Source organism: Catellatospora sp. KI3 (assembly GCF_029948125.1).
In the GTDB taxonomy this organism is placed as follows: domain Bacteria; phylum Actinomycetota; class Actinomycetes; order Mycobacteriales; family Micromonosporaceae; genus Catellatospora.
The window spans coordinates 57,355-171,238 of record NZ_JASAMB010000015.1 but is presented as its reverse complement, the minus strand read 5'-3'; the positions used below and the strand labels follow the sequence as shown (position 1 = coordinate 171,238).

Genomic DNA, 113,884 nt, shown 5'->3' with positions numbered 1-113,884 from the left:
GCCCGCTGCCGATCCGGATCTACCGCCCGGTGCCCGGCCAGACGCTGCCGGTGCTGGTGTACTACTTCGGCGGCGGCTGGACGCTGGGCACCATCGACACCGCCGACGCGGTCTGCCGGACGCTGGCCAACGCGGCCGGCTGCCTGGTCGTCGCGGCCGGCTACCGGCTCGCGCCCGAGCACCGGTTCCCCGCCGCCGTGCACGACTGCCACGCCGCGCTCGCGTGGGTCGCCGCGAACGCCGCCGAACTCGGCGCCGACCCGGGCCGCATCGCGGTCGGCGGGGACAGCGCCGGCGGCAACCTGGCCGCCGCCGCATCCCTGCTCGCCCGCGACCAGGGGCCGGAGCTGGCCGGGCAGCTGCTGGTGTATCCGAACACCGATTACACCTCGAACACGCCGTCGCTGCGCGAGGGCACCGACCCGTACCTGTTCAACGCGACCTCGGTCGCCTGGTACTGGGAGAACTACCTGGCCTCGCCCGCCGACGGGCGCGACCCGCTCGCCTCGCCCCTGCTGGCCGCCGACCACACCGGCCTGCCCCCGGCCCTGGTCATCACCGCCGAGTACGACCCTCTGCGCGACCAGGCCGAGCAGTACGCCGCGAAGCTCGCCGACTCCGGCGTCCCGACGACCTTGACCCGCTACGACGGGATGATCCACGGCTTCTTCTGCATGGCCGGCGACCTCGCCGACGGCCGCCGCGCCCAGGAGCAGGCCGCCGCCCAACTCCGCACCTGGTTCACCCCCACCCCCTAACCAGATGTAAGGAAGGGGCCCTTCTTATCGCTTTCCGTAGCAGAAGGGCCCCTTCCCAACCTGGCTCAGGCGTAGACGGTGTCGAGCCAGTGCTGCCAGGACTTCTGGGTCGCCTCGGCGTCGGCGTGGGCGGCGAACAGGTGGGCGGCGAAGCCGACCGGGGCGCCGAAGACGTTGCGGCCGAAGAAGCGGTACATCGTGTCCGGGCCGCGCAGCCCCAGGAAGTGCGGGTGCCAGTAGTCCACGGTCACCTGGGTCATGCCCTCCCCGGGCAGGTCCACGGCGACCGCGTCGCCCTGCCTGGTGCCCGCGCCCAGGCCCAGCGCGGCGCGCAGGATGTCGAACCCGGCCGGGGCCTGCGAGGCGGCCGGCGCCTCGACGGAGGCGTACGCCACCGGGCGTCGGCTGAAGTACGCCAGGTACTGCCCGAGCGTGTGCAGGTAGAAGTCGGTGTGCTCATCGGCGCCCTGGTACTGGTTCTCCCAGTTGTCCACGAAGACGCCGCTGTGCACGTACCGGAACCGGACGGTGCCGTCCCCGGCGTCGTCGACAGTGTGCTCGACCTGGTTGAACCACCCGTTGGGCGCCTCCATCCGGCTGCACAGCCGGTGCGGCGGCTCCCACTCGGTGACCGTGCCGCCGAAGGCGGCCTGCCCGCCCACGCGCGGCTCGAACTCCATCGGCCACAGCCAGCCGCCGTTGCCGGTGGTGACCGCGTCCCAGTACTCCTCGGGCGTGGTCCGCAGGCTGCCCTCGCGTACGATCTCGAACTCGCCGTCCATGCTGCTACTCCTTCGTCAGTTCGGGCCGTGCCGCGTCGGGCAGGGTCGCCGGTGCGGCGGGCCCGGAGGCGGGCGCGACCAGGCTCGGATGCAGCCCGACCACGAGCCGGTGGCGGCGCCCGCCGGGACTGTGCTCATCGTGATAACGCTCGACCAGCCCGGCGAGGCTGCGGGTCAGCTCGGCGGCGAACGCGGCGCGGTCGGCGGCGGAGGCGAACCGGATCTCGCTGTCCACCGCGAACGTCGCCAGCGGCTGCTTCGCCGCCCGGGAGCCGGTGATGAGCTCGCCGACCTCCCGTACCAGCCGGGCGCCCAGCGCCAGCAGCCAGCGCGCCGACAGCTGGTCGGGCGCCTGGTCGGGGTCGGGTGCGACCGGGGCGAGCGCGGCGGGCGAGATGACGTACGACGCGGCCGTTGCCTGCATGACCCGCTCGGTCATGTTGCCCTTGCGCCGCTCCTCGACCAGCTCCACCAGCCCGACCCGCTCCAGCGCGTGCAGGTGGTAGTTCACCTTCTGCCGGGTCAGGCCGACCCGGTTCGCCAGCGTGCTGGCCGAGCCCGGCTCGGCCAGGGCCGCCAGCAGCCGCGCCCGCACCGGATCCAGGCACACCTCCGCCGCCGCCGGATCCTCGATCACCGCCACATCAAGCATCCTGGAACCCTCCCACCGACAACTTTAGTTGTCAAGGAGGCCGGGGCGCGTACAGTTTCGGGGAAACTGCACGAAAGAAGCCCAAGATTCGTGCAGTTTCCCCGAAACTGCCGCCCAAAACGCGGCGCGCGGGCGCGCTACGCGGGGAGGTTCTCGCGGATCATCGCGGCCAGGCGGCGGACGCCCTCCTCGACCGTGGCCGCGTCGAGGTAGCTGCACGACAGGCGGAGGGAGCGGGTGCCGCCGCCGGTGTAGAAGAAGCTCATCGGGGTCCACAGCACCCCGTGCCGGGACGCCGACTCCTCCAGCAGCCGCTCGTCGGCGGTGAACGGCACGTCGACCACGGCGAAGAACCCGCCCTCGGGCTGGTTCCAGCGCACGCCCACCTCTTCGCGCCACGGCGCGGGCAGGTGCCGGTCGAGCGCGTCGACCAGCCCGCGCAGGTTCTCCCGGTAGAAGGCGATCTTGTCGGCGTTGGCGGCGCGCAGGCTGCAACCGGACTCGACCAGGACCCCGCCGACCACGGCCTGCGCGATCGGGGAGGTGTTCACCGTGAGCATGCTCTTGATCGTGGACAGCTCCTCGGCCAGCAGCGTGGTCCGCCCGGCGTCGTCGACGACGGTCTGGTCGGCGACGAGGAAGCCGATGCGCGCGCCGGGGAAGACCGACTTGGCGAACGAGCCGAGGTAGATCACGCGCTGGCGGGTGTCGAGCGCCTTGAGCTTGGGCCGGGGGCGGTCGTCGAGCCCGAACAGGCCGTACGGGTCGTCCTCCAGGATCAGCAGGTCCTCGGCCTCGGCCACGTCGAGCAGGCGCTGCCGGGCGGCCACGTCCAGGCACAGCCCGGACGGGTTGGAGAAGTCGGGCACCAGGTAGAGCGCGCGGGGGGTACGGCCGCTGTCGCGTACCGCGCGGGCGGTCTCGGCGACGCGGGCCGGGTCGAGCCCGTCGCGCCCCTCGGGCACGGGGACGACCTCGATGCCGAGGATGCGGGCCGCGCCGGTGATGCCGACGTAGCAGGGCTCGGCGGCCAGCAGCACGTCGTCGGGGCCCGCGCACAGGCCGCGCAGGGCCATGACCATGGCCTCCTGGCAGCCCGCCGTCACCGAGATCGCGTCGGCGGGCACGTCGATGCCCTCGTCGGTGGCCAGCATCCGGGCGATCAGGCCGTGGATCTGGCCGTTGGTGCGGCCGTACTGCATCAGGGCGCGGCGGATCTGGACCGGGTCGCTGCCCTGCTCGGCCAGGTACGCCACGTACCGGTCGAGGTAGCGGTTGATGTCGGCGGTCTCGTAGAAGCCCTCGTACGGCCGGCCCGCGGCCAGCGAGATGGCGTCGGGGTAGCGCCCGGCGACCTCGTTGAGGAAGTTCATCGACGCCGCGACCGGGTCGGTGACCGACACGTGCAGCCGCTGCCTGTCCAGCTTGACCATGATCTGCTGCTCCTTCGCGGAACTCAGGATTGCGGGCGCTCGCCGGTGAGCACCGCGTCGCGGCCGATGTCGGCCAGCGCGGGCCGCCCGGTCAGCGCCATCGTGTGCTCCAGCTCGGCGGAGAGCAGCGACAGCACGTGGGCGACGCCGTCGGCGCCCCCGGCGGTGAGAGCCCAGAGCGCGGGGCGGCCGATCAGCACCGCCTCGGCCCCCAGCGCCAGCGCGACGAAGATGTCGCGTCCGGTGCGTACGCTGCCGTCCAGCAGCACCGGGCAGCGGCCCGCGACGGCCGCGACCACCTCGGGCAGCGCCCGCAGCGCGGGCACGGCCCCGTCGAGCTGCCGTCCGCCGTGGTTGGACACGATGACGGCGTCGGCGCCGTACTCGACGGCGCGGGCGGCGTCCTCGGCGGTCAGGATGCCCTTGAGCACCACCGGCAGGTCGGTGACGCCCTTGAGCCAGGCCAGGTCGTGCCAGGTGACGGTCTGGTCGAAGGTCAGCGCGGCGTGCGTGGCGATCGACGACGCGCCGTCGCGGCGCTCGTGGGCGCTGGTCATCAGGGCCGGGTCCAGGTTGGCCGCGCGGATGTCCGGGTCGACCACGAAGCCGTTGCGCAGGTCGCGCAGGCGCTTGCCGATCCGGGGCGCGTCGACGGTCAGCACCAGGGCGCGGAACCCGGCGTCCTGGGCGCGCCGGGCCAGCTCGGCCAGGGCGGCGCGCTGGCGCAGCCAGTACAGCTGCAGCCACAGCGGCCCGGTCGCGGCGGCGGCGATCTCCTCCACGGTGCGGCTGGCGAAGATGCTGGCCACGAAGAGCGCGCCCGCCCGCCCGGCGCCGGCCGCGGTGGCCGTCTCGCCCTCGGGGTGGTACATGCGGTGGTAGGCGATCGGGGCGACGCCGAGCGGCGCGGTCAGCGCCCCGCCGAGCAGCTTGCGCGTGGTGTCGATGCGGGACACGTCGACGAGCGTGCGCGGGCGCAGCAGCGCGCGGTCGAAGGCGGCCCGGTTGGCGTCGACGCTGAGCTCGGCCCCGCTGCCGCCGTCCAGGAAGTCCCACACGTCGCCACGCAGGCGGGCATGGGCCAGCGCCCGGTAGTCATCGGCGCACAGGATCGACACCGCCACCTCCGCAGATCGGTCCCCGGTGGACCACACGCTAGTGATCCGATTGACGGCACACAATACCGGCCTCGAACTCACAATGATCTACGTCAGTGTGATTAATACGGCACTTTCAATGATTCGACAGTGGAAATGTCGCCAGACTGACTCTCATAGCAGTCTATCTGGACACTTCGGAACGTCATTCTGAAGATCGAGAAGTGGGCATCTTTCCTGTCGCCGCAACTATCGCTACGCTCCTGTCACGTACGGGTTCGCACCCTCCGGCGGCAGACCATGCAGCCGTCGTCGGAACGCGAACTTTGTCTCCATAGGACGCAGGGGAGGTGTGACATGGAGGTTGGCAAGGAGGTTGCCAAGGAGGTTGCCAAGCGCGAGGTTGACGGTATCGTCAACGCCGCCTGACGCTTTCCCACCGGGGCGCGGCTACGGCCGCGCCCCGGCCACGTTTCAGCAGAGCCCGCCGTCGCGCAGCACCACCGCCCGGTCCGCCCGGCGCGCGTGCGCCTGATCGTGGGTGACCAGCAGCGACGCCACGCCGTGCTCGGCGGTGACCGCCCGGATCAGCTCGACCACGTCGACGCCCCGTTCGTGGTCCAGGGCCGAGGTGGGTTCGTCCAGCAGCAGCACCCGCGGGCGTCCCAGCAGCGCGCGGGCGATCCCGACGCGCTGGCGCTCGCCGCCGGAGAGCTGGTGCGGCCGCCGGTCGCGCCGCGCCGCCAGCCCCACTCGCTCCAGCAGCCGCTCAGCCCGGCCCCTGGCCGAGCGCACCGACTCGCCGCGGATGTGGGCCGACAGCAGCAGCTGGTCCAGCGCGGTCAGCGACGGCAGCAGGTTGGCCTGCTGGAACACGAAGCCGATCCGCTCCCGGCGCAGCCGGTCGCGAGCACCGCCGCGCAGCCCGGCGGCCTCGACGCCGCCGATCCGCACCCGGCCGCCGTCCGGCGTGAGCAGCAGCCCGGCCACCGCGAGCAGGCTGGACTTGCCCGAACCCGACGGTCCCAGCACGCTCACCAGCTCACCCGGCGCCACGCGCAGCGTCACCCCGGCCAGCGCGGTCAGCCGCCGGTCCCCGTCCGGGTAGGTGACGCGGACATCCTCCAGCTCCAGGCCCATCGGGCCGCCTCCTGCCAGGCTCATCGCATCCGCTTGCAGGTCCATCGGACCGCCTCCTGCCAGGCTCATCGGGCCGCCTCGCTTCCGGTCCTCGCCGGGCCGGCCTCCGGGTGCCGGGTCGAGGGGTTCATCGGGCGCTCCCCAGGGCCGTGATCGGGTCGACCGCGGCCACCCGCCGCACCGCGACGACGGCGCCGAGCAGGCCCACGCCGACCATGGCGAGCAGCGGCGGGGCGACGGTCGAGGCGTCGGCGACGTACGGCACCGCGCGGGCGGCGAGCAGGCCGAGCCCGGTCGCGGCGGCACCGCCGAGCACCGCCCCGGCCAGCAGTACGGCGGCGGCCTGCCCGAGCGCGTCGCGCAGCAGGTAGGCGCGGCCGGCGCCCAGGGCCCGCACCACCGCCAGGTCGGGGGTGCGCTGCACCGTCCATACCGTGAAGAAGGCGCCCACGACCAGGGCCGACACGACCAGCAGCAGGCCCCGCATCAGGTCCAGTGAGCCCTGCTCGGAGCTGAACCCGCCGACGGCGTCGCGGGACTGCGCCCGGGTGCGCAGCACGGTGCCCGGCACCGGCGCGGCCGGTGGCGCGGCCAGCGCCACCGCCGTCACCGTGTCCGTCCGGGCCAGCGCCTGCCACGCGGGCACCGGCAGGTACACGACCGGCAGGTGGCTGAACGAGACCGGCTCGACCAGCGCGGACACCGTCTGCGGGTGCCCGCCCAGCTCGACCGGGTCGCCGGGGGACAGGCCGAGGTCGGCGGCGAGATCGGCGGGCAGCGCCAGGCCGCCCGCCGCGCCGCGCCGCAGCGGCGGCAGCAGCGCCGCGTCGGCGCCGAACACGGTGACGGCGGTGGTCCGCCCGCCCGCGGCCAGCCGGTTGGTGGAGATCCCCAGGGGGTACGCGCCTAGCGCGGCCACCTGCTCGGCGGTCAGCGTGCTGGTCGCGAAGGACGGCTGCGCCCCGTCCGGGGGCTGTTCGAGGGCGAGGTAGGCGGTGGGCAGTCGGTCGACCGCGGAGACGGCGGCGGCACGCAGCCCCGCCGTCAGCCCGGTCAGGGCTACGACCATCAGCGTCATCAGCGCGACCACTCCGCCCAGCAGGGCGAACCGGCCGCGCGCGAAGCGCAGGTCACGTATGGCGATGAACACGCACCCCAGCCTCGCCCGCCGCGCCCGCCCCGCCATCGCACCGCCGACGGGCCCGGCGGAGGCGAAGGTCGCACCCCTGTCTCCGTCGAAGGTTGTACGACCTGCCCGCCCCGGCTGGCTACGCTCGGTCCCATCATGAGCTGGTCACACCATGGGTAGGGCGCGCATCGACGCGCCGGAGCTGCTGCGCCGCGCCGAGCACGCGCTGTTCGCCGCGCTGCTGCTCGTCGGCGCCGGCCAGTCCTGGCTCGACGGCGCCCACCGGGCCGCCACGGCCCTGACGACCCTGGCCGTGGCCTGCTGGTACGCCGTCGGCATGGCCCTGTCCCGCCGGGCCGCCGGGCCGCGCCTGGCCGTGCTGTGGCTCGCCGTGCTGACCGCCCTGTGGGCGGCCCTGGTGGCCGTGTCGCTGAGCTTCGTCTGGCTCGCGTTCGCCCTGTTCCTGCTCTACCGCCAGCTGCTGCCCGACCGCTGGGCGCTGCCCGGCGTCGCGCTGCTCACCGCGGGCTCGATCACCGCCGTCGCGCTGCACCGCGGCCACCTCGACCCCGCCGCCGTGCTCGGGCCGGTGTTCGGCGCCGCGGTCGCCATCGTCAGCACCGCCGTCTACCGCCGCCTGCGCCGCGAGAGCGAGGCCCGCGCGGCCCTGGTCCGCGAGCTGACCGAGGCCCAGCAGCGGCTGGCCGCGACCGAGCGCCGCGAGGGCATCCTGGCCGAGCGCGAGCGGCTGGCCCGCGAGATCCACGACACCGTGGCGCAGAACCTGTCCAGCATCATCCTGCTGCTGCGCGCGGCCCGCGACGCCGCCGACGCCCGGCCCCAGCTGGACATCGCCGAACGCGCCGCGAAGGGCGCGCTGGAGGACACCCGCCGCCTGGTACGCGCACTGACCCCCGCCGAACTGGCCGGGCGCCCGCTGCCCGAGGCGCTGGCGCGGGTCGTCGCCGACCTGCGCGACTTCGGCGTCCAGGCCCGGTTCGTGCTCGACGGCGAGCCGTGCGCGGTGCCCACCCCGGTGGCCGTCGCGCTGCTGCGGGTGGCCCAGGCCGCGCTCGCCAACGTCCGCGCCCACGCCGCCGCCGACCGGGTCGCCGTCACCCTCACCTTCCAACCCGGCGCGGTACGCGTCGACATCGCCGACGACGGCGTGGGCTTCGACCCGGCCCGCCCGGTGGGCGCCTCGTCCGGCACCGGGCTGGGCCTGGCCGCGATGAGCGGCCGCTTGGCCGAGGTCGGCGGCACGCTGGTGGTCGAGTCGGCACCCGGCCGGGGCACCGCCATCAGCGCCACCGCGCCCCTGTCCTTCCCCGCCGAATCCGTCCTGGAGGCGGCATGATCACCGTGCTGGTGGTGGACGACCACCCCATCGTCCGGGCGGGCCTGCGCGCCACCCTCGCCGCCGACCCGGGCCTGTCGGTCGTCGGCGAGGCCTCCGGCGGCGAGGAGGCGGTCCGCCTCGTCCAGGGGCTGCACCCGCAGGTGGTCCTGATGGACCTGCAGCTCGGGGCCGGGATCGACGGCGCCCAGGCCACCGCCCGGCTCCGCGAGCTGCCCGAACCGCCCCGGGTCCTGATCCTCACCACCTACGACAGCGACGCCGACATCCTGCGGGCGATCGAGGCAGGGGCGATCGGCTACCTGCTGAAGGACGCCGACCCGGACGACCTGCGCGCCGCCGTACGCGCCGCGGCGGCCGGGGAGACCGTGCTCGCCCCGTCGGTGGCGACGCGGCTGGTGTCGCGGGTGCGCTCGCCCGGCGCCAGCCTGACCCCGCGCGAGGCCGAGGTGCTGCAGCTGGTCGCGGCGGGGCACTCCAACTCGGCGATCGCCCGGCAGCTGTTCATCACTGAGGCCACGGTCAAGTCGCACCTGGTCCAGGTCTTCGCCAAACTCGGCGTCGACAACCGCACCGCCGCCACCGCCGAAGCCCGCCGCCGCGGCATCATCCGCTGACGCGCCCCGTCGCGCCCCCGTCGCGCGGGGGGCGTTCGTGCAGTTTCGGGGAAAGTGCACGAATCTTGGTCGGGATACCCGCACTTTCCCCGAAACTGCACCCACCGAACGATCTTGTCTCCGGTCAGCGGCCGTGGGAGGTGCGGGAGCGCTGGACGAGGGCGTCGATCACCACTGCGGCGAGTAGGACGGTGCCGGTCACGATGAGGCGTACGTCCGAGGAGAGGCTCAGCAGTTCCAGGCCGTTGGCGATGGCGCCGATGACCAGGGCGCCCAGCAGGGGGGCGTACCGGCGGGTGCGGCCGCCGAAGAGGCTGGTGCCGCCGATGACCGCCGCCGCGATCGCGTTGATCAGTGTCTCGCCGCTGCCGGACTGCTGGTTGGCGAAGCCGAGCCGCATCGCGGCGACCACGCCGCTGACCGCAGCGAGAGTGCTGCACAGCGTGAACACCGAGATCCGGATCAGGTTGACGTTGATGCCGGCGCGCCGGGCCGCCTCGATGTTCCCGCCGACCGCGAAGATCTTGCGGCCGTACGCGGTGCGCCGCAGCAGCCAGTCGAAGAAGACGACGATGACGATCATGAACACGAAGGTCCACGGCACCCCCCGGTCGAGGTACAGCTTCGCCACGACGATCTGGAGCAGCACGAACAGGATCACCGCGACCGTGATCGGCAGCCACAGCGGCATCACGGGCAGCTCGGTCGAGACGCGGCGGCGCCGGGTCATCAGGCTGAACAGCAGGTAGAGCAGCGGGATCAGGGCGGCCAGCGCGATGGCCAGCCAGCGGGGTACGAACGAGAACTGGGCCAGTCTCACCAGCGTGCCGACCGGCGGCAGGTTGATGGTGCCCTGCTCGCCGAGGATGCGCAGCTGTACGCCCTGCCAGGTGAGCAGGCCGGCCAGGGTCACGATGAACGACGGCACGCCGACCTTGGCGAAGATCGAGCCCTGGATGAGGCCGATGACGGCGCCCGCCAGCACCGCGAGCAGCACGGCGACCCAGGGCCCCAGGCCGTCGCGGACGTGCGTCACGAGTAGGACCGCCGCCGCGACGCCGCTGACCGAGCCGATGGACAGGTCGATCTCGCCCAGCATCAGCACCAGCGTGATGCCGGTGGCCATGATGCCCAGCGCGGCGATCTGCAGGCACAGGTTGACCAGGTTGAACGCGTTGAGGAAGGTCGGGTTCAGGCTCTGGAACACGACGACGATCAGGATCAGGCCGATGATGACCGGCAGTGAGCCGATGTCACCGGTGCGCAGGGTCTGCAGCCAGCCGCCGACGGCGTCCTTCGGGGAGGACAGCTCGGTGGCCGGGGTCGGCGGCGCGACCGCCGGACCGGGGCCGGGATCGGTGACCGGGTCGGTCATGACATGCCGCCTTCCGCGTCGCCGCGCTCTGCCGTCCGGCCGTGCTCCGCCTCGCGCAGCCGCTCCATCCGCTCGGTCACCACGTTCTGGGTGGCGCCGGTGATCGCGGCGATGATCTGCTCGTTGGTGACGTCGGCGGTGCGGAACTCGCCGTTGTTGCGGCCGAGGCGCAGCACCGCGACGCGGTCGGCGACGGCGCGTACGTCGACCATGTTGTGGCTGATCAGGACCACCCCCAGGCCCCGTTCCCGCAGCCGCTCGACCAGGTTCAGGACCTGGGCGGTCTGCGCGACGCCGAGGGCGGCGGTGGGCTCGTCGAGCAGCACCACGCGCGGGTCGCCGAGCAGCGAGCGGGAGATGGCCACGGTCTGCCGCTGGCCGCCGGACAGGGCCGCGACGGGCAGCCGTACGCTGGGAATCCGCGCCGACAGGTCGCGCAGCAGCTTGCCGCTGCGCCGCTCCATCTCGACCTCGTCGAGGCTGGCGCCGCGCTTGAGCTCGCGGCCGAGGAACAGGTTGCCGACCACGTCGAGGTTGTCGCACAGCGCCAGGTCCTGGAAGACGGTGGCGATGCCCAGCTCCTGCGCGGCGTGCGGGGTGTCGATGCGTACGTCGGTGCCGTTGAAGGTGATGGTGCCGCCGTCGGGCGGGCCGACCCCGCAGATCACCTTGACCAGGGTCGACTTGCCCGCGCCGTTGTCGCCGACCAGGGCGACCACCTCCCCGGCGTGGACGTCGAGGTCCACGCCGGTCAGCGCCTGCACCGCCCCGAACCGCTTGTCGATGCCCCGCAGCGACAGGATCGGCCTGCTGGACATGGTGCTCATGGCAACCCCCTCAGGGCGTCAGGACAGCCCGGCCGCCTGGCACGCGGCGGTGTACGCCGAGGTGCAGATCTGCTGGGTGGTGTAGAGGCCGTCCTTGACCACGGTGTCCTTGATGTTGCCCTGGTTGACGACGACCGGTTCGAGCAGGAACGAGGGGACCGCGCCGGAGCCGTTGTCGACCGTCTTGCCGGTGCTCGGCTTGTTGCCCTTGACCAGGTCCACGGCCAGCGTCGCGGCCTGCTCGGCCTCGGGCTTGAACGCCTTGTACACGGTCATGTACTGGTCGCCGGAGACGATGCGCTGGATGGCGGCGAGTTCGGCGTCCTGGCCGGTGGTGGGCGGCACGGGGTCGATGCCCGCGGCGCGCATGGCGGCGATGGCGCCACCGGCGGTGCCGTCGTTGGCCGCGTACACCCCGGCGAAGCCGTCCTTGCCCAGCTGGGCGATCTGGCCCTCCATGAACTTCTGCGCGTTCTCGGGCTTCCACTCGGGCGTGAAGTAGTCGGGCGTGGGGACGGTCTTGAAGCCGGAGTTGTCCAGCGCGCTGTGCGCGCCCTTGTTGAACTGCTTGGCGTTGTTGTCCGTGGGCGAACCGTTGATCATCACGATGTCGCCGGAGGTCTTGCCCTGCTCCTTGAGCCGGTTGACCAGCGCCTCACCCTGCAGCTGCCCGACGCGCTCGTTGTCGAAGGAGATGTAGTAGTCGATCGGCGCGTTCTGGATCAGGCGGTCGTACGAGATCACCGGCACGCCCTTGGACTTGGCCAGCGAGGCGATGGTGCCCGCGGCCGCGCCGTCGACGGGGTCGAGCACCAGCACCTTGGCGCCGTTGTTGAGCGCGGCCTCGGCCTGCTGCTGCTGGCGGCTCTGGTCCTGCTGGGCGTTGCTGTAGATGACCTCGCAGTCGGGGCACAGCTCCTTGACCTTGGCCTCGAACAGCGGGCGGTCGTGCTGCTCGTACCGGGTGGTCTGGGACTCGGGCAGCAGGAGGGCGATCTTCCCGCCGCCGGAGCCGCCGCCACCCGAGTCCGAGCCGCTCTCGCACCCCGCGGCGGCCAGGGCCAGCAGCGACGCCGTGACCACGGCGAGCACGTCACGCTTCCTCATGCGAACCTCCCTCACGGAATACGACAGATCGTATTACTCACACATTCAGTGCAAGTCGGTTCGCGGAATCCCATACAGTTCGGCCCGGACCCCTGGGGGGAGGTCCGGGCCGAACTTCGGGGGGTGGGTGTGCAGGTCTAGCAGCCGCTGATGGCGAGGCCGTGGTCGCGCAGCCAGGGGGCGGGGTTCACCTGGTTCCACATGCCCTTGTGGATCTCGAAGTGCAGGTGCGGGCCGGTCGAGTCGCCGGTCGAGCCTTCCAGGCCGAGCACGTCGCCCGCCTTGACCTCGTCACCGACCGACACCTTGTCCTGGGACATGTGGGCGTAGTGGCTCAGGTAGCCGTTGTGGTGGTCGACCACGACCGAGATGCCGTAGCCGCTGTACGCCCAACCGGCGCTGACCACGGTGCCGGCGCCGACCGCGTGGATCGGGGTGCCGCTGGGCATCGCGAAGTCGATGCCCTTGTGCATGGTGCCCCAGCGGGCGCCGAAGCACGAGGTGATCTGGGCGCCGGGCAGCGGGATGGTCCACAGCGGCTTGGCGACGGGCTTCGGCTTCGGCTTGGGGGCCACCGGCTTCGGCACGGGCTTCGGCGTCGGCTTCTTCGTCACGGTGGGCTTCGGCTTCGGCTTCGGCGCCGGCTTCTTGGCCACCGTGGGCTTCGGCTTCGGCTTCTTGGTGACGGTCGGCTTCGGCTTGGCGGAGGCCGACGGGCTCGGCGAGGCCGAGGGGGAGGGCGAGGCCGACGGCGTGGCGACCGGGCGGTCGGCGCGGCTGGCGCTGTCGGCGACCATCAGCGCCCGCTCGGCGAGCGCGTCGGCCAGCGGGCCGGTGACGGCGCGGGGGGTGAGGGCGACGGTCGGCGCGGCGTCGACCACGGCCGGCTGCGCGCCGGTGTCGGGGTCGGCCTGGTGGAGCATGGCGAAGGCGCCGGCTCCGGCCAGGGCCGAGGTGGTGACGGCGACCAGGGCCGCCCGTGAGTGACGGGCGAGGCCACCACGGAGGCGGTCGGTGAGGCCGACGACCTGCGCGCGGCTCGTGTCGGACAGTCCGGGGGTGTTGTGCTGGGCACGTCGGAAGTACTTCACGGGGGTGGGGGCCTTTCGTTGTCGTCCTTGCCAACGAGGAAGGCCATCGTGCCTGGTCAGTGAGCCGACTCACCAGCCCTAGGGGGAATCCCCTGCCCCGGTCGGTGAGATTTCCTCCCCTTCTGGTCCTGTTGCGTCCAGAAAAGGGGAGCTTGAGAGGATGTGATATGACTCACACCAAGCCCGTTTTGGTGGCATTTTGAGCCGGCGGTGATCCCGTCCGGATAGGCGGCCGGCTCTCGATCGGGGCTCCGAAGGCCCCCGTGCGCCCCGATCGAGTAGCTCAGCGCACCCCGACGGTAACTCAGCGTAGAACTACCGGCAACTCGTCCAGCGCCCGCAGCAGCACCCCGGACTTCCAGGTCAGCTCATCCAGCGGCCGGGCCGGGCGCATCTTCGGGAACCGGTCGAGCAGGTCGTGGATGGCGATCTGCGCCTCCAGCCGGGCCAGCGGGGCGCCCAGGCAGTAGTGCAGCCCGTGGCCGAAGGCCAGATGCTGGTTCTCCGCGCGCGCCGGGTCGAACCGGTCCGGGTCGGCGAAGGCCTGCGGATCGTGGTTGGCCGACAGCAGGCTGACCATGACGATCGCCCCCGCCGGGACGACCACCCCGCCGAAGTCCACCGCCTCCTTGGCCAGGCGCACCGTCGCCGTCTTCACCGGGCTCTCGATCCGCAGGAACTCCTCGATCGCCGCGGGCAGCAGCGACGGGTCGGCGCGCAGCCGGTCGGCCTGCTCCGGGTGGGCCAGCAGCAGGTGCAGGCCGTTGCCGATGAGGTTGACCGTGGTCTCGTGCCCGGCGATGAGCAGCAGGAACACCATCGAGGTCAGCTCGTCCTCGGTGAGCCGGTCGCCGTCGTCGGTCGCCGTGATCAGCGCCGACATCAGCGCGTCGTCGGGCTCGGCCCGCTTGGCCGCGATCAGCTCGCGTACGTAGCCGATCATCGCCATGATCGCCTTGCCGGTCTCCTCCGGCGGGGCGTAGGCGCCCGCGACGATGGTGTTCGACCAGTTCCGGAAGCTCTCCCGGTCGGCCATCGGCACGCCGAGCATCTCGCAGATGACCTGGAGCGGCAGCGGGAAGGCGTACGCGTCGAGCAGGTCGGCCTCGTCGGCGCCGTCGAGGCCGGCCAGCAGCTCGTCGGAGATGCGCTGGATCGCGGGGCGCAGGTCGGCCACCCGCCGGGGCGTGAACACCGACGAGACCAGGCGCCGCAGCCGGGTGTGGTCGGGCGGGTCCACCGACAGCATGTGGCTGCTCACCGCGTTGTGGATCTCGGGCGGGAAGGCGATGGCGCCGCCGAGCCGCATCGGGCCCAGATCCTTGGTCAGGCGCGGGTCGGACAGCGCCCTGCGGACGTCGTCGTGCCGGGTGACGAACCAGACGGTGCTGTCGGCCTTCAGCGCGATCTCGTGGACCGGTGCCTCTTCGCGCAGCTGGGCGTAGACGGGATGGGGGTCGCGGGTCGCTTCTGGACCGAACGGATGCATGGTCGGACGCTACCAACCGGCAGGGCCGCCCGGCTGCCCCATTCACGCATGCCGGTGAATGTGTCCTGGCCCACGTACCGGTGCTCGATATGCGCGGTCGTGCGCATGGGAACGCTCCCCAAAAACCGTACGAACGGCACAGACTTCTATTTGTGTGCCGATAATCACCAGCTCCTCCTAAGTTTCCTTACCCGGCGTTAAGGTCCGCGCAAGACTGGGTGGTGGCAGCGCCGCCCATGATGCTGGAGGGTCTCGATGACGAAGTACGTGTACGACTTCGCCGAGGGTCACAAGGACCTCAAGGATCTACTCGGCGGCAAGGGTGCGAACCTGGCGGAGATGGTGCGGCTCGGGCTGCCCGTCCCACCCGGCTTCACCATCACCACCGAGGCCTGCCGCGAGTACCTGGCTGCGGGCGAGCCCCCCGCGGAGCTGGCCGGGCAGGTCGACGCGCACCTGGCGGCGCTGGAGCAGACGATGGGCCGGACCCTGGGCCAGCCGGACGACCCGCTGCTGGTCTCGGTGCGCTCGGGCGCCAAGTTCTCGATGCCCGGCATGATGGAGACCGTCCTCAACGTGGGCCTCACCGACGCCAGCGTCGGCGGCCTGGCCGCGGTCAGCGGCAACGAGCGGTTCGCCTGGGACTCCTACCGCCGACTGATCCAGATGTTCGGTAAGACCGTCTGCGACGTGCCCGGCGAGGCCTTCGAACACGCGCTCGACCAGGTCAAGGGCGGCCGCGCCGACGTCGAGCTGAGCGCCGGCGAGCTGCGCGAGCTGGTCGGCACGTTCAAGCAGATCTTCGCCGAGCACACCGGCCGCGACTTCCCGCAGGACCCGCGCGAGCAGATGGACCTGGCCGTACGCGCCGTCTTCGACTCCTGGAACGCCCCGCGCGCCGTGGTCTACCGACGCCAGGAGCGCATTCCGGCCGACCTGGGCACCGCCGTCAACATCGTGGCGATGGTCTTCGGCAACCTCGGCCCCGACTCGGGCACCGGCGTCGCGTTCACCCGGGACCCCGCCACCGGCGCGACCGGCGTCTACGGCGACTACCTGGCCAACGCCCAGGGCGAGGACGTGGTCGCGGGCATCCGCAACACCGTGCCGCTGCAGGAGCTGGAGCAGCTGGACAAGGTCTCGTTCGACCAGCTCACCGACATCATGCGCACGCTGGAGCAGCACTACCGCGACCTGTGCGACATCGAGTTCACCATCGAGCGCGGCAAGCTGTGGATGCTGCAGACCCGGGTCGGCAAGCGCACCGCCGCGGCCGCCTTCACCATCGCCTCGCAGCTGGTCGACGAGGGCCTGATCGACCTGGACGAGGCGCTGCGGCGGCAGAGCGGCGCCCGCCTGGCCCAGCTGATGTTCCCCACCTTCGACGCTGCCGCCACCGGCGAGCCGATCGCCGAGGGCGTCGCCGCCTCGCCGGGCGCGGCCGTCGGCCAGGCCGTGTTCGACTCGGCCCGCGCCGTCGAGCTGGCCGCGCAGGGTAAGAAGGTGATCCTCGTCCGCCGCGAGACCAACCCCGACGACCTGCCCGGCATGATCGCCGCCCAGGGCATCCTCACCAGCAAGGGCGGCAAGACCTCGCACGCCGCCGTGGTCGCCCGGGGCATGGGCAAGACCTGCGTCTGCGGCGCCGACGAGCTGACCGTCGACACCGCCGCCGGGGAGTTCACCGTGCACGGCACGACCGTCCGCGAGGGCGACGTGATCTCGGTCGACGGCACCAGCGGCAGGGTCTACCTGGGCGAGGTCCCGGTGCAGCCCAGCCCGGTCGTCCGCTACTTCGACGGCGACCTGGCCCCCGACGCGGACGCGCTGGTGGCCGCCGTACACCGGCTGCTCACCCACGCCGACCAGCGGCGCCGGCTGGCCGTACGGGCCAACGCCGACACCGGCGAGGACGCCGCGCGCGGCCGCCGCTTCGGCGCGCAGGGCATCGGGCTGTGCCGGACCGAGCACATGTTCCTGGGCGAGCGCCGGGCGCTGGTCGAGCGGTTGATCCTCGCCGAAGGCGAGCGCGAGCAGGAAGACGCGCTGGCCGCGCTGCTGCCGCTGCAGCGCGACGACTTCGTCGAGATCTTCCGTGCGATGGACGGCCTGCCGGTCACGATCCGCCTGATCGACCCGCCGCTGCACGAGTTCCTGCCGCCGCTGGAGGAGCTGGCCGTCACCGTCGCCACCGCGCGGACCCCCGACCCGCACGCGGAGAAGCTGCTCGCGGCGGTACGCCGGATGCACGAGCAGAACCCGATGCTGGGCCTGCGCGGCGTACGGCTGGGGCTGGTCATTCCGGGGCTGTTCGGGATGCAGGTGCGGGCCATCGCGCAGGCCGCGGTCAAGGCCCGCGCCGAGGGCGGCGACCCGCGCCCCGAGATCATGGTCCCGCTGGTCGGCGCGGTCCAGGAACTCGAGGCGGTACGGATCGACGCCGAGCGCATCCTCAAGGAGGAGGACCTGGCCGGCGTGCCCATCGGCACGATGATCGAGGTACCCCGGGCAGCGCTGACCGCCGACCAGATCGCCGAGGCGGCCGACTTCTTCTCCTTCGGCACCAACGACCTCACTCAGATGGGCTGGGGCTTCTCCCGCGACGACGTCGAGGGCTCGTTCTTCGGCCGGTACCTGGAGCTGGGGGTCTTCGGGGTGTCGCCGTTCGAGACCATCGACCGCGACGGCGTCGGGCGCCTGGTCCGCATCGCCGTGGCCGAGGGCCGCCAGGCCCGCCCCGACCTCAAGATCGGGGTCTGCGGCGAGCACGGCGGCGACCCCGACTCGGTCCGCTTCTTCGACGAAGTGGGGCTGGACTATGTGTCCTGCTCTCCGTTCCGCACCCCGGTGGCCAGGTTGGAGGCGGGCCGGGCGGCGCTCTGAGCGAGTTTGCCGTAGACCGAACTGCCCGTGGCAGATCGGGCATTCTGGGCGTACGCTGTCCGCACTCTGTCCACACCGGCAGGAGGCGGCGATGGGGCTGCACTGGCATGGCACCGCAGTGGACGCCGGGGATCCGGCGCGGCTGGCCCGCTGGTGGGCGGAGGTGCTCCACTTCCGCATCCTGGAGGAGCGTCCCGACGTCGTCGCCATCGCGCGCGAGGCGGGCTCGTACCCCGGGATGCTGTTCGTGAAGGCCGGCGCCGCGCGCGCCGGCCGCAACCGGCTCCAGCTGGAGCTGGCCACCGACGACCTCGCGGCCGACATCGAACGCCTGGTGGACATGGGCGCGCGGCACGTCGCGGCGGCCGCCGCCCACACCCCCTGGACCGTCCTGGCCGACCCGGAGGGCAACGAGTTCCGCCTCCTACCCCCGGCCTGACCCGCCACCGCCCCGTCCCGCCCCGCGCTGGCCGCGGCCCGGCCGCGGGCACGGCCCCGTTTGAAGTTGCCGGGCAGTCGGGCGTATCAAGGCCGTGCATTCGCCCGACTGCCCGGCAACTTGAACGATCACGGTGCGCCGTGCGAGGTCAGTGCCGGAACTGAAGCCAGTCGGTGTTGACGAAGTCGGCGGGCTGGCCGCTGGTGAAGGTCAGGAAGACCGTGTGGGTACCGGTCACCGCGCCCACGTTCGCCGGGATGCTCTGCCAGCTCGTCCAGCCGCCGGTGTTGGCGATGGCGAAGCTGCCGATCGGGCGGGTCGAACCGAGGTTCACCCCGTCGAACTGCAGTTTCGGGGAAAGTGCACGAATGGCCGCCAAGATTCCTGCACTTTCCCCGAAACTGCGGCGATCTACGTGGCAGGGCCGGTCCCCATATGAGGGTATATCCGTTTTGGGGGGTGGTCGGTACGGTGGGGTGCGTCGCCTTTCGTCGGGTTCGATGAGATTGGGAAGGTGTGCCATGGCTCGTTCGATCCGCATCCTGTACCGCGGCCAAAGGGGCGTGATCCGGAAGAACTGGAACTGGGACGCCATCAATCTGGACTCGGCCGTCGTCATCACCGCCGCGGAGTTCACGCCGGTGTTCGGTGGCCTGTTCGGACCCAAGACGCTCGGTCGGCCGCTGCTCGGCGCCGCGCACGTCTTCGTGACGAACGTCGGACCCCACGGCGCGGGCGGTGAAGCCGGCGGAGTGGAGTTCCTGCTGCACGTCAATTGGGAGACCCCGCTGGACGTCGTCGTCACGATCACGGTGCTGGACGACATCGAGACCTTCGAGCAGCCGCAGTGAGCATCGTCCGGCCGGGACTCGGGACCCGCCTGGTCCACCACGGAGCGTCGTCGGTACGCCGTACGCTTGGTTGATGGTTGATCCCAGCGAGCGGTTCGCCACCGAGCCCGGCAAGGACACCGGTTCCGGGCGCAGCCCGTACGAGCGGGACCGGGCCCGGGTGCTGCACTCGGCCGGGTTCCGGCGCCTGGCCGCCAAGACGCAGGTGCACACGGCGGGCAGCGGCGACTTCCTGCGTACCAGGTTGACGCACTCGATCGAGGTGGCGCAGATCGCCCGCGAGATGGGCGCCCGGCTCGGGTGCGACCCGGACGTCGTCGACGTCGCCGGTCTCGCCCATGACCTGGGACATCCGCCGTTCGGCCACAACGGAGAGGATGCGCTCGACGAGGTGGCGCGGCCGTGGGGCGGCTTCGAGGGCAACGCGCAGACACTGCGGGTGCTGTCGCGGCTGGAGGCCAAGGTGGAGGGTGCCGGCCTCAACCTGACCCGGGCCTCCCTCGACGCGACCTGCAAGTATCCGTGGCCGCGCCGCGAGGGCACCCGCAAGTTCGGCGTCTACGCCGACGACCGCCCCGTCTTCGACTGGATCCGCCTGGGCGTCCCGGAGTCCGACCGGCGCTGCCTGGAGGCGCAGGTCATGGACTGGTCCGACGACGTGGCGTACTCGGTGCACGACGTGGAGGACGGATTCTTCTCCGGCTTCATCTCGCTGCGGCCGCTGCTGGACGACGCCGACGAGCGGGCCGCGCTCTGCGCCGACGTGGCCCGGGTGTACTCGTCGGAGTCGGCCGCCACGCTGGCGGCGGCGCTGGGCGAGCTGCTGGCCGATCCGGCGGTGGCGCCGCTGGCGGGTTACGACGGGTCGTACCGGGCGCAGATCGCGCTCAAGGCCTGCACCAGCGCGCTGACCGGCCGCTTCGTCGCCGCCGCCCTGGACGCCACCCGGGACAAGTATGGTGACGGCCGGCTGCGCCGCTACGACGCCGACCTGATCGTGCCCACGTCGGCCCGCATCCGCTGCGCCCTGCTGAAGGGCATCGCCCTGCGGTACGTGATGCGCCGCCGGGGCATGGAGCCCTGGTACACCCGGCAGCGCGAGATCCTGACCGAGCTGGTGGCGCTGCTGGCCGACCGGGCGCCCGACGAGCTGGACCCGATGTTCGCGCCGCTGTGGCGCGAGGCCGCCGACGACACCGCCCGCTGGCGCGTCATCATCGACCAGGTCGCCTCCCTCACCGACCCCGCCGCCCAGTCCTGGCACCACCGCCTGACGAGCAGCTAGTCGGTCGCCTTCGGATGTCCCGTCCCGGCGTGCCTGATCCTGCAGATCCGGGCGTCGCGGTCGACGAGGTACCAGACCCGGCCGCCCGAGGTGACCTCGTACTGCCACTGGTCCAGCGCTCGGCCGTCGTGCACCCCGGAGCCGAGTTCACGCTTGAGCCGGTGCTGCCGTTCGGTGGGCGGCACCGGGCAGGGCTCGGCCCGGATCGCGTCGTAGGCGGCCCTGGTGTTGGCGGGTGCCTGGCGGCAAGCTCCTCCCAGCCCTTGGCCGCATCGTTGGTCGCGAACTTCAGGGTGTACTCGCCGGTCACGGCGGGCGGTGCCACCCGGTCTCCACGCTTCGGGCTCACTGGTCCTCCGGCCGGGGGACGGGGCCGAAGTCGCCTTCGGACGGCGCCGTCAGGATGCGGTGGAGATCGGGATCGGCGTACACCTCGGCGGTGTGCCGCCACTGCGCGAGCAGCACGGAGATGGGGGCCACGTTGCCGACAGCCGCAGCCGCCTCCGCGACCTCGATGAACTCGGCGGCGAACTCGTCGACGGCGGGCGGCGGCAGGAATCGGATCCAGGGCAGGGCGGCGGGCAGTACGTGGCGCAGCAGTGCTGAACCGCCCGGTTGCCGCACCATGCCGGAGAGCAGGGCGGCGGTCAGGTCGACGACCTCGTTCTCCTGCTCGGCGCGTTTGGCCGACATCAGCACCAGGTCATCGGCCTCGCCGCGCCGCTGGAGCCGCACCGCGCGAGCGCGGGCGAGGCGGCTGATGGTGGCCGTAGGCTCCCGCAGCAGCTCGGAGAGTGGCGCCACCTCGAACGGTACGCTGGTCATGAATTCAATGCTACTTCAGAAGTCGTGGTCATACGGGACGTGGCCGGGGCCACGTCAGGGCGGGATCGGTCGTGCGGGGCGTCGGTGGGGGCTGGCAGGATGTAGCCCATGGCTGGGGGACGCGTACGCGACGAGGACATCGCGCTCGTGCGCGAGCGCAGTTCGATCGTGGACGTCGCCGGTGAGCAGGTCACCCTCAAGAACGCCGGTGGCGGGAACCTGAAGGGCCTGTGCCCGTTCCACGACGAGAAGACGCCGTCGTTCACCGTGTCGCAGGGTCGCAACGTGTGGTTCTGCCACGGCTGCGGCGAGGGCGGCGATGTGATCAACTTCGTCCAGAAGATCGATCACCTGACCTTCATGGAGGCGGTCGAGCGGCTGGCCGACCGCGCCGGCATCCAGCTGCGCCGGATCGAGGGCGGCCCGGCCGCGCCCCGCCCGCAGCAGGGCCAGCGCCAGCGCCTGGTCGCCGCGCACGCCGCCGCCGCCGAATTCTACGCCGAGCAACTGCTCACCCCGGGTGCGCGCGCGGCGCGCGAGTTCCTCGCCCAGCGCGGCTTCGACCGCGACGCCGCGCAGCGCTACGGCTGCGGCTTCGCCCCGGCCGACTGGGACCTGCTGACCAAGCACTTGCGCGGCCGCGGCTTCGGCAACGCCGAGCTGGAGACCGCGGGTCTGGCCCGCCCGGCGCGTTCGGGCAGCATGGTGGACCGGTTCCGGCGGCGGCTGCTGTGGCCGATCCGCGACGTGTCCGGCGACGTGATCGGGTTCGGCGCGCGCAAGCTGTTCGACCACGACGACGGCCCGAAGTACCTGAACACCCCCGAGACCCCGCTGTACAAGAAGTCGCACGTCCTCTACGGCATCGACCTGGCCAAGCGGGACATCGCCCGGCAGGGGCGGGCGGTGATCGTCGAGGGGTACACCGACGTCATGGCCTGCCACCTCGCGGGCGTGACCACCGCCGTGGCGACCTGTGGCACCTCGTTCGGCACGGACCACATCGGGGTGCTGCGTCGGCTGCTGCTGGACACCGACACGTTCGCCGGGGAGATCATCTTCACCTTCGACGGCGACGCCGCCGGGCAGAAGGCGGCGCTGCGGGCGTTCGGCGACGACCAGCGGTTCGTCGGGCAGACGTTCATCGCGGTCAGCCCGGACAGCATGGACCCGTGCGAGCTGCGCCTGGCAAAGGGCGAACTGGCCGTGCGCGACCTGGTCGCCAGCCGGGAGCCGCTGATCGCGTTCGCGCTGCGCTCGACGCTGGCCCGGTTCGACCTGGACACGGTCGAGGGCCGGGTCGCGGCGCTGCGCGCCACCGCCCCGATGGTCGCCAAGATCAAGGACAGGTCACTGCTCACCGGGTACGCGCAGAAGCTCGCCGGTGACATCGGCGTCGACGTCGACCAGGTGCGCACGGCCATCCGCAACGCCTCCAGCGACAATCCGGCACCCGCCCCGCGCCCGGCCGCCCCCGCGCCCGACAACCCGCGCCTGGTGGTCGAGCGCGAGGCGCTGAAGCTCGCCGTGCAGAATCCGGTGCTGGCCGGGCCGGTCTTCGACGCCGTCGACGAGACGCACTACGCGCACCCGCCGCACCAGGCGGTGCGCGCCGCGATCGCCGCCGCGGGCGGGGCCAGCACGGGCGTGGCCGGGCCGAGCTGGGTCAACGCCGTCCGCGACGCGTGCGGCGATCTCGGCGCGCAGATGCTGGTGCTGGAGCTGGCGGTCGAACCGGTGCGCTACGACGGCGAGCCCGACTCGACGTACCTGCACGTGGTGCTGGTGCGGCTGCAGCTGGCCGTGCTCAACCAGCGGATCGGCGACGTGAAGTCGAAGCTGCAGCGGATCAACCCGGTGACCGACGCCGACGCGTACCGGGCGAGGTTTACCGAGCTGGTCGCCCTGGAACAGCATTCCCGGGCTTTGAAGGAGAAGGCCGCGGGAGGGCTGTGATGGCGTTTTCACTGTTCAAGGGGCGCCGGGTGCTGCCCGCCGAGCGCCGCCCGGCGCTGGAGCGCGAGGAGCGGGTGCTCGCGTGGGCGCCCACGGGCGAGGACACCGTGGTGGCGACCAACCTCGGCCTGTGGTGGGGCGGCGTGCGCACCGGCTGGCACCGCATCGACAAGGCGGCCTGGGACGGCGAGGTCCTGGTGGTCACCCCGGCCACGGTCGCCGACGAGCGCGCCGGATACGAGGTCGTCGCCGATGCGCCGCCGGTGCGGCTGCCGCTGACCGACCCCGATCACCTGCCGCACCAGGTGCAGTTGCGGGTCACCGGCTCGGTGCGCCATCCGATGCACCACGACGTGCCCGGCGGCGGCCTGTGGGTCTTCGCGCGGCGGGTCCCCGGCCAGGACGGCCTGGTCTGGACGGTCCGGTACGACGAGGGCACCGACCCTGACGACCCGGCCGTCACCGCCGCGACCGACCAGCTCGTCGCGGCGGCGCGCAACGATCTATGAACAGGTAAAACCTGTTGCCGGATTGTCGGTCGGTGCGGATAGGGTCGCCGACGTGACAGAGCAAGCCGCCAGGCCACCCATGATCTACGCCCGCAACCTGGTGAAACGCTTCGGCGACTTCACCGCGGTCGACGGCATCGACCTGGAGGTGGCGCCCGGCGAGGCGTTCGGCTTCCTCGGTCCCAACGGCGCGGGCAAGTCGTCGACCATGCGCATGATCGGTTGCGTCTCCCACCCGACCAGCGGTGAGCTGCGCATCCTCGGCATGGACCCGGTGGGCGAGGGCTCGAAGATCCGCGGTCGGCTGGGCGTGTGCCCGCAGATGGACAACCTCGACCCGGACCTCACCGTCTTCGAGAACCTCACCACGTACGCGCGCTACTTCGGCATCCCGCGCGCCGAGGGCCGCCGCCGCGCCGCCGAGCTGCTGGAGTTCGTGCAGCTCACCGAGAAGGCGGGCAGCACCGTCGAGCCGCTGTCGGGCGGCATGAAGCGGCGCCTGTCCATCGCCCGCGCGATGATCAACGAGCCGGACCTGGTGCTGCTGGACGAGCCGACCACCGGGCTGGACCCGCAGGCCCGCCACCTGCTCTGGGAGCGGCTGTTCCGGCTCAAGCAGCGCGGCGTCACCCTGGTGCTGACCACGCACTACATGGACGAGGCCGAGCAGCTGTGCGACCGGCTCGTGGTGATGGACGGCGGGAAGATCGTGGCCGAGGGCTCGCCCCGGCACCTGATCGAGGCCCACTCCACCCGCGAGGTCGTCGAGCTGCGCTTCGGCGACGAGACCCCGGCGTCATACGTGGAGAAGCTGGCCGGGATCGGCGAGCGGCTCGACCCGCTGCCCGACCGGCTCCTGCTGTACAGCGCCGACGGCGACGCCGCCGTCAGCGAGGTGCACCGGCGCGGCTTCACCCCGTCCAGCGTGCTGGTGCGCCGCTCGACGCTGGAGGACGTGTTCCTCATCCTCACCGGCCGGACGCTGGTCGACTGATGGGCGGCACGTTCGCGGTGCTGGAGCGGCACCTGACCCTCTACCGGCGGCTGTGGCAGGCGTCGGTCTTCTCCTCGTTCATCCTGCCGATCCTGTTCGTGGTCAGCATCGGCATCGGCGTCGGCGGCTACGTCAGCGACATCGGCGGGGTGAGCTACCTGGCCTGGATCGTGCCGGGCGTGCTCGCCTCGACCGCGTTCCAGCAGGCCGTCGGCGAGTCGACCTTCTCCGTGCTGGGCGACTTCAAGTGGGTGCGCGGCTACCACGCCATGCGGGCCACGCCGGTGCGCATCTGGGACATGGTCGCGGGCTGGCTGCTCTACATCGTGTTCCGGGTGCTGATCGGGGCGGTCGCGTTCCTGGCGGTCAGCGCGTTCTTCGGGGCGATCCACTCGGCCTGGGTGGTGGTCACGCCGCTGGTGTGCGCGCTGCTCGCGGTGGCCGTGGCGGCGCCGACGATCGCGTTCTCCGCCCGGATCGAGAACGACAGCTACTTCGCGATGCTGTTCCGGTTCGTGGTCATCCCGTCGACGCTGTTCGCCGGGGTGTTCTTCCCGGTGTCGCAGCTGCCCGAGGCGCTGCGGGTGCTGGCGTACCTGTCGCCGCTGTGGCACGCGGTCGAGCTGTGCCGGTCGGCCACGCTGGGCGTCGCGCCGCCCTGGCCGGTCTGGGCGCACCTGGGCTACCTGGTGCTGTGGGCGGTCGGCGGCAGCCTGCTGGCGTACGCGTCGTACCGGCGCCGGCTGAAGGACTGAGGGGAAGCACATGGTCACCACGTACGCCGTGGCGCGGGCCGCCCGTGAGGGGCTGGTCTCGCCGTCGCGCATCTTCTCGGTCATCAACCGCAACGTCGGGGCGCTGCGCTCCGGCCCCTCCTACTGGATCGTGCTCGCGTCGGGCTTCCTGGAGCCGGTGCTCTACCTGCTGTCGATCGGCGTCGGTGTCGGAGCGCTGGTCGGCGATCTGACGCTCAAGAACGGCCAGGTCATGTCGTACCCCACCTTCGTCGCCCCGGCGATGCTGGCGGTGGCGGCGATGTCGGGCGCGCTGTCGGAGACGACCTTCAACTTCTTCTTCAAGTTCAAATACTCCAAGACCTACGAGGGCATGCTCGCCACGCCGCTGCGCCCGATGGAGATCGCGCTAGGCGAGCTGGTCTGGGCCATCACCCGGGGCTCGGTGTACACCGGCGCGTTCCTGGTCCTCATGGTCGTGATGGGGCTGACCACGGCACCGCTGGCGCTGCTGGCCTTCCCGGCCACGATCCTGATCGGCCTGGCGTTCGGCGGGGTCGGCATGGCCGTCAGCACGTTCGTGCGCGGCTGGCAGGACTTCGACCTGATCACCGCGGGGCAGTTCTCGCTGTTCCTGTTCTCGGGCACCTTCTCGCCGGTGCAGGACTACCCGCTGCCGGTCGAGGTGCTGATCGCGCTCACTCCGCTCTACCACGCGGTGGAGCTGGTCCGGGGCATCACCACGGGCGCCTTCGCCTGGTCGATGCTGCTGAACGTGGCGTACCTGCTGGTGATGTTCGCGATCGGCCTGTGGGTGGCCGGACGGCGGATGACCTCGGTGCTGTGCCGCTGACCCTGACCGGGTGAAAGGGCCGCTCCCGCACGTGCGGGAGCGGCCCTCTTGACGTGAATGAGAAGATGAGCGAGATCAAGTTCATTACCTCATTAGCTACCCTCTATTTGTCTGATGTGGATCAGGCGAGTACTTTCTCGGCAACACCGCGCCGTGCGGAGGTGACCGATGCGCCTACGACACCCCGACGGACAGACCGTGCACGTGGCGACGGTCGTCTCCGTCGAGAACGTCAAGGACGTGCGCGGCCTCCTGCGGCGCCTGGACGCCGCCGTGGTGCCCCAGCGCCAGCGCCTGCTCGCCGACGTGCTCAGCATCAGCCTCCGGCTCGGCCCCATCCTCGCCACCACGCTCGCCTCGTCCATCGGACTGCGGCGGCGCCTGCGCAGCGAGCTCGCCAGCCGCTCCCTCGAAGTGGTCACCCTCGACGCCGGCGCGGAGGCGACCCCCGCCGACGGCACCTGGCGCAGCTGGTGGCTGTACACCCTGGATCTGGCCCGGGTGCTGGTCGACCTGATGCCCGAGGACAGCGGCCACGGCTCGGTCTCCACCACGCTGCCCCGGTTCGGCACCGAGCACGCCGACAGCCACCGCGAGATCGCCGCCCGGCTGCTCAGCGACCTCAGCGCCGGACTCACCGAGGTCGCCTGGCACACCGGCCGTCTCGTCCGCGTCGCCGTCGAAGCCGCCCCGCAGACGCTGGTCGGCGGCTCCGGCGACATCGTGTCGCTGCTCGGACGGGCCGACCCGGCCCGGATCGGCGCCTGCCTGAGCCCGGCCCATCTGCTGCACTCCGCCGAGAGCGCCACCCAATCGGTCAACCAGCTGCGCAAGGCGAAGCTTTCGGTGGTCAAGGTACGCCTCGGCCGCCACGACGACCCCGAACAGGCCGAACTGGCCCGCTCCATGCTCGCCGCCGTGCTCGGCGGCCCGCACGCAGACTGCGACCACCTCGAAGTCGACGACGTCGAGGAGCTCGACGCCGCCCGCGACGAACTCGGCGTAGTGGGCCTGGACGGCGCCGCCGACCGCCCCCTGCCCGGCGCCGGCCGCTCCGCCGCCTGACGACCCGCACAAGTTGCCCGGCGATCGGGCGTATCGCGGTGAGAGATACGCCCGATCGCCGGGCAACTTCGATGGGCCGGCTACACGTGCTGGTTGAGTTTGCGCAGGCCCTCGTCGTAGATGCGGGCCGCCTGCGCCTGCACCACACCGGCGGCCTCCTGGACCGTCGGGTGGTCCATCACCTTCCGGGCGGTGATCACCAGCTCGTCGTACTTCTCACGACCGGCACGAGTGCCGAACACATACCCGGCCGCCGCACCCGCGGCGAACCACCACAGCTTGCTCATCGTGGCTCCTGTCCTCGATCGCGTGTTGTGTCCCATCCTGCCTGGTAGCCGAGCTCCAGGACACCGGACGGGCCCAGGGGTTACCCGTTTGCCATACCCGGGGTGGTGTCCTGTACTCTTGTCGAGGCGCGGTGCGATGGAGAGATCCGGAGCACAGCGTCGAGCACATTCCCCTGTAGCTCAATTGGCAGAGCAGCCGGCTGTTAACCGGCAGGTTCTTGGTTCGAGTCCAAGTGGGGGAGCCAGACCGAAGACCCCGAGCCATCGGCTCGGGGTCTTCTTCGTCGTGTGCCCCGCCTCCGCGGCCGTGGTGCGACCCGTCCGGTCATTCGAGCGTTTTGTGCCTTCTGAGCTGCATAAACTCCGGATCGGGTGTTTTCGCACCGTATCTCGCGGTCATTCGTACACCGGAGGCAATGCATGACGACGGCAAGCCGTCCGCACCACAGAATCCTGTCCGCCGCCCGAGCCGGGCTGCTGAGCCTCGGGCTCGCGGCCACGCTGGCCGCCACCGCGCCCGGTGCGCCGGGTGGACGCCTCACCGAGGCAGGATTCGCCACCGCGTCAGCGGTGACCCTGACCAGCACCGCGGCCCACACCACGATCGGCGGCACGATCCACGACCACGCGGAGCTGTCCGGCGCGGTCGACCCCACCGGCACGATCACGTTCCACCTGTACATCCGGTTCGACACCGAGTGCAGCGTCGAGATCTTCTCCTCGACCGTGGCGGTCGACGGCAACGGCCCGTACGACTCAGCGCCCTACACGCCGACCGAGATCGGGGACTACCCGTGGATCGCCGAGTACAGCGGCGACGCGAACAACCCGCCGGTGTCGACCCCGTGCAGCGATTACGCCGAGATCAGCGGCGTGTCGCCAGCGCAGCCGAAACTGCAGACCAACGCCTCGCCCGACGTCGTGCTCGGCAACCCGATCCACGACACCGCGATGGTCACCGACGGCCACGCCCCGATCGGAGGGGTCGAGTTCTACCTGTTCGGACCGGACGACGCGAACTGCACCGGCCCGGTGGTGTTCCGGTCGTACAAGTCGTTGGACGGCGACGGGTCGTACGATTCGGCCGAATTCACGCCGACCAGGCCCGGGACCTACCGCTGGGTCGCCGGCATTCTGGGCGACGAGGAGAACGACTCGGTCAGCGGGCACTGCAACCAGCCGAACGAGGAGGTCACGGTGACGGTGCGGGGCCTGAGCCTGGCGACGCAGGCGTCCCCTAACGTCGCCGTGGGCGGCAGGATCAGCGATGCCGCGACGCTGACCGGCGGCGACCAGCCGACCGGCACGATGACCTTCCGGCTGTACGGGCCGAACGACTCGGACTGCGCGAAAGCCCCGGCGTTCACGGGGACCGCCGTGGTGGACGGCAACGGGGTGTACTCCTCGGGGGAGTTCGCGCCGACCAAGGCCGGGACCTACCGGTGGATCGCCGCCTACAGCGGCGACACGGACAACGAGCCGGTCGCCGGTGCCTGCAACGACACGGGGGAGCGGGTGATCGTGAGCCCGCGGACCGCGCCGAAGCTGGTCACGGACGCCTCCGCCAACACCCTGGTCGGGCGGGTGGTCCGTGATGTGGCGACCCTGTCCGGCGGCAGCAGCCCCACCGGCACGATCAAGTTCACGCTGTACGGGCCCAACGACCCGACCTGTGCGAAGGTGGCCTTCACCCGCACGGTCACCATCTCGGGCAACGGCACGTACCGGTCCGGGGACTTCCGGCCCGGCAAGGCCGGCACCTACCGGTGGCGGGCCGAGTACAGCGGGGACAGCCGCAACGGCAGCGTCCTCACCGCCTGCGACGATGCCGCGGAACGGGTGATCGTCCGGCCGCTGTCCTGACCAGGGCACCGCCTCTGACTGATCCCGGTGGTTCCGGCCCAGGCGTCGGGACCGCCGGGATCGTCCGCGGCGCCGGTGGGCGGGCTCGTTGCCGCTGCCCCGCTTAATCGGGTATGAAGACAGCGGGCCGGAACGGTTACGCTAAGGCCCGCCGACCGAGGTCGGCTCGGGGCGGTAGCTCAGCAGGTTAGAGCAGGGGACTCATAATCCCTCGGTCGCGGGTTCGAGTCCCGCCCGCCCCACTTTGATCTTGTATGCGAAATCGGGCTGTCGAGAGGCTTTGCACGAGGCACGGCCAATGGCAAGGTGTGTACTACTGTCGGTGGCGTGACGGAGCGCGGTCGTAGCGTGGCGTACCAGCCGTTGACCTTGGCGCGGCTGGGCGCGCTGCTGGTCGACGCCGACGAGTCGCGGCGTTGGCGGCTGGTGGCGGAGTTTCTGGAGGAGTACCGCTGGGAGCCCCCCGATACCCGGCAGAGCATGTTGGCGGCCGAGCCGCCCGGTACCGGCGACCAGCGGTGGGACGTGTTTCTGGCCGCGTTGGCTGAGCATCTGGCGGCGCGCGACGGTCGAGGGGCTCCCGCCTGGGGCGAGTCGAGATCGCTGCGGCGGTTGTGGTTCCCGTTCAACACCCGCGCGGCTCGGGTAGATGCGCTGGTCCATGCGCCAGCGGCGTTCCGGCGGCGAGGCGTGTACGTCGCGGCCCAGGAGCTGGAGGTCGCATGAGTGTCGGCGATCCGCTGCTCGATCGGGCCGCGATCGAGGATGCGTTCCGTCGGCTCGGGGAGCGGCTGGCGCGCCGCGGTGTCATCGCGGACCTGTATGTGTTCGGCGGCGCGGCGATGGCGCTGGCGTATGACGCCCGCCGGTCGACACGTGACATCGACGCCGTGTTTCAGCCTCACGGAGTCGTGCTCGACGAGGCCAGGGCGGTTGCTGCTGATCTCGGCCTGCCGCAGTGGTGGCTCAACGAGCAGGCCAGGGCCTACGTGGCACCGGGTGGTGACCCTGCCGCCCCCCGCGTGTTCGACCATCCAGGGCTGCGGGTGTCGGCGGCCTCCCCGGAACATCTGCTGGCGATGAAGGTTCTCGCCGCACGGCGGCGGGACGCCGACGACATCCGGTTCCTCGTCGAGCGGCTGAACCTCACCACGGTCGAGGAGGTGCTGGCACTGTGCGCTGAGGTGTTCCCGGACGAAGAGGTGCCGGCACGGGCTCGCCTGGTGCTCGAAGACGCCTTCGGCGACCGGTGAAACCATCGTGGCGATGGAACGGATGAACCGAGAGCAGTTCTACGCCGCGACGGGCGCGTTGAGCCGGGAGTAGCTGCAAAAGGCGTTGTGGACCGTGTACTGGCGGGGGACGGCGGCAACCCGTGAGCGGGTCGAGGCCGAGCTCGTCTCGGCGCGGGCGGTGACGGTCCGGCAGCGCACGGCCGCCGCGGTCGATCCGCAGGCGGTGCTGGCCGAGGTGCGGCAGTTCGTGGAACTGGCGCGGGCGGGTTCGTACATCGCGGGGGACCGGCGGGTGCGGCCGAAGGAGCGTACGCAGTGGCGGTTCACGTTCAAGCGGTTGGTGTCCCAGTCTCGCGACGCGCTGCGGGCAGGCGACGGCACAGTAGGCGCCGCTGCGCTTGAGGTGCTTCTCGACCTGGCCAGTGACCTGCGCACGTACCTGTACTTCCGGTCCGAGGACGCGGTGGAGGCGGCTGGGATCGTGGTGTCGGATGAGGTCGCGGTGCTGTGGGGGCGGCTACTGGAACGGGAAGGGCTAGCGGCGTTCTGCGAGCGGGCGATGCCGCAGTTCATCCGTTGGGAGTCGCAGTACGGGGGGACGCTTCGGGGATACGGAAAGGTTGCGGAAAGGGAGGTGCCGCTGGTGACGGTGTTGGAGCGGATGCTGCCCGCGCCCGACTGCTGGACGTTGGCCGCCGACGCCTACCTAACCGCGCTCGACCGGTTCGTTCCGGTGAAGACGCCGAGATCACGCCGCTCCTGGGACGACGACCGCACCCACCGCGAGCGGCCGGGGGCGCTGGCGCTGTGGCACGAGATGCTGTTGGACCGGTTCGTCGGCACCGACGAGGAGGACCGTCTCGACCGGCTCACCGCCCACCCGGCACTGGACGGGCCCGAGATCGTCTACCTGCGGGCACGGCTCGCCCTCCGGCGAGGGGACACCGGCCGTGCCACCATGCGCTGGTGCAGGAATGCCTCGACGCCCTGCCCGGACACCGTGACTTCCTCGACTTCGCCGCCGAGATCGGTGCGCCGCTACCGGAGCGGGCGAGGCGGGCGGGCCGTCACGACTGGTGACCCGTCGGTGGGTGCGGGTCATCAGCCGCTGCGGTGGTGCTCGGTGTCCGTCGTGACCTTGCTGTCTGTACCGGCAACCGATCACCCGCGACGGTCAGCGCCGATTTCGCATTCTGCCGCGCCCGCCCCACCTCGGTCTGTGGGCGGTTTCGCATCGCGCCGCCAGCCCCAGGCCGCTCTCGCTCTCGTCCATGCTCCGGCAGGCGGTCGGGCGGCGCGGCATCCACGTCACCGCCCAGGATTTAGTTGCGTCTTGCGGTAGCCATCAAAACGTGTACACACTCGGGTACACTACAGAGATGCTGATCGAGACGTTGTCGGTACGTGAAGCGCGAGAGCAGTTGCCGAGCGTACTGGAACGGTTTCGCAATGGTGACCGTACTCCGGTGGGTGTGGGTTCACATCGCAAGACGGAGGCGGTCATGGTTCCGGTCGAGGTGTTCGACGAACTCACCGCCGAGCGAACGAGGTCGCTGGCGCAGGCGGCGGCATCGGTACGGGCCGAAGGTCTTACGGCCGCCGCCGAAGTCGACGCCATCACCGAGCGCTGGGCGCGTGGTGAGATCAGCACCGCGCAGATGCGTGAGCTTGTCCGGCAGTTGTACGGCGCATCGTGACCATCGATCCGTACCTGGACCCCGACAGCGGGGTACTGCGTAATCGGTTGGGGATCTCCGACCATGCGCGACTGCGTGAGGTGGAGGCGGGCCTGACGTTGGCGGCGTTGGCGGACCTCGGCACGCGGACGCTGCCTGGTGGCTACGACCTGACTCACCTGCAGTCCTTCCATCGGGAGATCTTCGGCGACCTCTATTCATGGGCCGGTGAGGTCAGAGCTGTGGGTATCGCCAAATCCGATCCGTTCTGCCTGCCGCAGCACATCGAGGCGTACTCGGCAGAGGTGTTCGGCGGCCTGGCGAAGGAGCGTTACCTGCGGGGGCTGCCGCGCGAAGGCTTCCTCGATCGGTTGGCTCACTACTTCGCCGAGGTGAACGCGATCCACCCGTTCCGTGAAGGCAACGGCCGGGCGCAGCGCGCTTTCTTCCGCCAGCTCAGCCGCGAAGCGGGTTGGCCCATCGACTGGTCGGATCTCGACCCGGACGCCAACAAGGATGCATCGATGGCGTCACTTCGCGGCGACAACGGCCCGCTTCGCGGTCTCTTCGACGGCTTGGTGGCGCGCTGAAGTTCGCCGTACCTCCGATGCCCGGGGAGTTGCCGCAGCCGTCGGTGCTCTTCGGGTCACGCAGCCTTCAACGGTGGTGAGCGGGCGAAAGCGGATGGATGCCCGCCCGCGGCCCGTGGCAGGATCGCGGGCGTGAAGATCGGCTTGCTCGGTCCGTTCGAGGTCCGTACCGACGACGGTGCCCTCGCCGACGTGCCCGGCGCCCGCCTGCGCGCCCTGCTCGCCGCCCTGGCCCTGGAGCCCGGCCGCGTCCTGTCCAAGGCGACCCTCGTCGACTGGATCTGGGCCGAGCACCCGCCGGCTGACGCCACCAACGCCCTGCACCGCCTGGTCTCCCGCCTGCGCAAGACGCTGCCCGACGGTGCGATCGAGGGCCACCCCGACGGCTACCGGCTGGCGGTCGACCCCGACGCCGTCGACGCCGCCCGCTTCGAACGCCTGGTCGGCACCGCCCAGTCCGGCGACGACGGTCCACGACAGGTCCGGCTGCTGCGCGAGGCGGTGGCCCTGTGGCGCGGTGCCGCCCTGCAGGATGTCGGCCTGTCCGACAGCGCCGCGCTGGACGCGGCGGTCACCAGGCTGGAGCGGCTGCGGCTGACCGCTGTCGAGGACCGGTTCACGGCGGAGGTGGGCCTCGGCAACGCTGCCGACCTGGTCCCGGAGCTGACCGAGCTGACGGCCGCGCACCCGCTGCGGGAGCGGCTGGCCGCGGCGCTGATCCGGGCGCTGGCGGCGGCCGGCCGCGACAACGAGGCGCTGCTCGTGTACGAGCGCACCCGGCAGGCCCTGGCCGACACCCTGGGCGTCGACCCAGCACCGGACCTGGCCGCCCTGCACGTCGCGCTGCTGCGCGGCGAGCTGGGCCGGCAGCCGGAGCGCCGGACGAATCTGCGGGCCGAGCTGACCAGCTTCGTGGGCCGCGACGCCGACGTCGCCGCGGTGCGGGACCTGATCGGCGACCACCGGCTCACCACCCTGATCGGACCGGGCGGGTCCGGCAAGACGCGGCTGGCGCTGGAGACCGCGCGTACGCTGCTCGACGACCTGCCGGACGGGGTGTGGCTGGTGGAGCTGGCGGCGGTCGGCGCCGACGGCGACGTGGCCCAGGCGGTGCTGGGCGGGCTGGGTCTGCGCGACGCCCTGTTCGGCGCGGCGCCGGGCGCGGAGTCGGCGGATCGGGTCGTCGCGGCCGTACGCGACCGGGCGATGCTGCTGATCCTGGACAACTGCGAGCACGTGATCGAGTCGGCGGCGGTGTTCGCCGACCGGGTGCTCGGCCAGTGCCGCCGGCTGCGGATCCTCACCACGAGCCGCGAACCGCTCGGCATCACCGGCGAGACCCTGTGGGCGGTCGCGCCGCTGGTCCTGCCCGCGCCGGACGCCGACGCGGGCGGGATCGAGTCGGCTCCGGCCGTACGGCTGCTGCGGGACCGGGCCGGTGCGGTGCGCCAGGACCTGGCCTCTGACGCTGACACGTCGGCGACCTTGGCACGCGTGTGCCGGGCGCTGGACGGTATGCCGCTGGCGATCGAGCTCGCGGCGGCGAGGCTGCGCACGATGTCCCTGGACCAGCTCGCCGGCCGCCTCGACGACCGGTTCCGGCTGCTCACCGGTGGCAGCCGGACCGCGCTGCCCCGGCACCGGACGCTGCGCGCGGTGGTCGACTGGAGCTGGGAGCTGCTGTCCGAGGCCGAACGCACGGTGCTGCACCGGCTCTCGGTGTTCGCCGGGGGTGCGAGCCTGGAGTCGGCCGAGCGCGTCTGCGCGGCCGGTGCGGTCGGCGCGGGTGAGGTGTTCGAGCTGCTGACCGCGCTGACCGAGAAGTCGCTGGTCCTCGCGGAGGGCGGGCAGGCGCCGCGCTACCGGATGCTCGGCACCATCCGGGAGTACGCCCAGCAGCGGCTCGCGGAGGCGGGGGACTCCGAGTCGGCTCGGCGGGCGCACCTGAGCTGCCTCACCGAGCTGGTCGAGGCCGCCGAGCCGCACCTGTACCGGGCCGAGCAGCTGGAGTGGCTGGCGCGGCTGGAGGCCGAGCACGACGACATCGCGGCGGCGATGCGCGCGGCGATCGCCGCCGGTGACGCGGCCGGGGCGATGCGGCTGGCCGCCGCCGCGGGCTGGTACTGGTGGCTGGCCGGGCACAAGGCCGAGGGCAACGAGCTGATCATGGCGGCCACGGCGCTGCCCGGCGAGGTCGCCGACGAGAACCGGGCCGTGGTGTACGCGCGGGCCGTACACGCCGGGGTGCACGCGGGCCGGTCGGTCCGCGACCTCGCCACGTGGGGGCCGGGTGACCAGGCGCAGGCCGAGGAGTGGATCCGCCGGGCGCACGAGATCAGCCGCCGGGTGCCGCCGCAGCACCGGGCGCTGCGGTTCGCCGCCGCGCTGGAGCGCCTGCTGCACGCCCCGCACGCGGCCGCGCCCGCGTTCGAGCAGCTGCTCACCGACGCGGACCCGTGGCTGCGGGCGCTGGCCCGGCTGCACCTGGGCAGGCTGCGGATCGTGCTCGGCGACGACGGCCGGGACGCCGACGCCCTCCTGGAGACGGCGCTGGCCGAGTTCCGCGCCCTCGGCGACCGCTGGGGCTCCTCGTTCGCGCTGACGGAGCTGGCGAACCGGGTGGCCACGCGCGGGGAGTTCACCGCCGCCTGCGCGTACTACGAGCAGGCGATCGCGGTCGTCTCGGAGTTCGGCGCGAATGAGGACGTCGTGTCGATGCGCTCGCGCCAGGCCCAGCTGTACTGGCTGGCGGGCGACGAGCAGGCCGGCGCCGTCGCGATGGCGCAGGCGCAGCGGTACGCCGAACGCGTCGCCTGGCCGCACGCCCTGGCCGAGCTGGCCCTGGCAAAGGCGGAGCTGGCCCGCTGGCGCGGCGACGCCGAGCAGGCGCACCGGGAGCTCGACGCCGCGACGGCGATGCTGGGCGGCGGCGCGGAGCGGGCCTACGTCCGCGCGGTGACCCAGGACCTGCTCGGCTACCTGGCCGAGGACCTTGCTACGGCCCGCGCGCACCGGGTGGCGGCGGTGCGGACGGCGGTCGAGACCAAGCACCCGCCCCTGATCGCCCAGCTGCTCGTCGGGGTCGCCGACCTGGCCCTGCGCGGCGGGCAGTACGAGCAGGCGGCGCGGCTGCTCGGGGCCGGCGCCGCGGTGCGCGGCCTGCCGGACCGCTCCCACCCGGACACGGCCCGGATCGAGCGGGAGGCGCGGCGCCGCCTCGGCGAAGCGGAGTTCACCGAGGCGGCGCGCGCGGGGGCGCAGGCGGACTGGGGCCGGCTGGTCGCGGTCACGCTCGCTTCGTGAACGTCGAGCGGGCCCACAGGTAGCCGACCAGCGCGATGGCGACGCACCAGGCGAGGGCGAGCACCAGGTCGCCGGTCGCCGGGGCGCCGTTGATCAGCCCGCGCAGCGTCTCGATGATCGACGTGAACGGCTGGTACTGCGCGAACTCCCGCAGGCCGGGGCCCATCTTCTCGGCCGGCACGATGGCGCTGCTGAAGAACGGGAGCATCACCAGCGGCACGGTGGCCAGGCCCGCCGTCTCCGGCGACTTCGCCGACAGTCCCAGCGCGATGGTGAACCAGCCGGCCGCGATCGCGAGCAGCACGATGACGCCGACGATGCCGAGCCAGTCGGTGAAGCTCGCCTTCGGGTCGAAGCCCAGCAGGAAGGCGACCCCGACCAGGGCCGCGATGGCGACCAGGTTGGTCAGCACGCTGGCGACCACGTGGCCGGTCAGCACCGCGCCGCGCGAGACGTCCATGACCTTGAACCGGTTGATGATGCCCTTGGTCATGTCGGAGTTGACCGTCGTGGCGACCGAGCCCAGCCCGTAGCAGACGGCCATCAGCATCAGGCCCGGCGTGGCGTAGTCGATGTACCTCACGCCGACGTCGAAGGCGTCGCCGAACATGTACACGAACATCAGCATGAGCACGATCGGCATCAGGACCGCGTTGAACACCGAGGTGGGGTTGCGGGCGATGTGCTTGGCGTTGCGGCGCAGCATGACCAGCGAGTGCGACTTGCTCATTTCGCGTCCACCTCCGTGGTACGGCCCGTCAGGGCGAGGAAAACATCGTCGAGGTCGGGGGTGTGCACCGAGCACTCCTCGGCGCTGAGGGAGTACTCGTCGAGGCGGTCGAGCAGGGTGCGCAGGGACTTGGTGCCGCCGTCGCCGGGCACCCGCAGGGTCAGCGCCTCGTCGTCGCGGACGGCGTCGGTGAGCACCCGCGCGGCCTCGTCCAGTTCGTCGGCGGTGGTGAACCGCAGCCGGATGTGGGTGCCCGGGATCATCCGCTTGAGCTCGGCGGGCGTGCCCTGGGCGACCAGGCGGCCCTGGTCGAGCACCGCGACGCGGTCGGCGAGCTGGTCAGCCTCCTCCAGGTACTGGGTGGTGAGGAAGACGGTGACGCCGTCGGCCAGCAGGTCCCGGATGATCGACCACATGGTGCGGCGGCTGCGCGGGTCCAGCCCCGTGGTCGGCTCGTCCAGGAAGATGATCTGCGGGTCGCCGACGAGCGTCATCGCCAAATCGAGCTTGCGGCGCATGCCGCCGGAGTAGGTGGACGCGGGCTTGTCCGCCGACTCCGCCAGCTCGAACCGCTCCAGCAGCTCCGGTACGACGCGCCCGCCGTTGCGGATCGACCGCCGGTTCAGGTCCACCATCAGCTGCAGGTTCTCCCGCCCGGTCAGCAGCTCGTCCACGGCCGCGAACTGGCCGGTGACGCCGATCGCCGCGCGTACCGCCCCGGCCTCGGTCGCCAGGTCGTGCCCGGCGACCCGGACCGTGCCGCCGTCGGCCCGCATCAGCGTGGTCAGCACGTTGACCGTGGTGGTCTTGCCCGCCCCGTTCGGGCCGAGCAGCGAGAACACCGTTCCCGCCGGGACGTCGAAGTCGATGCCGTCGAGCACGACCTTGTCCTTGTACGCTTTTCGCAGTCCCGAGACCGCGATCGCAGAAGTCGTCATGCGGTCGACTGTCGCGAGCGGACCTGTCACGGCTCTGACACGCCTCTGACACGGCCGCTGACACCGTCCGGCCGGGTCAGCCCGCGGCGGCGCCGAACCAGCGCGGCAGCACCGCGGCCAGGCTCCGCTGGTCGTCGCCGACCCAGGCCACGTGCCCGTCCGGCCGCAGCAGCACGGCGGGGACGTCGAGTTCGCCGCCGCCGTCGACGACGTGGTCCACCCGGTCGGCCCAGCCCGCCGCCGAGAGCGCGCCGGTCTGGTCGAGCAGCAGGCCGCGGCCGCCGCGCATCAGCTCGTAGAGGCGCCCCTGCGTCAGGCGTACGTCGCGCAGCCGCCGTCCGACCAGTTCGTGGCCGCCGCCGAAGTCGTACCGGATGCCGATCGCGGTGATCTTCTCGATCAGCCGCCGGTTGACCTCCTCGATCTCGATCAGCTCGGCCAGCAGCCGCCGCACGGCCTGCGCGCCGGGCTCGGTCGACATGAGCTCCATCTGCGCCCGGGTGTTGTCCAGCACGTCGGCGGCGACCGGGTGCCGCTCGTCGTGGTAGCTGTCCAGCAGGCCGTCGGGCGCCCAGCCCGCGATCTGCGCGGCCAGCTTCCAGCCGAGGTTGAAGGCGTCCTGTACGCCGAGGTTGAGGCCCTGGCCCCCGGTCGGCGGGTGGATGTGCGCCGCGTCGCCGGCCAGCAGCACCCGGCCCACCCGGTAGCGTTCGGCCAGGCGGGTGGCGTCGCCGAAGCGGGACAGCCAGCGCGGCGAGTGCGCGCCGAAGTCGGTCCCGCCCACCGCGCGCAGCTGCTGCTTGAACTCGTCGAGGGTCGGCGGGGTGGCGCGGTCCTCGGCGACGCCCTCCGCCGGTACGACGACGCGGTACACCCCGTCGCCGATCGGCCCGGCGCCGAACCGCTTCTGCACCTCGCGGACCTCGGCCGTCACGGCGGCGACCACCTCGGGCGACGCGGTCAGCTCCATCTCGCCCAGCAGCGTCTCGACCCGGCTGGGCTCGCCGGGGAAGGCCACGCCCAGCAGCCTGCGGACCGTGCTGCGGCCGCCGTCGCAGCCGACGAGGTAGCGCGAGCGCAGGCTGGTGCCGTCGGCCAGTTCGGCGGTCACCCCGTGCTCGTCCTGGGTCAGGCCGACGAGTTCGCAGCCGCGCCGGATCTCGGCGCCGACCTCGGCGGCGTGCTCGGCCAGCAGCCGGTCGGTGACGGTCTGCGGGATGCCCAGCACGTAACCGTGGGCGGTGTCGAGGCGCTCCGGCGCCGGGTGGAGGAGGGCCGCGAAGAAGCCGCCGAGCGGGTGCCGCGTGCCGTGGGCGAGGAACCGCTCCAGCAGGCCGCGCTGGTCCATCACCTCGATGCTGCGCACGTGCAGGCCCAGCGAGCGCACGTACGGCGGCTGCGCGGCGTCCTTCTCCAGCACCACCACCCGTATGCCGTGCAGGCGCAGCTCGGCGGCGAGCATCAGGCCGGTCGGCCCGCCCCCGGCGATGATCACGTCGAACATGGAGTCCCCCATCTGCGGATTCTTGCTCCGGCGGGAGATTCTGCTGGAATACCCGGGTCTTGCCGCAAGGCCCCTAGTGCGGTATAGGTTGAGAGTGGCAGGGGATAGATGCTTTCCCTGCCTTTGTCATGTGCTGCCTTCCCGACCGCCCTGAGGCGGTGGCTAGGATCGGCGCATGGCCTTGCGTATGGAGGACGTCGACCGGTTCGTGGCGGCGCGTCCGCGCCTGGAGGCCATCGCCTACCGCATGCTCGGCTCCGCCGGTGAGGCCGAGGACGCCGTGCAGGAGACGTTCCTGCGCTGGCAGGCCGCCGACACCGACCACGTCGAGGTGCCCGAGGCCTGGCTGACCAAGGTCCTCACCAACCTGTGCCTCAACCAGCTCACCTCAGCGCGGGCGCGCCGCGAGACCTATGTGGGCGAGTGGCTGCCCGAGCCGCTGCTGTCCGGTGACCCGATGCTGGGCCCCGCCGACAGCGCCGAGCAGCGCGAATCCGTGTCGTACGCGGTGCTCACCCTGATGGAGCGCCTGTCGCCCAACGAGCGCGCGGTGTACGTGCTGCGCGAGGCGTTCGACTACCCGCACCGGGACATCGCCGGGATCCTCGACCTCACCGAGGCGTCCAGCCAGCAGCTCTACCACCGGGCCAAGAAGCACGTGGCCGCCGGCCCGGCCCGCACCGAGATCGACGCGGCCGCCGCCCGGCGCATCGTGGAGGAGTTCCTGGCGGCCGCCACCAGCGGCCGGACCGACTCGCTGGTGCGGCTGCTCACCGCCGACGTCGTCTCGGTCGGCGACGGCGGCGGGAAGATCCCGGCGCGCACCAAGCCGTTCGTGGGCGCGCTGGCGGTCGCGAAGTTCGTGTGGGGCCTGTTCCGGCCCGGCGAGGCCAAGCGCACCCTGGTCGGCGGCTCGCCCGAGGTCTACGCGTGGTCGGCCAACGGCGAGCCGGCCGTCATCGCGGTGCTGGACGGCCGGGTGATCGGCGTCATGTGCCTGGAGGTCACCGCCGAGGGCATCATCGCCGTCCGCAACCAGGTCAACCCGGACAAGCTGGCGCGCGCGACGGCGCTCTGGGCGACCGTCGAGCACGGAGAGCCCCTGCTCCACGCGTTCTGACCCCGCTATGACCTGCTTCACACCGCGCTCCTGTCAGGAAACGGGGACCCGCCCGGTTCAAGTGGCGAACCCTTCAGACAGGAGCGAGGAAATGCAGCACCGCATCATCGTCCTCGGCGCCGGATACACCGGGGCCATCGCCGCCGGACGCCTGGCCAAGCGGCTGCGCCGCGAAGACGTCGCCATCACCGTCGTCAACGCCGAGCCCGACTTCGTGGAGCGCGTCCGCCTGCACCAGCTGGCGGCCGGGCAGGAGCTCAAGCCCCGGCCGCTGCGCGAGATGTTCGCCGGCACCGGCGTCGAGCTGAAGGTCGCTCGGGTCACCGGCGTCGACGTCGACCGCCGGACCGTCACCGTCGCCGCCGCGGGCGGCACCGCGGAACTGCGCTACGACACGCTCGTCTACGCGCTGGGCAGCGGTTGGAACGCCCAGGGCGTCCCGGGGACCGCCGAGCACGCGTACGAGGTCGCCAGCCGCCCCGGGGCGCTGCGGCTGCGCGAGCGGCTGGCCCGCCTGCACGCCGGGCAGACCGTGACCGTCGTCGGCGGCGGCCTCACCGGCCTGGAGGCCGCGACCGAGTTCGCCGAGGCCCGCCCGGACCTGCGCGTCGCGCTGGCCGTGCGCGGCGGACTGGGCGACTGGCTGGCAGCCAAGGGCCGCGACCACCTGCGCAAGGTCGTCGCCAAGCTCGGGATCACCGCGTACGAGCACGCCGCCGTCACCGGCGTCGAGGCCGACCGGGTCGTCACCGCCGACGGCAGGGCCGTCGCCGCCGACGTGACGGTGTGGACCACCGGCTTCGCGGTCCACCCGATCGCCGCGGCGACCACCCTGGACACCACCGCCACCGGCCAGATCGCGGTCGACGCGACCATGCGCTCGGTCTCGCACCCCGACGTGTACGCGGTCGGCGACGCCGCCCACGCGATCGGCCCGGAGGGCAGGCCGCTGCGGATGTCGTGCGCCTCGGGCACCCCCATGGCCTGGCAGGCCGCCGACGCGATCGCGGCGCGCCTGACCGGCGGCAAGCTGCCGAACGTGCCCATCCGCTACTTCAACCAGTGCATCTCGCTGGGCCGCAAGGAAGGGCTGATCCAGTTCGTCACCGCGGACGACCAGGCCAAGCCGTCGGCCCTGACCGGCCGGTTCGCCGCCGCCTACAAGGAGCTGGTCTGCAAGGGCGCGGCCTGGGGCGTGGCCAACCCGACGCTCGGCATGCCGACCCGGCGCCGCCCCGTGCTGCGGGACGCGGCCGCCGCGCACCAGGTCGCCCGAGCGGCGTAGCCGCGACGCGGGCGGGGACGGCTCCGTCCCCGCCCGCGCCGAGGTGGCACTTGATGATCGCGTCGACGCCGCCGTCCATCCGCCCGTACGAGTCGGTCGGGGTGACCCAGGCGTCGACCTGCTGGTCCAGGATGGACCCCTGCACGATCGAGACCTCGGGGTTGTCGGCGAACGCCGACCGCCAGCCGCCGCGGGGTGCGGCGGGGCGCCGCTTGCGGCTACCGGTCAGCGGCGGGGCGGTGTGGGCATGGGCAGGCAGGCGGGCATGGTGCGGACCACCGCGGGGCGGACGTACGTCGTCGGGCCGGCGGGGCCGGAGGCGAAGGCGTAGCCGAGGGCGAGGCTGTCGGCGCTCGGGATCAGCCACGGACGGATCGTGATGAGGACCTCCTCGTCGCCCATCCGGTAGTCGACGGGGAACCGGGCGATCTGCGCCGCGAGCTGCTCCGGGGTGGCGTCCTCGGGCAGCTCGAAGGCCGGGTCGACCTCGGGCGCGGTGGGGCACCGGTCCGCCGGGACCATGCGCAGCACCGTCGTACGCGCGCCGACCCGGGCCAGCGCCGCGTTGAGCCGGTCCGGATCGTGCAGCTGGGACGGCCGGATGACCACCGCGACGGTCCCGTCCGGGTTGCGCTGCACGGTGTAGGCGGCGGCCGGCTGGGCGACGGCGAACACCGCCGCCGCCGCGAACGCGGCCGCACCGGCGACGCCGACCACGAGCCGCCGGCGCCCGCGAGCCGGGGCGGGCGGTGGCGCATCCGGGGTCTGCAGCACCCGCTCCAGCAGGGCACGGGCCTGCGGGTCTGCGGGGTCGGGCGCGGTCGGCGCGGGGTCGGCGGCCCGCAGCGTGGCCATGGCTCTGGCGGTACGGTCGTTCATGAGCTGGTGCTCCCTCCGGCGATGATGGACGGGCGGCGGACCGGCGCGGTGTCGCGGTCCTCGGTGGCCAGCAGCCGCTGGGCGAAGCGGCGCCTGGCCCGGTGCAGTCGCACCTTGAGCGCGGTACGGCTGCACCGCAGGACCAGCGCCGCCTCGGCCACGTCCAGCCCGTCCCACTCGGTCAGGCGCAGCAGCTCCTGGTCGGCGGGGGAGAGGCTGTCGAGCACGGCCCGTACCCGGAGCTGCTCGTCGACCTGTGCCGAATGGTCCTCGACCCTGGTCTCGCCGCTCGCGGCCGCCTTGGCGGTGAGCCGGTCCCAGCGGGTCCGGCCGCGCACCTCGTTGGCGACGATCTGCCGGGCGGTGGCGTACAGCCAGGCGCGAGGGTGGTCGGTAGGCAGGTCGGCCAGTCGGCGCCAGGCGACGAGGAACGTGGCGGCGACGACGTCACCGGCCGCGTCGGCGCCCACCCGGCGGGCCGCGAACCTGGTCAGCTCCGCGTAGTGGGCGTCGAACAGCTCCTCGAAGCGCTGCCTCTCAGCCGTGTGCTCTGGTTCCATGCCTGGGAATGTCCGCCTGCCCTGCCTCGGTTACACCCGACCTCGGTCCGGGCGGGGTGACCATCATCCGGCTGCGTCCGGGTGGCGCGGAACAGGGTCCGGCGTCACCGGCCGCTGCGTGCCGGGCGGGATGGGCGGTGCGGTAACGCGTGCGCCGGTGTGTCCGGCCGGAGACCGCGATCTTGGGCGACTGGCGCTCGCGGAGTGGGCTTTGCGATACCGGGCGCGGGTGTTCGTGGTCGGCGCCGCGATCTTCGGCGACTGTGGGCATGTAGTGATCGGCGGTAGTGGTCGGAAAGCAGGTTCGGCGTGGGGCGCGGGGCGATGTTCTGGCCCCGAGGTCGTGATCTTCGGACGTGCTTCGGCTCGTGATCGCCGCCTGCGGTCAGGACACCGCCCTCTAACCGAAATTCGGACCGCAAGCGACGATCTTCGAGCTTGGCGGGCGGTCGATCAGCGGCGGCGAGCGGAAGGTGGGGCGCGACGCGTCGGCAGGCGAAAGGCGGGCGCGCCGCGGCGGCTGGCGGGAGGTGAGAGGTGGGGCGCGCTGCGGCGGCTGGCGGGAGGTGGGGCGCGCTGCGGCAGCTGGCGGAAGGTGGGGCGCGACGCGGCAGCTGGCGGAAGGTGGGGCGCGACGCGGCAGCTGGCGGAAGATGGTGCGCCGACGCGGTGGCGAGCGCGGCGCGCACCGAGATGCGGCGGTGGGTATCCCCGGCGCTGGCGGGCCGACGGCCGTCCGGTGTTGTGACCAGAGGCGGCGATCTTAGAACCCGTTGCGGCGGGTGATCGCCGCCTGCGGTCAAAACACCGCCCCCTAGCCGAGATAAGGACCGCGGCCGACGATCTTCGGGCTTGGCGGGTGGTTGATCAGCGTTGGCGGGCGGAAGGTGGAGGTGGCGATGCGGCGGTGAGCGCGGCGCGGGCACCGAGATGCGGCGGTGGGTATCCCAGCGCTGGCGGGCCGGTGGCCACCCGGTGTTGTGACCAGAGGTGGCGATCTTAGATCCCGTTGCGGCGGATGATCGCTGGCTGCGGTCAGAACCCGACCTCATCGCCGAGGTTTTGACCTCGGGTGGTGATCGTCCGAGCCTGCTGCCGAGGTTGTGGCCTCAGGTGACGATCACCCGACCTCATCGCCGAGGTTGTGGCCTCAGGTGACGATCACCCGGCTTTGTCGCCGAGGTTGTGACCTCAAGCGGGGATCGCCGGGGCCTGCGGCCGAGGTCTTGACCCCGGGCAGCCGCCGGCCCTCGCGGTCAGTGTCGGTTGGGGGGTGGGTCACAGGATTGTCGGAGGGGGAGTGGTGCTGCGGTAGCATCCGTACGTGCGGCGCCGGAGAAAGCGCAGGCCATCACGGCTGCGGGCGCGTGACGGTGCGACCGGAGGCCCACCGCGGGGTCCGGCGCCGGTGATCGCCGCGACGTGGCAGCGGTCCGTCCCCATCCACCGCCCCCTGGAGCACCCCGTGGCTGACCGCCCGTACGTCCTGATCGAGGCAGCCATGTCGCTCGACGGCTACCTCGACGACGCCAGCGAGCACCGGCTGCTGCTGTCCAGTCCCGAGGATTTCGCCCGGGTGGACCGTCGGCGGGCGGCCGTCGACGCCATCCTCGTCGGCGCGGGCACGATCCGGGCCGACAATCCGCGCCTGCTGGTCCGCGCCCCCGAGCTGCGGCAGCGGCGGCTGGACCGGGGCGAGTCGGAGACGCCCGCGAAGGTCGTCGTCAGCGGCGGCGGTGAACTGGACCCGGCGGCCCCGTTCTTCACCACCGGCGCCTGCGACAAGATCGTGTACGTACCCGACGCCGTCGCGGCGGGGACCCGCGCCCGCCTCGGCGGGGTCGCCGACGTCGTCGCCGCGGGCGACCCGTTGTCGCTGGAGAGGCTGCTGGCCGATCTGCACCGCCGCGGCGTACGGCGGCTGATGGTCGAGGGCGGCGGCACGATGCACACCCAGTTCCTGGCGCAGGGCCTGGTCGACGAGGTCGAGCTGTCGGTCGCGCCGTTCTTCGTCGGCGACAGCAGGGCGCCGCGCTTCGTCGGCGACGCGTCCTTCCCGTTCGGGCCGGGCCGCCGTATGCGGCTGGCCGAGGCGGGTCGCCACGGCGACTGCGCGTACCTCCGCTATCTGCTGACCGACGCTGCCCCGCGGGCGGACGGCGCGGCCGCCGGGTATGAAGTCGGCCCGGACGGCGCCCTGCGCACGGACGAAGCGCAGGCATGATCGGGACGGAGCTGGACCTGGCCCACATGCGGCATGCGGTCGAGTGGTCGCGGCGCTGCCCCTCGGTCCCGGACGCGTTCAACGTCGGTGCCGTGGTCGTCGACGCCCATGGCCGTCAGTTGGCGTACGGCTACTCCCGCGAGACCGACCCGAGCGTCCACGCCGAGGAGTCGGCCCTGGCCAAGCTGGCCGGGGTGGATCTGACCGACGCGGCGATCTACTCCACGCTGGAGCCGTGCTCGGTGCGGGCGTCGCGTCCGTTGCCGTGTACGCGGCTGATCCTGCGCGCGGGCATCCCGCGCGTCTACTTCGCGCTGCGCGAGCCGCTGCTGCTGGCCGACTGCGAGGGCGTGGAGCTGCTGACGGCGGCGGGGGTGCAGGTGGTGGAGCTGCCGCAGTTCGCCGCCGACGTGGTCGCGATCAACGGGCACCTGATCCGCCGCTGAGGGGTCACCAAGAAGATTCCCTTCATACACGCTGAAGGTCTTGAAAATGTTCGCCGAAGGCGGGTGTACTGCCTTCTATGTCTCACGCCCCTCGACTCCTGCCGCGCGTCGCGCTGGTCGGCGCGCTGGCCGCCGCCACCCTGGTGCCGCTGACGGCCCCGGCGGCCGCGGCCGATCCGCCGCCCGCGCTGCAGACGGCACAGCGCACCCGGCCGGTCGCCCCCGGCATCACGCTGACCTCGACCGACACCGTGGACGGCACCGCCTGGCTGCGCACCGACACGCTCAGCGTCGACCTCGGCAAAGGCGCCACCGTCGACTACCTGAGCCCCGGTACGGTCGCCGCCGACGACACGGTCCGCGCCATGGCCGCCGCCGCGACCTCGCACGGCACCCGGCCCGTCGCCGCGGTCAACGGTGACTTCTTCGACATCAACAACTCGGGTGCGGCGCTGGGCGTCGGCGTCGAGAGCGGCACCCTGGTGCAGTCGCCGACCGAGGGCTGGCACAACGCCGTCGGGTTCAGCGCCGAGGGCCTCGGGCGCCTGCTCCAGGTGTACTTCGAGGGCTCGGCCGGGTGGCCGGGCGGCTCGGTGCCGCTGACCCAGCTCAACAACCGGGTCGCCCCCGGCGGGGTGGGCCTGTTCACCGCCCGCTGGGGGGCGTACCCGCGCCAGCGGGCCGTGGACGGCGCGACCGACGTGGCCGAGGTGCTGCTCACCGACGGGGTGGTCAGCGCGGTCTCGCCGAGCGCCGGCACCGGGACCCTGCCGCAGGGCAGCACGGTGCTGCTCGGCCGCGAGGGCGGGGCGGCCGCGCTGCGGCAGCTCGCCGTGGGCGACCGGGTCACGGTGTCGTACCGGCCGCGCAGCTCCGACGGCGGGCCGCTGCACGCGGCCGTCGGCGGCAACTTCCTGCTGGTCAAGGACGGGGTGCCGCAGACGTTCGACGACAACGCGGCGGCGGCCCGTACCGCGATCGGGTTCGACCGGGCGGGCACCCGGATGTTCCTGCTCACCGTGGACGGCAAGCAGGTCAACAGTGCCGGGGTCGGGCTGACGCAGTGGGCGCGGATGGTCGCCGACGCCGGGGCGTACACGGCGCTGAACATCGACGGCGGCGGCTCCTCGACGCTGCTGGCCCGCCGACCGGGCGAGGAGGGGCTCACCCTGGAGAACAGCCCGTCCGACGGAGCGGAGCGGGCGGTCGCCAACGGCCTGGCGCTGTACGCGCCGAAGGGCTCCGGCACGCTGCGCGGCTACTGGGTGGCCCCGGACGCCGACCCGGCTGCCGCACCCGGCGCCGACCAGGTCACGCTGGCCCGCCCGGACCGGGTGTTCCCGGGTCTGACCCGGAGACTGACCGCGCACGGGTACGACGAGACCTACGGCCCCGCTCCGGGCGCACCGCTGTGGCTGTCGGACCGCCCGCTGGTCGGCTGGCCCGGCGCCGACGGCGTGTTCCACGCGCTGTTCCCGGGCACCGCCCGGGTCACCGCCCGGCGCGGCGCCGCCGTCGGCGCGACCGAGGTGACCGTGCTGCAGCCGCTGGACCGGGTCACCCCGACGGTGGCCCGCCTCGGCCTGTCCGGCACCGCCACGACCGGCGGGTTCGGCATCGTCGGCGCCGACCGGCAGGGCTTCACCGCCCCGATCGAGCCCGCCGACGTCAAGCTCGACTACGACCGCTCGCTGTTCGCCGTCGCACCGGGGCCGTCCGGCACGTTCACGGTGTCACCGCAGGTGGCGACCGGTGCCGGGCTCATCACGGCGACCGTCTCCGGGCACCGCACCACCGTGGCGGTCACCGTCGGGCTCACCGACGTGCCGGTCGCCTCGTTCGACGACGCCGCGCAGTGGACGTTCAGCCAGGCCCGCGCGTCGGGCTCGCTGTCGGCGGTGCCCGGCCGCACCGGGACGGGCCTGAAGCTGAGCTACGACTTCACCCAGTCCACGGCCACCCGCGCCGCGTACGCCAACCCGCCGGCGCAGTTCACGGTCGACGGGCAGCCGCAGGCGTTCGGCATGTGGATCCACGGCGGCGGCAAGGGGGAGTGGCCCGCGCTGGAGTTCTACGACGGGCTCGGCCAGGCCAAGGTGCTGCGCGGCGACTTCGTCACCTGGACCGGCTGGCGGTACGTGGAGATGCCGGTCCCGGCCGGGATCGCGTACCCGCTGCGGCTGCGGCGCTTCTACGTGGTGGAGACCAAGGCGGCGGCCCAGTACACCGGGGAGGTGATCGTCGACGACCTGGTCGCGAAGGTGCCGCCGTCGGTGGTCGCCCCGCCCGAGCCGCGGGTGCAGGACCCGGTGATCGCCGGGTACGGCGCGGTGGCCGCCGCCGACTGGCGCTTCGCCGTCATGTCCGACTCGCAGTTCGTGGCCCGCGCGCCGGACAGCGACATCGTCGCCAACGCCCGGCGCACGCTGCGCGAGATCAGGGCGGCCCGCCCGGACCTCCTCATCATCGACGGCGACTTCGTGGACGAGGCGTCCGCCGCCGACATCGCCTTCGCCAAGCAGGTGCTGGACGAGGAGATCGGCGACTCCGTGCCGTACTACTACGTGCCGGGCAACCACGAGATCATGGGCGGCCCCATCGCGAACTTCCAGGCGGTGTTCGGCGCGACCCGGCGGGTGTTCGACCACCGGGGAACGCGCTTCGTCACGCTCGACACCTCGCCGCTGACGATCCGGGGCGCCGGGTTCGACCAGTACGGGATGCTGAAGTCCGCGCTGGACTCGGCCGCCGCCGATCCGGCGGTCGACTCCGTCGTGGTGGTGCAGCACGTGCCGCCGCGCGACCCGACCCCCGCCCTGGCCAGCCAGCTCAACGACCGCAAGGAGGCGGAGCTGCTGCAACGGTGGCTGGCCGGGTTCCGGGCGGAGTCCGGCAAGGGCGCGGCGTTCATCGGGGCGCACGTCGGCACGTTCCACGCGTCGCGGGTCGACGGGGTGCCGTACTTCGTCAACGGCAACTCCGGCAAGAACCCGTCCACCGCAGCCGACGACGGCGGTTTCACCGGCTGGTCGCTGTGGGGTGTCACCGGTCAGCAGCTGTCGGTGCAGGTCAATCCGCATGTCGACGCGCTGGCGATCACCGCGCCGACCTCGCTGGCCCGGGGCGCCACGGCCGAGGTGGCGGCCACGCTCACCCAGCCGGGCGGCCGGGCCGTGCCGGTGGCGTACCCGGTGTCGCTGCGCTGGTCGGGCGGGCCCGGTCTGCACATCGGCCCGCGGCTGCTCGCGCGGCCGTGGGACGTCGCCTCGTTCGATCCGGCCACCGGCGAGCTGACCGCGCTGCGTCCGGGCACGGCCGCGCTGTCGGTGACCGTCAACGGCGTGACCGCCGCTGCGGACGTCACCGTCACGGGCTGACCTGCTGCGCGCGCCGCCCGGTGACCCGCCGGGCGGCGCGCTCAGTCGGCGCAGGCGGGGCGGAACTCGTACAGCTCGTCGCGGACGCAGTCGCGCCAGGTCGACTCGTGGACGTCCGTCATGAGCCGGAAGTACGCGGTCCGCCGCAGCACGGGCGAGGTGTTGCCGCCGATGTTGTGCGAGAGCAGGTACGACGCGAGCACCAGGTCGCCCGGGGCCGCGTGGACCTGCACCGGGCGGCTGTGGTCGGCGGGCGGGTAGCCGCCGGCGGCCACCAGGGAGTCCGGACCGTGCGCGGCGAAGTGGGCCGCGATCTGGCGGTGGGTGCCGGGCCATACCCACAGGTTGCCCATGTCGTCGGCGGTCTGGTCGGACAGCACGAACCCGGCCAGCAGCGTGAACGTGCCCGGTCTGCCGTCGGGGCCGGGTGGGACGCCGTCGATGTGCCCCCGGCCGGGACGGTGGTCGAACGGCGGGAAGGTCAGCGCCACCTGGACCTGGTCCGGCGTCCGCAGCGGGCGGGGCGCGGTCGTGCCCGCGGCCAGCGAGAAGGCCCGGGTGCCGAGGAGCAGCGCGGCGAGCGCGGGCTCGGCGGCCAGCGGCTCGAAGTAGAAGTGGTGTCCGGTGTGTCCGGGCGTCGGCGGCCGCTCGGCGAGCAGCCCGTCGATGCGCGCGTTCGCCGCCGCGACCACGTCGGGCGGGACCACGCCCGGCACGACGACGTACCCGTCACGCGCGAAGTGTCGAAGCTGTTCGATGCTCCACATGGCCATACGGTAGGCCTGGCCGCCGTGTACGGCGACCGGTTTCCGCGCGACGCGGTGACCCGTTTGGGATGACCAGCCCCGGTCGACACGATTAGTGATCGGCAGGCCGTTTTGTCGGTGGCCGGAGCGACAATCGGGGGTATGCAGAAACCACCGGTCGTATCGGCGCAGGACTGGCAGCAGGCGCGCGATGAGCTGCTCAAAGCCGAGAAGGAAGCAACCCGGGCCCTGGACGCGATCGCGGCGCGCCGCCGTCGCCTGCCCATGGTCCAGTTCAGCACCGAGTACGTGTTCGACACGCCCGACGGCCCGAAGACCCTGCTCGAACTGTTCGAGGGCCGCACCCAGCTCGCGGTCTACCAGTTCATGGACAACGGCCCGGACCACTACTGCCCCGGCTGCACCGGCTTCACGAACAACGTGCCGGCGACGGCGCTGGCGGGGCTCAACGACGCCGGCGTCACCTGGGTGACCGTGTCGAACATGCCCCTGGCCCAGATCGAGGCGTACAAGGCGAAGATGGGGTGGACGCTGCCGTTCGTGTCGTCGCACGGCACCTCGTTCACCGACGACTGCGGGGCGGGCCGGGGGTTCATGCTCAGCGTGTTCCTGCGCGACGGCGACCGGGTCTACCGCACCTACAGCACCACCGCGCGGGGCGTGGACCGCCTGGTGTTCGCCAACAGCATCCTCGACCTGATGCCGTACGGCCGCCAGCAGGACTGGGAGGACTCCCCGGACGGCTGGCCCCAGCACCCGACGTACGGCTGACCGGCCGAACGGGCGCGGGAGCCGCCGCTGCCGCGCCCGTTCAGCTGTCGGCCAGTACGGCGGCGACCTTCCGCCTGCCCTCGATGATCATGGCCGGGAACGTGTCCCAGTAGTACGGCAGCCCGACCAGGGCCGTGGACAGGGCCCAGCCCCGGCCGCGCAGCCACATCGCGTCGTCGCAGCCCAGCGCCTCGCGCAACAGCCGCCGTGAGGTCCCGGCGAACATGCTCCACGCGGGCATCAGCTCCACCGCCGGGTCGCCCAGCCCCAGGCCGCCGAAGTCGATGACGGCGGAGAGGCGGCGCTGGTGTACGAGCAGGTTGCCGGCCTGGAGGTCGCCGTGCAGCCATACCGGCGGGTCGGTCCAGGCGTCGGCCTCCAGCGACTGCTCCCAGGACCGGGTCACCGCGGGGGCGTCCACCCGGTCGCCCAGCTCGGCGATGGCCCGGCGGGTCAGCTCGTCGCGCCCCGCCAGCGCGGTGCCGCGCGCCTGACCGGTCTTCACCGGTCCGCCGGTGGTGTCCACGCGACCCATGGCCAGGACGAACTCCGCCAGGTCGAGCGCTGCCGCGTCGGCATCGAAGTTCCCGTCGGCGGGGTTGTCGCCGGGCAGCCACGGCACCACCGACCACCGGTACGGGAAGCCCTCGCCCGGCTCGCCCACCCCGAGCGGCAGCGGCAGGTGCGGCGCCAGCACGGGCAGCCAGCGGCTGTCGCTGTCGGCCTGGTCGGTCGCCCAGTCGATGCGGGGCATCCGCGCGACCAGGTCGGAGCCGATCCGGAACAGGGCGTGGTCGGTGCCGCCGATCGGCTGGGCGACCACCGGCAGCCCGGCCCACTGGGGAAACTGGTTCTCGACCAGGCGGCGCACCTGGTCGGCGTCGGCGACGATCTCGTTCTCGTGCATCGCGGCGGACGCTAACGACCCTCCGGACCCCCCGACAACCGAGTTTCCGCCGGCCGCAACCCTCCTGCATGATCGCGGTACGCCGTCATGATCCTCGCGCCAGCCCGCCCTCCTGACCGCAGCCGCCGAGCACCGGCGCAGCGCGGTCCGTCAGGTGGGTGGCCAGAGGGCGTCGATGCGGGCGACCGAGCGGTCGAGCTGCGCCTCGGTGACCTTGCCGGCGCGGACCAGGCCGAGCACGGTGCCGACCACGCCCTCGACGATGTCGGGGTCGTAGACGGCCTGGTTGCCGAAGACGAGCTGGTCCACTCCGGCGGCCAGGGCGAGGGCGACGGCCTCGTCGCGGCCGTACGCGTCGGTGATGGCGGTGGCCTGCATGTCGTCGCTGACCACGAGCCCGTCCCAGCCCAGCTGCTCGCGCAGCAGGCCGGTGACGACGGCGTGCGACAGCGACATCGGCAGCCGCGGGTCCAGCTTGCGGTTGTGGAAGTGGGTCACCATCACCGTGTCCAGCGCGCGATCCTTGATCAGCTTTTGGTACGGCTCCAGCTCGGTCGGCGTCCAGGTGTCGGTCACGTCGACGGACTCGAAGTCGGTGTTGCCACTGGCGCTGCCCAGCCCCGGGAAATGCTTGACCGAGGTACGCACCTTGGCGGCGCGGTACGCCGCGATCGCGATCTCGGCATTGGCCGCGACCACGGCGGGGTCGGCCGAGAAGGCGCGGTCGAGCTGTGCGATGGCGGGGTTGTCGGGGTTGACCGCGAGGTCGACGACCGGCGTGAAGTTGTAGTCCACCCCGATGTCGACCAGCGTCCTCGCCATGCCCTCCGCCCACTGCCGGGTGACCTTCGGCGAGTTGCGGGCACCGATCGCCGCCTGGGACGCGGTCGCGGGGAAGCCGTTGGCGGGCTTCAACCGCGCGATCTTGCCGCCCTCCTGGTCGATGGAGACGATCAGGTGCGGCGCGGCCGCGCGCAGGCTGCTGATCAGAGCGGTCACCTGCGGCGGGGAGTCGATGTTGCGGCTGCCGCCGGTGAGCTGGTCGCGGTCGAACAGGATGACGCCGCCGAGGCCCTGCTCGGTGACGGCACGCATGATCCAGTCATCGGGTCCGGCCGTCGCGCCACGGAATCCGGCGATCAGCATCCGCGCGATCTTCTTGCGCAGCACCGCCTCGTCGGACGGCGACGGGGTCACGCCGGTCGGCGTGCCCGGCGTCGCGGTGCTCGGCGGGGCGCCGGTGGGGGCGGGAGTCGCGGCCGTGTGGGAGCCGTCGGCGGCGCAGCCGCCCAGACCCGCGACGACCGCGCCGGCCCCGGCCGCGGTCAGCAGCGTGCGACGGGTGATGCGCCCTCCGGTCACCCCGCCCACGTTACCGGCGTACCTCCCCGCTGATCACCGTCTCCGCGCACCTACCCCCGCGCTGACCACCGTCTCCGCGCACGCGCCCCCGCGCTGATCGCCATGTCAGCGCACGTCCCCGCGTTGATCGCCGTCTTGCGCGCATGACCCTCGATGATCGCCGTTTGCGGTCGGAATCTAGGCGTCGGCGGGCTCTTCTGACCTCGACTGACGATCACGGTCAGCCAGCTACCTCAAGATCGCCCTTTCCGGTGCTTATGGGTCGGGCGCGCTGCCCGAACTGGCGCGCCGCAGAAGCGGGTCACGCCACCGAACGTGTCCAGCGCTGAAACGTCTCCAGCGTTGAGACGTCTTCGGTGAAACGTCTCCGGTTGCCGCTTGCGTGATGTTGCATTTGGCGGCCAGATATTTGCGTAATCTCTGTCGCCTGAAACTGGCCCGAACGGTTGTTTGTTGGGCTTGGGGAAGTCGACGCTCAACCCGTAATCGAGCTGCGCGAGCCAGTAAAGAGGCTTTGGCCAGCGACTTCAACCCAGTGAGGGCAAGCACGACAGTGCAAATTGATGCCATGGCTTTGTCGGGATGTTGCGCTGTGCTCTGGACTATTTCCGAGGGTGGTGCCTACGCTGCTGAGCGCGGATCCGGCGGCGACGCGCGCGAGCCCCGTCCGACCGCGTCCACCCCGTCCTTGTGAATGAAGGAGCCATCCATGCTGCTCCGTACCGCCATGGTGGTGGCGACGGCCGCCGCCACCGGCATGCTCGCCGCGGTGCCCGCCGCCGCGGCGCCCGCGATCCCCACCGTGCCGTCCCTGCCGGGCACCGCGCTGCCGCTGCCCGCGCTGCCCGGCGGCCCCGGCGCCCCCGTCCCGTTCACCGAGTACGAGGCCGAGCACGCCCGCACCAGCGGCACCGTCCTCGCCGCCGACCGGGCGTTCACCCACCTGGCCGCCGAGGCGTCGGGCCGCCGCGCGGTCCGCCTCGACGCGGCCGAGTGGGTGGAGTTCACCCTGGCCAGGCCCGCAGACGCGGTAGACGTGCGCTACTCGGTCGCCGACGGCACCAGCACCGCGCTGACCGTCACCGCAAACGGCGCCCCGCTCGGCACGCTGCCGCTGACCTCGAAGTACGCGCACGTGTACGGCAACTACCCGTACACCAACAACCCGGCGGACCGCGGGCAGCACCACTACTTCGACGACGCGCGCACCCGGTTCGGGCGTACGCTGCCCGCCGGGACCAGGGTGCGGCTGCGCGCCGAGGCCGCCGCCGTGGTGGACCTGGCCGACTTCGAGGTCGTCGCGCCCGCCCCGGCCGCTCCGGCCGGGTTCCTGAACGCGCTGGACTTCGGCGCCGATCCGTCCGGCGCGGCCGACTCCGGCCAGGCGCTGCAGGCTGCGATCGACGCGGCGAAGGAGCAGCAGCGCGGGCTGTGGCTGCCGGCGGGTACGTACACGGTGACGCGGCACCTGGTCGTGGACCGGGTGACGGTGCGCGGGGCGGGGCCGTGGCACACCGTGCTGCGCGGCGCCGGGGTCGGCGTGTTCGGCAACGGCGCGCCGAACCCGAGCACCGACGTGCACCTGGCCGACTTCGCGATCTTCGGCGAGACCGTCGTCCGCGACGACTCGACCAGCGACAGCGGCCTGGGCGGCTCGCTCAGCCACTCCACCGTGGACAACCTGTGGATCGAGCACACCAAGGTCGGCATGTGGTTCGACGGGCCGTCCGAGGGCCTGACCATCACCGGCGGCCGGATCAAGAACGTGTGGGCCGACGGCCTCAACCTGCACAACGGCGTCAGCGACACCGTGGTCCAGCAGCTGTTCGTGCGCAACACCGGTGACGACGGCCTGGCGATGTGGTCCGACGTCAACGCCGACCACCACAACACGTTCCGGCGCAACACGGTGTCGGTGCCGCTGCTGGCCAACGGCTTCGCCGTCTACGGCGGGCGCGACAACACCGTGGCCGACAACATCGCGGCCGACACCGTGACCCAGGGCGGCGGCGTGCACGTCGGCAACCGGTTCGGCGCGGTGCCGCTGGCGGGCACCACCAGGATCTCGGGCAACCTGCTGGTGCGTACCGGGAACCTGGTGCCCAACGAGCCGACCGAGATCGGCGCGCTGTGGTTCTACGCCGCCGACGCCCCGATGGACGGTGCGGTGGAGGTGCGCGACCTGACCCTGCTGGACAGTTCGTACGCGGGGATCCAGTTCTTCGGTAAGTCGATCACCAATGTGTCGGTGGACCGGGTCGCGATCGCCGGGGCGGGCACCACCGCGGTGCAGTTGCAGGCGCCGGGCGCGGCCGTGTTCGCGCACGTCGTGGCGGCCGGGCTGGGCGGCGCGGGGGTGTACGACTGCGCCAGCGGCTTCGCCCTGACCCGGGGCGCGGGCAACCTCGGCTGGTCGGGCACCAGCTGCGGCTTCGCCCCGGCGGGGCAGCTGGAGATCGCGCAGGCCAAGGGCGTCGACTTCGGCTTCCAGCCGGTACGGACCGAGGCCGAGCTGCCGATCGCGATCACCAACCCCGGTCCGAAGCCGATCACCGTCGAGGCGGTCTTCGTCCCGAACGGCTACACCGTGGCGCAGGGCTGCACCACCATCGCCGTCGGCGCCGCCTGCACGCTGCGGATCCGGTTCGCGCCGCAGGCCTCGGGCAACTACGCCGGCCCGGTGACGATCCACAGCACCTCGCCCGCCGGGCCGTACGTGGTGGGGCTGAGCGGCATCGGGTTCGACCCGGACGGCAACCTGGCCCTGGGCCGCACCATCACGGCCAGCTCGCAGGCGTGCTGGTGGTGCGGGCCGGACCGGCTCGCCGACGGCGACCAGGGCTCGTACTTCGAGAGCCTGAACGGCAGCTTCCCGCAGACGGTCACCGTCGACCTGGGCCACGAGGTGTCGGTCCGCCGGATCGTGCTGAAGCTGCCCGCGAACTGGGGCGGCCGCTGGCAGACGATCGCGGTCGACGCGGACGGGGCGCAGCTGGTCGGGCCGGTGGAGTACCTGTTCGCGCCGGAGACCGGCAACATCGTGGAGATCGCCTTCCCGGCCACCGCGGCGCGGCGGCTGACCCTCACCTTCACCAGCAACAACGGCTGGCCGGCCGCGCAGATCTCGGAGTTCGAGGTGTACGCGCGCTAGCCGTACGAAGCAGACGAGGGGCGCGGTCGCACGGGGGCCGCGCCCCTCGCCGTGTCCTAGCCGTGACCGCCCGACGGACAAGGTGTGCGATCGCCGTACGTGCGCGCCGCATAACCTGCCGCGGTCGGCGTCGGTCGGACGGGCGCGGCCGACACTCCCCTCCTGACGGTGTCGGCGCGGGGCGGGGTCTGGGGGCGGCATGAGAGCGGCAGGGGAGCGGCTGTGCTCGACATAGAGAACTGTCTTCATCAGATGATGACGCTGAACGGCGTCCTGGGAGCCAGTCTCATCGACTACCCCAGCGGCTCGACCATCGGCACGGCCGGGCGCGGCCACGGCGACCGCGACGCCTACGACGCGGGCGCCGCCGACATGATCCACGCGACGATGCAGACGGCGGCCTTCGCCACCGTGGGCCAGCCCGCCCACGTCGAGGACATCGTCATCACCGCGGGCAACGGCTACCACCTGCTGCACCTGATCAGCACCGAGGTCGCGGCGCGGATGGTGCTCTACGTGTGGCTCGACCGGCAGGTCGGGAACCTGGCCGTGACGCAGCGGCGCCTCAGCGCGATCGCCGCCCAGTTCTCGCTGAACTGATGCCGACCGAGGTCACCGCCGGGACCGAGGCCGGCCGGGCGCCGACGGTGTCGCGCACGGTCCGGCCGTACCCGGTGCGGGAGGCGCTGGAGCCGTGGTGCGCGGCCGGGGTCAGCGGCGTGATGCGCATCCTCGACGCCCCCGGCGGCGCGGTGTACGTCGTCGACGGCAAGATCGCCTACGCCGAGTGCTCGGTCGCGGCCGGGATGGAGCGGCTGCTCACCGGCTCCGGGCGGCTGCCCGCCGAGGCGTGGCGGGCCGCGGTCGGGGCGGGCCGGGCGCAGCACCGCGTCGGTGCCGAGCTGGTCGCGACCGGGCTGGTCAGCCAGGCCGAGGTGGAGGCGCTCAGCGTCATCGCCCTGTACGACGCGGCCTTCTTCCTGTTCGACCTCGTCGCCAGCGCCCAGTTCGAACCCGGCGCCCGGCACCCCTTCGGCCACCTGCGCACCCTGGACCTGCGCCTGGTCTGCCAGGAGGTGGACCGGCGCAAGCGGCTGCTCGCCGACGCGTGGCCCGACGCGGCCATCGACACCGCGGCGGTGCTGCCGCGGCGGCGGCTGTCCACCCAGGCCGTGGCGCTGACCGCGCTGCAGTGGGAGGTCGTCGCGGGCGCCGACCGGCGCCGCAGCCCGATCGACCTGGCCCGGCTGCTCGGGCGCGACACGTTCACGGTGATGCTCGAGGTGCGCCGGATGGCGCGGGTCGGGCTGGTCGAGCCGGGCCGCCCCGGCGGGTCGGTCGCGGCCGGTTCCGTCGCCACGGTACGGGCCCGCGAGGCCGCCCGCCCCGAACCGGTGCCGCCGCTGCCGCGTATTTCGCCGGAGCGTACCCGCGAACCGGAGCCCCCGCGCCGCGCCGAGCGCAGGCCCGAGCCGCGCGGCTCGGCCCCGCTGGTGCCGCTGCCGCGCCGGCCGGCCCGCGAGCCCGGTGCCTTCGGCGACTTCGACGAGGCCGAGGACCGGCCGCGCGGCGACGGCCGTCCGTCCGATCTGATCCTGACGCGCCTGATCGCGGGCCTGGAGGCGCTGTGATCCGAGCGCTGCTGGACCTGCTGCGCCGCGAGCAGGAGCCCAGCCACGAGCCCCGCCATGCCGCCCAGGACATCCCCCAGGACATCCCCCAGACCCGGAAGAGAGGTGTCGTCGTGGACACCGAGACCCAGATCCCGCTGCAGGCGGAGCTGCGCGAGCTGCGCCTGCGCGTCCCGTACGTCACCGGCGTGCTGGTGGCCAGCGTCGACGGCATGCTCATCGCCGAGGACACCCCGGGCATCGAGCCGGAGGTGTTCGCGGCGATGTCGGCCGCCCAGCTCGGCCTGGGCCAGCAGATCGTGGCGGCGCTGCGCAGCGGCGACTTCCGCGAGACGGTCACCGCCGCCACCAACGGGTACGTCGCCACCTTCGCGGCGGGACAGACGGCGCTGCTGACCGTCGTGGCCGGACCCGATCTGAACGTCGCCCGGCTGCACCACGAGGCCCGGCCGGTGGCCGCCCGCATCGGTCAGTTGATGGGCGCCGTCTACCACCCCGCTTAGCGCACCGCAGATCACCCCTCATCGCAGGGCAAGAGGAGAAACGAGGAACCGATGGCCGACATGGAGAGTTCGCTGCAGGAGGCGATGCAGATCGAGGGCGCGATCGGCGTCGCGCTCGTCGACTACACCAGCGGTATGGCGCTGGGCACGCTCGGCAGCTCGAAGGAGTTCGACCTGACCATCGCGGCGGCGGGCAACACCGACGTGGTCCGGGCGAAGCTGCGCACGCTGGAGATGCTGAAGCTCAAGGACTCGATCGAGGACATCCTGATCACCCTGGGCGGCCAGTATCACGTCATCCGACCGCTGACCAGCCGCAACACCCAGGGGCTGTTCCTGTACATGGTGCTGAGCCGGACCCGGGCCAACCTGGCCATGGCCCGGCACAAGCTCAAGACCATCGAAACCGACCTGCAGATGTGAGGCCGGAGCCCGGCCACCCCGCGGTCATCCTCCCGACCGCGGGGTGGCCCGTCCCGGGGCCTGATCAGTGGCGCGGCGCGACGGTCAGCGGGCGCATCATCTCGTTGTCCTCGTGCTCCAGGATGTGGCAGTGCCACACGTACTGGCCGGGCAGGTCGAAGGTGGCCTTGATGCGGGTGACCTCGCCCGGGTAGGTGATCACGGTGTCCTTGCGGCCGGTCTCGCCGGGGTCGGCGGGGCGGGTCGGCTGCAGGAAGACGTTGCGGCTCAGCACCTCGAACTGCACCTGGTGCAGGTGCACCGGGTGGGCGTGGTCGGTGAAGTTGAGGATCTCCCAGGTCTCGGTGTCCCCGGCGGTCGGCGTCTCGGTGGCGTCGTCGTGCCAGTGCAGCAGCTTCTGCTTGCGGTCGGTGCTGACCGTGCCCAGCATCGCGACCCGGCCGCCGACCCCGGTCAGCACCGCCGAGTCCAGCTCGTCCAGCATCACCCGGCGGGTGACCGTCGCGGCCGGGGAGGCCGCGGTCTTGGGCAGCGTCAGCTGGTCGGCGGGGACCGTGGTGTCCTTGCCGCGCAGCGGCTGCACGTCGAAGCGCAGCACCTGGCCGGTGCCGGCCGGGTCGGCCGCCTGGAACGCCCCGCCGACCTGGCCGCCCGCGAACGGCCCGTCCGGGCCCTCGTTGATCAGGAACAGCTGGGTGCCGGGCTTGGCACCCGTGAAGTCGACGATCACGTCGGCGCGCTCGCCGCTGGCCAGCAGCAGCTGGTCCAGCTGTACCGGCTTGGCCAGGTAGCCGCCGTCGGCGCCGATCTGCCAGAACGGCACCGCGGCCGCCGCGGGCCGGGCGGCGGTCGCGGAGGAGGCGATCTTCAGGATGAGGGTACGGGAGTTGCAGGCGTTGAGCAGCCGCAGCCGGTAGCGCCGGGGCTCGACCGGGGTCCGGGGCCAGGTCGCTCCGTTGACCACCATCGTGTCACCGGCGAACCCCGGGTTCCACATCGGCGCGATGTCGCTGTCGGGCACGTACGGCCCGGCGAAGTGGTCGAAGAACTCCGCCCGGCTGCCCGGGTAGTACAGCGAGCCGTCGGTGTGGAAGGAGCGGTCCTGGACGACCAGCGGCAGCTCGTAGTGGCGGGTGCCCTCCGTGTCGCCCGGCTGCGGCGCGGGGCCGGGCAGCACGCCCGCGGGCAGGTCGGTGTCGCCGCCGCGCAGCAGGTAGAAGCCGACCGGTCCGGCGTACACGTTGAGGCGGGTCATGCCGAGCGTGTGGTCGTGGTACCACAGCGTGCCCGGTGCCTGGTCGTTCGGGTACCGGCAGACCGTCGTCCCCGCCTGCCAGGTCGCCCCGTCGTCCTCGGCCCGGTCGCGGTACAGGTCGTGGTTGGTGCCGCCGACCGCGTAGCCCTTAGGCAGGTTGTTCGCGGCGGGCAGGGTCCACGCCATCGGGTGGCCGTCCGACTCGTCGCCGGTGTGCGCCCCGTGCACGTGCGTGACCAGCGGCACCGGCCCCTGGTACGCCCCCGGCGTCTTGGTGAACTCGCCGTCCATGTCCCGGCCGTCCTTGCCGCCGGGCGGGTTCGCCCAGTGCAGCGTCGGGTCGACCGCGAACAGGTGCGGGCGGAAGTGGCCGTCCTTGTCGTACAGCTCGTTGGCCCAGGTGACCTGTACCGGGCGGGCGACGGTCGCCTCGATGGTGCAGGCCGGGTAGCCGAACGAGGCGGGGTGGCCGACGGCGCCGTACCCCCAGAGGGTGGTCTTGGGCAGGCCCGGCGGCAGCACCTGGCGGCGCAGCTGGCGCACCGCGATCCGGTACACGTCGGTGTCGCCCTTGCGGCTGACCGCGGGCATGGCCGCCGGGATCGGCAGCCGCACCTTGTACTTGGCGATCTTCGTGGGGCTGAGGCGGACCCGCGCGGCGGCCCACGCGGTGCGGCCCGGCAGCAGCAGCGCCGCCGTCCCGAGAGTTGCGGCGCTCAGCAGTTGCCGTCGATACATCGATCGTTCCCCTGTTCGGCCGGGTGCCTGGAGGTCCGGGCGTCAGGTTTCGACCAAATGTCGTAATTGCCCGGAACCGCGGTCACCCTATCGGCCCCGCTTGACCAGCACAAACAGCCACACCGTCACCCCCCGCACAACCCGCCGCCGCGCTGCGCCGAGCACCCGGGCCGAGGATGCAGTTTCGGGGAAAGCGCACGAATGAGGCGTTCCATTCGCGCACTTTCCCCGAAAGTGCTGCCTGACCGCTGAGGGGGTCGGCGGGTCAGCGGGTGAGGACGACGGCGGCGTTGAAGCCGTGGGTGCCGCGGGCCAGGACCAGGGCGGTGCGCGGGTCGGTCTCGCGCGGGACGCCGACGACCAGGTCGAGGTCCGGGTACGCGGGCGAGGTGACGTTGGGCGTCGGCGGGATGACGCCGTCGCGCAGGCTGAGCAGCGCGGCGGCGATGTCCAGGCTCCCCGCGCCCGCGGCCAGCCGCCCGGTCGCCGCCTTCGGCGCGGTCACCGGGACCGCGTGCGGGCCGAACACCTGCGCCAGCGTGCGCGCCTCGGCCCGGTCCAGGGCCGGCACCCCGGCCGCGTCGGCGAAGACCACGTCCACCTCGGACGCGTCCCGGCCCGCGTCGGCCAGCGCCAGCCGGATCGCGCGCAGCAGCCCGGCCGGGCGGCCGCTGCCCGGGGGCGGGTCGAACGTGGCGGCGTACCCGCTGATCTCGCCGTAGACCCGGCCGGCGCCCCGCGCGGCCGCGGCCGCGGCGTCCTCGACGATGAGGATCGCGCCGCCCTCGCCGGGCACCCAGCCGTCCGCGTCGCGGTCGAACGGCAGGTACGCCCGCGCCGGGTCGTCGCGGCGGCTCATGCCGCCCTCGGCGAGCTGGCCGATCCAGCCCCACGGGCACAGCGAGCCGTCGACGCCGCCCGTGACCGCGAGCGCGGTGCCGCCGCGCAGGTTGCGCCGGGCCTGCCCGACCGCGTCGAGCCCGCCCGCCGAGTCGGTGACCAGCACCCCGCTGGGGCCGCGCATGCCGTGCCGGATGGAGATCTGCCCGGTGTTGACGGCGTAGAACCAGGCGAACGACTGGTACGCCGAGACGTGGTCGCTGCCCTTGGCCCACAGCTTCTCCAGCTCGTTCTGGCCGAAGGCGAAGCCCCCGGCGGAGCTGGCGGTGACCACGCTCATGCCGTACTCGGGCAGCGCGGCCGGGTCGACGCCCGCGTCCGCGAGGGCCTGCTCGGCGGCGACCAGCGACAGCCGGGTGACGTGGTCGGTCTGCGGCAGCAGCCGCTCGGGCAGGTGCGCGGCCGGGTCGAAGTCGCGGATCTCGCCGGCCAGCCGCGCGGCGTACTGGCCGGGGTCGAAGCGTTCGATCCGGCCGATGCCGCTGCGTCCGGCCAGGGCCGCCTGCCAGAAGTCGTGGGTGTTCAGGCCGGTCGGCGCCAGCACACCGATGCCGGTGACGACGGCGCGGGCCTGGCCGGGCTCGCGGTGCCGCGGGCGGGCGGCGGTCTGGGTGCTCATCGGGTCGCCTCCGGGCGGGCCAGGACCATCGCGCTCTGGAAGCCGCCGAAGCCGCTGCCGACCGACAGCACCGCGTCCAGGTGCCGGTCGCGTGCCTCGTTGGGTACGTAGTCCAGGTCGCATTCGGGGTCGGGTTCGTGCAGGTTGGCGGTGGGCGGGACGACGTTCTCGGCGATGGCCAGGGCGCAGGCGGCGACCTCGATGGCGCCGATCGCGCCGAGCGAGTGGCCGACCATCGACTTGATCGAGCTCATGGGTGTCGCGTACGCGTGGTCGCGCAGCGCCAGCTTGACGGCGGCGGTCTCGTGCCGGTCGTTCTGCTTGGTGCCCGAGCCGTGCGCGTTGACGTACCCGATCCGCGTCGGGTCGAGCCTGGCCAGGCCGAGGGCGTGCGTGATGGCCTCGGCCATCTCGCGGCCGTCGGGGCGCAGGCCGGTCATGTGGAAGGCGTTGCAGCGCGAGGCGAAGCCGACGATCTCGGCGTAGATCTCGGCGCCGCGGCGGCGGGCGTGCTCGTACTCCTCGAGCACGAACATGGCCGCGCCCTCGCCGAGGACGAACCCGTTGCGGCTGTTGTCGAACGGGCGCGAGGCGTGTGCCGGGTCGTCGTTGCGCGGCGTGGTCGCCTTGATCGCGTCGAAGCAGGCCACGGTGATGGGCGAGATGGGCGCGTCGGTGGCGCCGCCGACGACCAGGTCGGCGCTGCCCTCGCGGATCAGCTCGACCGCGTGCGCGACCGCGTCCAGGCCGGAGGTGCAGCCGGTGGAGACCACCGCGGCCGGGCCCTCGGCCCCGACCGACCAGGCCACCTCGGCGGCGAACGAGCCGGGGACGTAGTAGTCGTACAGGTGGGGCGAGGTGTCCGTGTTGTCGACCAGCCAGTTCCGGCCCCGGTCGGAGGCGATGACGTACTCGCGCTCCAGGCTGGTGGTGGCGCCGACGGCGCTGCCCACCACGGTGCCCAGCCGGGTCGGGTCGAGTTCGGCCGGTTCGATCCCGGCGTCGGCGACCGCCTCGGCCGCGGCGACCACGGCGAACTGGGCCGCGCGGTCCATCCGCAGGATCTGCGCGGCGGTCAGGCCGTGCGCGGCCGGGTCGAAGTCGCACTCGGCCGCCACCTGCGAGCGGAACGGCGACGGGTCGAAGAAGGAGATGGTGCGGGTGGCGGTCCGGCCGCTGGTCAGCAGCTCCCAGAACGCCTTGGTGCCGATGCCGCCGGGGGCTATCACGCCCATCCCGGTGATCACGACTCGTCGTTGCATGCGGGCCTCCCCGTGGGTCGGTTGTGGTCGAGCGTCATGAGGTGCGTCAGCGCGCGCCCGCGCCGGCCAGGACCCCGGCTTCGGCGTACGGCGCCGAGGCGTCCAGGGCCGGGTCGGCGCTGAGGATGGCGCGCTGGATGTGCTGCATGCGGCGGGACGGCTCGAGCCCGAGGTCGTCCAGCAGTACGCCGCGCAGCTGCTGGAACGCCTGCAGGGCGTCGGTGCGCCGCCCGGCCCGGTACAGCGCGATCATGTACTGGGCCTGCAGGTCCTCGTGCAGCGGATGCCGGGCGGCCAGGCTGCTGAGCTCGCCCAGGATCTCGTGGTGGCGGTCCAGGGCCAGGTCGGCGTCGATGCGCTGCTTCCAGGTGGCCAGCCGGTCCTCCTCCAGCCGCCGGGTCTCCACCCGCAGCACCGCGCCGACGCGTACGTCGACCAGTGCCGCCCCCCGCCACACGTCGAGCGCCTGGCCGAGCAGGCGGGCGGCCCGGCCGTGGTCGCCGCAGTCGGCGGCGTGCCGCCCCTGCGCCGCCAGCCGCTCGTAGCAGTGCAGGTCCAGCTCGTCGCCGCCGGCGCCGGGCCGGTCGCGCACCTGCATCCGGTAGCCGTCGGAGGCGGTGACCAGCAGGTCCCGGGCCACGGCGGCCGGGTCCAGCGCGAATGTGCGGGCCAGCATCCGCCGGATCTGCAGGATGTAGGTCTGCAGCGTGGTCTGCGCGCTGGCGGGCGGCTCGTCGTCCCACAGCTCGGTGAAGAGCAGGTCGGTGGGCACGACCCGGTCGGCGTGCATCAGCAGCAGCGCCAGCGCCTTGCGCGGTTTCGGCGCGGTCAGTCGTTCTCCGGCGGCGAACGGCGACCCTACGGTCAGCGGTCCGAGTACCCGAAACAGCATGTGCTACCCCCAAGTGCGGGATCCGGCCGGTAGGCGCGGTTGAAGACCACCTCTCCCACTATTGGCGCTTCGTGGGCCCGAAGTGCGATTTCCACACAATTGGCCGGTTGGGTATTTTTTGCGACCGCAAGTGCCTGACCTGGGCATTCAAGTCGGACTCGACCCGGGCTCAAGTGACGGACTGCGACGGTTTCTCACAGACCGGTCCGGCCGCGACACCGTGCGGCCCGTCCAGATGCGAAGGAGCACCCATGTCCAAGAGCACCAACCGCACCGAGACCCGCACCGCGGTCATCAAGGCACCCGCGTCGGTCGCCTTCGAGATCGTGACCGACCTGCGGCACTGGCCCCAGTTCTTCCCCGACGGCGTGTACGCCGAGGAGGACGGCGACGTGGTGCGCTGGTGGGCGCTGGAAGGCGACGGCGTACGCCACTGGGCCAGCCGCCGCACCCTGGACCGCAGCGGGCTGACCGTCACCTACGACCAGGTCGACTGCCAGGCCCCGCTGACCTCGGCCGGCGTCCAGTGGCGGTTCCGCCCCGCCGCAGACGGCACCTGCGAGGCCGAGCTGACGCTGCGCGCCGACGGCCAGAACAGCAACAGCGGCCGCGACGCCGTCGCCGCGCACCTCAAGGGCGCCGACGAGCAGATCGCCCGGGTCGCCGCCATCGCCGAGAACTGGGACCAGCTCAAGGAGCTGGTGGTCCACTTCGAGGACCCGCTGTTCATCGCGGGCAACACCGAGGCCGTGTACGGCTTCCTCTACGACGCCGACAAGTGGCCCGAGCGGGTCCCGCACGTCACCGCGCTGTCGATGACCGAGGACCAGCCCGGGGTGCAGTTCTTCGACATGGACACGGTCACCCCGGAGGGCCGCGCGCACACCACCCGCTCGGTGCGGATCTGCCTGCCCCACAAGATCATCTACAAGCAGATCGGGCTGCCGAAGCTGCTCGACGCGCACACCGGGCACTGGCACTTCCAGACCACGCCCGAGGGCGTCACGGTCACCGCCCGGCACACCGCCACCATCCGGCCGGACGCGCTGAACCTGCTCGGCGAGAACACCACGGTCGCCGACGCGCGCCGCTACCTGCGCCGCGTGCTCAGCACCAACTCGCTGCAGACGCTGCGCCACGCGCAGGCGTTCGCCGAGGAGCCGGCGCATGCGTGAGGCGACGGTGGCGGGCGCACCGCCCGACCCGGCCCTGCTGCGCGGGGTCCTGCCCGAGGCGGTGCTGACCGACCCGGACGACGATCCGGCGCGGCGGCTCGCGGCGGTGCTCGACCGCAGCGGCGGGACCGCGGACGGGCTGCTGCGCCACGCCGCCCGCACCGCGCCGGGGCGGGCGGCGATCAAGTCGGGCCAGCGTACGGTGTCGTTCGCCGCGCTCGACGCGGCCGCCGACAACTTCGCCGCGGCCCTGCTGGAGCTGCTGCCGACCGGGCACGGCGCCGCCGCGCTCGGCGGGGCGTCCATGGTCGGGGTGGCCGCCGCGCTGGACCCGGCGTTCGCGGTGGCCTACTACGGCACCGTCCGGGCCGGACACGTCTGCGCGGTGGTCAACCCGCTGCAGGGCGCCGACGAACTGCACTGGGTGCTGGAGTCGGCCGACGTACGGGTGCTCGTCGCGGTCGCCGACATGGCCGACCGGCTGCGCGCCATCCGGCTCGACCTGCCCAACCTGCGCCACGTGGTGTACCTGGACCGGCCCGGCGAGGGCGGCCTGTTCACCCTGGCCGGGATGTCCCGGCGGCACCGGGGCACGCCGGCGCCCGAGCACCGCGCCGATCCCGACGCCGTGGCGGTCGCGCAGTTCACCAGCGGCACCACCGGGCGGCCCAAGGCGGTGCTGCTCACGCACCGCAACGTGGTCTACAACGCGGCGCAGGTGGCGCTGGCGCACGGGCTGGGGGCGACCACGGTCGGCCTGAACCACCTGCCCACGTACCACCCGATGCACCTGAACTCGGCCGTGTGCGCCGGGTCGACCCAGGTGCTGGTCCCGGCCGGGGATCCGGCCGAGGCGGTGTCACTGGCCCGCACCACCGGGGCCACCCACTTCTACAGCCTGCCGGTGCGGCTGGCCCGGATGGCCGGGGACCCGCGCCTGCCGGGCTGGCAGCTGCCGACCGCGCGGGCCGTGCTGTCGGGCGGCTCGGCACTGTCGCCGTCGGCCGCGGCCCGGCTGTCGGCCGCGCTCGGGGTGCCGGTCATCCAGGGGTACGGCCTGGCCGAGACCTCGCCGCTGACCCACTGCGACCGCATCGACGCGCCGCGGCCGGGCTCGGTCGGCCGGCCGGTCCCCGGCACCGGCTGCCGGGTGGTCGACCTCGACACCAGGCAGCCGCTGCCACCGGGCCAGCCCGGCGAGGTGCAGGTGTCCGGGCCGCAGGTGATGGCCGGCTACCTGGCCGCCGACGGCTCGGTGCAGCGGCCCGTCGACGCCGACGGGTGGTTCGACACCGGCGACGTGGGCTACCTCGACACCGACGGGGCGCTGTTCCTGGTCGACCGGCTCAAGGACGTCTTCAAGTGCGACAACTGGCTGGTGTCGCCGGTGGAGGTCGAGCGCACCGTGGCCCGGCACCCGGCCGTCGTGGACTGCATGGTCGTCGACCTGCCCCACCCCGAGCGCGGCGCGGTCGCGTACGCCCTGGTCGTCACCGACGACGAGGACGTCACCGGCGACGACGTCATCGCCTTCGTCAACGGGCAGCTGCCCGACTACCAGCACCTGCACGGCATCGAGCTGGTCCGCGAGATCCCGCGCTCGGCGACCGGCAAGGTGCGCCGCCGCGACATCCGCACCCAGCTGCACGGGCGGCTCTCCGCCGCCCACTCCAAGACCGTCTGAACAGGAGAAACACCATGGTCACCTTCATCAACCGGCTCACCGTCCGCGGCGACGTCGCCCAGTTCGAGCAGGTCATGCGCAACCTCAACAACTACATGGCGGCACAGCCGGGCTTCCTGGGCCGGCAGTGCTACCGCTCCCGGCGCGAGCCCAACGTGTTCGTCGAGACCGTGCAGTGGGCCGACCCGGCCGACCACGCCAACGCCGTGGCCACCGACGGGTTCCGGGTGCACGTGCGGGAGCTGGCCGCCGTGGCCGTGCCCGAGCACGACCTCTACGACGCGGTCGTCGAACCCGTCGCCGCCTGATCCCGTCGTGACCGAGGAGGCTCCACCATGTCCACCGTTTCCGACTTCACCATCGACGACGTACGCCGGGTGCTCTCCGACGTCGCCGGTGCCTCGAGCGCCCTCGACGGCGACATCAGCCAGACCAGCTTCGCCGACCTGGGCTACGACTCCCTGGCCCTGCTGGAGACCACCGCCCGCCTGCAGCGTGAGCTGAGCATCAAGCTGCCCGACGACGCGGTGCTGGCGGTCCGGACCCCGGCGCAGCTGATCGATCTGGTCAGCACGGCCCGGATCGCGTCGTGAACGCGGCACAGGTCGACGACCCCACGGCGCGGTGGGTGTCGTGCGGCCGGTGCCAGGGCGTCAGCTACGCCAAACGGCTGGCCCGGGGGCACGGCGTGTGCCCCCGGTGCGGGCACTGCCAGCCGCTGAGCGCACCGGACCGGCTGGACCTGCTGGCCGACCCGGGCTCGATCGAGCCGCTGGACCTCGTCGACGTCGCCGAGGACCCGCTGCGCTTCGTCGACCACAAGCCGTACCCGCAGCGCGTCGCCGACGCCCGGCACGCCACCGGGCTGCCCGAGGCGGTGGTCTGCGCCCGGCTGCGGATCACCGGGGTGCCGGTGGTGGCCGCGGTGATGGACTTCCGGTTCCTGGGCGGCAGCCTGTCCGCCGGGGTCGGCGAGCACATCACCCTGGCCGCCGAGACGGCACTCGCCGAGCGGCTCCCGCTGCTGCTGGTCACCGCCTCGGGCGGGGTACGCATGCAGGAGGGCGTCATCGGGCTGATGCAGATGGCCAAGACCGCCCAGGCGCTGCACCAGCTCGACGAGGCGGGGCTGCCGACGATGTGCCTGGTCACCGACCCGACCTACGGGGGCGTCGCGGCGTCGTACGCGATGCTCGGCGACGTCCTGGTCGCCGAGCCCGGCGCCCGGCTCGGCTTCGCCGGCCCGCGGGTCATCGCGCAGACCATCGGCGAGCAGCTGCCGCCCGGTTTCCAGACCGCCGAGAAGCTGCTCGAACACGGCTTCCTGGATCTGATCTGCCCGCGCTCGGCGCTGCGGCACCGGGTGGGGCGGCTGCTGTCCATCGCCACCCGGCGGCCCGCCGACACCCCACCGGATCCGGTGGCGCCGGTGGTCGTCCGGGAGCCGGAGCGGCTGCCCGAACGCAGCGCCTGGGAGGCGGTGCGCCGGGCCCGCGACATCCGGCGGCCCACCACCTCGGACTACCTGTCGCTGATGCTCGACGACTTCGAGGAACTGCACGGCGACCGCGTCGGCGGGGACTGCCCGGCGATCATCGGCGGCGTCGGGCGGCTCAACGGCAGCCCGGTCCTGGTGCTCGGGCACGAGAAGGGGCACACCACCCGCGAGCTGGCCGCCCGCAACTACGGCATGGCGCATCCGGCGGGCTACCGCAAGGCGGCCCGGCTGCTGCGGCTGGCCGCCAAGTGGGGGCTGCCGGTGGTGACGCTGGTCGACACGCCCGGGGCGTACCCGGGGGTGGACGCCGAGCAGCGCGGCCAGGCCACCGCGATCGCGGAGAACCTGCGCCTGATGGGTTCGCTGCCCGTCCCGGTGGTCACCGTGATCACCGGCGAGGGCTGCAGCGGCGGCGCGCTCGGCATCGCCGTGGCCGACCGGGTGCTCATGCTCGAACACGCCGTATACACCGTGATCAGTCCCGAGGGGTGTGCCGCGATCCTGTGGCGCGACCCGGCCGCCGCGCCCACGGCCGCCCAGGCGCTGCGCATCGACGCGCGGTCGCTGCTGGAGCTCGGGATCGTCGAGGGCGTCATCCCGGAGCCGCCCGGCGGCGCCGAGGCCGACCATGCCGCCGCCGCCCTGCTGCTGCGCGACGCGGTCCATGCCGAGCTGACCGAACTGGCCGACCGCCACGGGACCGCACTGGTCGCCGCGCGCCGCGCCCGGTTCCGCCGGTTCGGCCGACGGCACCAGCAAGCCGAAGAGCTGCTGGTCAGCACCGAAGGAGGGGTACGGTGACCGGTCTTCTCGATCCGTCCATGCCCGCGATGACCTGCGCCGGCGGCGAGCTCGCCGGCCTGCCCGAGGTCGGCCGCACGATCGCCGACGACCTCGACGACGTACGCCGCAGCGCCCAGCGGCTGCTGGCCGAGGTGGGCACCCCGCCCAGCGCGCTGCGCATCCGGGCCGGGGAGGTGCTGGTGGAGCTGGAGTGGGCCACCGCCGCACCCGCGCCGCCACCGGCGTCGGTGCTCGTCCCGGCACCCGCACCGGTGGCCGCTCCGGCGCAGGCCGCCGTCACGGTGACGGTCGAGGCACCGGCAGCGCCGCCGGTCGCCACGGACCTGCGCGACCTGTGCGCCACCACGGTCGGCACGTTCTACCGGGCAGCGGAGCCCGGTACGGCGCCGTTCGTGGTGGAGGGCGACGTGGTCCGGCGCGGCCAGCAGGTCGCGATCATCGAGGTGATGAAGCTGATGATCCCGGTCGAGGCGGAGGCCGACGGCCGGATCGTGGCCATCCACGCCGCCGACGGCACCTCCGTCGAGTACGGCGACCGCCTGTTCAGCCTCGCCGCCGGGCACGACCGGTAAGCGGGGGCGCGACGTGTTCACCACCGTGCTCATCGCCAACCGGGGCGAGATCGCGCTGCGCATCGCCCGCACCTGCCGGGAGCTGGGGCTGCGGGTAGTGGCCGTGTACTCCACCGAGGACCGTGACTCGGCCGTGGTGCGGATGGCAGACGACGCGGTCTGCATCGGACCGGGCCCGGCCCGCAGCAGCTACCTCGACATCGCCGCGATCCTGGAGGCGGCCCGGCGCACCGGCGCCGACGCGGTCCACCCGGGCTACGGGTTCCTGTCGGAGGTCGGCGACTTCGCCGAGGCGTGCGAGGCGTACGGCATCACGTTCGTGGGCCCGCCCGCACCCGTCATCGACCGGCTGGGCGACAAGGCCGTCGCCCGCGCCACGATGGCCGCCGCGGGGCTGCCCGTGCTGCCCGGCAGCACCGGCCCGGTGACCTGCCCGGACGGGGCGGCCCGGCTCGCCGCCGAGATCGGGTACCCGGTGATGGTCAAGGCCGTCGCCGGGGGCGGCGGCCGGGGCATGGTCGCCATCACCGATCCCGACCAGTTCATCCCGCAGCTGCGCGAGGCCCGCAGCACCGCGCAGAGCCTGTTCGGCGACGACCGGCTCTACCTGGAGCGGTTCCTGCCCTCGGCCCGGCACATCGAGGTGCAGGTGCTCTGCGACCAGTACGGCGGCGCCGTCCACCTGGGGCAGCGGGACTGCTCGGCGCAGCGGCGCCGCCAGAAGATCATCGAGGAGACCCCGGCGCCGCTGCTGCCGGAGGAGACGACCCGGGCCATGGGCGAGGCCGCCCTGCGGGGCGCGCTGGCCGCGGGCTACGTCGGGGCGGGCACGTTCGAGTTCCTGGTCGACCCCGACGGCGGCTACCACTTCATGGAGATCAACTGCCGGATCCAGGTCGAGCACCCGGTCACCGAGCTCACCCACGGCGTGGACATCGTCCGCCAGCAGCTGCTGGTCGCGGCGGGGGAGCGGCTGGAACTCAGCCAGGAGACGCTGGTCCCGCACGGGGCCGCGATCGAGTGCCGGATCAACGCCGAGGACCCGGACCGGGGCTTCGTGCCCTCGCCGGGGCGGATCGAGCAGCTGCGGCTGCCGGGCGGGCCGTTCGTGCGGGTCGACACCGACGCGTACGCCGGGGGCAGGGTCTCGCCCGCCTACGACCCGCTGCTGGCCAAGCTGTGCGTCTGGGCACCCGACCGGGCGCAGGCCCTGGCCCGGATGCGCCGCGCCCTGACCGAGTTCCACGCCGAGGGGCCGGGGCTGGCCACCAACCGCGACTTCCTGCTGTCCGTGCTGGACCATCCGCGGTTCATCGCGGGCACGCACGACACGTCGCTGGTCGGCGAGCTCACCGCCGAGCCCGTACCGGCCTGATCCAGCCGAGTTCCAGGAGAGGAGGCGGCGCCATGGCGACCCTGTCGACCGACGTCTGCGTGGTCGGGGCCGGTCCGGCCGGGCTGGCCATGGCGCTGCTGCTCGCCCGCTCCGGCGTGGACACGGTCCTGGTCGAGAAGTCGACCTCGTTCGACCGCTCGTTCCGGGGCGAGCTGCTGCAACCGGGCGGGCAGGCGGTGCTCGACCAGCTCGGCGTGCTGGAACCGGCCCGTGCCCGGGGCAGCCACGAGCACGAGCGGCTGCAGCTGCACAGCCACGGCCGACCGCTGCTGGTGGTCGACTACCGGACGCTGCCGGGCCCGTACGGCCGGCTGCTGGCCGTCCCGCAGCCGGTCGTGCTGCGGGAGCTGCTGGCCGCCTGCCGCCGGCAGCCGCTGTTCCGGTACCTGGAGGGCCACCGGGTCACCGACCTGCTGCGCACCCCGCAGGGGGTACGCGGGGCGGTGTTCACCGGACTCGGCGGACCGGTCACGGTCAACTCCCGGTGCGTGATCGGGGCCGACGGGCGCTACTCCAAGACCCGGCAGCTCGCGGGCATCCGCTACGACCGCCGCGAGGCGGCCGACTACGACCTGCTGTGGTTCCGGCTGCCCGCGCCGGGCGGCGCCCCGACGGCGCTGACCGTACGCGGCGGGGGCGGGCGGATGCTGGTCAGCTACGGCGTCAGCCCCGACACGGTGCAGCTGGGGTGGGCGCTGCGGCACGGCGGCTACCCCGAGTTCGCCGAGCGGCCGTTCGGGGCGTTCCGGGACGAGCTGTGCCGGGCGGCGCCGGAGTACGCCGACGGGGTCCGTACCCATCTGAAGAGCCTGGCCGACCTGAGCCTGCTCGACGTCTTCACCGGCACCGCGCGGCGCTGGTCGCGCGACGGCCTGCTGCTGCTCGGCGACGCCGCGCACACCCACGGCCCGCTCGGCGCCCAGGGCATCAACCTGGCGCTGCAGGACGCGGTGCTGGCCCACCCGGTCCTGGTCGAGCAGCTGCGCGAGCCGGGCACCGACGTGGTCCGCGCCGAGGCGCTGCGGCCCTTCACCGAGCCGCGCGCCGAGGACGCGCACCGGGTCATCCGGTTCCAGCAGTCCCACGCGCGCACCGCGCTGGGCAGCGGGCGGCCGCTGGCCGACGCCGCCCGGCGCACCGCCACCGCACTGATCGGGCGCACACCGCTGCGCCACCGCCTGACGCGCCTGCTCTGCTACGGCAACCCGCGCGCCCAGGTACGCACCGACCTGTTCACCGACGCAACCTGAGGAGGCGCACATGCGCATGATCGACCTGTCCACCCCGGTGGACGCGGCCGCCTGGGAGCCCGAGCCGGTGCTCCACGAGATCGTCACCCCGGCCGAGGGCGCGGTCCACATGGCCGAGGAGATGAAGCTGCACTTCGGCGTCGACTTCGACCCGGCCGTGCTGCCCGACGGCGAGCTGCTGTCCATCGACACGCTCAAGCTCACCACGCACACCGGCACCCACATCGACGCGCCGTCGCACTACGGCAGCACGGCGACCTACGGCGTGCCGCGCCACATCGACGAGATGCCGCTGGAGTGGTTCCACCGCCCGGGGGTACGGCTGGACCTGACCGGCGCCGAGGGCGACACCGTCGACGCCGAGTTCCTGGACAAGGAGTTCGCCCGCATCGGCTACCGCCCGAACCCGCTGGACATCGTGCTGCTGCACACCGGCGCCTCGGCCTGGGCCGGCACCCAGCGCTACTTCACCGACTTCAAGGGCCTGGACGCCTCGGCCACCCACTTCCTGCTCGACCTGGGCATCCGGGTGATCGGCACGGACGCGTTCAGCCTGGACGCACCGTTCGGCAAGATGCTGGCCAAGTTCAAGGAGACCGGCGACCGGGGCGTGCTGTGGCCGGCCCACTTCACCGGCCGCGAGCGCGAGTTCTGCCAGATCGAGCGGCTGTCCAACCTCGACGCGCTGCCCCAGCCGTACGGCTTCACCGTCTCCTGCTTCCCGATCAAGATCAAAGGCGCCGGGGCCGGCTGGACCCGCGCCGTCGCCCTGCTCTGACCTCCCGTCCCGCCCTGAAAGGTGTACCCGAAATGGCACTGACCGCGTTCAACCAGACCCTCGACACCGCCCCGCTGTACCTCGCCGTCCAGCAGTTCTACGCCCGCCACATGCAGCTGCTCGACGAGGGCGACCCGGACCAGTGGGCCGCCACGTTCACCGAGGACGGCAGCTTCCACGCCCCCGGCCTGCCCCAGCCCGTACGCGGGCGGGCGGTGCTGGCCCAGGCCGTCCGCGACACCCGGGCCAAGCTCGCCGAGCAGGGTGAGCTGCGGCGGCACTGGCACGGCATGGTCAAGGTGGCGCCCGCCGCCGACGGCTCCCTCGACGTACGCTGCTACGCCATCGTGATCCAGGTCGCCGCCGACGGCACTCCGCGCCTGCACCGGCACTGCGTCTGCCAGGACAACCTCGTCCCGTCGGTGGACAGCCCCGACGGCTGGCTCGTCCGCTCCCGCCAGGTCACCCTCGACCCCCTCCCCGCCGCCTGAACGGGTCGGCGGGACCGGCGGGAGTTAGGTAGATTGAATCTACGTAGATTCAATCTACCTAAGGTGGCGGGATGGCAGAGGCGTTCGTCGGGCGTACGGCAGAGCTGGGCTACCTGCGTAAACGGCTGGACCGGGTGACGTCCTCGGGTGCCGGGGTGGCGGTGGCGCTGCGCGGACGGCGGCAGGTGGGCAAGTCCCGGCTGGTGCAGGAGTTCTGCGACCGGGCCGGGGTGCCCTACCTGTTCCATACCGCGGTCAAGGGGTCCTCGCAGGTGGAGGCGCTCACCGCGTTCAGCGCGGAACTGCGGGAGTCGATGCTGCCGCGCGATCGGGAACTCATCCCGGCCGCCGCCCCCGCCAACTGGCCCGACGCGTTCCGCCTGCTCGCCTCGGCGCTGCCCGCCAGCCCGTCCGCGGTCGTCCTCGACGAGGTGCCGTGGCTGGCGGAGCAGGACGAGCAGTTCGACGGCGCGCTGCAGGCGGCCTGGGACCGCCTGCTGCGCGACCGGCCCGTACTGCTCCTGCTGCTAGGCAGCGACCTGCACATGATGGAGCGGCTCACCGCGTACGACCGGCCGTTCTTCGGCCGGGCCGACAACATGGTGCTCGGGCCGCTGAACCCGGGCGACGTCGCGGGCGCGCTCGGCCTGACCGGCGCCGACGCCATCGACGCGCACCTGGTCTGCGGCGGCCTGCCCGGCATCGTCCGGGCCTGGCCGCACGGCACCCCGGCGGCGGCGTTCCTCGAGGCGGAGTGCGAGGACCCGGCCTCGCCGCTGTTCAGCATCCCGGAGTCGGCCCTGATGGCCGAGTTCCCGGCACCCGACCAGGCCAAGCGGGTGCTGGAGGCGGTCGGCGGCGGCGACCGCACCCAGGCCAACATCGCGGCGACGGCGGGAGGCAGGCAGGGTCCGCTGCCGTCGGGTGTGGTGTCCCCGCTGCTGCGCAAGCTCGCGGAGGAGAAGCGGGTCCTGGCGATCGACGAACCGCTGTCGACGCATCCGGGCAAGCCGAACCTGTACCGGATCGCCGACAGCAACCTGCGGCTCTACCTGGCCGCGCTGCGGTCCGCGCAGGAGCAGGCGCGGCGGGGCCGGCCGCAGGCCGCGTACGCGGTGGTCAAGCGGCGCTGGGCGTCCTGGCGCGGCCGGGCGGTCGAACCGCTGGTCCGCGAGGCGCTCGAACTCGCCGCGCTCGGCGGTGAACTGCCGTGGCCCAGCGTGGAGGCGGTGGGGGGCTGGTGGAACCGGCAGTTCGATCCCGAGGTCGATCTGGTCGGCGCCGACCGGGGACCGATCGCGCAGCGGATCGACTTCGCGGGCTCGGTCAAATGGCTGGGCACCCCCTTCGACAACCACGATCTGAGCAAGCTGGCACGGGGCGCGGCCGCGGTGCCGGGGTACGAGCCGGGGACGACCGGGCTGGCCGCCGTGTCGCTGTCGGGCGTCGCCCCGAACGCCGATACCGGGCAGTTGACGCTGGTCTGGGGGCCGCAGCAGGTGCTGTCCGCGTGGCAGTGAGGCGGCAAAATCGCGCGACCGGGGCGGGGGCGGCTGGCAGGATGGCCGGGTGACGTTCGACGTACGGGCGCTTACCGCCCAGGATCAGAAGCAGGCGTGGGACCTGGGCAGTCTCGCCTTCGGCTACCACGATCAGCCCATGCCCGAAGGCTGGGTCTCCGACAGTCCCGGGCGGTACACGCTCGGCGCGTTCGACGGGTCCGGGCGGCTGGTCGCCAAGGCCGTCGACCGTACCCAGGAGCAGTGGTTCGGCGGCCGGGCCGTGCCGACCAGCGGCGTCGCCGGGGTGGCCACCGCGCCGGAGCTGCGCGGACGCGGGCTCGGGCGGCTGGTGCTGACCGGGCTGCTGGCGTACGCCCGCGAGCGCGGCGCCGTGATCAGCACCCTGTTCGACACCACGCCCCTGCCGTACCGGGCGCTGGGCTGGGAGGAGGTCGGCTCACTGGACTACCACCGGTTCCCGACCCGGGTGCTGGCCTCGGTCCGCCCCGACCCGGCCGTGACCCTGCGCCCGGCGGTCGAGGCCGACCTGCCCGCGATCCAGGACGTCTACCGGCGGACCGCCCGTACCGGCACCGGCATGATGGAGCGGTCCGGCCCGCTGTTCAGGGCGACCCCGGCCGAGGTCCTCGCCGACTACCACGGCATCACGGTGGCGGTGGGCGCCTCCGGCGCCGTCGAGGGGTACGCCAGCTGGGACCGCGGCCCCGGGTACGACTCCGGCGGCAAGCTCACCGTCGACGACCTGATCGGACTGACCCCCGGCGCGACCGCCACCCTGCTGGCCATGTTCGGCGGCTGGGCCAGCGTCGCACCGGTCACGGTCTACCGGCTCGCCGTCGCCGACCCGGCCCGCGCCCTGCTTGCCAAGGTCGACAGCAAGGTGGAGTCGTCGCAGCCCTGGATGCTGCGCGTCGTCGACGCGCCCGGTGCGGTCGCGGCCCGGGGCTGGTCCCGCTTCGTCAGCGGTGAGGTCGACCTCGAACTCGTCGACGCCGAGTGCCCGTGGCACGCGGGCGCGCACCGGCTGGTGGTGGACAAGGGCGAGGCCCGCCTGGAGCCCGGCGGCGCGGGCACGGTCCGGCTCACCCCGCGCGGCATGGCCGCCTGGTACGCCGGCGCCGCGACCCCCGACCAGCTCCGCCGCAGCGGCCACCTCTCCGGCGGCACCCCCGACACCGACACCTTCCTCCAGACCGCCACCGCGGGCCCCGTCCCCACCCTCCACGACTACTTCTGAGCGCGCCACCCACCTCCGCCCGACGCCCGCCCGACGCCCGCGCGACGCCCGCGTCGGCTGCAGTTTCGGGGAAACTGCGCGAATCACCGCCAAGATTCCGGCACTTTCCCCGAAATTGCAGCCTCGCGGTGGCCGCGGCCTCGCGGTGGCAGTGGCCCGCATGGCGAAGGCGCCGCCCCCAGCCGGGGACGGCGCCTTCGGTTTCAGGGGTGGTGCGGGGGTGTTACAGGTTCAGCGACCAGGTGTCGATCCGGCCGGTGTCAGCCGACGCCGCGTCCTGCACGCGCAGGGTCCAAGTGCCGTTGGCGGCCTCCGTGGACAGGTTCACGGTGAACGTCTGGATGATGTTGTCGGCGCTGCCGCCGGCCCGGTTGCTCAGGGTGTAGACCGAGCCGTCCGGCGCGACCAGGGAGACGACCAGGTCACCCTTGTACGTGTGGTAGATCGTCACCGGGACCGTGCTGGTGGCCGACGCGTTGCGGGCACAGCCGGAGATGACGATGGTGCTGGTCACCGTGGTGTTGTCCGGGATGGCCACGTCGTTGCCGTTGGTGCCGCTGCAGCCCGGCGCCCCGTTCACGGTGAGCGAGTACGTGGTGGTCCGGGTCGAGCTGGCGCCCGTGCCCGTGACGGTGACCGCGTAGGTGCCCGCCGGGGTCGAGGCGGTGGTGGCGATGGTCAGCGTGGAGGTGCCGCCGGCCGAGGTGATCGACGCCGGGCTGAAGGCCGCGGTGGCGCCGCTGGGCAGGCCGGACGCGGACAGCGTCACGGTCTGGGCCGAGCCGTTGGTCAGCGTGGCGGTGATGGTGCTGCTGACCGAGCTGCCCGGGTTGACCGAGCCCGACGCCGGGGCGGCGGCGAGCGAGAAGTCGTTGCCGGCCGGGCAGGCCGCGTCGGTGCTGGCCACGTTCACCGCGGTCCACGCCGCCTGGACGGCCTTGTACTCGGCCGAGCAGGTGCCGTAGAGGAAGGTGGCGGCCGCCAGGGTGTGCAGGCGGGCGTTGTTGGCCGGGGTGCTGGTGTTGACGTACGCGGTGCTGGAGGTGAAGTTCACGTCCAGCGCGCGGTACCAGATCTTCTCAGCCTTGGCGTTGCCGATGCCGACCACGGCCGGGGCCGAGCCGCAGACCGGGCTGGTGCCGTAGGACGTGGCGCCGGTGCCGACGGCCAGGTTGAAGAAGAAGTGGTTGGCCACACCCGAGCTGTAGTGCACGTCGATGTTCTTGGTGCTGGTCGACCAGCAGCCGTGCGACGAGCCGTCCAGGGTCGGGTTGTACATGTAGCGCAGCGGCGTGTTGTTGCCGTTAATGTTGATCTTCTCGCCGACCTGGTAGTCGCCCGGGTCGGACGGCGCGGCCGCGTAGAACTCGACCATGTTGCCGAAGATGTCCGAGGTGGCCTCGTTCAGACCGCCGGACTCACCCGAGTACACCAGGCCCGCCAGGGCCTCGGTGACGCCGTGGCTCATCTCGTGGCCGGCCACGTCCAGCGACACCAGCGGGCGCGAGTTGCCCGAGCCGTCGCCGTAGGTCATCTGCGCGCCGTCCCAGAACGCGTTCACGTACGCGTTGCCGTAGTGGACGCGGCTGGGCACGCCCGTGCCGTTGCCGAAGATGCCGTTGCGGCCGTGGATGTTCTTGAAGTAGTCGAACGTCTTGGCGGCGCCGAAGTGGGCGTCCACACCGGCCGACTGGCGGTTCGAGTTCGCACCGGTGCCCCACGCGTTGTCGGCGTCGGTGAACGTGGTGCAGGTCGAGGTGCCGTTGTTCATGTCGCAGGTGCGGCCGTTGCCGCGCACCGGGTCGATCATCTGGTAGGTCGAGCCGGACAGCGTGGTGTCGATGCTGACCGCGCCGGTGTAGATGCCGGTGCCGGTGCCCGCGACCGTCTCGATCTCGTCGAACTGGCCGATGTACGCGCCGCTGACGGCGTCGGTGACGACGTGCAGCTTCGACGGGGTCTGGCCGTCGGCGGCCCAGCCGTTGACGACGCTCTCCCAGGCCAGGCGGCCGGTGCCGGTGGAGGCGTCGACGAACAGCTCGGAGGAGCCGGTCGAGGTGATGGTGCCGGCGAAGTGGGTCTTCGCGGTGGCCAGGGCGGAACCCGCGCTGATCTTCGGGGTGGTGCTCAGCGTGAGCGGTGCGGCCAGGCCGTTGGAGGCGCTGGCGAAGGTGCCGCCGGGGTTCGAGTGGACGACGAAGTCGCCACCGTAGACCCGCAGGCCGTTGTACGTGCGGTCGTAGCGGGTGTGCGTGGCGCCGTTCGGGTCCTTGATGACGCGGTTGACGGTGTAGCCGTCAGCCGCCGACGCGCTGATCGCGACCGCGGTCGCACCGACGGAGCTGGCTTTGCCGGCAGCTCCACTAGGTGCGGCAGCGCCACTTGACGCTGCCACTGCCACGAACGCGGCCGCGGTGACGGCCACGCTCGTAACGGCGAGGAATTTCCTCACGAGTCCTCCCCGACTCTCCAAAGGGTCATGCGGCGGTAGCCACAAGTTCTCTCTGGATACACGAAAGTCTGAGTCAAGAAAAGACTTACATATTGAGATCCGTGTGTGGAAGACTGAGTGACTCCGCTGGTGAGAGCGTGCTCACGCGGATCAAATCAGCCTTTTGCGGCAGGTATCGTCGGTGTCCAGCCGTGCAGCCGGGCGGTGAGGTCCGCCGGCACCGTCCACAGCGAACGCGGCAGGACCGCGTTGCTGCCGGAGAAGACCAGGCGCAGTCGCGGCTCGTCCCCGGCCAGGTCCAAGGCCACCTTCGGCTTGCGCTGCTGGCCCAGGCCGCCCAGTCCGAACAGGACCACCGGCTCGCGCACCGGCAGGCCCAGGGCGGCGCGGCCGGCGCGCCACACCCGGTAGGCGTGGCCGAGCCGCCACGGCGCCGAGTCGCCCAGGCCCTGGTAGAGCCCGTGCACCCAGGTGTCGGTCAGCTCGGCCCGGAAGGCGCGGCTGGGCCGGCCCGCGAGCAGGCTGCGCAGCTGGTCGTCGACCCGTACCCCCGACATGGCCAGCGCCTGCGGCACCTCGCCCCGGCGCAGCGCCTCGAACGCGGGCTGGGCCAGGTCCGCGGCGCGGACCTGCCAGCGGTCGGCGGCCGGGGTGGCCGCGTGGCGGCCGTGCCACAGCCACGGCGTCGCGTCCCAGCGGTGGCGCTGGTTGGCGCCGATCAGGTCGGCCATGGCCACGATCAGGCAGTCGTCGGCGGTGCGCACGGTCAGCCAGCTGCCGCGCAGATGCGGGCGGGCGTTGCCGTACGACGCCAGGGCGACGACCGCGTTGCGCTGGAACCGGCCCGACTGCTCACGCGGGAAGTGCCAGCACAGCGCCGCCGGGTCCAGCGCCGCCACGTCGGTGGCCGCCTGCGCGGGCAGGGTGCCGTCCACGGTGACCCGGGGCGCGCCGGCGGCCGCCTCGCGGTGCTCGAAGCAGCGCCGCTGCCGCCGCAGCTCGCGGACGGCGTCCGGCACCGGCGTGCGGGTGGTGAACAGGCCGGTGCGGCGCGCCCACAGGATCAGCTCGTCGGCGGCGGCCTGCGCGGTGCCGTGCAGGCGGTACAGCACCAGGGGGCGGGTGCCGTGGCCGCCGGAGCCGTCGTCGTCCTCGTGCACCTGCACCTCGTAGACCAGCTCGCCGGCCGAGTCCAGGTCGTATCCGGACTCGGGGCTGCGGGTCCAGCTGTGCCCGCCCCACTGGTGCTCGGCCGGGATGCGGTGGGCGCGCACGACGGTGACCACCGCCGACCAGCAGCCCTCGTCGGCGGCCGCCAGCAGCGCGCGCACCGTCGCGCCGCGCTGGCCGGTGAACTCGCCGACCGACACGGCGACACCCGCTTCGGCGCACAGCCGGGCCACCGGTGCGAGCAGTTCCGCGCGGCGGGCCGCGTGGACGTCCTCAAGGTTGGGCATGGCCGGGATTCTCCCTCAGCGCTGCGACACCGACGGCCTGGTGCGACTTCTCGAACGGGTGGGTGAACGCCTCGGCCGCAGGCGTTCCCGGCACGCCCGCACTCCCGGCGACGGGTCGGCTCCGCGTCCAGGAAGAGCCCTCTGACAAGGTACTTCCTGGGGCTGCGGCGCGCCAAGGCATCGAGGCATCGGCGCCGGTCTCCGGGCCGGGCCGGTCGGGCCGTCCGGACCGCCGCGACCTGCGCAGTCAGGTATCCGTCGCGCCAGGTCGACACTCTGCGTCATTGTGCCGACACAGAATTGGCATACCCGGGTAACTCAGATGACCTTGAGGGGGCGGCGCGCCTATCCTCACCGTGTCCGCAGGACCCGTCGGAAAGGTCGCATCGCGATGGACGAAGCCGCCCTGACTCCGGCGCAGGCACGCGCCCTGGACCACGTACGCGGCCGGGCCCGGGCGGGGCGGGAGAACGCGCTGGCGGCCCTGCGGTCGCTGCTGGCGGGCACCGGGCACGAACCGGCCGCCGTCGCGGCCGCCGCGCTCGACCGGGGCCGGATCACCCTCAACTTCCACCCCGACCGCCTCGTCGCCGACGGCCGCAGCGTCGCCCGCGCGCTGGCCGAGGACGGCGTCTACCGCAGCCAGTTCGAGACCGGCATCTCCAACGGCGCCCGCACCGCGTACCCGGGCGGCCCCCGCGACCTGTGGGAGCAGGCGATGTTCGGCGGGGCGTACCAGCGCCCCGAGGTCACCGCCGCCGACCGGCCCCGCTACGGCGGCCTGGACCTGCTGGCCCATCCCGAGGGCGCCTGCCCCCGCTTCGGCTCGTGCCACCTGCGGCTGCGCCCGCACGTGCTGGCCCGGTCCACCTTCTGCCTCGGCGACAGCCATCTCGGCCCGGAGCACCTGGGCACCGCCGACGCCGCCGAGACCGTGCTCGCCGCGCTGCTGGCCGGGGCGGCCGAGACCGGGGTCGTGCTCGGTGTCCCCGGGCTGACCGTGCCCGAACTGGTGACGCGGCTGCGCAGCCCACGCCCGGACATCCCGGTCGGACCCGCGGTGCGGTCGCTGGACGACTACCTGGAGGTGCAGGTGCACGGGCCGGTGCTGCTGGCCCGCGACGTCGAGGCGGTCACGGCCGACCCGTCCTTCCGGGACACGCCCAGCGGCAAGCACCTGGCCGACGCCGCCGACCGGCACGGGTTCGCGCTGCACTGGCACGCCGGGTTCGAGCTGCCCGCCGACGGGGTCGACGCCGAGTTCCGGGGTCCGGCGATCCCGGTGCTGGCCCGCCGGGTGCACCGCGAGTTCGCGCGGCCGGGCGCGCCGGTGGACGCCGCTCTGGTCGGGCTCGCCGCCGCGTCGCTGGCGACCGAACCGGACCGCTGGGCCGACCACGGCACCCACGACGAGACGCTGCAGCACCTCAAGCAGCTGTGGCACGTCCTGGTCCGCTTCGGCGCCCCGGCGGCCGCCTGAGCTCAGCCCGGTTCGGCGGCGCGCGCGAGCCAGAACGGCACGTCGTCGGCGTGGTACGGGTGCTCGGCCGGCTCGATCGCGGCCAGGAATCCGGCGTACACGGCGGCGTTGCGCAGCGCCACGACCGGCCGCAGCAGCTCCACCGCCCGCGCCGGGTCGCTGCCCGGCACCGCCGCGCGCCAGCGCCGCACCCACGCGTCGACCAGCGGCCGCGCCTCGGCGGCCGGGAGCGTCTCGGTCAGCCGCAGGATGTCGAAGGCCGGGTGGCCCAGCACGCAGTCGCCCCAGTCGAGGATCACCCGGCGCGAAGCGTCGCCGCGCGCGTTGCCCGGGTGCAGGTCGCCGTGGACCAGCGTGTCCGGCAGCCCGCACGCGGCCACCTCGGCCAGACGCGCGTCCAGGCCCTCGACCAGCGCGCGGACCCCGTCGGCGGCGTGCTCCGGGTGGGCGGCCACGACGTCGGCGCAGAGGCGGGCCAGCGCGGGCCCGCGCCGGTCGGGCACGCCGAGGGCGCGCAGCGCGTCCAGTCCGGTCGCGGCGGTGAGCTGGATGGCGTGCAGGTCGGCGGCGATCGCGTCGCGCACCTCCGGGCCCGCGCCGTAGAGGTCGTCGCCGGGCAGGTGGTCGAGCAGCATCCGGCCGTGGTCCCCGGCGATCAGCGGGGGTACGAGGTGAGCGTGCGGCCCCGCGCCCAGGTGCCGCAGCACGGCCGCCTCGTGCGCGAAGAACGCGGGGACCTGCTTCAGCCAGAGCGGTCCCGCCGGGGTGTCCAGCCGCCAGATCGCGGACAGGTTCCAGGTGCGCTGCTGGTGCGCCGCCGTGAACGCCGGACGCCCCGCCCCGGCCAGCGCGGCCGCCGCCCAGCGCAGCGTCTCGGCCGGACCGCCGGGCTCGGCGTACGGGGCGCGCAGGGGATGCGGGGACAGGTCTGGCCGAGGCTTCTCCAGGAGCGCCGTCGATGGGCAGCGCCCCTGCGCGAGGTAGGTGACCGCACCGCCGTGCGGGGCGGGCTGGCTGCTGCTCAGCAAGCGGAGGACGTGCCCGTCGAAGCCGAACCGCTCCCCGGCGGCGGCCAACACATCCGCGCTCTCCTGCCAGTACGGGAGTGAGACTTCGAACGGCGGCGTCGCTCCGTAGGGAACGCCGCGGTCGTCGATCAAGATCAAGGTGACGGTTCGTGGCACCCGCTGAAGCTATCCGCGCAGGACCGCATTCGGCCACGCTGTTTCCGGTCCGCACAACGCCCCGGTGCGGTGCAGGGTGAGCGGGCGGGCCAGTGATCACGGTGCCAGGGGCATGACACACCGCCGAGCACGGCCATAAGTTCATGATTAACCTGGGGTGGCGGCGCGGGCGGGGCGGTCGGCGCGGGCGTAGGCGGCCAGGAGGGCGAGTTCGGCGTCGTGGCGGGGGAACAGGGTGGCGACCAGCACGATGCCCACCGCGATGGCGAGCATGGCGGCCGAGTAGGCCCACTGGTCGCCGCTCAGGAACGCCTGCTGGGCGGCCGCGATGATCTGCTCGGAGTAGGCCGGGTAGCGGGCGGCGGTGTCCGCGGCGCTGCCGAACGACTTCTGCAGCTCGGCCTCGGTGGCCTGGCTGATCGAGGCGGACTCGGGCGAGGCGGACACCTGCTGCGCGAAGGACTTGGCGTAGCCCGCGGTGAGCAGGGCGCCCAGCAGCGACTGCATGATCGCGCCGCCGAGGTCGCGCTGCAGGTCGGCGGTGCCGGAGGCCATACCGGCGCGGGTGACCGGGACCGAGTTGGTCAGCGAGCGGGAGGCGGGCGTGCCGGCGAAGCCGACCCCGGAGCCGAGCAGCGCGTACGCCAGCCCCACCCGCCAGTAGTCGACGCCCTCCCGCCACAGCAGCAGCATCACGGCGAAGCCGAGGAAGCAGAAGGCGTACCCGACGAGCAGGGTGAACCGGGCGCCGTACCGCTCGACGAGCTTGGCCGAGCGGGGGGCGCACAGCGCCATCAGCACCGGCGAGGGCAGGATCGCGGCACCGGACTGCAGTGAGGTGTAGCCGAGCACGTTCTGCATGAACTGCTGGCCGATGAAGAGCGCGCCCATCAGCGAGCCGAACACGATCATCCCGGCGAGCGCGGCGACCCAGAACGTACGCCGCGACGCCACGGACAGGTCGTAGAGCGGGAACCGGGCGCGGCGCTGGCGCAGCACGAACGCGACCCCGGCCGCCACCGCGACCGCCGCCAGGCCCAGCACCGCAGCGCCCGCGTTCGGCATGGGCGCGAAGTTCACTGCCAGCACCAGCCCCGCGACCATCAGCACCGACAGCACGCCGCCGAGGTTGTCGACGGGCTCGCTGCTCTCGTGGACGTTCGCCGGCACGTTGCGCACCGCCATGAGCAGGGCGACGACCAGCAGCGGCAGCGTGAGCAGGAAGACCGAGCCCCACCAGAAGTACTGCAGCGCGGCGCCCGCCGCGAGCGGGCCCATCGCCGAGATCGCCCCGCCGATGCTCGACCACAGCGCGATCGCCTTCGTCCGGGGCGGACCGGTCCACAGCGCGGCGACCAGCGACAGCGTCGTCGGGTACGCCATGCCCGCCGACAGGCCGCCCAGCACCCGCGCCCCGAACAGCACCGTGTCGCTCGGCGCGTACGCGGCCAGCAGGCACGCGGGTGCGGACAGGCACATGCCCGCGATCAGCATCTTCTTGCGGCCGTGGGTGTCGCCGATCGCGCCCAGGTAGAGCACGGAGGCGGCCAGGCCCAGCGAGTAGCCGACCGCGACCAGGTTCAGCATGGTCTGCGAGGAGTCGAAGTCGCGCCCGATCTCCGGCAGCGCCACGTTGGCCACCGACAGGTTCAGGTTGGCCACCCCGGCGACCAGGATCAGCGCGGTCAGCACCCGCCCCGGGTTCGCGGGCGAGGTGCCGGGGGTTCTGGCCGCCCCCGCCGTCCCGGTATCCGCCATCGTGGACCTCCGCCGCCGACTGTCCCTCCAACCTAAGCCGACACCACCGACCTCGGCGGGCGAACAGCCAGGGTTGCTAAGGTCAGCGCGACAGCGGACCCCTCGCCCAGAAGAGGCCGGATGACCATCAACGAGCACATCAGCCGCTTCGCCGGGCTGCCCGTGGCGGCGTTCGATCCGCACGGCGAGGTCCCGGCCGACCCGGCGGGCTGCGCCTGGCGCGTCGACACCGACTACGACGGCGGGGCGGAGCTGTTCCAGGTGCGCCTGGACGGGTTGCTGAACGCCGACTGGGCGCACCTGGTCACCGCGCTGGTCATCGGCGAGTGGGGCGAGGCCTACGACTCGCCCGCGCCGATCGAGGCGCTGGTCGCCGCGGCCGACCGGCTGCCCGCGCTGCGCGCCCTGTTCCTCGGCGAGATGACCTTCGACGAGCAGGAGATCTCCTGGATCACGCAGGGTGACATCACGCCGCTGCTGGCGGCGTACCCGCGGCTGGAGGTGCTGACCGTGCGGGGTGCGACCGGCCTGGCCCTGTCGCCGGTGCGGCACGACCGGCTGCGCGAGCTGACCATCGAGTCCGGCGGCCTGCCCGCGCACGTCGTGCGCGCCGTCGGCGAGAGCGAGCTGCCCGCGCTGCAGCACCTGGAGCTGTGGCTGGGCACCGCCAACTACGGGGGCGACGCCACCGCCGAGGACCTGGCCCCGATCCTGTCCGGCACCCGGCTGCCCGCGCTGACCTCCCTGGGCGTACGCGACTGCGAGATCATTGACCAGGTCGCGGTGGCACTGGCCGGCGCGCCGGTGGTGGCGCGGCTGGAGCGGCTGGACCTGTCCCTGGGCGTGCTCACCGACGCCGGTGGCGCCGCGCTGCTCGCGGGCCAGCCGCTGACCCACCTCAAGCGGCTCGACCTGCACCACCACTTCCTCAGCGAGCCCATGATGGACCGGCTGTCGGCCGAGCTGGAGGCCGTCGGCGTCGAGCTGGACCTCAGCGACGCCGGCGACCCTGATGACGACGACCGCTTCATCTCCGTATCGGAGTGAGCTGCGCCTGGCGGTGGTCGGCAACCCCGGCAACCGCCGGGTCCGCCTGTTCCTCGACGCGGTACGCGCCGCCGGGCTGCCCGCCCCGCACGTGGTGCCCTGGCAGGCCGTAGCCGCCGGGGCACCCTTCGGCTTCCCCGCCGGAGCGCTGGTGCGGATCGACTCGCCGGGCGAGGACGCCGAGGTCGACCGGCTGCTGCGCGGCGCGCCCCGGCCCGCCCGCCACGGCGAGATCATCGGCCTGCGCACCTGGTACCACGGCTTCAACCGGGCCCTGGCCCGCGTCGCCGACGTCGCCGCCCGCGACGGCGCCGCGCTGCTGCACGACCCCGCCGAGATCGCCGTCCTGTTCGACAAGTCCCGCTGCCACGCCCTGCTCTCGGCCGCCGGGGTCGCCGTCCCGCCCGCCCTGCCCGTCCCGGCGCTGACCGCCGCCGCGCCCGCCCTGCCCGTCCCGGCGCTGACCGCCGCCGTCGCGCCCGCCCTGCCCGTCCCGGCGTTGACCCCCGCCGCGGCGCCCGCCCTGCCGGTGCGCGCACCGGTTGCCGCCTTCGCGCCGGATGGGGCCGAGGCCGGGCCGGGTGCGGCGGTCGCCGTCGGCGAGCGCGGGCCGCGGGTGGTCGGGGCGTGGGACGGGCTGCGCGGAGCGATGCGGGACGCGGGGTGGCACCGGGTGTTCGTGAAGACGCGGCACGGGTCGTCGTCGTCCGGGGTGCTCGCGCTGCAGGTCGCGGGCGCGCGCTGCCAGGCGGTCACCTCGGTGGAGCTGGCCGCCGACGGGCTGTTCAACTCGCTGCGGGTGCGGACCTATACCGACGAGCGGGACGTGGCGGCGATCGTGGAGCGGCTCGCGCCCGAGGGGCTGCACGTGGAGCGGTGGTTTCCGAAGATCGGCTTCGCGGGGCGCACCATCGATCTGCGGGTGCTGGTGATCGGCGGGCGCCCCGCGCACACCGTGGTCCGGGCCAGCCGCCATCCCATGACGAATCTGCACCTCGGCGGCGTCAGGGGCGACCTGGACGCCGTTCGCACCGCCGCCGGCCCGCACTGGGAAGCGGCCATGGACAGCTGCGCCCGCGCGGCCGCCTGCTTCCCCGGCAGCCCGCACGTCGGTGTCGACCTGATGTTCGGCCCCGGCTGGCGCCGCCACGCGATCGCCGAGGTCAACGCCTTCGGCGACCTGCTGCCGAACCTGCTGCACGACGGCCGCGACACCTACGCGGCGCAGCTCGCCGCCCTGGCCGCCGGGACACCATCATCGCCCGCGGTCCACACCGCATATGGTGTGGCCACATCACAGGTGGTGTGACGGCGGCAGAGAAAGACTCTCGCGAACCGGTCGGCGATCACGCCGGGGAGGGACGGGGCCATGACCGACACCGGTCTCGACGGCGGCGTCGCCACGGCGGCCGGTCATGCGCCTGCGGCCGGTCGCGCGCCTGCGGCCGGTCACGCGGCGGCCGGCAGTCTGGCGCCGGTGGGCGGTCTGGCAGCGGCTGACAGTCCGGCGGCGGACAGTCCGGCGGTGGACATGAACGCGTTGCTGGGCGGGCACGACATCCTGTTCGTCACGCTGGACACGCTGCGCTACGACGTGGCGGCCGAGCTGGCCGCGCAGGGGCGCACGCCGCACCTGGCCCGGGTGCTGCCGGGCGGGCGGTGGGAGCGGCGGCACACCCCGGCGTCGTTCACGTACGCGGCGCACCAGGCGTTCTTCGCGGGCTTCCTGCCGACGCCGACCACGCCGGGACGGCACGAGCGGCTGTTCGCGGCGGCGTTCCCCGGCAGCGAGACGTCGACCGGCCGGACCTGGGTGTTCGAGGAGGCCGACGTGGTGACGGCGCTGGACCGGGCCGGATACCACACGCTCTGCCTGGGCGGGGTGGGCTTCTTCAACCGCGCCTCGGCGCTGGGCCGCGTGCTGCCGGACCTGTTCGCCGAGCACCACTGGCGGCCCGAGTTCGGGGTGACCCACCCGGATCCGCTGCGCGCCCAGCTGAACCAGCTGCGCGACAGCATCGCGGCGCTGCCCGCCGACCGGCCCCTGTTCACCTTCCTCAACGTGGCCGCGCTGCACCAGCCCAACCGGCACTACCTGCCGGGCCTGGCCGAGGACGGCCGGGCGAGCCACGCCGCCGCCCTGGCCTACGTGGACACCCGCCTGCCGGAGCTGTTCGCGCTGCTCACCGGCCGGGGGCGGCCCTGCTTCGCGATCGTCTGCGCCGACCACGGCACCGCCTACGGGGAGGACGGGCACACCGGGCACCGGCTCGGGCACGAAGTCGTGTGGACGGTGCCGTACGCGCACTTCACGCTGCGACCGGGGGAGTGGTGACCCCGGTGGCGACCATGCTCGACGGCTCGCCGTACCAGGGCTACCTGTACGCGTACCCGCACAAGACCGCGTACCGGCCGCTGCGGCCGCGCCCGGCGCTGCGCGAGGTGTGGGCCGGTGAACCGCGCGAGGCCCTCTTCCTCTACCTGCACGTGCCGTTCTGCGAGATGCGGTGCGGGTTCTGCAACCTGTTCACCCGGGCCAACCCGCCCGCTGAGCAGGTCGGGGCGTACCTGCGCCAGCTGCGGCACCAGGCGGCGGCCACCGCTGACTCCCTCGGTGGGGCCGGGTTCGCCCGCGCCGCGATCGGCGGCGGCACCCCGACCTACCTGACCGCCGACGAGCTGGCCGAGCTGCTGGCGATCCCGGCGGGGCTGGGCGTGGACCTGCCCCGGGCCGCGCTGTCGGTGGAGACCTCGCCCGCCACCGCGACCGCCGACCGGATCGCGGTGCTGGCCGGGCACGGGGTGCACCGGGTCAGCATGGGCGTGCAGAGCTTCCTCGACGCCGAGGCGCACGCCGCCGGGCGCCCGCAGCGCCGCGCCGAGGTCGAGGCGGCCCTCGACGTGCTGTTCGCCGCGCCCCTCCCGGTACGCAACCTCGACCTGATCTACGGCATCCCCGGGCAGACCGCCGCCACCTGGCAGTTCTCCCTGGACGAGACGCTGCGCCGTCGCCCCGAGGAGGTCTACCTCTACCCGCTGTACGTGCGCCCGCTGACCGGCCTGGCCCGCCGCCACGACACCGCCCCCGACCCGGCCTGGGACGGGCAGCGGCTCGATCTGTACCGCCAGGGCCGCGACGCGCTGCGTGCCGCCGGGTACCGTCAGCTGTCGATGCGGCAGTTCCGCCGGTCCGACGTGCCCGACCCGGACGGGCCGGACTACTGCTGCCAGGACGACGGCATGGTCGGGCTGGGCTGCGGCTCCCGGTCGTACACCCGGGAGCTGCACTACTCGTTCGACTACGCGGTCGGGGTCGGCGGGGTGCGCGCGATCATCGACGACTACCTGCGGCGCCCGCCCGGGGACTTCGCGTACGCCGAGCACGGGTTCCGGCTGGACGCGGTCGAGCAGCGCCGGCGCTGGCTGCTGAAGTCGCTGCTGCGGGTGGACGGGCTCGACCTCGCCGCGTACACGAAACGCTTCGGCACCGACGCGGACCGCGACTTCCCGGCGCTGCCCGAGCTGGCGGCGCGCGGCTGGCTGGACGCCGACGCGGGCGTGCTGCGGCTGACCGACGACGGGCTGGCCCACTCCGACGCGATCGGGCCGTGGCTGGTCTCCGGGCCGGTGCGCGAGCTGATGGCCGGGCACGCGCCGCGATGAACCTGTCCATCCTGTACCGCGGCCCGCTGGCCTCCTGCGACTACGACTGCCCGTACTGCCCGTTCGCGAAGCGGCGCGACAGCCGCGAGCAGCTGCGTGCCGACCGGGCCGCGCTGGCCCGGTTCGTCGAGTGGGCGCGGGCGAACCCGGCCGGCGACCGGATCTCGGTGCTGTTCACGCCGTGGGGCGAGGGGCTGGTGCGGTCCTGGTACCGCCGCGCGCTGGTCGAGCTGTCGCACCTGCCGCACGTGGACCGGGTCGCGATCCAGACCAACCTGTCCGGTCGGCTGGACTGGCTGCTCGACGCGGACCCGGCGCGGGTGGCGCTGTGGGCCACGTACCACCCGGGGCAGGTGGCGCGGGAGCGGTTCCTGGGCAAGGTGTCGTGGCTGGCCGGGCACGGGATCCGGCACTCGGTCGGCATGGTGGGGCTGCCCGAGCACCTGACCGAGGCGCGCGCGGTGCGGGCACTGCTGCCGGAGTCGACGTACCTGTGGGTCAACGCCGCCGAGGGGCTGCGCTACGACGCCGCCGAGGAGGCTTCGTGGACCGGGCTCGACCCGCTGTTCGGGTACAGCGTGCGCCCGCACGCGTCGCTCGGGCACGAGTGCCGCGCGGGCGAGACGGCGCTGTCCGTGCTCGGCGACGGCACCGTGCGCCGCTGCCACTTCCTGCCCGAACCGCTGGGCAACCTGTACGACGGCTCGTACCGCGCCGCGCTGCGCCCGCGCGGGTGCACGAAGGCCGAGTGCGACTGCCACATCGGCTACGTGCACCTCAAACGCCTCGACCTGTACCAGGTGTTCGCGGGCGGGGTGCTCGAACGCGTACCCGCGGCACCCGGTCCGACCTGGGGCGCCCCGGCCGCGGTTATGTCTGCACCAGCGGCTGGTACTCCTCCTCGGTGACCCCGAACGTCCACGCCACTCCGGCCCGGGCGGTGCGGATGGTCGGCGGCACGCGCAGGAAGTACGTCCGGAAGCTGCCGTCCGGCTCGGCCGTCGAGTTGATCACCTCGACCATGACCAGCGGCTCGTCGCCGGGCAGCTCCACCCGCCACAGGATGCCCGTCTCGTCCTGGTGCAGCTGCCGGGCCTTCGACTCGCGCAGGTAGCGGTCGAATCCGAAGAACTCCAGCATCACGCGCCGGACCTCGGCGTTCTCCTCGGCCCGGATGCGCGCCACGGTGAGCCGGGGCAGCTCCGCCGCGACGTCCGGCGGGATCGGCATGCCGCGCCACGCGTACAGCGAGAAGCCGTCCGGGTAGGACAGCGCCGGGCCGGAGCCGTGGTGCAGGCGGCCCAGATTGTCCCGGTGCAGCGCGGTCGGCCGCTCGGTCAGGATCGCGACGTGCTCGAACGCCCACCACCAGCCCGCGCTCGCGGCGACCGCCGCCAGCCCGCCCAGCTCCCCGTCGATGGTCGCGTCGGTGAACGCGGGCAGCCAGGCCGCGTCGTGCTGGCCGTGCACCACGTCGAGCAGCGCCGCCCGCGCCGCCTGCCCCAGCTCGCCGTCGTCGGCGGCGAACTGGGCGTCGAGCCGGGTCCGCAGCGGGGTGACCAGCTGCTCGTTGAGCTGCTGCCAAGGCCGCCGGGCGCTGGCCGCCCAGTGTCGGGCGAAGCCGACCCCGCCCAGCCGGGTGCTCAGCGCGGCGCGGGCACGGGCCCACGGCGCCGTGCGCACCTGCGGCCGCACCGACTTGCCGAGCCGCTGCGCGTCCGGGGCGCAGCCCTGCTTCAGCAGCCGCTGACGCACCAGGTCGGCGGCTGCCGGCAGGGTCCCGCCCGCCTGCGTGGCCAGCAGGGCGACCGCGATCGCCCCGGCCTCCGGCGAACCCAGCCACACGATGCGCTCCGGGGCGGCCAGCCCGGCGGCGGCGTACGCCGCGCGCACCCCCGCCTCGGCGGCGGCCCGCTCGGCGGGCTCGGTGCACAGTCCCGAGCCGAGCCAGGCCTCGGCGCGCCGGGCCAGGTCCATGTCCTGCAACAGCATCGGCTCGCCTCTCAGTCCGCGACCGGGCGGATCGCGCCGGGGAAGTACTCCCGCTGGCGGATCACCTTGTAGATGCCGACCGGCAGCGCGATCGCGCCGTGCTCCTCGTGGCCGAGGCGGCCGTAGCCCTCGACGATCACGTAGAGGCTGGCCGGATCGTCGGGCGGGCAGAGCAGGCTCACCCGCTCGCCGGTGAGCACGTGCGCGTGACCGGTGGCCTCGCCGTACGCCAGCACCATCCGGTTGCTGCGGTCGCGCGGCGCGTCGACCAGCCCGACCGGCAGCGCCTCCCGCGCTATCGGCTGGACCAGCACGTCTCCCTGTCGGTACATCGCTTCCGCCCTCATCGCTCCATGGTGGACGCCCCGACGCTAGTCCGACGGTCCGACAGATCCACCGGATGACGGCGCGCCGCCTGCCCGCCGCGCCCGCCTGAGCGGACCCGGGCAGCGCGCCCGGGTCCGCGTTAAGAAGGGGCCCTTCTGCTATGGAAAGCGATAAGAAGGGTCCCTTCCTTTCCTCTAGGCGAGAGCGGGCTCGGCGAGCGGGGCGGGGGCGGGCGCCGTGGCCGGCGCCTGGCGGGCCCGCCGCGGCAGCGCGAACGCCAGCCCGAAGGCGGCCACCGTCAGCGCGAGCGCGATCAGCGTGACGTGCTGGACCGCGGGCAGGAACGCCGCCGACGCGCCGACCGTCGTGAAGAACACCGTGCCGAGGGCGGCCACGCCCAGCGACGAGCCGAGCTGCTGGATGGACTCGAGGATGCCCGCGGCCGAGCCGACCTCGTGGTCGGCGATCTCGCCCATGATGACGTCGAACAGCGGCACGAAGATCATGCCCATGCCCGCGCCGTACACCAGCAGCGGCACGCTCAGGCTCCAGCCGCCGACGCCCATGCCCCGGCTGGAGAGGGCGGCGTACAGCAGGACCAGGCCGACGGCCATCACGGCCAGGCCGAGGTGCAGGATGCGGCGGCCCAGCCTCGCCATCGCCCCGGCGCTGAAGCCCGAGCCGAGGAACGCGCCGATCGCCCAGGCGGACATGGCCACGCTCGCGCCGATCGGGCTGCGGCCCTGGCCGAGCTGGAGGAACAGGCCGACGGAGAGGGAGAAGCCGACGATGGCGCCGAAGAAGACGAGGACGAACAGCGCGCCGGAGGTGTAGGAGCGTTTGGCGAACACGCTCAGCTCGACCAGCGGCGTGCCGCCGGACGCCTTGCGGCGCAGCTGGTGGGCGGTGAACAGGCCGAGGACGGCGGCGGAGGCGGCCAGCATCGCCCAGGTCCAGGCGGGCCAGCCCGCTTCGCGGCCCTGCATCAGCGGGTAGACCAGAAGGAACATGCCCGCCCCGGCCAGCAGCGCGCCGGTGAGGTCGAGTCGCCGCACCGCCAGCGCGGCCCGGCCGGCGGGCAGCGTACGCAGGCCGGCCAGCAGCGCGAACGCGCCCAGGGGCAGGTTTATGCCGAACACCATGCGCCAGCCGGTGCCGAAGACGTCGGCGTCGACCAGGGCTCCGGCGACGATGGGGCCGAGGATGGTGGACAGGCCGATCGCGGGTCCGAACGCGCCGAACGCCTTGCCGAGGTCGGCGGGGCCGAACAGGTCGCGGATCAGGCCGAAGCCCTGCGGGATCATCACCGCCCCGAACAGGCCCTGCACCACCCGGGCGGCGATCAGCGCGCCGGGCGACCAGGCCGCCGCGCACAGCAGCGACGCGGCGACGAAGCCGACCACGCCGAGCAGCAGCATCCGCCGCCGTCCGAACATGTCGCCGAGGCGTCCGCCGACGAGCAGGCCGACGGCCAGCGCCAGGGTGTATCCGGCGGCGATCCACTGCAGGTCGGCGTAGTCGCCGTGCAGGTCGGCCAGGATCGAGGGGGCGGCGACGTTCACGACGGTCGCGTCGAGCAGGTTCATGAGGGTGGCGGCCAGGATCGCGAGCAGGCCGAGCCAGCGCCGACCGTTGCTGATGTTCGTCATGACCAGAACCCTGCCAGGGCATCAGGAAAGGTTCGTTCCTAATGCCCTGGCAGGATGAGAAACATGTTGGAGACCTCAGCCCGCCTGCTGCGACTGCTGTCGCTGCTGCAGACCCCGCGCGAGTGGAGCGGCCCGGAACTGGCCGACCGCCTCGACGTCAGCACCCGCACCATTCGCAACGACGTGGAGCGGCTGCGCAGCCTCGGCTACCCCGTGCACGCCACCCGGGGCGCGATCGGCGGCTACCGGCTCGGCGCCGGGGCGAACCTGCCGCCGCTGCTGCTCGACGACGAGGAGGCGGTCGCGGTCGCGGTGGGGCTGCGTACCGCGGCGAGCGGGTCGATCGCGGGGATCGAGGAGACGTCCCTGCGGGCGCTGGCCAAGGTGGAGCAGGTGCTGCCGGTACGGCTGCGGCGGCGGGTGAACGCGCTGCAGTCGTACACGGTGGCGGTGCCCTCGGCCCGGCGCGGCCCGCAGGTGGACGCCTCCGTGCTCACGACGCTGGCCGCCGCCTGCCGCGACGCCGAGCGGGTGCGGTTCGACTACCGGGCCCACGACGGCACCGCCACCCGCCGCGACGTCGAGCCCTACCGCCTGGTCAACTGGGGTCGCAAGTGGTACCTCGTCGGCTACGACACCGCTCGCGGCGACTGGCGCACGTTCCGGGTGGACCGGATCGAGCCGCGCACGCCCGGCGGGCCGCGCTTCGCCCCGCGCCCGCTGCCCGCCGACGACCTCGCCGCGTACGTCTCCCGGGGCGTCTCCACCGCCGCCTGGCACTATAGGGCGCGGCTCATCGTGCGCGCGCCCGCCGACGTGATCGCGCAGCGGCTGCCCGCCTCGGCCGGGTCGGTCGAGGTCGCCGACGAGCACAGCTGCGCCGTGACCATCGGCGCCGACAACCCCGAGACCATGGCGCTGTGGCTGGGCCTGCTAGACGCCGACTTCACCGTGGTCGACGCGCCGGAGCTGGCAACGGCGCTGCGGGCACTGGCCGAGCGCCTGCACCGCGCCGCCGGATAGCCGCCGGATTGCCGTTGCCACCGGCCCGTCCAGCCGCGAGGATCGGGGCAAGATGTCCTTCATCCTTCACGAGAGCACGCGGCTGGGTTACGCCGCGGACAGCCTGGCGGGTCTGACCGTCGGCGACGCGCTGGGAGCGCAGTACTTCACGGTCGGCCCCAAGGTCGACGAGCTGATGGCGGGCACGGTCCCGCCGCCGGTCTGGGAATGGACCGACGACAGCGAGATGGCCTGCTCGGTGCTGTGGATGCTGCGCCGGGCCGGCCGGATCGACCCCGACGAGCTGGTCGGGTCGTTCGCCCAGCGGTGCGAACCGAACCGCGGCTACGGCGTCGGCGCGTTCGTGCTGCTGCACAACGTCCGCCAGGGCGTGCCGTGGCAGCAGGCCGCGGCCGAACTCTTCGACGGCCAGGGCTCCTGCGGCAACGGGGCCGCGATGCGGGTGGCGCCGCTGGGGGCGTACTTCGCGGGCGACCCGGCGCGGGCCGCCGCGCAGGCCGAGCTGTCGGCCCGGGTCACCCACGCCCATCCGGAGGGGGTGGCGGGCGCCGTCGGGGTCGCGGTCGCGGCCAGCCTCGCGGTCGCGGGCCGCCTCTCGGGGGTACGCCCGAAGCCCGGTCCGTTCCTCGACGCCGTCCTGGCGCACCTGCCGCCCGGCACGGTCCGCAAGTACACGGCGGCCGCGCGGCGCATGCTGCACGTCCCTGTCGCCGAGGCCGCGTACGTGCTGGGCAACGGGTCCGGGGTCACCGCGCAGGACACGGTGCCGTTCACGCTGTGGACGGCGGCGCGGTGGCTCGACGACTACCCGGCCGCGATCCGGGCCTGCGTGAGCGCGGGCGGCGACATCGACACGACGGCCGCGATCGCGGGCGGCATCGTGGCGTCGTACACCGGCCTGGGCGGCATCCCCGCCGACTGGCTCGCCGCCCGCGAACCGCTGCCGGACTGGCTCGACGAGTGATCCGAATCGTGGACGCCGGGTGCTGCCAGAGCGACACCCAGCGTCCACGATTCGCGATCTAGTCCTGTGGCGTCGTGAGGGCGGCGCGGCGGCGGGTGAACAGCAGCCCGGCCAGGCCGAGCGCCAGCAGCGCGGCGACGACGACCGCGATGGCGATCCAGGTGCTACCGCTGTCGCCGGTCTGCGCGGCGGGCTCGGCCACGACCGGCGCCGCCGGGCTGTCGGTCGGCACCGGACCGGTCGACGGCTCGGCCGATGCCGACGGCGATGGGGACGGCAGGGCCGACGGTGACGCCGAGGCGGTCGGCTTCGGCTTGCCGCCACCGGACGAGCCGCCCGAGGAGCCGCCGGACGACCCGCCCGAGCAGCCCGCCACCTTGATCCGGAAGTCGCCGTTCTCGTTGTAGGGGAACGTCTCCTGGACGCCCCAGGTCATGCCGGTGAGGCCGCCGCCCGGACCGTCGCCGGGCTTCGGCTTGTCGCAGCCGTTGATCTTGTAGACCAGGGTGAACGTGACGGTGGCGCCCACCGCGACCCCGTCGGCCCGGCAGTCGACCGTCCCACCGGACACCGTGCAGCCCGAGCTCACGCTCTGCGGCACCGTGCCGGCCTGCGGCCGTACGCCGACCGACACCCACGGCTCGGTGCTCGGGCCGTTGTTGTGCAGGATGTACTTCACCGTCGCGGTGCCGCCGACGCTGCCGGAGGTGGCCGTCGTGCGCACCGAGATGTCGGTCGCGGTCGGGTCGGCGGAGATGACCACGCGGCCGGTCTCGGTCATGTCCGACGACGGCACACTCGACTTCAGTTTCACCGAGCCGCCCGACCCGGTGGTCGCCCCGGACTTGGCCCGCAGCAGCAGGTACGCCTTCGCGTCGCCGTTGATCGTGCCGAAGTCGCAGGTGTAGACCGCGCCGGAGCGGGTGCACGGACCCTGGGCGCCGACGACGGTCACCTTGGCGGTGTTCAGGCCCGACGTGTCGAGGGTGACCTTCGCGTTGGTGGCCCGGCCGGTCGACCGCAGCCCGAACGGCACCTTGACCTGCGCGCCGTCGCGCGGCACGACCGCCTCGCAGCCCGAGCAGTAGACGAGCCAGAACGGCGAGACGTACACCCCGGCCCGCGCCGGTTCGGCCCGCCCGGCCGCGCCCGCGACCACCCCGCCCAGCAGCAGCAGCGCGGCCAGTGCGACCCGGCCCCACCTGCTGCGACGACCCCCGTGCGCCATGCTTGACCCTCCTCCAGACGACTTCCCGCGCAGTGTAGGTGAGCTGCACTCGCCTTGCGGGGGCGCCCGGGGAGGCTGTGTGAAGGGTCTGCGGTGGCCCGCATTGTGGTGTCGCTCACTCGGGATGCGACAGCGGGCGGTGCGGGGTAGTTTTCTTTTCGTGACATTCAGCGCGCTCGCCGGTCCACTTCGGTGGGTTGCGCGCCTGTCGCTGCGCCTGCTCGCGGCGCTGGTGCTGATGTCGCTGCTGTCCAGCCCGGCCGGCGCCTGCCCGGTGGTGTCCACTGAGGACACCCCGAGAAGCGGCACGGCCACCGTCGTCGAACTCGCCCCGACCGGTCCGGCGGCCACCGCCGACGCCCCCGCCGCCTGCGACGCCGCCCCGGTCGTCCAGCTGCGCATCGGCGCCGGCGAGCCGGTCACCTTCACGTCCGGGCCGCAGACGTGCCCGCAGCCGCTCGGCGACCCCTTCGCCGACGGGCTGACCTCCCGCGCCCCGCCCGCCGCGCACTGAGCCGGCGGCGCACGCCGCACCCCCTCACCGCGCTCCCGCGCATCCCCTGCACCGTGCTGCCCACCGCCGGACGCCGCCGCGTCGCGGCCGGGCGCGCGTACCCCACCACCACACCGCTCACCCCGAGGTGTCGAACCATGGACGTCGTCTTCGCCAACCTGCTGCTCGACCTGTCCCACGCCGCGCTGATCTGGCTCGGCCTGGCCGCCGCCGCCGCGGTCGCCACGGTCGCGCTGATCGCCTACCACCGCACCGACGCCGACGGTGAGCGCACCGGCGCCCCCACCCTCGCCGTCCCGCTGCGCCGCATCGGCGAGCTGCTGCGCGAGGCCGTCACCGGCCCGGCCGCCGAGCAGCTCCAGCCGGCCGTCGCCGGCCCGTCGACCGGACAGCTGCTCGCCGCGCACACCCGTACGCTGCAGCAGCGCGCCAAGGAGGCGGCGCAGGCGGCCGAGCGGGCCGCCTCGCTGGCCCGCCGCCGCCGCGAGGAGTGGCTGACCGCCCAGGACGCCGCCGACCGCGCCTGGCAGGAGTTCGACGCCGCCGACACTGACGCGCGCCGGGTGCTGGCCGCCAACGCCATCCCGCTGCCCCGCACCCCCCAGACCCCCGCCGAGTACGCCTTCCGCGAGCGCTTCCTGCACCGCGGCGCCATGTCGGCGTGCTCGCACAACCGCCTGTCGGCGCTGGAGCTGAGCGACGCGCTGGCGCACCGGGGCGGCTGGGACCCGCGCCGCCACCCGATCGAGCAGGAAACCGTACTGAGCCGGGCGGCCCGCGAGACCCTGCGCGAGGAGTACGGCCGCGCCGCCGCCCGGGAGAAGACCGCGTGGCTGGCCAGCGAGGCCGCGGCCGCCGCGGCGGCGAGCCTGCGCAGGGCGGCCGACGCGGCGGGCACCCGGGCCCGCTGGGCGCAGCGCCGCACCGTGCCGGGGGCCGTCGCGGCCACCCCGGACCAGACCATGGTGCTGCCGGTGATTCAGGCGGCGGACAGCGCGTCGCGGTGACGGTCGAGGTGGGCCGCGTCGGCGTCGTACAGGTCGGCGTGGCCCTCGGCCAGGTGCCGGGTGAACGCGGGGTGGCCGAGGGCGGCCTGGTCGCGGATGTGCCCGGCCAGCGCCCGCACCCGGCGTACGGCCGTCCCGGGCAGGCGCCGCCGGTCGGCCGCGTCGAGGCCGTACGCGTCGGACAGCAGCCGCAGGCGGCGCAGCTGCTCGGGTAGCGGTGCGGTGAAGTCGGGGTTGCCCGGCCCGCTCAGCGGCACGAACCGGTACGCCGTGTACGCCACGTCCCACAGGCGCGGCCCCGGATGGGCGGTGTCGAAGTCGATCGCCGCCACCAGCTCCCCGCCCCGGAACACGCAGTTGTACGGCGCCAGGTCGCCGTGGCACACCACCTCGGCCGGCTTGCGCGGCGGCAGCTGCCACACCGCGTCCGGCGGCGGGGTGAACCCGGCGGTCGCGTCGTGCAGGCGGCGCAGCAGGGTGCCGACCGCGACCAGGGCGGCGTCGGTGCGGACGTACTCCGGCAGCGGGTAGTCGGGGACCTCGCCCGCGATGAAGTCGAGCACCTCCCGGCCGGCGCCGTCGTGCCCGTGCACCGCCGGGGCCTGGGTGAACCCGGCCGCGCGCAGGTGCCGCAGCAGCGCATGCACGGCCGGGGTCCACGGACCGACGGGCCGGTGCACGAACCGTCCGACCCGCTCCACCTCGTTGACGCCCCCGGCGAACCGCTCCTGCCCCTCCACACCGGGCACCGTACCCGCCGCCCAACCCTCGCGCGCCGCGCTGGGTGCGTTCCGCCCGCTGGACGGGAGCAGTTTCGGGGAGAGTGCTGGAATCTTGGGCCGCTTTCGCGCAGTTTCCCCGAAACTGCAGCCCCGCGCGTAGCGGAGGGTGATCTGGGCGACGGGACGGGTGGGTAGCTGGGGGATATATCGGGCGGATGGAAGCGGACGGGGGTGACGGGAGGGTGCGGAGGAGGCGGAACCGGCGGCGGGTAGGTATACGCTCCGTGTTCGCCATACACACGGAAAGTAAAAAAATCTTGGGTTTGCCCTGGACGATGCCGTGGTCGGCGACGTAGCGTGATCGGCAGGCACGAAGCTCGAGGAAAGCCCGGAGCTCGAAACCACGTTTCGGGGGTCCCGAAGGGCGAGGCCCGGCCGAAAGCTCTTTCGGCTGGTGGCGCCGAGTGGAGTGCCCGGGGGATGGGTGGCCTGCCGTTGGGGGACGGCACCACCCGAACAGATGGTGGCCGGTGGCGGCGCTAACGGGGGTGAGCGCCGCCACCGGGCCACCTTTTCTGTACCCGTGATCAGGCCCGGACCGCGTCCAGGTCGGTGCGGGTGAGCAGGGCGTGCAGGGTGATCGCGTGCTCGGCCAGGGCCGCCGCGCCGCCCTCCTCGCGGTCGATGACGCACACCGCGTGCTCGGCCACGGCGCCGAGTTCCCGCAGCTGAGCCGTGGAGATGACGATCTGCCCGCCCGAGGTGACCACGTCCTCGACGACGGTCACCCGGCGCCCCGCGACGTCGGCGCCTTCGGCCAGCCGCGCGGTGCCGTACGCCTTGGCGGCCTTGCGGACGAAGGCGCACGGCAGGCCGGTGTGCCGCCCCAGTGCGGTGACCACGGCGATACCGCCCATCTCCAGCCCGGCCAGGACCTCGGTGTCGGCCGGAACCAGGGCGGCCAGCTGCTCGGCGAGCGCGTCCAGCAGCACCGGGTCGGCCTCGAAGCGATACTTGTCGAAGTACTCGGTGGCGGTGCGCCCCGACCGGAGCAGGAACTCGCCCCGCAGGCGGCAGCGCTGATCGACGGCGGCAGCCAACTCGTCACGATTCACGGTGATCATCATGCCAGCGGCGCCGCCGCGGCCCTCCGACGCGGTACGGGTCCCTGCGACCGGTCAGTCGCACCAGGGCGGTGGCGGCTCTAGCCGCGCAGGAACTCCAGCAGCAGCGGGTTCAGCGCCGCCGGGTCCTCCAGGTTCGGCAGGTGGCCCGCCCAGTCGAGGCCGGTGTGCCGCGCCCCCGGGGTGTGCGCGGCCAGGTACTCCGCGGTCTGGAGGAAGAAGTCCAGGTCATGGGCGCCGGAGACGACCAGCGTACGGGCCGTGACCGCGCCGAGGTCGTGGTCGGTGTCGGACCGGCCGACATCCGCGCCGCCGACCTGCACCTCGAAGTTGTGCAACTGCATCGCGGCGACGCGCTCGCGGGTGGCCGCGTCGGCGCGCGGGCCGAGGAAGGTCGCCACGTTCAGCGCCGCCGCACCGGCCAGGTCACCGGCCTCGACCAGCTTCTCCTCCTGCTCGGCGAAGGCGGCGATGGCCTCGGTGGGGGCCTGGTCGCGCCGGGCGGCGCACACCAGGGCCAGTGCGGTGACGCGGTGCGGCCACCGGGCCGCGATCTCCTGCGACACCCGGCCGCCATAGGACGCCCCGACCAGGGCGAACTGCCCTATGCCGTACGAGTCCAGCAGCGCGAGCACATCCTCGGCATTGTTGTACGGCCCCGCCGGGTACGGCGTGTCGCCGAACCCGCGGAAGTCGGCGCGCAGCACCCGGTACCCGGCAGCCAGCAGCGGATCACGCTGGGGCTCCCACATCCGGCGATCGCACACCGAGGAGTGCAGCAGCACCACCGTCTCGGCGTCGGCCGGTCCCTCAAGATCATGAGCAAGAAGCATGCGCGCGAGCTTACGCCTGCCCCGCCGCACCCTGCCGCCCATTTCACCCCCAGCACAACTCCCCATCCCCGCCCCGCGACGAGGGCCCGCAGCGAGTGCCTGCGCCGAAGACCTACGACGAAGGCCGCGGCGACTGCCTGCGCCGAAGACCTACGACGAAGGCCGCGGCGACTGCCTGCGCCGAAGACCTACGACGAAGGGCGCGGCGACTGCCTGCGCCGAAGACCTGCGGCGAAGACCTGCGGCGAGGGCCTGCGGCGAGGGCCTGCGGCGAGGGCCTGCGGCGAGGGCCTGCGGCGAGGGCCTGCGGCGAAGGTCTGCGGCGAAAGGCTGGGTGAAGGGCTGGGCAAAAGGCTGCGGGGAGGATCGGCGGGTGCAAGTGATCGGCGATTGAGGTCGGAAGTCAACGTTGGGCCGGTGGCCTGTGCAGCGGCGCGACCGGAGGCTGCGATCTTGGGCCTGCTTCGCGCCGTGATCACCGTCTGCGGTCAGCACGTCGCCTTCTGGCCAAGCCTCCGACCGCAGATGGCGATCATCGGCCCAGCAGGCGTTGTTGATCGCTGGCTGCGGTCGGAATACGAGCTACCCGCTCCGGCTCGAGCTGCCCCAGCCCCTGCGTTGTGTCCGGAGGCCGTGATCTTCGAGCTGTCCTATCCGGTGATCGCCGTCTGATGTCCGAACCCGGCTCTGTGGGCGAGGTTCCGACCGCAGACAGCGATCACCGAGGGGTGGGCCCGGGTGGTGACCGCAGGCGGCGATCACTGAGGTTGTGGGCCCGGGTGGTGACCGCAGGCGGCGATCACCCAGGTTGTGGGTGCGGATGGGTGACCGTAGGTGGCGATCACTGAGGTTGTGGGTGCGGCCGTCAGGTGTGGGTGGGGGAGGCCGGGGTGGCGGGGACGGGGGCGCGGCCGCGTACCGTGGGGGCGCCGAGGATGGACAGGACCATGGTCTGGTCCGGCTCAGGTGCGGGTGCGATGACCGCGACCACCTCCCGGTGGTGCCGCCCCACCCTCGCCCGCTCCTTCAGCCGCCGCCGGGGCACGTCCTCGACCCACCCGATCAGCCAGCAGACGCCCCCGATGAGCAGGCACGACAGGGCCAGCTTCAGCACGATCGCCAGCGGCTCGTTGTTCAGGCTCCATACCCGCGACTTCTCCAGCAGCAGGATCGCGGTCATGACGGCGAGCTGGTGCCACAGGAACATGGTCAGCGACCGTCCGCTGATCCACTCGATCAGCCGCCGGAACCGGGTGCGGGCCGACAGCCAGGCCAGTTTCGGGTCCCAGTGCAGCATCGGCACGATGAACGCCGTACACCAGAGCAGTTGGGCGACCGGGCTGGCCTGGAGCAGTCCGCGCTCGGGCGGGAAGGCCTGCAGCCAGGCGAGGGCGGCGCCGACGAGCAGTCCGGCGAGGGCGAACACGAGGCGGCGGTTGATCCGCTGCAGCCGTCCGGTGGCGTGCCAGTAGCCGAGGACCCAGCAGGGTGCGTAGATGCCCAGCGTCTGGGTGACGTCGGCCAGCCAGGAGCTGAAGCCGATGTGCGGGGACACGAGCAGCAGGCTGGCGGGGGCGAGCGCGGTGAGCAGGGGGCGGCGGCGGTAGCAGTACCAGAGGAGCGGGGCGAGCAGGGTGAGCCACAGGTAGGTGCGGATGTACCAGAGCACGCCGGTGATGGGTACCGCCCAGTCGTTGCCGGGCGGGTCGGACAGCGGGAAGACCCACGCGAGCACGGCGGTCTCGTTGAAGGGGCGCGCGTCGCGGTCGCCCCACCCCATGACCCACATGAGGGGTACGAGTACGAGCCCCGCCGCCCACACCGCGGGCATGACCCGCCGCCACCGGCTCCAGATCGCGATCTCGGGCCGGTCCTTCGCCTTGATCATCGATCGGGCCATCAGGGATCCGGCCAGCGCGAACATGACGCCCATGGAGGGCAGCGCGAACCCGAGCCAGGCGAATCCGGTGGCGTGGAAGGCGACGACGCGGACCATGGCCAGCGCCCGCAGCAGGTCGAGGTAGAACTGCCGTCCGGTGGTGACGACGGCCGCCGGCTCCAGCGTCCGGGGGGCGGCGCCCTCCTTGGCCTCGTTGCGGGTCTGCCAGGACTTGTGGCGCAGGTTCATCAGCCCGGCCAGCACGGCCGGACCGACCACGACCAGCTGGAACACGTACAGGGCGGGGGTGAGGAACAGCCAGGTGGTGAAGCGTTCGGCCAGCGGTACGCCCTTGCGGTCGAACAGGTAGATGGTGGTCTGCGCGTAGAGGAACGCCACCCACAGGCCGACGCCGACCCACGGGACGCGCCACTGCGCGAACGGGAACACCATCAGCGCGCCGAGGATGAAGATCGGTGCCAGGCACATCAGCGCGAAGTCGAAGGTACGCAGCCAGAACGACCAGCCGTTGAGGTAGCGGATGTCCAGCGCGGTGACCCGGTAGTAGTCCCGCGCCCAGCGGATGCGCTGCCGGAACAGGTCGGGGGCGTTGTCGGGCACGGCGGTGTGCACGATCGCGTCGGCGACGGCGGCGGTGGTGCCGCGCCGCTGCGCGAAGTGGGTCAGGTGCCGGTCGTCGGCGACGCCGCGGCGCAGGTACTCGGTGAGGTTGTCCATGACGACCTCGGCCCGCCAGACCGCGAGCGCGCCGGAGGCGGTGAAGATGTCGCCGGTGGCCGACAGCCCGTCCCGGATGACCAGGCAGCTGTGCAGGTAGTGCAGGTCGGTGACCTTCGTGATCAGGTTCTCGGCCCGGTTCATCGCGTACACGACGCCGGTGACGCCCTGGATCTTCGGGTCGGCGAAGCGGCGCAGGCAGCGCTCGACGGCGTGCCGGTCCACCACGGAGTCGCTGTCGACGGTGACGACGAAGTCGAAGTTCTCCAGCTCGGCCACCAGCGCGGTGGCCTGCGCGTGGTGCTTGCCGCCGTTCTCGCGCTTGTGCCAGATGACGCGCGCGTGCTGGAACGGCGGCAGCTCCGCGGCCGACCCGTCGTCGACGACGTGGATGACGTCGGGCACCACGGTCCCGTTGAGGAGGCTGCGGACCGTGTCGTGCAGCATCTCCGGGTCCTCGTTGTACGCCGGCACCACCGCGATGATGCGCCCCTGCGGCAGCGGCAGGTTCCGGTGGCGCCGCAGCAGGCCCGCGACCAGGATGCCGAGCGAGTACAGCAGCACGACCAGGGACAGGATGCGCTCGGCGGAGTCGACGCCGACCAGTTTCACGTAGGCGACGGTCACGGCGGCGCAGACGGCCGCCGCCGCGAACCGCGCCCACTGGCTACCGGCGCGCACCGGCGCCCCGCCCGTCGGTGCGGACCGCGGCGCGGCCGACGGCCCGGTGCCGCGCCCGCGGCCGGGCCGCGATGACGGCCCGTTCGCGCTGGCTGTACATCCGCAGCAGCACCACGCCGACCAGCACCGCGCTCAGCGCGGCCGAGATGACCTTGAGTACGACACCGGGTGCGAGCAGCATGCTCACGCCCGTCACCGGCAGGATGTGTTGGCTCGAGCCGAACGCCATCGAGAGGCTCCCCTGTGTGGACGCGCCGGGGGAAGCGGCGCGTCGATGTAGGTCCGGAGTGGACCCGCTACCTGTCCACAGCAACGACGCGAACGGGTTCGCGGCAGAGGTCGGCGACGTGATCCATGCGTCGGGATTAGGCCGCCCATTGCAGGTCGTCGCGGCATGGCCGGAATCGGTTGTCCGACTGGACTAACCCCATCGGGCGGATCTTCGCCGTACGCGATTTCGGGCGGCTTCCGCCGCTTCCTGCCGGGGCGGTCGGCAGATGGCACTCGTGACGACTCCGCCATCGCGCACCGACAGGAACACGATGACCGCCACCGTGTACGAAGCCCCGCCCGCCGCCGACCCCGCACCCGCGCCGACCCGCCGTGACCGGACCGACAGGCAGCCCTCGTTCCGGCCCGACGTCGAGGGGCTGCGGGCGCTGGCCGTGACCGTGGTGGTGCTGTTCCACGCCGGGGTCGGCGTGCTGTCCGGCGGCTACGTCGGCGTCGACGTGTTCTTCGTGATCTCCGGCTTCCTCATCACCGGGCACCTGCTCAAGGAGGTACGCAGGACCGGCACCATCTCCATCGGCGGCTTCTACGCCCGCCGGGCGCTGCGCCTGCTGCCCGCCGCCACCTTCGTCACGGCGGTCACCGTGCTCGTGTCCTGGCTGTGGCTGCCGCCGGTGCGCTTCGCCCAGATCGCGGGCGACGCGCTGGCCACCACCTTCTACGGCATGAACTACCGGCTCGCGCTGCAGGGCACCGACTACCTGGGTGCGGCGCAGACCCCGTCGCCGCTGCAGCACTTCTGGAGCCTCGCCGTCGAGGAGCAGTTCTACGTCGTATGGCCGCTGCTGCTCATCGCCGCGGTGCTGCTCACCCGCCGCCGCCCGCACCTGCGCCACCGCGTCGTGCTCACCGTCTTCGCGCTCATCTTCGGGGTGTCGTTCGGGCTGTCGGTGTGGCAGACGAGCGTGTCGGCACCCTGGGCGTACTTCGGCATGCAGACGCGGGCCTGGGAACTGGCCGCGGGCGGCCTGGTCGCCGCGACGGTGCACCACTGGGAGCGGCTGCCCGTCCGCCTCGCCATCGGGCTGCGCTGGCTGGGCCTGGCCGCCATCGTCTACTCGGCGCTGACGTTCACCGAGGCCACCGCCTTCCCCGGGTACGCGGCGGCGCTGCCGGTGCTGGCGACCGCGCTGGTGCTCGGCGCGGGCTGCGCGCACCCGTGGTCGACCGTGCTGAGCCTGGCTCCGGTGCAGGTCACCGGACGGCTGTCGTACGGCTGGTACCTGTGGCACTGGCCGGTGCTGATCGTCGCGCCGTACGTCTTCGGCGAGCTGCCCACCGCGAAGCTGGTCGTGCTGGCCGGGCTGTCGTACCTGCTGGCCGCCGCGACCCTGCGCCGGGTCGAGGACCCGATGCGCTCCGCCCCGCGCCTGCGCCGCCGCCCCTGGCACGGCATCGCCCTGGGCGTCGGGCTGTCGTCGCTGCTGGCCGCGGCCGCGGTGGCGGCACCGGTGCTGGTGCCGCCGCGCAGCACCGGTGTCGGCCAGGCCCTGGACATGTCCGCGGCGCTGCGCGACGCCACCGGCGCCGAGCGCGAACTGATCAACGCGGTCGCGGCGGGCGCCGAGTCGCGCAACGTGCCCGCCAACCTGACCCCGACCGCGGAGCACGCCGAGGTCGACGTGCCGCAGCTCTACCGCGACGGCTGCGACCCCGCGTTCACGGAGTCCGAGGTGCGCAAACCCTGCCTGTACGGCGACACCGGCTCGGCCGTGACCATGGTGCTGTTCGGCGACTCGCACGCCGGGCACTGGTTCCCGCCGCTGGAGCAGATCGCCAAGGACCGCGGCTGGCGGCTGGCGGTGGTCACCAAGTCGGCCTGCTCCGCCGCGACCACCCTCATCTACATGCCGAACCTGAAGCGGAACTACACCGAGTGCGTGCAGTGGCGCGACGCGGCCGTCGACTACATCCGCTCGCTGCGCCCCGCCCTGGTCGTGATGTCGTCCAACGGCAACGGCGACGCGGTCGACGTCGGCGCCGACCAGGCCGTCGGCTGGGCGGGCGCGTGGCGCAAGACCTTCTCCCGGCTCGCCCAGCCCGGCACGCGGCAGGTGCTGATCAGCGACACCGCCTGGCCCGCGGGCGACGCCCCCGAGTGCGTCTCGGCCCACCTGAGCAGCGTCGACGTCTGCCACCGCCCGACCCAGGCCGCGATCGGCGACGGCCGCCGCCGGGCCATGGTCGCCGAGGCCGCCCGCCTCGACGGCGTCACCGTGATCGACCCGCTGCCGTGGCTGTGCACCCAGGCCCGCTGCCCCGTCATCGTCGGCAACACCCTCGTCTACAAGGACAACAGCCACCTCACCGCCACCTACGCCCGCCTGCTCACCCCCGTCCTCGCCCCCCACCTCCCCCAGCCCTGAGGTAAGGAAGGGTCCCTTCTTATCGCTTTCCGTAGTGGAAGGGGCCCTTCTTAACCGCGCGGTCCGGGGCGGGGGCGGGGCATAATGCCTGGATGCAGCTCACGAAGACGTTCACCGAAGAGCAGTTCGCCCGCGCGCTGGAGTCGTGGGCGTGGCTCGATCTGGCCGGGCGCAAGCCGGTCTTCACCTCGCTGTTCGGCGACGTCTTCCTCGTCGGCACCGACGGCGTCAGCTACCTCGACGTGATCGAGGGCAAGCTGCTGGCCGGCATCTGGCCGGACGGCGCCGCCCTCGAGGCGATGCTGAACACCGAGGCGGGGGAGGACCGCTACCTGCTCGGCGGCCTGGCGCTGGGTGCGCAGGCCAAGGGGCTGACCCTCGGCCCCGACCAGGTCTTCACGTTCATGCCGCCGCCGGTGCTGGGCGGCAAGGTCGGCCTGGAGACCGTCGAGGTGGCCGACTTCGTCGTCGCGGTGGACATCGCGGGCCAGATCCACGACCAGATCCGCGCCCTCCCACCCGGCACCCCCATCGGCAGCATCAAGATCGCCTGAAGCGCCCCCGCGGCGCGGCGGGGCGGGGCGCGCGGCGGGGCGGGCGGGGCGGGGTCAGGTGTTCATCAGGCGGGGGGCCAGGTCGGGGGCGGCTGCGTCCGCGCGGGTGATCCGGGTCGCCAGGGTGCGGGACCAGGTGGCCAGTTCGTCGGCGGCGATGCCGTGCGGGGGCTCGGCGCCGTACGCGGCGATGCGGTCGGCGGCCCGGTTCAGCAGCCGGGCCGCGCCCGTGGCGTTGCCGCGCCGGACGTGGGTCAGCCCGACCGCCAGCTGCGCCAGCCCGCGCCACAGCTCCCGTTCCGGCTCCGGCGCGTCCTTCCAGGCCGCCTCCAGCACCTCGTGGGCGTGGAACGGGCGCCCCGCGTCGAGCAGGCGCTGTGCTTCGGCCAGTGACTCGGCGGGGGACAGGTGCAGGTCGTCGGGGGTGGTGGCGATGCCCGCCGCCCCGTGCGGCAGCGGTCGGCCCAGCTCGTCGCGGGGGCGGGCGTTGCGTGGGCGACCGGCCCCGTCCCGGTCGCGTCGTTCTCCCATTCCCCCATCTTGGTGCCCGTGCCCGAGATCGCGCGAGTCGCCCGGCAGGCGGGCGTATCTTGACCTCTCTTTCCCCGATTGCCCGGCAACTTGGCCAGGGGTTCACGGGGTGGTGGGGCGGAGGGCGCCGGCGGCGGCCAGTTCGGTGAGGGCGGCGTTGAGGTGGTCGACCTGGGTGTGGGTGTGGGCGGCGGTGAGCTGCAGGCGGAAGCCGACCTGGCCGCGCGGGACCAGGGGGTATGCGGCGAGCGTGACGTAGATCCCGCGCCGCCACAGCAGGTCGGCGACCTCGGCCAGGTCCCGCCCGGCGGCCAGCGGCAGCTCCAGCACGGGTGTGCCGTGCCGGTTGGGCGTGTGCACGCCGAGCCCGCGCAGGTGGTCCAGCACCCGTTTGGTCAGCTGGTACAGGTGGGCGCGCAGCGCGTCGCCGCGCTCGGCGTTGACGTCGAACCCGGCCAGCACCCCCGCCAGCGACGCGGTCGGCGACGGCCCAGAGTAGAGGTACGGCGGCGCCGCGAGTTTCAGGTGCTCCTTGACCTGCGTCGGCGCGGCGACGAACGCCAGCAGCGCCGAGTAGGCCTTGGAGAACCCGCCCACCAGCACCAGGTTGTCGTAGCTCTCGCCGCAGTGGCGCACCACCGCGTTGCCGCGCGAGCCGTACGGGGTGGTCGGCGCGCCGTCGAGCTCGCCGATGACGCCGAAGCCGTGGGCGTCGTCGACGTACATCAGGGCGTCGTGCTCGCGGCAGATCGCGGCCAGGGCGGGCAGGTCCGGCACGTTGCCGGTCATGCTGTTCACCCCGTCGAGGCAGACCACGCGGGGGCGGTCCGGGTCGGCCGAGCGCAGCAGCCGCACCAGCTCCTCCGGGTCGCTCATGTGCCAGCGGTAGAGCCGGGCGCCCAGGCCCCGGGCGTAGGCGCCGCCGTCGTAGATGGTCTTGTGCGCGGTCGCCTCGACGAAGACCGTGCCGCCGTCGACCAGCGCGGGCAGCACCGACATGTGGATGTGCGTGATCGTCGGCAGGACCAGGGTGTCCGGGGCGCCGAGCAGCTCGGTCAGGCGCTCCTCGATCTGCGGGTACAGCCGGGGGTTGCCCAGCAGCCGGGACCAACTCGGATGGGTGCCCCACCGGCGCATGGCCGCGGCCGACGCCTCGATGATCTGCTCGTCGAGGTCGAAGCCGAGGTAGTTGCAGGAGGCGTAGTCGACCAGCCAGTGGTCGCCGATGCGGATGCGGCGGCCGTCGATCTCGTCGATGACCGCGTCGTACATGCGGGTGCCGGCGCGCAGCCGGTCGAGCTGGTCGGTGGAGGGCACCCGGTGGGCGTCGGGGGTGTGCACTCCGGATGCGGCGGGGCTCACGCGGTCTCCTTGCTGTTCGCCGTCAGGCCGGCACGTGCTGGGCGGTCATGAACTTCAGGGCGTCCTCGCTGGTGAGCGGCCGGGCGAAGAGGAAGCCCTGGCCGTACCGGCAGCCGATGCGCGACAGCAGGTCGCGCTCGACGGTGCGTTCGATGCCCTCGGCGATGACCTGGAGGCCGAGGGTGTGCGCGAGCCGGACGATGCCGTCCACGAGGGCCGCCTGCTGGGCCGAGGAGGCGATGGTGCTGGTGAACAGGCGGTCGATCTTGACGACGTCCAGCGGTACGTGCCGCAGGTAGCTCAGCGACGAGTAGCCGGTGCCGAAGTCGTCGATGGCCACCCGGACGCCGGTGGCGCGCAGCTCGGTCAGGTCCTCCCAGATCTGGTCGTCGTCGCGCAGCAGCAGGCTCTCGGTGATCTCCAGCATGAGCTGGTGCGGGGGCAGCCCGGCGTCGGTGAGCGCGTCGTGCACGCTCTCGACGAAGCCGGGGGCGCGGAACTGGCGGGCCGAGACGTTGATGCTGACGTACGGCGCGTCGGGCCCCGCCTCGCGCCGCCACCGGGCCGCCTCGTGGATCGCCTTGCGCAGCACCTGGTCGCCGATCGACACGATCTGCCCCGACTCCTCGGCGACCTCGATGAACTCGCCGGGCAGCAGCCGCCCGCGGGTCGGGTGGTACCAGCGCACCAGCGCCTCGTACCCGGCGGTGATGCCGGTGCGCAGCTCCACGATCGGCTGGAACTCGATCGTGAACGACTGGTCGGCGATGGCCTGGTCCAGCTCGGTACGCAGCTCCAGCCGCTCCACGATCGCGGTGTGCAGCTCCGGCAGGTAGCGCCGCCACTGGCCCTTGCCCTCGCCCTTGGCGACGTAGAGCGCCATGTCGGCCTGGCGCAGCAGGTCCTGCGCGTTGCTCGCGTCGGCGCTGGTGGAGATGCCGATGCTGGCCATGCCGGAGACCAGCCGGTTGTCGATGGTGAACGGCTCGCTCAGCGCGGCCACGATCCGCCCGGCGACCTCGTCGATGGTGGCGGCGTCGTGCGCGCCCTCGATCAGGGCGGCGAACTCGTCGCCGCCCAGCCGCGCGGCGATGTCGTCGGAGCGCAGCACCTCGGCCAGCCGGTCGCCGACCGCGCGCAGCAGCTGGTCGCCGTGCTCGTGGCCCAGGGTGTCGTTGACGACCTTGAAGTCGTCCAGGTCGATGAAGAGCACGCCGACGACGGTGCCGTCGTGCTCGGCGCGGGCGATGGCCTGGGCGATGCGCTCGGAGAACCGGACCCGGTTGGCCAGCCCGGTGAGCGAGTCGTGGTACGCCAGGTGGGTCAGCTCCGCCTCCATCCGGCGCTGGTCGGTGACGTCGCGCAGGGTCAGCACCAGGCCGCCGACCGTCGGCTCGTCGCGCAGGTCGCGGCAGGAGACCTCGGTGCGCACCGAGGTGCCGTCGGGGCGGCGTACGGTCCAGTCGGCCGTGTCGACCGCCTCGTCCTCGCTGGCGGCCAGCGCCAGCAGGTCGGTGACCAGCGTGTGGTGCGGGCTGTCGACCAGGTCGGCCAGGTTCTTGCCGTCGAGGTCGCCGGTGCCGAAGACGGTCGGCGCGGACGGGCTGGCGTACCGGATGCGCCCGCCGTCCGGTTCCACGATCAGGATCACGTCCGCGGTGTTGTGCACCAGGGTGCGGAAGTACTGCTCGCTGTTGTGCCGGGTGATCTCGTTGTTCAGCATGATGCGCTCGATGGCCAGCGCCGCCTGCGAGGCCACCACCTCCATCGGCAGCTGCAGGTAGCTCAGCGACATCTCGTCGGCCGACAGCAGCAGCACACCGATGTTCGGGTCGCCGATGGGCCGGTCGTCCAGGGCCAGCGGGCACAGCAGCGTGATCTCGAAGTCGCCGAGCTGGCGCGCGATCTGCGGCGGCAGCGAGCCGGTGAAGCGCATCCGGGAGCCGGTGGTCGGGGTGGCGGGGAAGAGCTCGGGCTCGCTGCCGTCGTTCATGACCATGACCGCGCGGTACGGCGTGCCCGCCGGCAGCAGCCGCTCGGCGGTGCGCTTGAGCACCCAGGTCACCCCGTCGACCGTGGTCGCCGACATCAGCGCGGCGTTGCTGGAGCGGATGCCGGCGGTGCGGATGGTGTCGCCCCGGTAGCTGTTGATCACCCCGAACAGCCGGATCAGCGCCAGCAGGAAGGTGGCCACCACGAACGCCACGATCACCATTGGGTGCTGGAGCCGGCCCTGGCCCACCCCGAAGATCAGGACGATCAGCGGGATCAGTACGAAAAGCGTCAGCAGTACCTGGTGGAAGGTGGTCATCTCGCGCGGCCGGACCACCCGGGGCGTGGTGAGGTCGGCCATCGACGGGTGCAGGGCGGCCGCACCCCAGCAGGCGTAGAAGACGATCCAGCCCAGGTCGACCGGGCCGCCCACGCGCCAGAAGCCGTGCAGCTGGACCAGGCCGTAGAAGACGTCGGCGGCGAGCAGGCCCAGCGCGCCGGTGGTCAGCAGGGCAACGGTGGGGCTGAACGGCACCACCGCGATGAGCCGGCCGACCGTGGCCAGCAGCAGGATGTCGCCCAGCGGGTAGGCCACCGAGACCAGGCGCTGGCTCACGGTCAGCTGCTCGTTGAAGATCTGCGGGCTGATCAGGAAGACCCACGAGAGCAGTCCCAGCCCGGCGGTGACGATGATGGCGTCCAGCGGCACGGTGCGGTCCCGGCTGGCCGCCCCCGCCTTGGACAGGCCGAGCATGCCCAGGGTGACCAGCGGATACATGGCCAGGTAGAGCATGTCCGACAGGGAAGGGAACGGGTTGACCTCCCCGTACAGGTCGGTCAGCACGTTGTAGAGCGTGTCGCCGACGCAGAGCAGCGCCATCCCGAGCATCAGCCACAGCCACGGCGTCCAGCGGCGGGGCCGGTAGCGCACGATGCCGCAGACGATCGCCCCCACTCCGCTGAACCCGATCAGGCTCCAGATGAGGATGTGCTGGGCGGGGTAGCGGTAGAAGGCAGCGGCCAGGAGCGCCATCCAGGCGCCGTACCAGGCCATCACCTTGCGGGCGGACACGCTCCTCCTTCCGGCGCGGCCAAGCCGGGCAGTCGCGCTAGCCCGAATTAACCGAGTATGACATGTTTTCATGTACGTTATCGCGGTTCGGAGGGGTGCGCCGGAGATATGCGGCCTTGGCGACTCGGTATGTCCGGTTGCGCCCGCTCGTCCGGCCTCGGAATCACGCTGTGTAATCGGGGTTTCGGCACTAGGTGATCATGCCTGAGACCTGGTTCACAAGGGGTACCCATCCGACATGTCGGACCTGCACAGTTGGTGTCAGCACTTCGTACGTGAACGCACATCGCACTTCGTACGTGAACCCAACGAAGGGATCTCCACCCGTGGTCAACGTCGACCTGATCCGCAAGCACATGCCCGCCGTCAAGCGCGCCAGCGTCCGCGCCGTCCTTGCCGCCACCGGCATGGCCGTGCTGACCGGCTTCGCCGCCCCGGCGACGGCCGCGCCGCAGGCCACCGACGCAAAGCCCGTCGTGAAGTCCGAGCAGAAGGCTGAGACTCACAAGAAGGCCAAGACCGTCAAGGCGCCGACCGCCTCGCAGCTGATGCCGCTGGGTGTCAACGCCGAGCAGGCGTCCTTCGCCCCGACCGGTGAGCAGAAGGCCAACGCCGACGCCATCATCAAGGTCGGCAAGGAGATGAAGCTCCCGCCCCGCGCGTGGGTGATCGCCGTGGCGACCGCCGCGCAGGAGTCGACCCTGAACAACCTGGGCCACCTGGGCGACCAGAACGACCACGACTCGCTGGGCCTGTTCCAGCAGCGTCCGTCGGCCGGCTGGGGCAGCCCGGACCAGCTGACCGACCCGGAGTACGCCGCCCGCGCCTTCTACGAGGGCCTGGTCAACGTGCCCGGTTGGCAGGACATGGCGCTGACCGACGCCGCGCAGGCCGTGCAGGTCTCGGCGTTCCCGTACCACTACGCCAAGTGGGAGAAGCTGGCCGCCAACCTGGTGCTGGCCGAGTACGGCAAGGGCCCGCTGGCCGGCTGACGCCTGACCTGACCCATCCCTGAAGTCACCCCTCGCGAGGACCCCCGGACACCCGGGGGTCCTCGCGTCTGCGTTGCTCCGTGCCCATCCGATACGGGCGATTGTGCCGATGCGCCGGGAGTGCCCGACCGCAAAGACTGGCGATCGT

At 72.9% G+C, this 113,884-nt stretch carries 98 protein-coding genes, 2 tRNA genes and 1 pseudogene (1 of these 101 cut by a window edge); 58 read left to right on the top strand and 43 right to left on the bottom strand.

Translation table 11 applies throughout. The features are described 5' to 3' along the window. A protein-coding gene (locus QEZ54_RS23400; RefSeq protein ID WP_281306847.1) for an alpha/beta hydrolase crosses the window boundary here: on the top strand, positions 1-758 show its 3' portion. Its footprint begins 181 nt before the window's first position; the window shows 758 of its 939 coding nt (coding positions 182-939); its start codon lies off the left edge, out of view; it ends in the stop codon at positions 756-758. Positions 759-823: 65 nt separating this feature from the next. Here the strand turns inward: QEZ54_RS23400 and QEZ54_RS23395 are convergent, their stop codons facing one another. The 6 genes from QEZ54_RS23395 to QEZ54_RS23370 all read right to left on the bottom strand — a co-directional run bounded on the left by QEZ54_RS23395 (position 824) and on the right by QEZ54_RS23370 (position 7,012). Next, positions 824-1,540 (bottom strand): hypothetical protein, encoded by a 717-nt coding sequence (locus QEZ54_RS23395; protein ID WP_281306846.1) that lies wholly within the window; start codon positions 1,538-1,540, stop codon positions 824-826. Between the two features lie 4 nt (positions 1,541-1,544). Then, on the bottom strand, positions 1,545-2,192 hold the full coding sequence (locus QEZ54_RS23390) for a helix-turn-helix domain-containing protein (protein ID WP_281306845.1): 648 nt from the start codon (positions 2,190-2,192) through the stop codon (positions 1,545-1,547). A 137-nt stretch (positions 2,193-2,329) separates the two neighbouring features. After that, entirely contained in the window at positions 2,330-3,625 is a 1,296-nt protein-coding gene (locus QEZ54_RS23385; RefSeq protein ID WP_281306844.1) for a PLP-dependent aminotransferase family protein, read from the bottom strand. 23 nt (positions 3,626-3,648) lie between these two features. Continuing rightward, positions 3,649-4,737, bottom strand: a complete 1,089-nt coding sequence (locus tag QEZ54_RS23380; RefSeq protein WP_281306882.1) for an alpha-hydroxy acid oxidase — start codon at positions 4,735-4,737, stop codon at positions 3,649-3,651. 459 nt (positions 4,738-5,196) lie between these two features. Beyond that, complete coding sequence (locus QEZ54_RS23375; RefSeq protein WP_281306843.1) at positions 5,197-5,907, bottom strand: ABC transporter ATP-binding protein; 711 nt, start codon at positions 5,905-5,907, stop codon at positions 5,197-5,199. An 82-nt stretch (positions 5,908-5,989) separates the two neighbouring features. Further along, entirely contained in the window at positions 5,990-7,012 is a 1,023-nt protein-coding gene (locus tag QEZ54_RS23370; protein ID WP_281306842.1) for an FtsX-like permease family protein, read from the bottom strand. Positions 7,013-7,163: 151 nt separating this feature from the next. On the opposite strand from QEZ54_RS23370, the gene QEZ54_RS23365 reads away from it, so the two are divergent. Next, positions 7,164-8,348: a sensor histidine kinase gene (locus QEZ54_RS23365; protein ID WP_281306841.1), complete on the top strand. Its 1,185-nt coding sequence runs from the start codon at positions 7,164-7,166 to the stop codon at positions 8,346-8,348. Next, positions 8,345-8,965 (top strand): response regulator transcription factor, encoded by a 621-nt coding sequence (locus QEZ54_RS23360; RefSeq protein WP_281306840.1) that lies wholly within the window; start codon positions 8,345-8,347, stop codon positions 8,963-8,965. The genes QEZ54_RS23365 and QEZ54_RS23360 overlap by 4 nt, the downstream gene beginning before the upstream one ends. 124 nt (positions 8,966-9,089) lie before the next feature. Here the strand turns inward: QEZ54_RS23360 and QEZ54_RS23355 are convergent, their stop codons facing one another. From QEZ54_RS23355 to QEZ54_RS23335, 5 genes are all read right to left on the bottom strand, one after another. After that, the gene (locus tag QEZ54_RS23355) at positions 9,090-10,340 is read right to left on the bottom strand and encodes a sugar ABC transporter permease (protein ID WP_281306839.1); all 1,251 of its coding nucleotides are present in this window, start codon (positions 10,338-10,340) and stop codon (positions 9,090-9,092) included. Beyond that, on the bottom strand, positions 10,337-11,167 hold the full coding sequence (locus QEZ54_RS23350) for an ATP-binding cassette domain-containing protein (protein ID WP_281306838.1): 831 nt from the start codon (positions 11,165-11,167) through the stop codon (positions 10,337-10,339). Before QEZ54_RS23350 ends, QEZ54_RS23355 begins: the two co-directional genes overlap by 4 nt. 18 nt (positions 11,168-11,185) lie before the next feature. Next, positions 11,186-12,274 (bottom strand): sugar ABC transporter substrate-binding protein, encoded by a 1,089-nt coding sequence (locus QEZ54_RS23345; RefSeq protein WP_281306837.1) that lies wholly within the window; start codon positions 12,272-12,274, stop codon positions 11,186-11,188. 137 nt (positions 12,275-12,411) lie between these two features. After that, entirely contained in the window at positions 12,412-13,365 is a 954-nt protein-coding gene (locus QEZ54_RS23340; protein WP_281306836.1) for a M23 family metallopeptidase, read from the bottom strand. Between the two features lie 304 nt (positions 13,366-13,669). Continuing rightward, positions 13,670-14,854: a cytochrome P450 gene (locus tag QEZ54_RS23335; protein WP_281306835.1), complete on the bottom strand. Its 1,185-nt coding sequence runs from the start codon at positions 14,852-14,854 to the stop codon at positions 13,670-13,672. A 255-nt stretch (positions 14,855-15,109) separates the two neighbouring features. On the opposite strand from QEZ54_RS23335, the gene ppdK reads away from it, so the two are divergent. After that, on the top strand, positions 15,110-17,737 hold the full coding sequence (gene ppdK / locus QEZ54_RS23330) for a pyruvate, phosphate dikinase (protein WP_281306834.1): 2,628 nt from the start codon (positions 15,110-15,112) through the stop codon (positions 17,735-17,737). A 91-nt stretch (positions 17,738-17,828) separates the two neighbouring features. Beyond that, complete coding sequence (locus QEZ54_RS23325; RefSeq protein WP_281306833.1) at positions 17,829-18,176, top strand: VOC family protein; 348 nt, start codon at positions 17,829-17,831, stop codon at positions 18,174-18,176. 148 nt (positions 18,177-18,324) lie between these two features. Here QEZ54_RS23325 and QEZ54_RS23320 read toward each other — a convergent pair. Beyond that, positions 18,325-18,498, bottom strand: a pseudogene (locus tag QEZ54_RS23320) (carbohydrate-binding protein); the annotation flags it as partial. Between the two features lie 199 nt (positions 18,499-18,697). Between QEZ54_RS23320 and QEZ54_RS23315 the strand changes: the two are divergent. Next, positions 18,698-19,027, top strand: a complete 330-nt coding sequence (locus QEZ54_RS23315; protein ID WP_281306832.1) for a hypothetical protein — start codon at positions 18,698-18,700, stop codon at positions 19,025-19,027. A 73-nt stretch (positions 19,028-19,100) separates the two neighbouring features. Beyond that, complete coding sequence (locus QEZ54_RS23310) at positions 19,101-20,312, top strand: deoxyguanosinetriphosphate triphosphohydrolase (RefSeq protein WP_281306831.1); 1,212 nt, start codon at positions 19,101-19,103, stop codon at positions 20,310-20,312. On the opposite strand, the gene QEZ54_RS23305 is transcribed toward QEZ54_RS23310, so the two are convergent. After that, positions 20,309-20,497 carry a hypothetical protein gene (locus QEZ54_RS23305; RefSeq protein ID WP_281306830.1) on the bottom strand — a complete coding sequence of 63 codons (189 nt, stop codon included), beginning with the start codon at positions 20,495-20,497 and terminating at the stop codon, positions 20,309-20,311. The genes QEZ54_RS23310 and QEZ54_RS23305 overlap by 4 nt on opposite strands. Before the next feature lie 160 nt (positions 20,498-20,657). Continuing rightward, the gene (locus tag QEZ54_RS23300) at positions 20,658-21,137 is read right to left on the bottom strand and encodes a hypothetical protein (RefSeq protein ID WP_281306829.1); all 480 of its coding nucleotides are present in this window, start codon (positions 21,135-21,137) and stop codon (positions 20,658-20,660) included. Positions 21,138-21,245: 108 nt separating this feature from the next. Between QEZ54_RS23300 and dnaG the strand changes: the two genes are divergently transcribed. The 6 genes from dnaG (at position 21,246) to QEZ54_RS23270 (ending at position 27,248) form a co-directional block, all read left to right on the top strand. Then, positions 21,246-23,093, top strand: coding sequence for a DNA primase (gene dnaG, locus QEZ54_RS23295; RefSeq protein ID WP_281306828.1), 1,848 nt, complete (start codon positions 21,246-21,248; stop codon positions 23,091-23,093). After that, a complete protein-coding gene (locus QEZ54_RS23290) occupies positions 23,093-23,602 on the top strand; it encodes a hypothetical protein (protein ID WP_281306827.1) in 510 nt (169 codons plus the stop codon). Before dnaG ends, QEZ54_RS23290 begins: the two co-directional genes overlap by 1 nt. A 79-nt stretch (positions 23,603-23,681) precedes the next feature. After that, positions 23,682-24,596, top strand: coding sequence for an ABC transporter ATP-binding protein (locus QEZ54_RS23285; RefSeq protein WP_281306881.1), 915 nt, complete (start codon positions 23,682-23,684; stop codon positions 24,594-24,596). Further along, entirely contained in the window at positions 24,596-25,351 is a 756-nt protein-coding gene (locus QEZ54_RS23280; protein ID WP_281306826.1) for an ABC transporter permease, read from the top strand. Before QEZ54_RS23285 ends, QEZ54_RS23280 begins: the two co-directional genes overlap by 1 nt. A gap of 10 nt (positions 25,352-25,361) precedes the next feature. After that, positions 25,362-26,183, top strand: coding sequence for an ABC transporter permease (locus QEZ54_RS23275; RefSeq protein WP_281306825.1), 822 nt, complete (start codon positions 25,362-25,364; stop codon positions 26,181-26,183). 168 nt (positions 26,184-26,351) lie between these two features. Further along, entirely contained in the window at positions 26,352-27,248 is an 897-nt protein-coding gene (locus QEZ54_RS23270; RefSeq protein ID WP_281306824.1) for a hypothetical protein, read from the top strand. Positions 27,249-27,328: 80 nt separating this feature from the next. On the opposite strand, the gene QEZ54_RS23265 is transcribed toward QEZ54_RS23270, so the two are convergent. Further along, the gene (locus QEZ54_RS23265; RefSeq protein ID WP_281306823.1) at positions 27,329-27,535 is read right to left on the bottom strand and encodes a hypothetical protein; all 207 of its coding nucleotides are present in this window, start codon (positions 27,533-27,535) and stop codon (positions 27,329-27,331) included. Between the two features lie 169 nt (positions 27,536-27,704). On the opposite strand from QEZ54_RS23265, the gene QEZ54_RS23260 reads away from it, so the two are divergent. The 9 genes from QEZ54_RS23260 (at position 27,705) to QEZ54_RS23220 (ending at position 36,202) form a co-directional block, all read left to right on the top strand. Then, positions 27,705-27,780 (top strand) — tRNA-Asn (locus tag QEZ54_RS23260). Positions 27,781-27,955: 175 nt separating this feature from the next. After that, the gene (locus QEZ54_RS23255; RefSeq protein WP_281306822.1) at positions 27,956-29,398 is read left to right on the top strand and encodes a hypothetical protein; all 1,443 of its coding nucleotides are present in this window, start codon (positions 27,956-27,958) and stop codon (positions 29,396-29,398) included. 168 nt (positions 29,399-29,566) lie between these two features. Further along, a tRNA-Ile gene (locus QEZ54_RS23250) sits at positions 29,567-29,640 on the top strand. Positions 29,641-29,725: 85 nt separating this feature from the next. Next, on the top strand, positions 29,726-30,124 hold the full coding sequence (locus tag QEZ54_RS23245; protein ID WP_281306821.1) for a hypothetical protein: 399 nt from the start codon (positions 29,726-29,728) through the stop codon (positions 30,122-30,124). Beyond that, positions 30,121-30,651, top strand: coding sequence for a DUF6036 family nucleotidyltransferase (locus tag QEZ54_RS23240; RefSeq protein WP_281306820.1), 531 nt, complete (start codon positions 30,121-30,123; stop codon positions 30,649-30,651). Before QEZ54_RS23245 ends, QEZ54_RS23240 begins: the two co-directional genes overlap by 4 nt. Positions 30,652-30,745: 94 nt before the next feature. After that, positions 30,746-31,975 (top strand): hypothetical protein, encoded by a 1,230-nt coding sequence (locus tag QEZ54_RS23235; RefSeq protein ID WP_281306819.1) that lies wholly within the window; start codon positions 30,746-30,748, stop codon positions 31,973-31,975. 37 nt (positions 31,976-32,012) lie between these two features. Continuing rightward, positions 32,013-32,330, top strand: a complete 318-nt coding sequence (locus QEZ54_RS23230) for an antitoxin VbhA family protein (protein ID WP_281306818.1) — start codon at positions 32,013-32,015, stop codon at positions 32,328-32,330. Next, entirely contained in the window at positions 32,327-32,899 is a 573-nt protein-coding gene (locus tag QEZ54_RS23225; RefSeq protein WP_281306817.1) for a Fic family protein, read from the top strand. The genes QEZ54_RS23230 and QEZ54_RS23225 overlap by 4 nt, the downstream gene beginning before the upstream one ends. Positions 32,900-33,031: 132 nt before the next feature. Beyond that, positions 33,032-36,202, top strand: a complete 3,171-nt coding sequence (locus QEZ54_RS23220) for a BTAD domain-containing putative transcriptional regulator (RefSeq protein WP_281306816.1) — start codon at positions 33,032-33,034, stop codon at positions 36,200-36,202. Here QEZ54_RS23220 and QEZ54_RS23215 read toward each other — a convergent pair. The 3 genes from QEZ54_RS23215 to rox form a co-directional block, all read right to left on the bottom strand. Further along, on the bottom strand, positions 36,186-36,932 hold the full coding sequence (locus QEZ54_RS23215) for an ABC transporter permease (protein ID WP_281306815.1): 747 nt from the start codon (positions 36,930-36,932) through the stop codon (positions 36,186-36,188). The two genes, QEZ54_RS23220 and QEZ54_RS23215, sit on opposite strands and share 17 nt — an antisense overlap. Then, positions 36,929-37,870, bottom strand: a complete 942-nt coding sequence (locus tag QEZ54_RS23210; RefSeq protein ID WP_281306814.1) for an ATP-binding cassette domain-containing protein — start codon at positions 37,868-37,870, stop codon at positions 36,929-36,931. Before QEZ54_RS23210 ends, QEZ54_RS23215 begins: the two co-directional genes overlap by 4 nt. A 76-nt stretch (positions 37,871-37,946) precedes the next feature. Then, positions 37,947-39,374, bottom strand: coding sequence for a rifampin monooxygenase (rox, locus tag QEZ54_RS23205; protein WP_281306880.1), 1,428 nt, complete (start codon positions 39,372-39,374; stop codon positions 37,947-37,949). A gap of 175 nt (positions 39,375-39,549) precedes the next feature. On the opposite strand from rox, the gene QEZ54_RS23200 reads away from it, so the two are divergent. Then, the gene (locus QEZ54_RS23200; RefSeq protein ID WP_281306813.1) at positions 39,550-40,494 is read left to right on the top strand and encodes an RNA polymerase sigma-70 factor; all 945 of its coding nucleotides are present in this window, start codon (positions 39,550-39,552) and stop codon (positions 40,492-40,494) included. Positions 40,495-40,585: 91 nt separating this feature from the next. Beyond that, positions 40,586-41,779, top strand: coding sequence for an FAD-dependent oxidoreductase (locus tag QEZ54_RS23195; protein WP_281306812.1), 1,194 nt, complete (start codon positions 40,586-40,588; stop codon positions 41,777-41,779). A gap of 225 nt (positions 41,780-42,004) precedes the next feature. On the opposite strand, the gene QEZ54_RS23190 is transcribed toward QEZ54_RS23195, so the two are convergent. Together QEZ54_RS23190 and QEZ54_RS23185 are read right to left on the bottom strand one after the other, a co-directional pair. Beyond that, the gene (locus tag QEZ54_RS23190) at positions 42,005-42,658 is read right to left on the bottom strand and encodes a hypothetical protein (RefSeq protein WP_281306811.1); all 654 of its coding nucleotides are present in this window, start codon (positions 42,656-42,658) and stop codon (positions 42,005-42,007) included. Beyond that, positions 42,655-43,218, bottom strand: a complete 564-nt coding sequence (locus QEZ54_RS23185; RefSeq protein ID WP_281306810.1) for a sigma-70 family RNA polymerase sigma factor — start codon at positions 43,216-43,218, stop codon at positions 42,655-42,657. Before QEZ54_RS23185 ends, QEZ54_RS23190 begins: the two co-directional genes overlap by 4 nt. Before the next feature lie 1,465 nt (positions 43,219-44,683). Between QEZ54_RS23185 and QEZ54_RS23180 the strand changes: the two genes are divergently transcribed. The 3 genes from QEZ54_RS23180 (at position 44,684) to QEZ54_RS23170 (ending at position 49,265) form a co-directional block, all read left to right on the top strand. Further along, positions 44,684-45,442 carry a dihydrofolate reductase family protein gene (locus QEZ54_RS23180; protein WP_281306809.1) on the top strand — a complete coding sequence of 253 codons (759 nt, stop codon included), beginning with the start codon at positions 44,684-44,686 and terminating at the stop codon, positions 45,440-45,442. Then, positions 45,439-45,888, top strand: a complete 450-nt coding sequence (locus QEZ54_RS23175) for a deaminase (protein WP_281306808.1) — start codon at positions 45,439-45,441, stop codon at positions 45,886-45,888. Before QEZ54_RS23180 ends, QEZ54_RS23175 begins: the two co-directional genes overlap by 4 nt. Before the next feature lie 77 nt (positions 45,889-45,965). After that, positions 45,966-49,265 (top strand): phosphodiester glycosidase family protein, encoded by a 3,300-nt coding sequence (locus QEZ54_RS23170; RefSeq protein WP_281306807.1) that lies wholly within the window; start codon positions 45,966-45,968, stop codon positions 49,263-49,265. A gap of 41 nt (positions 49,266-49,306) precedes the next feature. On the opposite strand, the gene QEZ54_RS23165 is transcribed toward QEZ54_RS23170, so the two are convergent. Beyond that, entirely contained in the window at positions 49,307-50,032 is a 726-nt protein-coding gene (locus QEZ54_RS23165) for a phytanoyl-CoA dioxygenase family protein (RefSeq protein WP_281306806.1), read from the bottom strand. Positions 50,033-50,173: 141 nt separating this feature from the next. Between QEZ54_RS23165 and QEZ54_RS23160 the strand changes: the two genes are divergently transcribed. Next, a complete protein-coding gene (locus tag QEZ54_RS23160; protein ID WP_281306805.1) occupies positions 50,174-50,803 on the top strand; it encodes a DUF899 family protein in 630 nt (209 codons plus the stop codon). 40 nt (positions 50,804-50,843) lie between these two features. On the opposite strand, the gene QEZ54_RS23155 is transcribed toward QEZ54_RS23160, so the two are convergent. Together QEZ54_RS23155 and QEZ54_RS23150 are read right to left on the bottom strand one after the other, a co-directional pair. Next, the gene (locus tag QEZ54_RS23155) at positions 50,844-51,710 is read right to left on the bottom strand and encodes an aminoglycoside phosphotransferase family protein (RefSeq protein ID WP_281306804.1); all 867 of its coding nucleotides are present in this window, start codon (positions 51,708-51,710) and stop codon (positions 50,844-50,846) included. A 150-nt stretch (positions 51,711-51,860) separates the two neighbouring features. Beyond that, entirely contained in the window at positions 51,861-53,072 is a 1,212-nt protein-coding gene (locus QEZ54_RS23150; RefSeq protein WP_281306803.1) for a glycoside hydrolase family 3 N-terminal domain-containing protein, read from the bottom strand. A 709-nt stretch (positions 53,073-53,781) separates the two neighbouring features. Between QEZ54_RS23150 and QEZ54_RS23145 the strand changes: the two genes are divergently transcribed. The 5 genes from QEZ54_RS23145 (at position 53,782) to QEZ54_RS23125 (ending at position 58,780) form a co-directional block, all read left to right on the top strand. Beyond that, the gene (locus QEZ54_RS23145; RefSeq protein WP_281306802.1) at positions 53,782-56,223 is read left to right on the top strand and encodes a glycosyl hydrolase family 28-related protein; all 2,442 of its coding nucleotides are present in this window, start codon (positions 53,782-53,784) and stop codon (positions 56,221-56,223) included. A 252-nt stretch (positions 56,224-56,475) separates the two neighbouring features. Beyond that, complete coding sequence (locus QEZ54_RS23140) at positions 56,476-56,823, top strand: hypothetical protein (protein WP_281306801.1); 348 nt, start codon at positions 56,476-56,478, stop codon at positions 56,821-56,823. Continuing rightward, positions 56,823-57,854, top strand: a complete 1,032-nt coding sequence (locus tag QEZ54_RS23135; protein WP_281306800.1) for a hypothetical protein — start codon at positions 56,823-56,825, stop codon at positions 57,852-57,854. The genes QEZ54_RS23140 and QEZ54_RS23135 overlap by 1 nt, the downstream gene beginning before the upstream one ends. Continuing rightward, the gene (locus QEZ54_RS23130) at positions 57,851-58,357 is read left to right on the top strand and encodes a roadblock/LC7 domain-containing protein (RefSeq protein WP_281306799.1); all 507 of its coding nucleotides are present in this window, start codon (positions 57,851-57,853) and stop codon (positions 58,355-58,357) included. The genes QEZ54_RS23135 and QEZ54_RS23130 overlap by 4 nt, the downstream gene beginning before the upstream one ends. Before the next feature lie 51 nt (positions 58,358-58,408). Continuing rightward, entirely contained in the window at positions 58,409-58,780 is a 372-nt protein-coding gene (locus tag QEZ54_RS23125) for a hypothetical protein (RefSeq protein WP_281306798.1), read from the top strand. A gap of 64 nt (positions 58,781-58,844) precedes the next feature. Here QEZ54_RS23125 and QEZ54_RS23120 read toward each other — a convergent pair whose 3' ends face one another. The 4 genes from QEZ54_RS23120 to QEZ54_RS23105 form a co-directional block, all read right to left on the bottom strand. Next, entirely contained in the window at positions 58,845-60,773 is a 1,929-nt protein-coding gene (locus tag QEZ54_RS23120) for a multicopper oxidase (protein WP_281306797.1), read from the bottom strand. Positions 60,774-61,038: 265 nt separating this feature from the next. After that, complete coding sequence (locus QEZ54_RS23115; protein WP_281306796.1) at positions 61,039-62,292, bottom strand: ketosynthase chain-length factor; 1,254 nt, start codon at positions 62,290-62,292, stop codon at positions 61,039-61,041. Then, on the bottom strand, positions 62,289-63,554 hold the full coding sequence (locus tag QEZ54_RS23110; protein WP_281306795.1) for a beta-ketoacyl-[acyl-carrier-protein] synthase family protein: 1,266 nt from the start codon (positions 63,552-63,554) through the stop codon (positions 62,289-62,291). The genes QEZ54_RS23115 and QEZ54_RS23110 overlap by 4 nt, the downstream gene beginning before the upstream one ends. Positions 63,555-63,600: 46 nt before the next feature. Further along, positions 63,601-64,446 carry an AfsR/SARP family transcriptional regulator gene (locus tag QEZ54_RS23105; RefSeq protein ID WP_281306794.1) on the bottom strand — a complete coding sequence of 282 codons (846 nt, stop codon included), beginning with the start codon at positions 64,444-64,446 and terminating at the stop codon, positions 63,601-63,603. Positions 64,447-64,697: 251 nt separating this feature from the next. Between QEZ54_RS23105 and QEZ54_RS23100 the strand changes: the two genes are divergently transcribed. The 12 genes from QEZ54_RS23100 to QEZ54_RS23045 all read left to right on the top strand — a co-directional run bounded on the left by QEZ54_RS23100 (position 64,698) and on the right by QEZ54_RS23045 (position 76,854). Further along, the gene (locus QEZ54_RS23100) at positions 64,698-65,621 is read left to right on the top strand and encodes an SRPBCC family protein (RefSeq protein ID WP_281306793.1); all 924 of its coding nucleotides are present in this window, start codon (positions 64,698-64,700) and stop codon (positions 65,619-65,621) included. Then, on the top strand, positions 65,614-67,305 hold the full coding sequence (locus tag QEZ54_RS23095; protein WP_281306792.1) for a class I adenylate-forming enzyme family protein: 1,692 nt from the start codon (positions 65,614-65,616) through the stop codon (positions 67,303-67,305). The genes QEZ54_RS23100 and QEZ54_RS23095 overlap by 8 nt, the downstream gene beginning before the upstream one ends. A gap of 14 nt (positions 67,306-67,319) precedes the next feature. After that, on the top strand, positions 67,320-67,613 hold the full coding sequence (locus QEZ54_RS23090; protein ID WP_281306791.1) for an antibiotic biosynthesis monooxygenase family protein: 294 nt from the start codon (positions 67,320-67,322) through the stop codon (positions 67,611-67,613). Positions 67,614-67,640: 27 nt separating this feature from the next. Next, positions 67,641-67,898: an acyl carrier protein gene (locus tag QEZ54_RS23085; RefSeq protein ID WP_281306790.1), complete on the top strand. Its 258-nt coding sequence runs from the start codon at positions 67,641-67,643 to the stop codon at positions 67,896-67,898. Further along, complete coding sequence (locus QEZ54_RS23080) at positions 67,895-69,604, top strand: acetyl-CoA carboxylase carboxyltransferase subunit alpha (protein WP_281306789.1); 1,710 nt, start codon at positions 67,895-67,897, stop codon at positions 69,602-69,604. The genes QEZ54_RS23085 and QEZ54_RS23080 overlap by 4 nt, the downstream gene beginning before the upstream one ends. Next, positions 69,601-70,179 (top strand): acetyl-CoA carboxylase biotin carboxyl carrier protein subunit, encoded by a 579-nt coding sequence (locus tag QEZ54_RS23075; protein ID WP_281306788.1) that lies wholly within the window; start codon positions 69,601-69,603, stop codon positions 70,177-70,179. The genes QEZ54_RS23080 and QEZ54_RS23075 overlap by 4 nt, the downstream gene beginning before the upstream one ends. A gap of 13 nt (positions 70,180-70,192) precedes the next feature. Further along, a complete protein-coding gene (locus QEZ54_RS23070; protein WP_281306787.1) occupies positions 70,193-71,554 on the top strand; it encodes a biotin carboxylase N-terminal domain-containing protein in 1,362 nt (453 codons plus the stop codon). A 32-nt stretch (positions 71,555-71,586) separates the two neighbouring features. Continuing rightward, entirely contained in the window at positions 71,587-72,825 is a 1,239-nt protein-coding gene (locus QEZ54_RS23065) for an FAD-dependent monooxygenase (protein WP_281306786.1), read from the top strand. A 10-nt stretch (positions 72,826-72,835) separates the two neighbouring features. Continuing rightward, complete coding sequence (locus tag QEZ54_RS23060; RefSeq protein ID WP_281306785.1) at positions 72,836-73,603, top strand: cyclase family protein; 768 nt, start codon at positions 72,836-72,838, stop codon at positions 73,601-73,603. 32 nt (positions 73,604-73,635) lie between these two features. After that, positions 73,636-74,094, top strand: coding sequence for a nuclear transport factor 2 family protein (locus QEZ54_RS23055; RefSeq protein ID WP_281306784.1), 459 nt, complete (start codon positions 73,636-73,638; stop codon positions 74,092-74,094). 71 nt (positions 74,095-74,165) lie between these two features. Next, positions 74,166-75,614, top strand: a complete 1,449-nt coding sequence (locus QEZ54_RS23050) for an ATP-binding protein (protein ID WP_281306783.1) — start codon at positions 74,166-74,168, stop codon at positions 75,612-75,614. Positions 75,615-75,663: 49 nt separating this feature from the next. Further along, positions 75,664-76,854 carry a GNAT family N-acetyltransferase gene (locus QEZ54_RS23045; RefSeq protein WP_281306782.1) on the top strand — a complete coding sequence of 397 codons (1,191 nt, stop codon included), beginning with the start codon at positions 75,664-75,666 and terminating at the stop codon, positions 76,852-76,854. Between the two features lie 223 nt (positions 76,855-77,077). Here QEZ54_RS23045 and QEZ54_RS23040 read toward each other — a convergent pair whose 3' ends face one another. Together QEZ54_RS23040 and QEZ54_RS23035 are read right to left on the bottom strand one after the other, a co-directional pair. Further along, complete coding sequence (locus tag QEZ54_RS23040) at positions 77,078-79,306, bottom strand: M4 family metallopeptidase (RefSeq protein ID WP_281306781.1); 2,229 nt, start codon at positions 79,304-79,306, stop codon at positions 77,078-77,080. A gap of 155 nt (positions 79,307-79,461) precedes the next feature. Beyond that, entirely contained in the window at positions 79,462-80,763 is a 1,302-nt protein-coding gene (locus tag QEZ54_RS23035; protein WP_281306780.1) for a hypothetical protein, read from the bottom strand. Between the two features lie 391 nt (positions 80,764-81,154). Here QEZ54_RS23035 and QEZ54_RS23030 point away from each other — a divergent pair, with 391 nt between their 5' ends. Then, the gene (locus tag QEZ54_RS23030; protein ID WP_281306779.1) at positions 81,155-82,243 is read left to right on the top strand and encodes a DUF3626 domain-containing protein; all 1,089 of its coding nucleotides are present in this window, start codon (positions 81,155-81,157) and stop codon (positions 82,241-82,243) included. Between the two features lie 2 nt (positions 82,244-82,245). Here QEZ54_RS23030 and QEZ54_RS23025 read toward each other — a convergent pair whose 3' ends face one another. Together QEZ54_RS23025 and QEZ54_RS23020 are read right to left on the bottom strand one after the other, a co-directional pair. Then, positions 82,246-83,322 carry an aminoglycoside phosphotransferase family protein gene (locus tag QEZ54_RS23025; RefSeq protein ID WP_281306778.1) on the bottom strand — a complete coding sequence of 359 codons (1,077 nt, stop codon included), beginning with the start codon at positions 83,320-83,322 and terminating at the stop codon, positions 82,246-82,248. A 252-nt stretch (positions 83,323-83,574) separates the two neighbouring features. Beyond that, the gene (locus QEZ54_RS23020; protein ID WP_281306777.1) at positions 83,575-85,185 is read right to left on the bottom strand and encodes an MFS transporter; all 1,611 of its coding nucleotides are present in this window, start codon (positions 85,183-85,185) and stop codon (positions 83,575-83,577) included. Positions 85,186-85,305: 120 nt separating this feature from the next. On the opposite strand from QEZ54_RS23020, the gene QEZ54_RS23015 reads away from it, so the two are divergent. From QEZ54_RS23015 to QEZ54_RS22995, 5 genes are read left to right on the top strand one after another with little or no spacing between them, the layout of a single operon-like run. Further along, on the top strand, positions 85,306-86,232 hold the full coding sequence (locus QEZ54_RS23015) for an STM4015 family protein (RefSeq protein WP_281306776.1): 927 nt from the start codon (positions 85,306-85,308) through the stop codon (positions 86,230-86,232). Further along, complete coding sequence (locus QEZ54_RS23010; RefSeq protein ID WP_281306775.1) at positions 86,198-87,541, top strand: STM4014 family protein; 1,344 nt, start codon at positions 86,198-86,200, stop codon at positions 87,539-87,541. The genes QEZ54_RS23015 and QEZ54_RS23010 overlap by 35 nt, the downstream gene beginning before the upstream one ends. 60 nt (positions 87,542-87,601) lie before the next feature. Further along, positions 87,602-88,567 carry an STM4013/SEN3800 family hydrolase gene (locus QEZ54_RS23005; protein WP_281306774.1) on the top strand — a complete coding sequence of 322 codons (966 nt, stop codon included), beginning with the start codon at positions 87,602-87,604 and terminating at the stop codon, positions 88,565-88,567. A gap of 14 nt (positions 88,568-88,581) precedes the next feature. Continuing rightward, positions 88,582-89,895 carry an STM4012 family radical SAM protein gene (locus QEZ54_RS23000; protein ID WP_281306879.1) on the top strand — a complete coding sequence of 438 codons (1,314 nt, stop codon included), beginning with the start codon at positions 88,582-88,584 and terminating at the stop codon, positions 89,893-89,895. Further along, entirely contained in the window at positions 89,892-90,803 is a 912-nt protein-coding gene (locus QEZ54_RS22995; protein WP_281306773.1) for an STM4011 family radical SAM protein, read from the top strand. The genes QEZ54_RS23000 and QEZ54_RS22995 overlap by 4 nt, the downstream gene beginning before the upstream one ends. Here the strand turns inward: QEZ54_RS22995 and QEZ54_RS22990 are convergent. From QEZ54_RS22990 to QEZ54_RS22980, 3 genes are all read right to left on the bottom strand, one after another. After that, positions 90,766-91,887: a DUF6745 domain-containing protein gene (locus QEZ54_RS22990; RefSeq protein WP_281306772.1), complete on the bottom strand. Its 1,122-nt coding sequence runs from the start codon at positions 91,885-91,887 to the stop codon at positions 90,766-90,768. The two genes, QEZ54_RS22995 and QEZ54_RS22990, sit on opposite strands and share 38 nt — an antisense overlap. 11 nt (positions 91,888-91,898) lie before the next feature. After that, the gene (locus tag QEZ54_RS22985) at positions 91,899-92,219 is read right to left on the bottom strand and encodes a hypothetical protein (RefSeq protein WP_281306771.1); all 321 of its coding nucleotides are present in this window, start codon (positions 92,217-92,219) and stop codon (positions 91,899-91,901) included. Between the two features lie 189 nt (positions 92,220-92,408). Then, positions 92,409-93,863 carry an MFS transporter gene (locus QEZ54_RS22980; RefSeq protein ID WP_281306770.1) on the bottom strand — a complete coding sequence of 485 codons (1,455 nt, stop codon included), beginning with the start codon at positions 93,861-93,863 and terminating at the stop codon, positions 92,409-92,411. 63 nt (positions 93,864-93,926) lie between these two features. On the opposite strand from QEZ54_RS22980, the gene QEZ54_RS22975 reads away from it, so the two are divergent. Together QEZ54_RS22975 and QEZ54_RS22970 are read left to right on the top strand one after the other, a co-directional pair. Continuing rightward, positions 93,927-94,886, top strand: a complete 960-nt coding sequence (locus QEZ54_RS22975; RefSeq protein WP_281306769.1) for a YafY family protein — start codon at positions 93,927-93,929, stop codon at positions 94,884-94,886. 52 nt (positions 94,887-94,938) lie between these two features. Further along, entirely contained in the window at positions 94,939-95,850 is a 912-nt protein-coding gene (locus QEZ54_RS22970; protein WP_281306768.1) for an ADP-ribosylglycohydrolase family protein, read from the top strand. A gap of 58 nt (positions 95,851-95,908) precedes the next feature. On the opposite strand, the gene QEZ54_RS22965 is transcribed toward QEZ54_RS22970, so the two are convergent. Next, positions 95,909-97,078: an LPXTG cell wall anchor domain-containing protein gene (locus QEZ54_RS22965; RefSeq protein WP_281306767.1), complete on the bottom strand. Its 1,170-nt coding sequence runs from the start codon at positions 97,076-97,078 to the stop codon at positions 95,909-95,911. 160 nt (positions 97,079-97,238) lie between these two features. Between QEZ54_RS22965 and QEZ54_RS22960 the strand changes: the two genes are divergently transcribed. Both QEZ54_RS22960 and QEZ54_RS22955 read left to right on the top strand, forming a co-directional pair. Next, positions 97,239-97,592 (top strand): hypothetical protein, encoded by a 354-nt coding sequence (locus tag QEZ54_RS22960; RefSeq protein ID WP_281306766.1) that lies wholly within the window; start codon positions 97,239-97,241, stop codon positions 97,590-97,592. Positions 97,593-97,729: 137 nt separating this feature from the next. Next, entirely contained in the window at positions 97,730-98,599 is an 870-nt protein-coding gene (locus QEZ54_RS22955) for a hypothetical protein (protein WP_281306765.1), read from the top strand. Here QEZ54_RS22955 and QEZ54_RS22950 read toward each other — a convergent pair. The 5 genes from QEZ54_RS22950 to QEZ54_RS22930 all read right to left on the bottom strand — a co-directional run bounded on the left by QEZ54_RS22950 (position 98,572) and on the right by QEZ54_RS22930 (position 104,805). Beyond that, positions 98,572-99,339 (bottom strand): phosphotransferase, encoded by a 768-nt coding sequence (locus tag QEZ54_RS22950; protein WP_281306764.1) that lies wholly within the window; start codon positions 99,337-99,339, stop codon positions 98,572-98,574. The genes QEZ54_RS22955 and QEZ54_RS22950 overlap by 28 nt on opposite strands. A gap of 569 nt (positions 99,340-99,908) precedes the next feature. Continuing rightward, a complete protein-coding gene (locus QEZ54_RS22945) occupies positions 99,909-100,436 on the bottom strand; it encodes a phosphoribosyltransferase family protein (protein ID WP_281306763.1) in 528 nt (175 codons plus the stop codon). Between the two features lie 89 nt (positions 100,437-100,525). Then, entirely contained in the window at positions 100,526-101,278 is a 753-nt protein-coding gene (locus tag QEZ54_RS22940; RefSeq protein WP_281306762.1) for an alpha/beta hydrolase, read from the bottom strand. A gap of 865 nt (positions 101,279-102,143) precedes the next feature. Then, positions 102,144-104,576, bottom strand: a complete 2,433-nt coding sequence (locus QEZ54_RS22935; protein ID WP_281306761.1) for an acyltransferase family protein — start codon at positions 104,574-104,576, stop codon at positions 102,144-102,146. Beyond that, entirely contained in the window at positions 104,563-104,805 is a 243-nt protein-coding gene (locus QEZ54_RS22930) for a hypothetical protein (RefSeq protein WP_281306760.1), read from the bottom strand. Before QEZ54_RS22930 ends, QEZ54_RS22935 begins: the two co-directional genes overlap by 14 nt. Before the next feature lie 313 nt (positions 104,806-105,118). Here QEZ54_RS22930 and QEZ54_RS22925 point away from each other — a divergent pair, with 313 nt between their 5' ends. Further along, the gene (locus QEZ54_RS22925; protein WP_281306759.1) at positions 105,119-107,233 is read left to right on the top strand and encodes an acyltransferase family protein; all 2,115 of its coding nucleotides are present in this window, start codon (positions 105,119-105,121) and stop codon (positions 107,231-107,233) included. Positions 107,234-107,325: 92 nt separating this feature from the next. After that, the gene (locus QEZ54_RS22920) at positions 107,326-107,787 is read left to right on the top strand and encodes a T6SS immunity protein Tdi1 domain-containing protein (protein ID WP_281306758.1); all 462 of its coding nucleotides are present in this window, start codon (positions 107,326-107,328) and stop codon (positions 107,785-107,787) included. A 54-nt stretch (positions 107,788-107,841) separates the two neighbouring features. On the opposite strand, the gene QEZ54_RS22915 is transcribed toward QEZ54_RS22920, so the two are convergent. The 3 genes from QEZ54_RS22915 to QEZ54_RS22905 all read right to left on the bottom strand — a co-directional run bounded on the left by QEZ54_RS22915 (position 107,842) and on the right by QEZ54_RS22905 (position 112,744). Further along, positions 107,842-108,318, bottom strand: coding sequence for a DUF309 domain-containing protein (locus QEZ54_RS22915; protein ID WP_281306757.1), 477 nt, complete (start codon positions 108,316-108,318; stop codon positions 107,842-107,844). Positions 108,319-108,420: 102 nt separating this feature from the next. Next, positions 108,421-109,680 (bottom strand): pyridoxal phosphate-dependent aminotransferase family protein, encoded by a 1,260-nt coding sequence (locus QEZ54_RS22910; RefSeq protein ID WP_281306756.1) that lies wholly within the window; start codon positions 109,678-109,680, stop codon positions 108,421-108,423. A gap of 22 nt (positions 109,681-109,702) precedes the next feature. Next, positions 109,703-112,744: an EAL domain-containing protein gene (locus QEZ54_RS22905; protein ID WP_281306755.1), complete on the bottom strand. Its 3,042-nt coding sequence runs from the start codon at positions 112,742-112,744 to the stop codon at positions 109,703-109,705. Between the two features lie 356 nt (positions 112,745-113,100). On the opposite strand from QEZ54_RS22905, the gene QEZ54_RS22900 reads away from it, so the two are divergent. Then, positions 113,101-113,736: a hypothetical protein gene (locus QEZ54_RS22900; RefSeq protein WP_281306878.1), complete on the top strand. Its 636-nt coding sequence runs from the start codon at positions 113,101-113,103 to the stop codon at positions 113,734-113,736. Positions 113,737-113,884: the final 148 nt, after the last annotated feature.

Bases quoted from the DNA above. Each gene is read 5' to 3' on its own strand.
- QEZ54_RS23395 (WP_281306846.1), bottom strand. From the start codon at position 1,540: ATGGACGGCGAGTTCGAGATCGTACGCGAGGGCAGCCTGCGGACCACG.
- QEZ54_RS23390 (WP_281306845.1), bottom strand. From the start codon at position 2,192: ATGCTTGATGTGGCGGTGATCGAGGATCCGGCGGCGGCGGAGGTGTGC.
- QEZ54_RS23385 (WP_281306844.1), bottom strand. From the start codon at position 3,625: ATGGTCAAGCTGGACAGGCAGCGGCTGCACGTGTCGGTCACCGACCCG.
- QEZ54_RS23375 (WP_281306843.1), bottom strand. From the start codon at position 5,907: ATGGACCTGCAAGCGGATGCGATGAGCCTGGCAGGAGGCGGCCCGATG.
- QEZ54_RS23365 (WP_281306841.1), top strand. From the start codon at position 7,164: ATGGGTAGGGCGCGCATCGACGCGCCGGAGCTGCTGCGCCGCGCCGAG.
- QEZ54_RS23360 (WP_281306840.1), top strand. From the start codon at position 8,345: ATGATCACCGTGCTGGTGGTGGACGACCACCCCATCGTCCGGGCGGGC.
- QEZ54_RS23355 (WP_281306839.1), bottom strand. From the start codon at position 10,340: ATGACCGACCCGGTCACCGATCCCGGCCCCGGTCCGGCGGTCGCGCCG.
- QEZ54_RS23350 (WP_281306838.1), bottom strand. From the start codon at position 11,167: ATGAGCACCATGTCCAGCAGGCCGATCCTGTCGCTGCGGGGCATCGAC.
- QEZ54_RS23345 (WP_281306837.1), bottom strand. From the start codon at position 12,274: ATGAGGAAGCGTGACGTGCTCGCCGTGGTCACGGCGTCGCTGCTGGCC.
- QEZ54_RS23335 (WP_281306835.1), bottom strand. From the start codon at position 14,854: ATGCATCCGTTCGGTCCAGAAGCGACCCGCGACCCCCATCCCGTCTAC.
- ppdK (WP_281306834.1), top strand. From the start codon at position 15,110: ATGACGAAGTACGTGTACGACTTCGCCGAGGGTCACAAGGACCTCAAG.
- QEZ54_RS23325 (WP_281306833.1), top strand. From the start codon at position 17,829: ATGGGGCTGCACTGGCATGGCACCGCAGTGGACGCCGGGGATCCGGCG.
- QEZ54_RS23315 (WP_281306832.1), top strand. From the start codon at position 18,698: ATGGCTCGTTCGATCCGCATCCTGTACCGCGGCCAAAGGGGCGTGATC.
- QEZ54_RS23310 (WP_281306831.1), top strand. From the start codon at position 19,101: ATGGTTGATCCCAGCGAGCGGTTCGCCACCGAGCCCGGCAAGGACACC.
- QEZ54_RS23300 (WP_281306829.1), bottom strand. From the start codon at position 21,137: ATGACCAGCGTACCGTTCGAGGTGGCGCCACTCTCCGAGCTGCTGCGG.
- dnaG (WP_281306828.1), top strand. From the start codon at position 21,246: ATGGCTGGGGGACGCGTACGCGACGAGGACATCGCGCTCGTGCGCGAG.
- QEZ54_RS23290 (WP_281306827.1), top strand. From the start codon at position 23,093: ATGGCGTTTTCACTGTTCAAGGGGCGCCGGGTGCTGCCCGCCGAGCGC.
- QEZ54_RS23285 (WP_281306881.1), top strand. From the start codon at position 23,682: ATGATCTACGCCCGCAACCTGGTGAAACGCTTCGGCGACTTCACCGCG.
- QEZ54_RS23280 (WP_281306826.1), top strand. From the start codon at position 24,596: ATGGGCGGCACGTTCGCGGTGCTGGAGCGGCACCTGACCCTCTACCGG.
- QEZ54_RS23275 (WP_281306825.1), top strand. From the start codon at position 25,362: ATGGTCACCACGTACGCCGTGGCGCGGGCCGCCCGTGAGGGGCTGGTC.
- QEZ54_RS23270 (WP_281306824.1), top strand. From the start codon at position 26,352: ATGCGCCTACGACACCCCGACGGACAGACCGTGCACGTGGCGACGGTC.
- QEZ54_RS23265 (WP_281306823.1), bottom strand. From the start codon at position 27,535: ATGAGCAAGCTGTGGTGGTTCGCCGCGGGTGCGGCGGCCGGGTATGTG.
- QEZ54_RS23255 (WP_281306822.1), top strand. From the start codon at position 27,956: ATGACGACGGCAAGCCGTCCGCACCACAGAATCCTGTCCGCCGCCCGA.
- QEZ54_RS23240 (WP_281306820.1), top strand. From the start codon at position 30,121: ATGAGTGTCGGCGATCCGCTGCTCGATCGGGCCGCGATCGAGGATGCG.
- QEZ54_RS23230 (WP_281306818.1), top strand. From the start codon at position 32,013: ATGCTGATCGAGACGTTGTCGGTACGTGAAGCGCGAGAGCAGTTGCCG.
- QEZ54_RS23215 (WP_281306815.1), bottom strand. From the start codon at position 36,932: ATGAGCAAGTCGCACTCGCTGGTCATGCTGCGCCGCAACGCCAAGCAC.
- QEZ54_RS23210 (WP_281306814.1), bottom strand. From the start codon at position 37,870: ATGACGACTTCTGCGATCGCGGTCTCGGGACTGCGAAAAGCGTACAAG.
- rox (WP_281306880.1), bottom strand. From the start codon at position 39,374: ATGTTCGACGTGATCATCGCCGGGGGCGGGCCGACCGGCCTGATGCTC.
- QEZ54_RS23200 (WP_281306813.1), top strand. From the start codon at position 39,550: ATGGCCTTGCGTATGGAGGACGTCGACCGGTTCGTGGCGGCGCGTCCG.
- QEZ54_RS23195 (WP_281306812.1), top strand. From the start codon at position 40,586: ATGCAGCACCGCATCATCGTCCTCGGCGCCGGATACACCGGGGCCATC.
- QEZ54_RS23190 (WP_281306811.1), bottom strand. From the start codon at position 42,658: ATGAACGACCGTACCGCCAGAGCCATGGCCACGCTGCGGGCCGCCGAC.
- QEZ54_RS23185 (WP_281306810.1), bottom strand. From the start codon at position 43,218: ATGGAACCAGAGCACACGGCTGAGAGGCAGCGCTTCGAGGAGCTGTTC.
- QEZ54_RS23175 (WP_281306808.1), top strand. From the start codon at position 45,439: ATGATCGGGACGGAGCTGGACCTGGCCCACATGCGGCATGCGGTCGAG.
- QEZ54_RS23170 (WP_281306807.1), top strand. From the start codon at position 45,966: ATGTCTCACGCCCCTCGACTCCTGCCGCGCGTCGCGCTGGTCGGCGCG.
- QEZ54_RS23165 (WP_281306806.1), bottom strand. From the start codon at position 50,032: ATGTGGAGCATCGAACAGCTTCGACACTTCGCGCGTGACGGGTACGTC.
- QEZ54_RS23160 (WP_281306805.1), top strand. From the start codon at position 50,174: ATGCAGAAACCACCGGTCGTATCGGCGCAGGACTGGCAGCAGGCGCGC.
- QEZ54_RS23155 (WP_281306804.1), bottom strand. From the start codon at position 51,710: ATGCACGAGAACGAGATCGTCGCCGACGCCGACCAGGTGCGCCGCCTG.
- QEZ54_RS23145 (WP_281306802.1), top strand. From the start codon at position 53,782: ATGCTGCTCCGTACCGCCATGGTGGTGGCGACGGCCGCCGCCACCGGC.
- QEZ54_RS23140 (WP_281306801.1), top strand. From the start codon at position 56,476: ATGATGACGCTGAACGGCGTCCTGGGAGCCAGTCTCATCGACTACCCC.
- QEZ54_RS23135 (WP_281306800.1), top strand. From the start codon at position 56,823: ATGCCGACCGAGGTCACCGCCGGGACCGAGGCCGGCCGGGCGCCGACG.
- QEZ54_RS23125 (WP_281306798.1), top strand. From the start codon at position 58,409: ATGGCCGACATGGAGAGTTCGCTGCAGGAGGCGATGCAGATCGAGGGC.
- QEZ54_RS23120 (WP_281306797.1), bottom strand. From the start codon at position 60,773: ATGTATCGACGGCAACTGCTGAGCGCCGCAACTCTCGGGACGGCGGCG.
- QEZ54_RS23115 (WP_281306796.1), bottom strand. From the start codon at position 62,292: ATGAGCACCCAGACCGCCGCCCGCCCGCGGCACCGCGAGCCCGGCCAG.
- QEZ54_RS23110 (WP_281306795.1), bottom strand. From the start codon at position 63,554: ATGCAACGACGAGTCGTGATCACCGGGATGGGCGTGATAGCCCCCGGC.
- QEZ54_RS23105 (WP_281306794.1), bottom strand. From the start codon at position 64,446: ATGCTGTTTCGGGTACTCGGACCGCTGACCGTAGGGTCGCCGTTCGCC.
- QEZ54_RS23100 (WP_281306793.1), top strand. From the start codon at position 64,698: ATGTCCAAGAGCACCAACCGCACCGAGACCCGCACCGCGGTCATCAAG.
- QEZ54_RS23095 (WP_281306792.1), top strand. From the start codon at position 65,614: ATGCGTGAGGCGACGGTGGCGGGCGCACCGCCCGACCCGGCCCTGCTG.
- QEZ54_RS23090 (WP_281306791.1), top strand. From the start codon at position 67,320: ATGGTCACCTTCATCAACCGGCTCACCGTCCGCGGCGACGTCGCCCAG.
- QEZ54_RS23085 (WP_281306790.1), top strand. From the start codon at position 67,641: ATGTCCACCGTTTCCGACTTCACCATCGACGACGTACGCCGGGTGCTC.
- QEZ54_RS23065 (WP_281306786.1), top strand. From the start codon at position 71,587: ATGGCGACCCTGTCGACCGACGTCTGCGTGGTCGGGGCCGGTCCGGCC.
- QEZ54_RS23060 (WP_281306785.1), top strand. From the start codon at position 72,836: ATGCGCATGATCGACCTGTCCACCCCGGTGGACGCGGCCGCCTGGGAG.
- QEZ54_RS23055 (WP_281306784.1), top strand. From the start codon at position 73,636: ATGGCACTGACCGCGTTCAACCAGACCCTCGACACCGCCCCGCTGTAC.
- QEZ54_RS23050 (WP_281306783.1), top strand. From the start codon at position 74,166: ATGGCAGAGGCGTTCGTCGGGCGTACGGCAGAGCTGGGCTACCTGCGT.
- QEZ54_RS23035 (WP_281306780.1), bottom strand. From the start codon at position 80,763: ATGCCCAACCTTGAGGACGTCCACGCGGCCCGCCGCGCGGAACTGCTC.
- QEZ54_RS23030 (WP_281306779.1), top strand. From the start codon at position 81,155: ATGGACGAAGCCGCCCTGACTCCGGCGCAGGCACGCGCCCTGGACCAC.
- QEZ54_RS23020 (WP_281306777.1), bottom strand. From the start codon at position 85,185: ATGGCGGATACCGGGACGGCGGGGGCGGCCAGAACCCCCGGCACCTCG.
- QEZ54_RS23015 (WP_281306776.1), top strand. From the start codon at position 85,306: ATGACCATCAACGAGCACATCAGCCGCTTCGCCGGGCTGCCCGTGGCG.
- QEZ54_RS23010 (WP_281306775.1), top strand. From the start codon at position 86,198: ATGACGACGACCGCTTCATCTCCGTATCGGAGTGAGCTGCGCCTGGCG.
- QEZ54_RS23005 (WP_281306774.1), top strand. From the start codon at position 87,602: ATGACCGACACCGGTCTCGACGGCGGCGTCGCCACGGCGGCCGGTCAT.
- QEZ54_RS23000 (WP_281306879.1), top strand. From the start codon at position 88,582: ATGCTCGACGGCTCGCCGTACCAGGGCTACCTGTACGCGTACCCGCAC.
- QEZ54_RS22995 (WP_281306773.1), top strand. From the start codon at position 89,892: ATGAACCTGTCCATCCTGTACCGCGGCCCGCTGGCCTCCTGCGACTAC.
- QEZ54_RS22990 (WP_281306772.1), bottom strand. From the start codon at position 91,887: ATGCTGTTGCAGGACATGGACCTGGCCCGGCGCGCCGAGGCCTGGCTC.
- QEZ54_RS22985 (WP_281306771.1), bottom strand. From the start codon at position 92,219: ATGTACCGACAGGGAGACGTGCTGGTCCAGCCGATAGCGCGGGAGGCG.
- QEZ54_RS22980 (WP_281306770.1), bottom strand. From the start codon at position 93,863: ATGACGAACATCAGCAACGGTCGGCGCTGGCTCGGCCTGCTCGCGATC.
- QEZ54_RS22975 (WP_281306769.1), top strand. From the start codon at position 93,927: ATGTTGGAGACCTCAGCCCGCCTGCTGCGACTGCTGTCGCTGCTGCAG.
- QEZ54_RS22970 (WP_281306768.1), top strand. From the start codon at position 94,939: ATGTCCTTCATCCTTCACGAGAGCACGCGGCTGGGTTACGCCGCGGAC.
- QEZ54_RS22965 (WP_281306767.1), bottom strand. From the start codon at position 97,078: ATGGCGCACGGGGGTCGTCGCAGCAGGTGGGGCCGGGTCGCACTGGCC.
- QEZ54_RS22955 (WP_281306765.1), top strand. From the start codon at position 97,730: ATGGACGTCGTCTTCGCCAACCTGCTGCTCGACCTGTCCCACGCCGCG.
- QEZ54_RS22940 (WP_281306762.1), bottom strand. From the start codon at position 101,278: ATGCTTCTTGCTCATGATCTTGAGGGACCGGCCGACGCCGAGACGGTG.
- QEZ54_RS22930 (WP_281306760.1), bottom strand. From the start codon at position 104,805: ATGGCGTTCGGCTCGAGCCAACACATCCTGCCGGTGACGGGCGTGAGC.
- QEZ54_RS22925 (WP_281306759.1), top strand. From the start codon at position 105,119: ATGACCGCCACCGTGTACGAAGCCCCGCCCGCCGCCGACCCCGCACCC.
- QEZ54_RS22920 (WP_281306758.1), top strand. From the start codon at position 107,326: ATGCAGCTCACGAAGACGTTCACCGAAGAGCAGTTCGCCCGCGCGCTG.
- QEZ54_RS22915 (WP_281306757.1), bottom strand. From the start codon at position 108,318: ATGGGAGAACGACGCGACCGGGACGGGGCCGGTCGCCCACGCAACGCC.
- QEZ54_RS22900 (WP_281306878.1), top strand. From the start codon at position 113,101: ATGCCCGCCGTCAAGCGCGCCAGCGTCCGCGCCGTCCTTGCCGCCACC.